Below are 115343 nucleotides of genomic sequence, written 5' to 3' on the forward strand. Positions count from 1 at the left end.
TCCCCGCTTTTCGCGCACCTCCCCCGATGCGCGAAAAGCGGGGACGTGCGCGGTCAAGCCCAACAAAAGCGGAGACGTGCGCGGTCACGCCCAACAAAAGCGGGGACGTGCGCGGTCACGCCCAACAACGGCGGGGACGTGCGCGGTCAAACCCAACAGCGGCGGGGACATGCGCGGTCAAGCCCAGCAATGGCGGGAACGTGCGCGGTCAAGCCCAGCAATGGCGGGAACGTGCGCGGTCAAGCCCAGCAATGGCGGGAACGTGCGCGGTCAAGCCCAGCAGCGGCGCAGCAGCGGCGGAGGTCCTACCAGGAAGTGCCGCGGTTTTGATTGCCCCGGCCGCGGCCGCGCACCTCGGCGAGGGCGGGACGCACATCGGCCAGGTACACCCCGGCAGCAGTGACGCCGGCCAGGGTCATCAACATGCCAAAGCCCAATCCGGGCGCCCGCAGCGTGGAGAGCGGCACAATGACAAAGAGGAAGCCGAAGAAGGCTGCGCCGCCTGTCAGCGCCGCCCAAAATGTCTTGGTGCGCTTGTAGACGCGTTCAAAGTCGGCAGCCGGGGTGCGCACGGCATGGCTGAACGCCCACAGCTGGACGCCGAAGGCCACAAGACCCAGGGTCGTCAGAATAATGAACTCGGCAAAATACAAGATGGTGAACACCTCACCAGCTTACAGTCAGCTGTGCCGGATGGCAGGAGGAGCTGGCTGGGAATGGACAGGGAATTTACACCTTCGCGTCCGGGCCGCGGCCGGCCCGGACGCCGTTGAGGGCCTGCTCCAAATCAGCCCACAGGTCCTCGAGGTTTTCAATGCCCACGCTCAGACGCAAAAGGTTCTCCGGCACTGACTGCGGTTCATTGGCGTGGCGGCGGCGGCGCTCAACGAGGGATTCCACCCCGCCCAGGGAGGTGGCAGGGGTCCACAGCGCCAGGGCATCAACCACGGCGTTGGCTGCGTCCGCGCCGCCGGCCACCTCAATGCAGAGGACGGAACCAAAGCCGTGCATCTGCGCCGCGGCACGGACATGGCCGGGATCCGAGGGCAGACCGGGGAACCGGACCCGGGCCACGCCGTCGTGCGCATCCAGCCGCTGCGCCAATTCCATGGCGCTGGCCTGCGAGCGCTCCACGCGCAGGGCCAGGGTCCGCAAGCCGCGCAGCGCCAGCCAGGCCTCAAAGGGACCGGCGATGGCACCGTGGATGGAACGGTGGTGGAGCAGCTGCCCGTGCAATTGGGTGTTTGAAGTGACCAGTGCGCCCAGGACCACATCGGAGTGGCCGGCCAGGTATTTGGTGACCGAGTGCAGCACAATGTCCGAGCCCAGTTCCAACGGTTTTTGCACCAGCGGGGTGGAGAAGGTGTTGTCGGTGACCACCAGCGCCCCCACGGCGTGCGCGGCCCGGCACAACACGGCAATGTCGGCCACCTCCAGCATGGGGTTGGTGGGGCTTTCCAGCCACAGCATGTCCGCGGCGCTCTCCCCCGCGCCGGTCAGCGCGGCAATGACCTCGTCCTTGCGGGCAATGTCCACAATCCGCAGCGTGAACAGGCCCTTGGCGGCCAGTTCCTGCGCCATGACCAGCGCGCCCTGGTATGAATGCCGGGGCATGACCAGCACGCCGCCGGCCGGGATCAGGGACAGTGCCGCCGAGGCCGCCGCCAGGCCGGAGCTGAAAATCAGGCCCGGCGCGGTGGCGCCTTCCAGCGCGGCGAGCGCCTCCTCCAGCGGATCCCAGGTGGGGTTGGAGTAGCGGCCATAGGCGCGGTCGCCGTCCACCACGGTTCCGGTGCCCACATAGGTCGAGGACAGCACAATGGGCGGGTTCACGGGCGCGTCGTGTTCGCGGGCGGGGCGTCCCACGGCCACCACCACTGTGTCGGGGCTGAGATTTTGGGCGTGCGCGGCTGGCTGGTCGGTCATGCCTTCCAGATTAGACTGCGATATCTCTCGGGCGGCAATTTATGTGACACGCGAGCGTTGCAAGAGGCCCAAGGCACTTCCAGCTTGTCCCGGTAGGCTAGGAAGGTGATGACTTCTTCTGCACCTGCGCCGGGCCTTTTTATTGCTTTCGAAGGCGGCGACGGCGCGGGAAAATCAACTCAGGCCGGCCTGCTTTCCCAGGCATTGTCCGACGCCGGACGGACAGTGGTGCGGACCCGTGAACCAGGCGGGACCCCCGTGGGTGAAAAGCTGCGTTCCCTGGTGCTGGAGCATGGCCAGGGCGAGATTGACGCGAAGACCGAAGCCCTCATTTTTGCCGCCGCCCGTGCCGCGCATGCCAGCCAGGTCATTGCCCCGGCACTGCTGCGCGGGGACATTGTCATCAGCGACCGCTACGCGGATTCCTCCATTGCCTACCAGGGCACGGGGCGGGGCTTGGGCACTGACGCCGTCGCCTCCCTTAATGACTGGGCCACCAGCAGCCTGTGGCCGGATCTGACGGTGCTTTTGGATGTGGCCCCCGCCGAGGGCCGCCTGCGCCGCACGGCCGGGGCAGCCCAGGAAGACCGGATGGAATCCGAACCCGATGATTTCCATGCCGCCATCCGCGGTGCCTTTCTTGAACTGGCAGCCGCCGCTCCGCAGCGTTACCTGGTGCTTCCCGCCGGGGATGACGTCCCGGGCCTGGCCCGGGCCATTGCCCAACGCGTGCAGGAACTGTTGCAGCACCACGCAGCCATGGGTGCCGCATGAGCGTCTGGGTGGACCTGCAGGGTCAGGAGGCGGTGGTGGCGCAGCTGCGCCGGGCCGCGCAATCCCCCAAACCCAACCATGCCTGGCTGCTGACGGGCCCGCCCGGTTCGGGCCGCTCCAATGCCGCGCTCGCGTTTGCAGCCGCCCTGGTCTGTGAGCGGGAGGAACTTCCGGCCCGCGGCTGCGGCGTGTGCAAGGCCTGCCACACCACCTTGTCCGGCACCAACGCCGACGTGACGTTCATTGCCACGGAAAAAACCACCATCACCATTGAAGAAGCCCGCGCCCTGGTGCGCAAGGCCCATGACAGTCCCTCGTCCGCCCGTTGGCGCGTGATGATTGTGGGCGACGCCGACCGCATGGCCGAGCGCACCACCAACGTTTTGCTCAAAGCCATTGAAGAGCCGCCGCCACGGACCATCTGGATCCTTTGCGCGCCCAGCCCGGCCGATGTGCTGGTGACCATCCGTTCGCGCTGCCGCACCCTGACCCTGCGCCTGCCCCCGGTGGATGACGTCGCCGCCCTGCTGGTGCGCCGCGACGGCATTGAACCCGCCTTGGCCGCCACCGCCGCCCGTGCGGCGCAAAGCCACATTGGCATTGCCCGGCGGCTGGCCACTGACGCCGGAGCGCGGGAACGCCGCGATGCCACGGTCCGGCTGCCCCTGGCACTGCGTGACATTACGACGGCGGTGCAGGCGGCGGCGTCGTTGCTGGAGTTGGCACAGGCCGAGGCCACCTCCTCCAATGAAACGCGCGACGCCGCCGAGAGGGCTGCGCTGCTGCGTTCCCTTGGTGCCCCGGAAACCGGCACCCTGCCGCCACCCATCCGCTCCCAGGTCCGGGCCCTGGAGGAGGATCAGAAGCGCCGCGCCAAACGATCCGTCACCGACCACCTCGACCGGGCCTTGACGGATCTGTTGTCGTTTTACCGCGATGTGCTGGTGCTCCAGCTGGACGCCGGCGGGGGTGCACCCGTGGATCTGGTCAATGAACCCCTGCGTGCCGGGCTGCTGGACTTTGCCGCTGCGTCCCGGCCTGAAAAAACCCTGGCCCGCATGGACGCCGTCAATTCCGTGCGCCGCCGCCTGACCACCACCAATGTTGCCCCGCTTTTGGCCCTTGAAGCCATGGCCGTCAGCCTGCTCTAAGTTGTAAAGGACCTTTGACATGTCAGCCGGAAATGTTCCACGCCCTCCTGCCCTCCGCGCCTCCCTCACCGCCGCAGTGGCCGCAGTGGCGCTGCTGCTTGCCTCCTGTTCGGTGGGCACGGAACCGGATGTGACCACCTCCGCCGATCCGCAGATCGTGGGGGATGTGCCCGCTGAGCTGCGTGATTTCTACACCCAGGCGGTGACGTGGAGTTCATGCAACGGTGGTTTTCAATGCGCCGAAGTGGAGGTTCCGCTTGACTATGACGCGCCCAAGACGGATTCCATAAAAATTTCCGCCATCCGGCTGCCGGCCAGCGGCAACAAGATGGGTTCCATGCTGGTCAATCCAGGGGGCCCCGGCGGTTCGGGCGTGAACATGGTCAAGGATGGGGCCAGAAGCTACTTTTCAGACAAACTGCGCAAGTCCTATGACGTGGTGGGCTTCGATCCCCGGGGGGTGCAGCGTTCAGCCGGGGTGAAGTGCCTGAGCGACGAACAAATGGATGCCTCCCGGCAGCTCAGCTTTGACCTGTCAAACGACGCCGACTTTGCCCGCGCCCAGGCGGAATCCAGGAAGCAGAGCGAACTGTGCGTGCAGAATTCCGGTGACGTGCTGGAGCATGTGGACACTGCCAGCTCGGCCCGCGACATGGACATTTTGCGTGCCGTGGTGGGGGACAAGGCGCTGAACTACATGGGCTTCTCCTACGGCACCAAGCTCGGCGCCACCTACGCCGGTTTGTTCCCGGAGCGGGTGGGGAAGTTCTCCCTGGACGGCGCCATGGATCCCACACTGGACATTGACCAGGTTTCCATGGGCCAGGCGGTGGGTTTTGAGAATGCCTTGGGGGCATGGGTGGAAGACTGCCTGTCCGGCGCCGACTGCCCCGTGACGGGCACCAAGGAGCAGGCGCTGGGACAAATCCGTTCGCTGCAGGAAATCTACACGCAAACCCCGCAGCAAACCCCGCAAAACCGGGTGGTGACCGGGACGGAGTTCACCAACGCCATTGCCTTTGCCATGTACTCCACCGATTTGTGGGAGCCGCTGAAGGGCGCCTTGGCGCAGGCTGTGGCCGGGGACGCCTCCGGCATGCTGCTGCTGACGGACTACTCCGCCGACCGCGACCCGGAAGGCAGGTACAACTCCAACACCGCTGCGGCCTTCACCGCCATCAACTGCCTGGACTACCCCATGAACTCGGACTTGGCGCATATGCGTGAGCAGTCCAAGCTGTTGCAGGAAGCTGCCCCCACCTTTGGCGGCCTGCTGGGCTACTCGGGGCTCAGCTGCACGGGATGGCCACATGAGCCCACCGGCACGCTGGAGCCCATTGCGGCCGCCGGCGCGGGCCCCATCCTGGTCATTGGCACCACGGGCGATCCCGCCACCCCCTACCAGTGGTCCAAAGCCCTGGCCGGACAGTTGGATTCCGGGGTGCTGGTCAGCTGGGAGGGTGAGGGCCACACCGCGTATGGCCGCGCCAATGAGTGCCTGACCTCGCTGGTGGATGCCTACTTTGTGGACGGCACAGTGCCGGCATCGGGTACCAGCTGCTGACCGCCGCATCCCTGCGCGGGGCGGATTTTGTACATCCGCCCCGCGCATATTAGAGTTGTTGTTTGTGTTCAGCACGTTGGTCCGCTTCCGGACCGGCAGGCAGGCACAGGCCTCCATAGCTCAGTTGGTAGAGCGTTTCACTCGTAATGAAAAGGTCAACAGTTCGATTCTGTTTGGAGGCTCCACGAAAACCCCGCGTTCCTTGCAAGTCAAGGGCTGCGGGGTTTTTTTGTGGCCTTACTGGTTGCCGCCGCTGCCCGTGCTGCTACTTGGGCGCTTCACCCTGCAGCAGCCCGGCAGCGCGGGTGATGTGCTGGCCCACAATGGAGGCCTTGAGTTTCACGCCTGAGACCTCCCCGGCGCCGAGGCGCACCAGCGCCAGCGCCTCCGACGCCGCGGCAAGTGCGTTGCCGGCACGGGACAGTTCCCGGTGCACGTCATTGAACTTTCCGCCAGTGCCCAGGGGAATTTCCATGCCTTCGCTGGGGGCGGCGGCGTGGGCTGCCGCGGCAATGCGGCGCACCTCGGGGAGCAGCTCCGCCAAGGCATCGGCCACCGCAACCATCGGCCCGTAGCATTCGGCGGCCCGGGCACCGGCGTCGCTGTGCTCAAAACTGGCCGCTTCCAGCCCCTCCAGCATTTGGTGGAAACGGTCCAGGCCGCGGTGGAAGCGGTCGTAGGCCCGGCGCCACACACCCTTGCCCAGTTCGGCGTCGTCCTTCTTGGATTGGCGCGCAGCGCTAAACAAGCCCTTGAACATGCCCGTTACAGGTACTGCCCGGGACTGCTGGGATCAAGGTGGCCTGCGCCGCCCTGGGGCTGGGGGCCGGGGTGGGGGGCACCGGCCCGCTGCGGTTCTCCGTTTTCACCAATCACCACGCCCGGGGCTATGACCGTCCCCGCCGGAAGCTGGCGCATGGCCAGACGTGCCGCCATTTGCTTGTTGGCCAGCTCCTGCGCCGCCAGGGCCGTTTGAATGCCCCGGAACAAGCCTTCCAGCCAACCCACCAGCTGGGCTTGGGCAATGCGCAGCTCGGCCTCGGAGGGGGCCCTGTACGCGGAAAGGGGCAGGCTCAGGCGGCGCAGCTCGGCGATCAGTTCCGGCGCCAGGCCGTCCTCCAACTCCGCAATGGACGCCGCATGGACTTCCGCCAGGCGGTTTCGCGCCGCCTCATCCAGCGGGGCGCTCTTCACCTCGTCCAGCAATTGCTTGATCATGGTCCCAATGCGCATGACCTTGGCGGGCTGATCCACCAGCTCCGTCAAGGCAGGGTCCTGGGGCGCGGCAGCATCTGGCGCGGGCTTTGCCGCTGCTTCGGAGGCGTCTGACTTCGGCGCGTTTTCGCTCATGCTGCCAGTCTCTCACGGCCCGGTCCCCGCCGTCCTGCGGTTGCAGCGCGGCGACGCGCGGCGTTAAGGCCAACAGCCCGCAAAGGCACGCACTGGGCGTTCCTTTGCGGGCTGTGCCACGGCGCTTTGCTTAGCAGCAGCGGCCTTCGGGGTTGGCGTCCTGGCGGTCGGTCTTGTCCCGCCAAAACTCCCGCACGGTCATGGGCGCGGTGGTGCAGGCCGTGGCCTGGTGGTGGGCCAAATATTTCTCGTAGGCATCCTCGCCCAGGACACCTTTGAGGTATTTGCCCACCAGCCCCACTCCGCGGGCGGCACTTCGCAGCATTTCCATGGCTAGTGGTGACTCCGGGCCGATTGTTTGCCGGACTCGGCCCACTGTTTTTGCAGGTCCTTCTCAATCTTGTTGGGCAGGATCTGCGCCGGGGCGTAGATCCTTGAGACCACGGCCGGATCCTCCGCGCTGGCCCCACCACCTGCACGGTAGGAGCGGACGGCGACCAGCAGCGCCGTCGTAATCACAATCAATGACAGCACCACAAAGATGATGGACAGCGAACCCTGCACGAAGGTGTTGCGGACCACCGCCTCCATGGCTTCGACGCTCTTGGCCGTGCCGAAGCTGGTCTTGCCGTCGGCCAGGGCCACCTTGAACGCATTGTGCTGGGCCCAGTAACCAACGGCCGGGATGGTGGAGAAGATCTTCTGGAACGACGCCACCACCGTGACCACCGTGACAAAGACCAGCGGCAGGGCCACAATCCAGACGTATTTCACGTGCGTGTACTTGGAGATGATGGTCAGGCACACGGCCAGGGCAATGGCCGCCAACAGCTGGTTGGCAATGCCAAAGAGCGGGAACAAGGTGTTGATGCCGCCGAGCGGATCGGTGACGCCCATGATCAAAATGGCGCCCCAGCCGGCCACCATGATGGCGGTGGTGATCCAGGATCCCAACCGCCACGAGGTGTCCTTGAACCTGGGGACAAAGTTGCCAATGGAATCCTGCAGCATGAAGCGGGCCACGCGGGTTCCGGCGTCGACGGCCGTGAGGATGAACAGGGCTTCAAACATGATGGCGAAGTGGTACCAGAAGCTCATCATGCCGGCACCGCCCGCCACCTGCTGCATGATGTGCGCAAGTCCCACGGCCAGCGTGGGCGCGCCGCCGGTGCGGGACACAATGGACTCTTCGCCGACGTCGGACGCGGTCTGCGCCAGCAGCGCCGGATCCAGGGCCACACCCGTCAGGCCCAGCGAGTTCACAAACGCCGCCGCGCCTTCAATGGTGCCGCCGGTGGCAGCGCCGGAGGAGTTCATGGCGAAGTAGATGCCGCGGTCAATGGACAGCGCCGCAACGAGGGCCATGATGGCCACGAAGGACTCCATCAGCATGCCGCCGTAACCAATGTAGCGGGCCTGGCGCTCCTTCTCGATCAGCTTGGGCGTGGTCCCGGAGGCGATCAGGGCGTGGAATCCGGAGAGCGCGCCGCAGGCAATGGTGACAAACAGGAACGGGAACAGGGCACCGGAGAAGACCGGGCCGTCGGAACGGCCGGCAAATTCGCTGAACGCCGGGACGGTGATTTCCGGGCGGACCAGCACGATCGAGCCGGCCAGCATCACAATGGTGCCGATCTTCATGAAGGTGGAGAGGTAGTCGCGCGGGGCCAGCAGCAGCCACACGGGAAGCACCGCGGCAATGAAGCCGTAGATGATGATGGCCCAGGCCAGTGTGGTGCGGTCCAGGGTGAAGACTGCCGCACCCCACTCGGTTCCTGCCACGATGCCGCCGCCAATGATGGCCGCCAGCAGCAGGACGACGCCGATGAGGGAGACTTCCAGCACCTTGCCGGGGCGCAGGTAGCGCAGGTATACACCCATGAACAAAGCGATCGGGATGGTCATGGAGACGGAGAACACGCCCCACGGGGATTCGCCCAGGGCGTTGACAACCACCAGTGCCAGGATGGCCACAATGATGATCATGATCAGCAAGGTGGCAATCAGCGCCGCCGTGCCGCCAATGACACCGAGTTCCTCCCGGGCCATCTGGCCCAGGGAGCGCCCGCCACGGCGCATGGAGAAGAACAGGACCAGGTAGTCCTGCACGGCCCCTGCCAGCACCACGCCGACAATGATCCAGATGGTGCCGGGCAAATAACCCATCTGGGCGGCCAGGATGGGTCCCACCAGGGGTCCGGCCCCGGCAATGGCGGCAAAGTGGTGTCCAAAAAGTACGTTGCGGTCGGTGGGGACAAAGTCCTTGCCGTCGGCCTTGTATTCAGCCGGCGTGGCCCGCTTGTCATTGGGCTTGAGCAGGAGCTTCTCAATGACCTTGGAATAAAAGCGGTAACCAATGAGGTAGGTGCAAATTGCGGCAAAAACGAACCAAATGGCGTTGACTGATTCACCACGGACCACTGCCAGCATGACCCAGGCAACGCCGCCCAAAAGCGCAATGGCTGCCCAAATGGCAATTTTCAGTGGCGTCCACTTATGAGCTTGCGCTTCTTCGGCTGGATCCACGGCCACCGGCGGCAGCTTGGGATCCTGCACCAGCAGATCCCCTTCCCCGACGGCCCTGTTTGACGGCGTTGTCATATTTACCCCTAGTTTTCAAACACAATTACAGACCCTTGACCGTATCAGTGTGATGCCCCGCATAGAACCCCCCAGCGGGCAGAGGGGGGAAAAATAGTTCAGCGGTGTGGTTCCTGCGGCCAGCGGCGGGCGCTCCTGGGCCAAACCTCAATGCCAGATGGTGGATTTCCGGCTCAGGCCAACGTTTGCCGCCTGGTCAGGGGCAGTTTGCCCTTCGTGAGCACCCAGGCGGCCGCCGCACTAAAGTGCGGGACCGCGAGGGCCAGCGCGCGTCAGCTGCAGCCACGGAATCACGATCGCGAAGCCGCGCTGCTGCGAGAGCACCACGACGGTGGGGATGGCGCCGGCAACCACACCCAGCAGCGTTCCCAGCAAGGCTGTCATGAGCGTTTGTGAGCCCGAAATGGCTTTGCGCAACTTGGTGTCGGCGCCGACGCTGGCCAGGGTTGCGTGGTCGTTGCGGCCATCGGCGAGCGCCAGGCCCGCCGTGATGCCGGCGGCGCTGGCGCTAGAGCGTCAGCAGCACCTTGCCCACATGCGCCCCTGAGTCGAAGTATTCATGGGCCGCGGCGACGCGTTCGAGCGGGAATGTCCTGTCCACCATGGGTTTCACGGCGCCGCTGGCCACCAGGGGCCACACATGGTCACGCACGCCTTCCATGATGGCCGATTTTTCCTCGGTGGGCCGCGCCCGCAGGGTGGTGCCAATGATGGCCGCCCGTTTGGTGAGCAGTGTGCCCAGATTCAGTTCCGCCGTGGCCCCGCCCTGCAGCCCAATGACTATCAGACGGCCGTAGGTGGCCAAGGCCGCAACATTGCGGGCCAGGTACTTCGCCCCCACCACATCGAGGATTACATCGGCCCCCTGACCCTGGGTGAAGGCCATGACGCGTTCCACAAAATCCTCACTGCGGTAATTCACCGCCTGGTCCGCACCGAGGTATCCGGTGAGCATGGCAACCTTCTCGTCGCTGCCTGCCGTGGCGATGACGCGGGCACCGGCTGCTTTGGCCAGTTGGATGCCCATGGCGCCAATGCCGCCCGCCCCGCCGTGGATCAGTACGGTTTCACCTGCCTGCAACTGGGCTGTCATGAATAGGTTGGAGTGGACGGTGGCGGCAACCTCGGGCAGGCCCGCGGCGGAAATAACATCAATCCCCTCCGGCAGGGACAGCACCTGGCCGGCGGGAACCACCACTTGGGAGGCATAGCCGCCGCCTGAAAGCAGCGCCACCACTTTCTGGCCCACGCTGAAGGCTTTGGTCACATTGGGGCCGAAGCCGGCAATCCGTCCGGAGATTTCCAGGCCCAAAATGTTGGAGGCGCCGGGCGGGGGCGGGTAAAAGCCGCGGCGTTGCTGAACGTCCGCTCGATTGACCCCGGCGGCAACCACATCGATGAGAACCTCACCGGGCCCGGGAACGGGAGCCTGCGCCTCGACCAAGGTCAAAACCTCGGGGCCGCCTGCGACCGTTGCAACAATTGCCTTCATGACCTTCTCCATTGCCTTTCATCCTTGCAAATCTGCCGGAGCCGGCACCCATTTTGGTTGCACGGCCCTGCCTATGAAACACTACTAGGGTCAGGAAGGTTGTCCGAGCGGCCGATGGAGCTGGTCTTGAAAACCAGTGTGCGGTAACCCCGTACCAAGAGTTCGAATCTCTTACCTTCCGCGCGATGCAAAGGGAAGTGGCCCGTCACCGGTGCCGCTTCCCTTTTTTGCGTCCCCCGCGGGCACGGCGCCGAAGCCCGCAGCCCGCAACTCGCCTTTTATCCGGGCCCGCGCTGAAATTTTCGCCTTCAAAAGCTTGGTTGACCTTTTGTTTGCTTGACCAAAGGGGTCTGTTCATGAATGATTCACATCTATGCGCTTGGCTAGTTAGCACCCTGTGGCTCCCGGGAAGGCATTCCTTGCCGTTCCGGCATCAGCCATGAGGTTCAACACCACTCACGGCACAATGGCGTGCCATTCCTTTTTCGAGAGTTGGAGACATGACCAGCAACAACTTCATCAAGGCAGGGTTGGGCGCCGCCTTGGCCCTGGGGCTTGCGGCTGCGCCGCTGGCCCTTTCACCGGCCTTTGCCACCACCGATCCCCTCCCGGCCGAAACGCCAACGATCGAAATCCCCGCCCCTGAAAGCCCCGCACCGGACGCTGCGTCCACCGGGGCCCTGCCACCTGCGGTGGTCCTCGCGGGTGCGTTGGAGACGCCCAATGTGATCATCAACGAGGCCTACCTCAACGGCGGCAGTGCAGGTGCCAGTTACAAGAACAAATTTGTGGAGCTGTACAACCCCACCAATGCCGACATTGACCTGGCCGGCTGGTCGCTGCAATACCGTTCGGCAAGCGGCAAGGTTTCCCCGACCGGCCTGGCAGCCCTTTCGGGGACCATCAAGGCCAACGACCACTACTTGGTCAAGGGCAGTTCCAATGCGGCCAATGGCCGTGACTTGCCCGCCACCGACGCCGACGCCAGTGGTTTCAGCTTTTCAGGCGGCGGCGGCACCCTCATTCTCGCCAACCAGGCCCAGAAGTTGACCGCCCTGCCCACGGGGCCGCTGAGCGGCACACCCGGTGTGGTGGACCTGCTGGGCTATGGCGACTCCAACACTTTTGAAGGTGCGGCGTCCGCAGCCGCCTCAGTCAGCACCTCACTGAACCGCAGCGGTTTTGCCGATACAAACAACAATGCGGTGGATTTCACCACTGCAGCCCCCACCCCCACGGGCACCAAGGGCGGTGACACGCCGCCACCGCCGCCTCCGGAGGCAGGCAGCAAAACCATTGCCGAAATCCAGGGGGAAGGCGCCAAGAGCGCCCTTGAAGGTTCCACCGTCACCACCACCGGCGTGGTCACGGCGGCCTACCCCACCGGCGGTTTCAATGGCTACTTCATCCAGACCCCCGGCAGCGGTGGAGATTTGGACATGGCCGCGCACAAGTCCTCCCAGGGCGTGTTTGTCTACTCCCCCGCCACGGTTGCCGAGGTCAAAATCGGTGACCATGTCCAGGTCACCGGCCTGGTCAAGGAATTTGGCGGAGCCAACGACACCGCCACCACCACTGAAATTGACGTCCCGGCCGGTGGCATGACCAAACTGCCCGAAGCGGCGGAAGCCGTCAAGGCCGCCGTCGTCACCGTTCCGGAAACCACGCAGCTGCGCGAGACCCTGGAGGGGATGCTCGTCGCTCCCGAGGGTGACTACACCATCACTGACAACTACTCGCTGAACAACTACGGCGAGGTGGGCCTGGCGGTGGGCACCGACGTGCTGCTGCAGCCCACAGCCGTGGGACCGGTCGGTTCCGAAGCGCACGCCGCACAGGTGGCCCGGAACGCAGCCAAGGCCATCAAGCTCGACGACGGCGCCAGCACCAACTTCCTGAACGCCGCCGGCCAGTCAGTGCCGCTGCCGTGGCTCAGCGCGGCCACACCCATGCGTCTGGGCTCCACCGGCAACTTTTCAACTCCCGTCATTTTCGACAACCGCAACAACGCCTACAAGTTCCAACCCCTGGAAGCCCTGACCCCCGCCAATGCGGGATCCGTCCAACCCATCGCCTTCGGCAACACCCGCATCGGTGCCCCGGCGGCCGTGGGCGGGGACCTGGCGGTGGCCTCCTTCAACGTCCAGAACTACTTCATTGAAACCGGTGACAAGAACCCCTCCTGCCAGTTCTACACCGACCGCGCCAACAACCCTGTCAGTGTCCGGACCGGCTGCAGCCAACGCGGTGCCGCCAACGCCGAGAACCTCAAGCGCCAGCAGGACAAGATTGTGGCCGGCATCAATGCTTCCGGCGCCGATGTGCTCTCGCTGGAGGAAATTGAGAACTCCGCCAAGTTTGGCAAGGACCGCGACGCTGCCTTGGCCGCGCTGGTGGAAGCCCTCAATGTGGACGCGCCCGGTGTTTGGGACTACGTCCGCTCCCCCGCAGCCCGTCCCGACGTAGCTGTTGAAGACGTGATCCGCACGGCCTTCATCTACAAAAAGGCCGTGGCCGAACCCGTGGGTGAATCGGTGATTTTGGACGATCCCGCCTACACCGAAATTGCGCGCCAGCCACTGGCCCAGGCCTTTACGCTGGCAGGCCAGGACGACGCCGCCAAAGTCATCTTGATTGCCAACCACTTCAAGTCAAAGGGCTCGGCAGCCACCCCCAATGACACGGACCAGGGTCAGGGCAACTCCAACCTTGCCCGCACGGCCCAGGCCGCGGCGCTGGTCAAATTCTCCACTGAACTGCAGGCGGCGCAAGGCACCGACAAGGTGCTGCTCATGGGTGACTTCAATGCCTACCGCTATGAAGACCCCATGCTGCTGATGGCTGAATCCGGCTACGTCAACCAGGGCGGGAAGACCGGCAAGCACTCCTACGCCTTCGGCGGCCTGCTGGGCTCACTGGACCACATTGTGGCCACACCGGCCGCCGACGCCCTGGTAACTGGTGTGGATGTTTGGAACATCAACTCCGCCGAGTCCATTGCCATGGGCTACAGCCGCTACAACTACAACGTCAGCAACTTCTATGACGCCAGCCCCTTCTCAGCCTCCGACCACGATCCCGTGGTGGTGGGCCTGAACCTCGGTGCCGCCCCCGCAGCCACCAAAGACCTCACCTTGTTGAACATCAATGACTTCCACGGACGCATTGATGCCAACACGGTGAAATTTGCCGGCACCGTGGAGCAGCTGCGCGCCGCCTCGGGGGATGCCAACACCGCATTCCTGTCCGCCGGTGACAACATCGGCGCGAGCTTGTTCGCCTCGGCTTCCCAGAACGACCAGCCCACCATCGATGTGCTGAACGCGCTGGAGCTGCAGGCCTCCGCCGTGGGAAACCACGAGTTCGACAAGGGTTACGCAGACCTTGACGGCCGTGTCACCGACGCCGCCAACTGGGACTACCTGGGGGCCAACGTCTACGCCAAGGGCACCACCACCCCGGCGCTGGAAGAGTACAAAATCATTGAACTCAACGGCGTGAAGGTGGCCATCATTGGCGCCGTCACCCAGGAGACCCCCACGCTGGTGACCCCGGCAGGCATCTCCATGCTGGACTTCGGCGATCCCGTGGACGCGGTCAACCGCGTGGCAAAGGAAATCACCGACGGCAAGCTGGCTGATGTCATCGTGGCCGAATACCACGACGGCGCAGGCGCAGGCACCCCCGACAAATCCAGCCTGGAAGCGGAACTCGCCGCCGGGGGCACCTTCAAGAAGTTGGTCACCGAAACCAGTGCCGACGTCGATGCCATCTTCACCGGCCACACGCACAAGCAGTACGCCTGGGATGCCCCCATTCCAGGCGTTCCCGCCGACGCAGCCCTGAAGACCCGCCCCGTGTTGCAGACCGGCAGCTACGGCGAGTTCATTGGCCAGATTGTGCTTACGGTGGATGCCTCGACCAATGAGGTCACCTCCTACACGCAGGCCAACGTTCCGCGCAGCAAGGACGACGACGCCACGTTGGCCCAAACGTACCCGCGCGTTGCCGAAGTCAAGACCATCACGGACCGCGCGCTCGCCGACGCCAAGATTGCCGGCAGCGTGCCCGTGGGCAAGATTGCCGCCGACATCACCACCGCCCAAACCTTTGACCCCGCCACCGGCAAGTACACCCGTGACGACCGGGCCAACGAGTCCACCCTGGGCAACCTGGTGGGCAACTCGCTGCTGGAGGCACTCAAGGGGGAGCAGACAGGGGGCGCCGAGATCGGCGTCGTCAATCCCGGCGGTCTCCGCGCTGACCTCTTGTACAAAAACGAGGGCGTGGCGGACGGCGTGGTGACGTACGGCAATGCCAACGCGGTGCTCCCGTTCGTGAACAACCTGTGGACCACTTCCCTCACGGGCGCCCAGGTGAAGACCATGCTGGAGCAGCAGTGGCAGACCAACGCCGACGGCACCATCCCCAGCCGTCCGTTCCTGAACCTGGGGTTGTCCTCCAATGTGGACTACACCTACGACTCCACCCGCGGGCTGGGCGACCACATCACCTCCGTGGTGATCAATGGTGCCCCGCTGGATCCCGCCCGCAGCTACCGTGTGGGGACGTTCAGCTTCCTGGCCACCGGCGGAGACAACTTCCGGGTCTTCACCGAAGGCAGCAACACCAAGGATTCGGGTCTGGTGGACCGTGACGCCTGGATTGCCTACCTGGGCGCCCAGTCGGAGCAGGCACCCATTGCCCCGGACTTCTCGCGCCGCGGCGTGGATGTGGTGCAGGCACCAGCTGCCGTCACCGAAGGCCAGGAAGTGACGCTTGCTTTGAACAAGCTCGATTTGACCTCCCTGGGCGTGGTCAAGTCCACGGAGGTCACCGTACGCTACGAGCCCTCGGGCAGCGGCGGCGGCACCGGCTTTGCCGTGCGGCCCACCGCCGTGGTGCCATCGGTGCTGGGCACCTTCCCCGTGGCCGACGGCGCCGCAACACTGAGCTTCACGGTCCCCGCGGAACTGAACGCCGGCCGCTTCACCATCACCACGGACACCGGAACGTATGCGCGGCTGCCCATCAGCATCCCCGTTACGGCCGTTCCCGAGGTGCCTGTTCCCACAGATCCGGTTCCCACGCCGGTTCCCACGCCGACCCCCACCGATCCGGGCACCACACCGGCGCCCACAGAACCGGGCACCACACCGGCGCCAGGTGGCAACGGCAACGGTTCCGGCTCAGGCTCAGGCAACGGTTCCGGCTCCGGCAACGGCAACGGCAATGGCTCCGGCAACCTGGCTTCCACAGGTGCCGCGGCGCTGCCGCTGGGCGTGGGTGCACTGGTCCTGCTCGGAGCTGGCACCGCTGTGGCCCTGGCGAACCGCCGCAAGGCGGCCCACGGACCAACGGGGCGCTAAGCAGCCAGGTTCACACTGCTTGACAGCATGAACTTCCAGGGGCGGCAGCCGCCATCCCCACTCGCATCACGAGTGGCGGATGGCAGCTGCCGCCCCTGCCCTGTTTTAACAACCCAAGATATCCGCGGCAATCGCGTCGGCGTCGAGGATGGTGCGGTAGCCGCTGCGGTATTTGGCGTCGGCCTCGGCGGCAATTGCCGTCCCCCACTGCACCGAGGACAATTGCAGCCCCAGCAGATACATCCCGGGCACGGGAACGCCGGTCCCGTCCAGGGGCCGGTACGGCGGCTCCGTGACATCCACGCCGCTGGTGGTGACGGGTTGGCCATCGGAGGCCAACATCAACAAAGGCCGGATCAGGCCGTCGGCCAGCAGGTTCCGCACCAAAAGCGAGGCGCTGAACTGGACATTGTTGGCGGGGGCAAACGCCTCCACCAGATGCCGGGCTTCCCACGGGGCGTCTGCGACCCAGGGGGAACGGAGGGTGAAGACGCCGTGCTGCAGGCGGACCACGGGATCGGGCCCGGAAAAGTGCACCACGCCGGCACGCACCAGCGCGGCCAGCTGCTCCATGCGCACCGCCGGCGGGCCGCTGGCCAGCCCTTCCACAAAACCTTCAAACCAGCCGCGCAGCTCACCCAACCAGGAGGCCTGCGTAATGCCCCGGTCGGCCACCAGTGATTTCACCACGGCACGCCCGGCATTGAGGGCGCCAATGGCCATTTTGACTGGATCATCCTCACCCAGGGCCGAGCCCGCCGCGTCCGCCACCAGGTACTCCAGCACCGCCGCATCCATCTGCGCATGCGAGGAAAAACGCGCAGCAGCCCCTGCACGCAAGGGATGCCGTGCCAAGGGGCGGGCCAGGCCCTGCAAATCAAGCACATGGTCCGCCTGGACCAGTTCCTCCAGCAATGCCTTCAGGCGCGCAGCCCACCCCGGATCGCCGAACCGCAGACCCTCATGAAGCAGTGCGTCGAGCTCCGGCAGCAAGCGCGCCGAAACAGCCTCGGGCCGGGTGCGTGCCAAGGTGGTGTAGTACGCCCACAGCGTGTCACGGTACAGCAGCGGCCAAATGTCATGGTCAAAACCGGCTGTTTCCCCCCGCGCGGCAATCGCGGCAACGGCGTCCTCCCCCAAAAAACGCAGGCTCACGCTGCGGGGGTAGTAGCTTTGAAGTTCCGCCTTGGCGCGGTACGGCGTGCCGCGCCGCGAGGCACCCACAATGACCGGTTCGCGTCCCGAGGGCACATAACGCAAGGACTCCCCCGCAGGCCCGCCCGTGGATTCAAAACGGCCACCCCGATGTTCGGTCAACTGACCCAAAACATCAAAAAAGTTCAGTCCCATCCCGCGCACCAGCACCGTTTCACCCGCCGGCAGCGCGTCCCAGTCAACGTCATTGGGCACGGCCGGCGGCAAATACGTCAAGCCGTGCGCGCGGGCTTCATCGCGCAGCCCAGCCTGTGCGGCGCTGAGCTTGGACTCAACATGTCCCAGCGCCAGCACCACGTTCTCAACGTGCAGCGGTCCGCCGTCGTGCAGGACCACGTCAAAGCCGCCCTCGGCATGGTTCTTCACCACCCGCTTCGCTTCGGAGCGGTGGTGGGTGATGTGTGTTCCCGCCGGCGCGTTGCGCCGCAGCTGCTCAAAGCACCACCGCAGGTAGCGGCCGTACAGGGCCCGGCTGGGAAAACCGTTGGCGCCGAGCTGCCGCAATTCGTGCGCATCGCCGTCGCTGAGCCCGCCCCAGGGGCTGGCTGCCTGTGCCGCACGCCAGGCATTGAAGGTGCACCCGGCCACGGCGGGGGCACCCACGCCTTGATCGGGAATCACCGTGGGGAAGAAGCTTTGCGTGTTCATCAAATACAACCGTGACTGCTCCACACGCCATACATGCCCCGCCCCCGGCTCAAAGGGGTCAATCAAGTGGATGTGAAGTTCGGATGTGCCGGCCAGCGGGTCCTGCGCCCGGTGGGCCAGCAGCCGTTCCATGACGGAGGTCCCACGGGGGCCCGCTCCCACGATTGCCACACTGGTCCTGACCACATTTTCCACTCCTTGAGCTTAACCGATGGGAGGGAAGGAGCCGGCGCAGGCCTGTCTAGGATGGTGCCATGACACAAAGCACCGCCCCGGCACCCCTTGCCGGGCAACCCCACGACGAGTTTCTATGGCTTGAGGACATTCACGGCGACGACGCCATGGCGTGGGTCCGGGAGCACAATGCCCGCACCGACACCGCCCTGCTCAACGACGGCTACACGGCGCTGGAAGGGCGCGTGCTGGAGGTCCTGGACTCCAGTGACAGGATTGCCATGGTGGCCAAAAGAGGCGGTTGGTACTACAACTTTTGGCGCGATGCGGCCAACCCCAAGGGACTGTGGCGGCGCACCACCTGGGAGGACTACCTCGCCGGCTCCCCAGGGTGGGAGGTGCTGCTGGACGTGGACGCCCTGTGTGCGGCGGAGTCGGCCACGTGGTTGTGGGCGGGTGCGGCCTTCCTGCGCCCGGAACCCGGCGCCGAATACCGGCGGGCCATGGTGGCGCTCTCCCCCGACGGCGGCGACGCAGTGGCCTATCGCGAGTTCGACCTTGCCGAGCGCGCCTTTGTGCCCGGCGGCTTTGCGCTGCCGGCGGCGAAGACGCGCTTGAGCTGGCTGGATGCCGACACCTTGTATGTGGGCACGGACACGGGCAACGGTTCCATGACGGAGTCGTCCTACCCGGCGGCGTCGCGGCTGTGGCGCCGTGGGGAAACGGTGGCCGAACTCGCCGCCAGGGAACCAATTTTTTCCGTCCCGCTGGACCACCTCAGCGGCGGTGTGATGCACAGCAGCACCCCGGGTTTTGAGCGGGATGTGGCGTATGACGTGTTGGACTTCCACAACAGCCGCAGCTATGTGCGCCGCGGCGGGCAGTGGGTCCACATTGCGGTTCCCGATGACATGAATGTGTCCCTGCACCGGCAATGGCTGCTGCTGCGTCCGCGCAGCGACTGGGCCGTGGCAGGAACCGTGCATGCCGCAGGCACCTTGCTGGTCATTGCGCTGGAGGACTTTTTGGCCGGCAGCCGCGAACTGCACACGGTCTTTGCTCCGTCGGCGGAAGAATCGCTGCAGTCGTGGAGCTGGACGCGGGACTTTTTGCTGTTGAACGTCCTCTCCCACGTCTCGTCCAAAATTTTGGTGGTGGATCCGGCCTTGGAGTGGGCCGCCGCCGAATTGGACGCCTGCCCGCCGCTGCATTCGGTGGACGCATATGCCGTCGACGATGAAGATGACGCCACGGCCAATGACTATTGGCTGCTCGCCACCGGGTTCCTGACCCCCGCCACCGTCTCCCGCGGCACCCTCGGCGGCAGCCCGGGGCAGGGCGCGGCACCCACGCTGGTCCGGGCGGCGCCGTCGTTCTTCGCAGCCGGGAACCACCGGGTGGAGCAGCACTTTGCCACCTCCGCCGACGGCACCCAGGTGCCCTACTTTCAGGTGGGCCCGGCGGATATGAGGTACGACGGCGGCAATCCCACCCTGCTCAGCGGTTACGGCGGCTTTGAAGTTTCACGCACGCCCTCCTACAGCGGGGCGGTGGGGCGGACGTGGTTGGAGCGCGGCGGGGTTTTTGTGGTGGCGAACATCCGTGGCGGCGGTGAATATGGACCACGCTGGCACACGGCGGCGCTGCGGGAAAATCGGCACCGGGCGTACGAGGACTTTGCGGCCGTGGCGCGTGATTTGACGGCACGCAAAGTGGCCACGCCGTCGAAGCTGGGCTGCGCCGGCGGCAGCAACGGCGGACTGCTGGTGGGCAACATGCTCACGCAGTACCCGGAACTCTTTGGCGCGGTGTCCTGCGGGGTGCCCCTGCTGGACATGCGCCGCTACACGAAGCTTTCCGCCGGCGCGTCCTGGATTGCCGAATACGGCGACCCCGACGTGCCGGAGCAGTGGGAGTTCATCAAGACCTTCTCCCCGTACCATTTGTTGCGTCCCGGCGTGCAGTACCCGGCCACGTTCATATGGACAGCCACCTCCGACGACAGGGTGGGGCCGGTGCAGGCACGGAAGATGGCGGCCCGCATGGAATCCATGGGGATTGAGGTTTGGTTCCATGAAGCCCTGGAGGGTGGACATGCCGGAGCGGGGAACAATGAACAGGCAGCCCGGCTGCATGCGGCCTCGCATGAATTCCTGTGGCGTGCCCTTACAGGAAGTTTCTAAGCTGGCCGGAAATGGCCAATAGTGCAGTCGTTTTGCTTTGCGGGGCATGTACTGGGTAAAGTTTGGGATGCTGGTTGGGGGCTTCTACCCCTTCCAGCGCTGGAGACGTGCCAGAGCGGCCGAATGGGCTTCACTGCTAATGAAGTGTGGGGCACAACTCCACCGGGGGTTCAAATCCCCCCGTCTCCGCCACAAAATGCGTCCTTTGATTTCTCAAGGGGCGCATTTTTTGTCCCTGCCATCCGGGGCGGGGTGGGCCGTCCCCTCCTGAAACATCAGACCATTAGACTGGGATGATGGCTGTTACAGACGAAGCAATCACCAAAATCAAGGACATGATCATTTCCGGCGAACTTGCCGCCGGGGATCGCCTGCCGCCGGAGAAGGAACTGAGCGAGAAGTTGGGTCTGTCCCGCAGCTCGCTGCGTGAAGCCGTCAAAGCCTTGGAGATCATCCGGGTGCTGGACGTGCGCCGCGGCGACGGCACCTATGTGACCAGCCTGGAGCCCAAGCTGCTCACCGAAGCCATGACCTTTATTGTGGATCTGCATCAGGACCGCTCGATCCTGGAAATCTTTGAGGTCCGCCGCATTTTGGAACCGGCCGCCGCGGCCATGGCGGCAGGGCGCATCACGGACGAGCAGATTGCGCAGCTGCGCGCCACCATGGAGAACATTGACGATTCCACCAGCGTGGAGCAGCTGGTGAACCATGACCTGGTTTTTCACGGACTTATTACGGCAGCAGCCAACAATTCCTATTTGGCCAGCGTGCTGGACGCACTTTCCAGCAGCACCGTCCGGGCCAGGATCTGGCGCGGACTGACCCAGGAAAAAGCGGTGGACCGCACCTTGTCCGAGCATGGCGCCATCATTGAGGCGCTGGAACGCGGCGACGCCGAACTGGCCAAATCCCTGCTGACGGTGCACATCAGCGGTGTGGAGCACTGGCTGCGGCAGGCGCTCTAGACCGACCCATCGGGTACGGCCACGCAAAACTCTAACTATCTTGCCTGCCAATCTAGTTAGGCATACAATCTAGTCATGTTGTTATCGGAGGAACCTTGGCCCGGAGACTGGAACCGCGCCTCCTTGGGCCTGTGCACGCTTCAGGCGCTCCAAGGCGGCCCCACCTACGGCTACGCCATTGTCACGGCGCTGGCATCGGCGGGCCTGGGCACCTTTAAAGGTGGGACCCTGTACCCCTTGCTGACCCGTTTCGAGGCGGCCGGCTGGGTGGAGGTGCAGTGGCGTCCCGGCGAAGGCGGACCGGGGCGAAAGTATTTCTCACTGACTGAAACCGGGCGCGCGGAGCTGGACCGTCAGCGTGCCCAGTGGAGCAACTTCACGGCAACAACCCATGCGTTCCTCGCCACCACAGCCGAGCAGGGAGAACCATCATGACCCGCAATCAACCGCTGCACACCACCGGTCACAAGAAATGGCTCGACGAGCTGATCTTGGAACTGCGCCTAAATGACGTTTCTGGAAAATCCATTGGGGACACCGTGGCCTCCGTGGAGGAATTTTTGGCCGATTCGGGCCAATCGCCTTTGGAGGCCTTTGGCACGCCCCGGCATTACGCCTCGCAGCTGGCAGCTGCACAGCCAGCTTCAAAGAGCGGGCAAGCCGCTGCGGCCACATCCCGGACAAGTATGGCCCTCAGCACCACCTCACTGGTCGCTTTCCTCGTCCTGTCAGCTGCCCTGACACCTTGGCTGGGCGGCGGGCAGTTGCTGCTTGGCCGCTGGCAGCTGGTAATGATGGCCGCTTTGGCCGCGCTGGTGCTGGCTTTGCCGCTGTACCTGCCCTGGCTTTTGCGCCACAGCTGGGCCCTGTTCACCCTGCCCCTGGTGGGAGGCGCCGCCGGGGTGCTTGGTGCCATGCTCACTCCCAAAAACGCCACTGACGCGCTGCTGGTCCTGGACCCAGGGATCGTAATCATGGTGTCCGGTGCGGCACTTGTGGCGCTCTCGGCCTGGGGCAGCGTGCGTGTGCTGCGGGAGCAGCCCGACGTCATTGAAAACCCGCTCGATGCCAAAGCTGGCAAGCGCTCACGGTGGTTTGAAATGCTGACCGCGTGGCTGTTTCCGATTCTCGCCCTGGTTCTGCTGGGCCTTGCCGCCCTGGTCGCTGGCGGAAGTTGAACCTTCCGGGCTGGCGCCGCGGCCGCCGGCCCAAGCCTGCTGCCAACAACACAACGGCCCTGCCACCGCCGCCAAGGCGGCCGCAGCAGGGCCGTTGCAGGGCCGTTTCCCCACCAGGGTGAGGACCTCATTAAACTTCCTATGCTGATGTGCTATCCACGCCACAATGCCATGCTTTTCCCGCAAGCTATCCGATGTTTACGAAAATGTTACAGTCGGTAAATCCGCCGGGCCGTTCCGGCCCACACGGCGTGGGATTCAGTGGCTGACAAGGTTCCCACCAGCGCGGACATGACGGCCAGGGTGTGCCCGTACGGCGCTCCCGCCAGGCTCACCGGCCAGTCGCCACCAAACATCAGCCGCTGCGCACCGAAGGCCTCCAACGCCACCTCCCAGACCCGCGAGAGGGCGCCGGCGGAGAATTGCGTCCCAGCCACGTGCAGGCCGGAAACCTTTGCAACAGTATTAGGCAGGGCGGCAACGGCACGCAGCTGCGTTTCCCAAGCCCGCATATCGGCCGCCGAACCGGCCCGCGGCGGCTTGCCCAAATGATCAATGACCACCGTCAGTTCCGGCAGTTCGCGGGCCACGGCGGCCGCCTGCCCCAAGTGCCGCGGAAATGCATCCGGCACCTCGAAGGCCACTCCCGCCCGGGCCAGCAGGGCCAGCGAACGGCGCACCGGTGCCAGGTCCAAAAACCCGGGGCGCGGGTCGTCGTGCAGCAGGGTCCGCACCCCGCAAAATGCGCTGTGCCGCCCCCATTGCTCCAAGCGGCGCGCAGCCGCCCCGGGGTCCTCCAAGGGCAACCAGCCCACCACGCCCACAATCCAGTCGTGGGCGGCCGCCGCAGCCAGCATGGCTTCGGTGTCGGCGGCCGTGTCGTCGGCCTGCACCAGGATGGCCTGGGCCACCTTGGCAGCGCTCAGCTCGGCGTGGGCCTGGCCGGCCGTAAAACTGTCATACAACAGTCCATGACCGGGCTTGAGCCAGGAGTATTGCCCCTGCGCCAGCTGCCACAGGTGCAGGTGCGCGTCAATGCGGGGTTCCTCAGCCATGCAGCGCCCCTTCCGGCAGCAATCCGCGGGCCACCAGGGCCGTCCACAGTTCCGGCGGGATGTCGGCGGCCATGCGCGCAGCGGTCTCGGTGATCTGCCCGGCATTGGAAGCGCCCACCACCACCGAGCACACGGCGGGGTGTGAGCGGGCAAATTGCAGGGCGGCCGCCGGCAGCTCCACCCCAAATTCATTGCAGCAGGCCGCGAGCGCTTGTGCCTTTGCCAAGATCGGCGCCGGAGCGGGGGCGTAGTTGTAATTCGCATTGTCCGGGACCACCGGGCGGGCCAGCAGACCGGAGTTGTACACGCCCACATTGACCACGCGGACTCCTCGCTCCAGGCACAAGGGCAGCAACCCGGCGGCTGCCGGCTGTTCCAGCAGGGAGTACCGTCCGGCCAGCATGATCACGTCCAGTTCGGCCCCCAGCACACAGGCCTGCAGGGCATCGGCGGAGTTGGCCCCCACGCCAATGGCCGTCACCAGGCCCTCCGCCCGCAGCCGCTCCAGCGCCGGCAGCGCCTCCCGGATTCCCGCGTCCAGGTCATAGACATCGGGGTCGTGCAAATATGCGATGTCAATCCGGTCCAGGCCGGTGCGCTCCAGGGAGTCCTCGATGCTGCGGCGGATGCCGGCCTCGGAAGGATCCCAGTGGCGCACCAAGTTCGCCGGAACGTCAAAACCCTGTGTGTCCCGGGCACCTGCGGGGTTGTCCACGGATTCCAGGATCCTCCCCACTTTGGTGGAGAGGACAAATTCATCCCGCGGCTTGGTGCTCAGGAATGCACCCGTGCGGCGCTCGGACAGGCCCAAGCCATAGTGCGGAGCCGTGTCAAAGTAGCGCAGGCCCACGTCCCAGCCTGCCGCAATGGTGGCAGCAGCAACGTCGTCGTCCATGGCCTTGTAAAGGTTGCCGATGCCTGCGGCACCAAAGCCGAGACGGCCCAATTCCGGCACGGTCACGGCAATTCCCACACTTTCGCCAGGCCCATGTCATCTCCTGAGTAGTCGTCTTCGACTTCCAGCAGCCCGCTCATCACGGCCTGCCACTCGATGTTGACTGGATTCGTGGCCAGTTCCCTGCGCATGGCCTGGTAATCGGCCACCTCGACCACGTGGAAAAGGTCCCGGCCGCTGCGCCAAATGTTCCAAGCGGTGACGCCGGCGCCGCGCAGGGCCGCGTCCAACTCGTCGCTGACGCGGGCGTGGACACGCTCGTACTCGGCTTCCTTGCCGGGTTTCAAGCGCGTGCGCAGGGCAATCTTTTGAGTCATGTCAGTCCCTTTCGGTGGTGGGTTCCTTGGTGGCGGTGTTCAGGAAGAGCTCGACGACGGGCACCCTCACGTTGGGCTGTTGGACCGGCAACTTCAGCGTGAGTGTTCCCGGCGCCTGGCCTGCGGGTGTCATGTGGCCCGCCACCTGGTCGGAATCCAGGACCATCATGTCAACCTCGGAGGCGTCGTTTAGCAACTGGGCGTAACGGACCTTTCCGGCCAGGCCGGGCAGGTGGACGAACTGGAAGGGCCAGGCGAACAGGTGCAGGTAGAGGCGGCTGCCGCGCTGAGTGTAGCGCGCATCAGCGGGGACTTCGAAGCCTGATGCGCCGGCACCATAGATGGAACGGCCGTGCAGGCGCAGCCATTCACCGATGCCCTCCAGCGCCTCGTGAGCGCGGGGGTCGATGTTGCCTCGGGCGGTGGGGCCCACGTTCAGCAGCAGGTTCCCGCCCTTGGAAACCCCGTCAATGAGCATCCGAATCAGCTGGTCGGACGACTTGTAGTTTAGGTTGTCCCGGTCGTAGCCCCAGCTCCCGTTCAAGGTCTGGCAGGCTTCCCACGGAACTTCCTTCCCGCCGCTGAGCATGGGCCCGGCGGGCTGGTACTGCTCCGGGGTGACAAAATCCCCGGGGACGCCCAACCTGTCGTTGACAATGATTCCGGGCTGCAGTTTCCGGATCATCGCCATCAGCTCAACGGAACCCCAATCATCGGCGCCCTTGCCTCGGAACTGGGGTTCGCCGTCGGCCGTTGCGGTGGACATTTCAGGGTAGGAAAAGTCAAAAAAGAGGTAGTCGATCTGTCCGTAGTTACTCAGCAGCTCGCGGACCTGCCCGTGCAGGTATTCGCGATACAAGGCGCCGGTGCGGGTCTTGTTGAGCTCGCGCCAGTCCGGGTTGTTACGCTCGGAATGGACCGCGTCAATGGCAAAATCGGGATGGTGCCAGTCGATGACGGAATGGTAAAAACCAACCTTCAGACCGGCCTCCCGCAGCGCCTGTACGTAAGGGGCAAGCAAATCCTGCCCGCACGGAGTGTTGGTTGACTTGTACTCCGTGAGGGCCGAATCCCACAGCACGAACCCGTCGTGGTGCTTGGTGGTCAGCACCACGTACTTCATGCCAGCGTTCTTGGCCGCTGCGGCCCATTCGCGCGCATCGTAGAGGTCCGGGTCAAAATGCTCAAAATACTTGCGGTAGTCCTCCACCGCGATTTGCTCGTAGTTCATGACCCATTCATGCCGGGCAGCCAAGGAGTACAACCCCCAGTGCACAAACATGCCCAACCGGTCCTCGGTGAACCAAGGGGCATGCGGAATCGCAACTTGTTTCGGGGTTCCCTGGTGCGTCATGGGCTAGACCAGCTCCTTTTCAGTGGGGTCAATTTCTGCTTCTACTAGGGCGCCGCTGTGGCCGGAATGGGCCCGTGCGGCGGACACCGCGGCGTCGGCTACCCAGAAAGCGCCGTGCGGGAAGGTGTATTCAGCCACCGAGGCGGCGTGCATTTCGCTGCCGCCGCCTGGTGCCTGCGGCGGCCAGTAGCAGCCGTCGTGGACATCGATGGGCGTCACAAAGTGCTCGTGCAGGTGGTCCACGAACTCAATCATGCGGTCATGCTTGAGCCCCGACACGGCCACAAAGTCAAACATGGACAGGTGCTGCACGGCCTCGCACAGGCCAACACCGCCTGCGTGGGGGCAGACGCGGACACCAAATTTGGCCGCCAGCAGCAGGATGGCCACATTTTCATTCACGCCCGCCACGCGGGCGGCATCAATTTGCAGCACCTGCAAGGCGTTGGCCTGCAGCATCTGCTTGAACACCACCCGGTTTTGCACATGCTCCCCCGTGGCCACCGGAATCGGAGCCACGCCCCGGGCAATGGCCGCATGGCCCAGAATGTCATCGGGGCTGGTGGGCTCTTCAACCCAGGCAATGTCAAAGGGTGCCAGGTGCTTCATCCATTCAATGGCCTGCTCCACATCCCAACGCTGGTTCGCGTCCACGGCCACTAAAATGTCCGGCCCCACGGCTGCACGGGCAGCACGCAGGCGGCGCACATCGTCAGCCAAATCAGCTCCCACCTTGAGCTTGATCTGCTTGAACCCGGCAGCCACGGCCTCGTGCGCCAGGCGGGTCAGCTTCTCATCGGAATAGCCAAGCCAGCCCGGGGTGGTGGTGTAGCCGGGGTAGCCTTCAGCCAGCAGCGTTGCCGTGCGCCCAGCCCGCCCGGGCTCCGCGGCGCGCAGGATCTCCAGGGCCTCCGCAGGTGTCAAGGCATCGCTGAGATAGCGGAAATCCACCAGGTCAACGAGCTCCTCCGGAGACATTTGTGCCAGCAGCCGCCACAGGGGCAGGCCGGCACGCTTGGATTTCAAGTCCCACAGCGCATTCACCACCGCACCAATGGCCATGTGCATGACACCTTTTTCAGGCCCCAGCCAGCGCAGCTGGGAGTCGTGGGCCAGTTCCTTCCAGGTGGCGCCCATGTTTCCCAGCAGCTCTTCGGCATTGCGTCCCAGCAAATACGGGGTCAGGGCCTTGATGGCGGCCGTCTCCACATCATTGCCGCGGCCAATGGTGAACACGAAGCCATGGCCTTCGTGGCCGTCGCCGCTGTCTGTGACCACGCGCACATAAGCCGCGGAGTAGTCCGGATCGGGATTCATGGCGTCGGAACCATCCAGATTCCTGGAGGTGGGAAAGCGGACGTCACTGGTTTCCACGGCAATGATGGTGCTCACAGGCTGCTCCCTTGTAAAGAGGTTCGGCGCGTCAAGGCGCGCAAAAGATGCCCCAAGCTAAACATCGGATGTTTTATGTGTCAAGATCGCACAAAATGCGAAGACAATGCCATATGTTGGGTAATGTGGCCCTAAAGTTCAGATGTTAGGGCCACATTAAGTCAATGATCAGTGCCGTCGCCGCGCGGTTCGAAGGGAAACTTACATGAAGATTGCACGCCTGGGTGAACCGGGGCAGGAAATCCCCGTGGTGTATGCCGTGGATGCGAACGGCACGGAGCGCAGCTACGATGCCCGCTCCGTCACAAAGGACATTGACGGGGCATTTTTGGCCGGTGGCGGCCTGGCCGCCCTCGCCTCCGCCCTGCATGAAAACTCGCTGCCGGTGTTGGAGAATGCCGAAACGCTGCGCATTGGCTCCCCCGTGGCCCGCCCAAACGCCGTCATTTGCATTGGCATGAACTATGCCGCCCATGCCGCGGAGTCCGGTTCGGCGCCGCCGGCCATTCCGGTGGTTTTCCTCAAACCCAGCAATACCGTCACCGGCCCGCGCGACCCCGCCCCCATCCCCCCGCTGGCGGGCAAATATGACTGGGAAGTGGAACTGGGAGTGGTCATGGGCCGGGAGGCGAGTTATCTCGCCAGTGTCCAAGAGGCGGAGGCCGCCATTGCCGGCTACGTTATTGCCAACGACCTATCCGAACGTGACTATCAAATCCCCGGTGCCGCCGGCCAGTGGACCAAAGGCAAATCGCTGCCCAAGTCCACGCCGCTGGGCCCCTGGTTTGTTTCGGCGGACGAAGTGGACGCCAATGCCCTGCAGCTGCGCAGCTGGGTCAACGGCGAACCCCGGCAGGATTCCAACACCGCGGATTTAATTTTCGATGTTCCCACCATCATTCACCACCTGAGCCAGTACATGGTGTTGGAGGCAGGGGATGTCATTTTGACGGGAACACCTGAAGGCGTGGCCCTGTCGGGCCGTTTTCCCTATCTCCAGGACGGCGACGTGGTGGAACTTGAAATTGCCGGCCTGGGCCGGCAGCGCCAGGAGTTTTTCCGTGCCACAGCAGCTTTGAAGGGGACAAAATGAGTCAGGAACTGAACCACCTCACAGCAGTGGTCACCGGCGGCGCCTCGGGCATTGGCGCGGCCATTGCCGCCAAACTCCAGTCCCTGGGCGCCAGGGTGGCTGTGCTGGACCTGTTCCCCGGCGAGCTCCCCGCGGGCCAGCTGGGTTTCAGCTGCGACGTCTCCAACGACGAGTCCGTCAAGGCCGCCATCACCGGCACGGTGGAGGCCTTTGGCGGGGTGGACATTGTCATCAACAATGCCGGCATTGGCGCCATTGGCACCGTGGAGGACAATGACGACGCCGAGTGGGCCCGCGTGTGGGACATCAATGTGGTGGGCATGGTGCGGGTCTCGCGCGCGGCCCTGCCGCATCTGCGCAGCTCCTCCAGCGCGGCCGTGGTGAACATCTGCTCCATTGCAGCCACCGCCGGGCTGCCCGCCCGGGCCCTGTACTCGGCCACCAAGGGCGCAGTGCTGTCCTTGACCCAGGCAATGGCGGCCGATCATCTGCGCGAGGGCATCCGCGTCAACTGTGTCAATCCCGGCACCGCCGACACACCCTGGGTGGGCCGTCTGCTGGATCAAGCCGAGGATCCGGCTGCGGAGCGCGCAGCCCTCAATGCCCGCCAACCGCATGGCCGCCTGGTCACGGCCGGGGAGGTTGCCGCGGCGGTGGCCTATCTTGCCGGTCCGGGCGCGGGCTCCACCACCGGCACCTCCATCGCGGTCGACGGCGGCATGCAGGCCCTGCGGCTGCGGCCGGCGGGGCAGTAACGCAGCGGCCGGCGTCCCCGGCCTTGGAACGCCGGCCGCTGCGCTGGAACGCTTTAACCCGCCTGGGCCAGCACCAGCGGCAGCACCTGTTCGGCCCCGGCCAGGCGCAGGGCACGTCCGGCCACGGTGAGGCTCCACCGGCTGTCAACCAGGTCATCCAGCAAAAGCACCGGTCCCGCGGGGCCGGCGGCGAGCGCGGCCTGCAACTGCGCACCCACAACAAATCTGTCCCAGACTCCGGCCAGGCGGTAGGCGCTGTTGCCGCCGCGGGCACCGGTGGGTCCGCCAAACTCCAGTGACAGCTCGCCCCAGTAGGGCAGGCGGCCAATTTCACTGATGGCCTGGGCAAACGACGCCAGCAACAACGGCTTGCTCCGCGACGGCATGGACACCACCGCCACGGGCCGCCCGGCCCCCGCCCAGCCGGACTGTCCCCAGTCGCGCAGCACCGCCACCACGGCCTGGGCCATGGCGGGGTCGAGGGGCGCATCCGGGGCGTCGGCGGCAAACATGCCGCGCAGGGAGTTGCCCCAGCCCAGATCCGTCAGCCTGGCCAGGGCCCGCCCTGCGGACGTCAGTTCCGTCTCCTTGAGTTTGCCCTTGACGGGGACCCCCAGCCTGTCCATGCCCGTAGGCCACAGGGCCCGTGGATCCAGCGGCAGCCCGGCCTGCCGCAGCGCTTCTCCGGCGGTGTCGGCGGCGGAGGAGCTCACATCGCTGGCAAACCACCGGCCGGCACAGTTGTCACACCGCCCGCAGGGGGCCGCGGTTTCATCATCAAGGGCCGCCGCCAGGTATTCCATCCGGCAAGCTGACAGGCGCTCGTAGTCCACCATGGACTGCTGTTCGGCCACGCGCGCCTGGGCTATGCGCCGGTACCGTTGTTCGTCATAGCTCCACGGCTGACCGGTCGATTCCCAACCGCCACTCACCCGCCGCACGGCCCCGTCCACGGCCAGGACCTTCAGCAACAACTCCAGCGGCGTGCGGCGCAGATCAACCCGGGCCTCCAAGGCGGGGGTGGACATGGGCTTTGGCGACTCCCCCAACGCCGTGAGCACGGCCATGGCCTTGTCCTGCGCCGGCATGGAGGCGGTGGCAAAGTACTTCCAAATTTCAGCATCCTCAGCCCCGGGCAGCAGCAAAACGTCTGCATTGGCGCTGCCGCGGCCGGCGCGGCCCACCTGCTGGTAGTACGCCACCGGTGAAGACGGCGCCCCAAGATGCACCACGAATCCCAAATCAGGCTTGTCAAAACCCATGCCCAGGGCGCTGGTGGCCACCAGGGCCTTGACCTCGTTGTTCTTCAACGCCGCTTCCAGGGACTCGCGTTCCATGGTGTCGGTCCGCCCCGTGTAGGCCTTGACCGCGTGTCCCGCCTCAGCCAGCAGACGGGCGGTGTCTTCGGCCGCGGAAACGGTGAGGGTGTAGATGATGCCGCTGCCGGGCAGCTGCGTCAAATGCGTCAACAACCAGCCCAAGCGGTCCCGTGAATCGGCCAGCCGCAGCACGCCCAGCCGCAACGACTTCCGGGCCAGCGGACCGCGAATGGTGAACACGCCCACGCCCAGCTGTTCCTCAATGTCGGCAACCACCCGCGAGTTGGCCGTGGCCGTGGTGGCCAGGACCGGGACACTGGCAGGCAGCCGGGCGATCAGATCGGCAATGCGGCGGTAGTCGGGGCGGAAGTCATGGCCCCAGTCGGAAATGCAGTGCGCCTCATCCACCACCAGCAGGCCGGTGCGCTGCACCAGCGCCGGCAACTGGTTCTCCCGGAAGGAGGGATTGGTCAGCCGTTCCGGTGAAACCAGCAAAACGTCCACTTCATCGGCTTCCAGGGCCGCCGTCACCTGCCCCCACTCGGTGGCATTGGCGGAGTTGATGGCCACGGCCCGCACTCCTGCCCGCTCGGCGGCCGCCACCTGGTCGCGCATGAGTGCCAGCAGCGGGGACACAATGAGCGTGGGTCCGGCACCGCGCGCCCGCAGCAGCAGGGAAGCCACGAAGTACACGGCCGACTTGCCCCAGCCCGTGCGCTGCACCACCAAGACACGGCGGCCGCCGTCGACCAGGGCCTCAATGGCCTCATACTGGCCCTCATGGAAATCGGCGTCATCGCGGCCCACCAGGGCCCGCAGCACCCCGAGTGCCTGCGCACGGGTCTGCGCGGAGGGTGTGCCGGCGGCGGGAACCTGTTGCATCGTCATGGTTTCCAGTATCCCAGCGGGTGCCGACATTTTCCTGCCCGCTACACAAAGTGTGGACAAGCGCCCCGTTGTGGGCCCCGGCGCTAGGATGAGGGGGTGACTATTGCAAATAACTCCCAGCTTGATTTGTCCAGCTCCTTCAAGGCCTACGATGTCCGCGGGATCGTGGGTCAGTCCATCACAGCCGATTCCGTGCGCGCCGTTGCAGCCGCATTTGTGGATGTCCTGGAGCTGGCCGGCCAACGTGTGCTGGTGGGCGGGGACATGCGCCCCTCCTCCCCCGAGTTCGCACAGGCCTTTGCCGACGGCGCCGCCTCCCGCGGTGCCAATGTCACACTGCTGGGCCTGATTTCCACCGATGAGCTGTACTTTGCCTCCGGCGTGCTCAATGCCGCCGGCGTGGTGTTCACGGCCAGCCACAATCCGGCACAGTACAACGGCATGAAAATGACCAAGGCCGGCGCCGTGCCGCTGTCACTGGAGACCGGCCTGGCGGACATCCGCGATCTGGCCCAACGCTTTTTGGACGGCGGACTGCCCGCGGCCGCAGAGGTCCCCGGCACCATTGGCGAAGCGGATGTGCTGAAGGACTACTCCGAATACCTGCGCAAGCTGGTGGACCTTTCCGGTTCCCGGCCGCTGAAGATCGTGGTCGACGCCGGCAACGGCATGGCCGGCATGACCACCCCGGCGGTGCTGGGATCGGCACTGCTGCCGGGCCTGCCGTTTGAGATTGTGCCGTTGTACTTTGAACTGGACGGCACCTTCCCCAACCACCCGGCCAACCCGCTGGAACCGGCGAACCTGGTGGACCTCAAGGCCGCAGTGGTCAAGCATGGTGCGGACATTGGCCTGGCGTTTGACGGCGATGCCGACCGCTGCTTTGTCATTGACGAAAAGGGCGAGCCGGTCTCCCCCTCCGCCGTCACGGCCCTGGTGGCCCGGCGTGAAATTGCCCGGGCCAAGGCCCTCGGCGAGGAACACCCCACCATCATCCACAACCTGATCACCTCCCGCGCAGTGCCGGAATTGATCAACCACGACGGCGGCCGGGCCGTGCGCACCCGCGTGGGCCACTCCTTCATCAAGGCCACCATGGCCGAGGAAGGCGCGGTCTTTGGCGGGGAGCACTCCGCGCACTACTACTTCCGGGACTTCTTCAACGCAGACACCGGAATGCTGGCAGCGATGCACGTGCTGGCGGCCCTGGGCGAGCAGGAAGGAAGCCTCTCGGATCTGGGCCGCGAGTACGAGCCCTACGTCTCCAGTGGTGAAATCAATTCCCAACTCGCCGATGTCCCGGCAGCCGTGGCGCGCGTGCGGGCAGCCTACACCCGCGAGGATGTGGAAGTGGATGAACTTGACGGCATCACCTTCACGTCCAAGGACGGCCAATGGTGGTTCAACCTGCGCGCCTCCAACACCGAGCCGTTCCTGCGCCTGAACGCCGAAGCCGTTGACGCCGTGACCATGGCCGATGTGCGCGATGCCGTCCTCGAGATCGTCCGCCAGTAATACCCACCCAAGGCAGGAACACCGTGGCACAACACATACCTGAAACAGACGGCGCCGCCCCGGAGCAGCCCGCACAATCCACCCAGGACCAGCTGGTCCAGGATGACCTCAACAAGCTTTTGGGCACGGCCCTGGGCTTGGCCGGGGATCAACTTAGCGAGCACGGCGCCTTCATGCCCCTGGCAGTGGTGCTCAGCAATGCCGGCGAACTGAGCCTGGTGGCAGTTGCCCCGAACACCGTGGAGGGCGGGGAGGAGGAGGAACTGGATGCGGACCAAATGATTGCGGATTTGTTTGCCGCGCTCACCAGCCAGCGCGCCGACAACAGGGCAGCGGCCGTGGTCTGTGACATCCACCTGCCCGAAGACGCCACCGACGCCGTTCACGTCATGGCCGAACACGCCACCGGTGTGGGTGTTTCCGCGGTGCAGCCCTACCGCCAGGGGGATGGGGGCTGGGAATTCAGCGAGCCCTTCCTGGAAGCTGGAGAACGGGCCATCTGGACCTAAGCCATGCGCATCAACAGTTTTGCGGACGTGAGCCTGCGCCTGCTCATGGTCCTCACCTCCGCTCCACCGCATCAACTGCACACCACGCGGGAACTGGCGGAGCTGGTGGGCACGCCGTACAACCACGTCAGCAAGGCGGTGCTCAAGCTGCGCCAAATGGAGCTGGTGGAGGCCCTGCGCGGCCGCAGTGGCGGCGTGCGCATCACCCCTGCCGGCAGAACCGCCACGGTGGGCCAGGTGCTGCGCGTGCTTGAGGGCCATCAGGACGCCGCAGGGTGCGAAGGCGGAATGGGCGGCTGCCCCCTGGCGCACAGCTGCGGACTGCGCGGGGTGTTGAACCACGCCCGCGAGGCCTTTTACCAATCCCTGGACGGGGTCCAGCTCGGCAGCCTGGCCGCACCGGCCCAGGCGGGCCCGATCCCCGTGACTTTGAGCACATCCCGCCCGGTCTGATCCGCGCAAATCCAACATATTTCTACGACACGTAGAAATTGGGACTTTAAAGTTGCATGGAAAATGCTACTTTGGGCTTGTCTTTAGATCCAAACCCAAGGAGCCAACACCATGCTGTCGGAAAAATCGCGTCCCCTCATTGCCGCCACACTTCCCCTGGTAGGCTCACGCCTTGATGCCATCGCCCCCAATTTCTACAGCCGCATGCTCACCGCACGCCCCGAACTGCTCAATGGCCTCTTCAGCCGTGCCAACCAAAACAACGGCGTGCAGCAAAAGGCCCTGGCCGGATCAATTGCCGTCTTCGCCTCGGCGCTGATCGCGGACCCCGATCTGGTTCCCGAGACCATGCTCAGCCGGATTGCCCACAAGCACACGGCCCTGGGCATCACTGAAGACCAATACCAGATTGTTTACAAGTACCTTTTTGAGGCCATCGCCGAAGAGCTGGCCGATGTCATTACGGCAGACATTGCGCAGGCCTGGACCGAGGTCTACTGGCTCATGGCCGATGCCTTGATCAAGATTGAAAAGGGCCTGTACAGCCGGCAGGCCAATGACAAGATGTGGATGCCCTGGACCGTGGTTGAAAAGAACCGCGCAGGCACCGACGCCGTCACCTTCGTCCTTGAACCGGCCGATGCCACCCCGGTGACAACTGCCCGCCCCGGCCAGTTCGTCTCCGTCCGGGTGGCCCTGCCGGACGGGCTCCTCCAGTGCCGCCAGTACTCGCTGTCCGCCGACGTGGAATCAACCACCCGCCGGGTCTTCACCACCAAGCGCGATGACGGCGGGGAGGTTTCACCCGTGCTGCACCGCGACGTTGCGGTGGGCGACGTCGTCGAACTGTCCAATCCCTATGGGGATGTGACCCTCGACGGCGAAGGCCCGGTGGTGTTTGCCACCGCCGGCATTGGCTGCACCCCCTCGGCGTCGGCACTGCGTTCACTGGCCACCAGCGGCACCGACCGCGAAGTCCTGGTCCTTCATGCGGAGCGGAACCTTGAGGCATGGGCCCTGCGCGAGCAAATGACCTTGGATGTCGAAGCCATCCCGGGCGCCAAGCTGCAGCTCTGGTTCGAGGAGCCCAGCGAAGGCCACCACAAGGGTTTCATGTCCCTGGCAGGCGTCGATCTGCCGGCGGACTCCACAGTGTTCCTCTGCGGTCCGCTGCCCTTCATGAAGGCCATCCGCAACCAGGCCATTGATGCCGGCGTCCCCGCCACAAAGATCCACTACGAGGTCTTTGGTTCCGACTTCTGGCTCGCCGGCGCAGCCGCATAGTTGCACCTGCCGCGCCCACCCCACCGGCGGGCGCGGCAACCGCTAAGCGGCGAAGCGGGCCTTGAGGTCTTCCAGCTCCGCGGCCAGCTCCCCGGGCAGGGAATCACCGAAGCGGGCGTACCACTGCTCAATGCCTTCCAGCTCCGCCGCCCACTCCTGGGGCACCACCTTCAACGCATCCTCAATGTCGGCCATGGAGACGTCCAGGCCGGTCAGGTCCAAGGACCCGGCTTCCGGAACAAAACCGATGGGCGTTTCCACGGCGGTGGCGGTTCCTTCAATGCGTTCCACCACCCATTTGAGCACGCGGCTGTTCTCGCCAAAGCCCGGCCAGGCGAATCCACCCGCGGAGGTGCGGCGGAACCAGTTGACCAGGAAGATCTTGGGCAGGCGCTCCGCATTGGCGGCGCCGGAAAGCTCAATCCAGTGCTTGAGGTAGTCACCGGCGTCGTAGCCCATGAAGGGCAGCATGGCCATGGGATCGCGGCGCACCACGCCGACGGCCCCGGTGGCCGCCGCGGTGGTTTCCGAAGAGAGCGTGGAACCCATGAAGATGCCGTGGGTCCAGTCCCGCGCCTCGGTGATCAGCGGCACGGTGGTCTTGCGGCGGCCGCCAAACAGGATGGCATTGATTTCCACGCCATCGGGGCTGTAGTAGTCCTGTGACAGCATGTCCACCTGGTCAATGGGCGTGCAGAAACGTGAGTTGGGGTGCGCTGCCGGGCGCCCGGAGCCGGGGGTCCAGTCCTGTCCCTGCCAATCCGTCAGGTGGGCCGGGACCTCGTCGGTCATGCCCTCCCACCAGACGCCGCCGTCGTCAGTGAGCGCAACGTTGGTGAAAATGGAGTTTCCCTTGACTATGGCAGCCATGGCGTTGGGGTTGGTGGACCAGCCGGTTCCCGGGGCGACGCCAAAGAGGCCCGCCTCCGGGTTGACCGCGCGCAGCTCCCCCTCCTTGCCAAAGCGCATCCAGTTGATGTCATCGCCGAGGGTCTCGGTGGTCCAGCCGGGAATGGTGGGCTGCAGCAGCGCCAGGTTGGTCTTCCCGCACGCCGAGGGGAACGCCGCGGCCACGTGGTAGCTCTTGCGTTCGGGACTGGTGAGCTTCAATATCAGCATGTGCTCCGCCAGCCAGCCCTCATCGCGGGCCATCACGGAGGCAATGCGCAGCGCAAAGCACTTCTTGCCCAGCAGGGCGTTGCCGCCGTACCCGGAACCAAAGGAAAAGATGGAGCGTTCCTCCGGAAAATGCACAATCCATTTCTCCGGATTGCAGGGCCAGGCCACGTCCTTCTGGCCGGCTTCCAGCGGGGCGCCAACGGAGTGCAGTGCCGGCACGAAGAAGGCCTTGCTTGCCTCCAACTGGGCCAGCACTTCCTTGCCAATGTTTGCCATGATGCGCATGGAGGCCACCACGTAGGCGGAATCGGTGATTTCCACGCCAAACTTGGGGTCCTTTGCATCCAGCGGGCCCATTACGAAGGGAATGACGTACATGGTGCGGCCACGCATGCTGCCGGCAAATTTTTCGTTGAGGATTTCCTTCATGGCAACCGGGTCCATCCAGTTGTTGGTGAAGCCGGCGTCACGTTCATTCTCTGAGCAAATGAAGGTGCGGTCCTCCACCCGGGCCACGTCGACCGGGTCTGAGAAGGCGGCAAAGGAATTGGGAAACAGTTCCGGGTTCAGCCGGGTGAAGGTGCCCTCGTCCACCAGCTGATCCGTGAGCCTGGCATATTCCTGTGCCGATCCATCCACCCAGTGGATGTTGTGCGGCAGGGTCAGGGCAGCCACCCCATCCACCCATGCGGCGAGGCCTTCATGGGTTGTCATGGCCTGCTCCACGGATTGCTGCGCTGCGGCGTTGCCCATTGGATTTCCCTTCATTGGGTGGGTAGGTGATGACTAAATGCTATGGGGGCCTCCGTGCGGCCACCGGCGATGGGATGTAGGACCTTCGGCCACCCCAAATGGCCGCCACCGCGCGTTTCCGGGGCCCAGTGAACTTGATATGCATGATAAGTGTGATGCGGATCACCTATACCGGTATAGTAAGTGAGGACACCGTGCCTTCGATTTGTACCTGCAGGCCAAGTCAGGTTAGAGTTATTCACGGCCCGAGGGTCAACAAAGAAACACCAAGTAAATAATGCGTGCGTAGCTCAACGGATAGAGCATCTGACTACGGATCAGAAGGTTGGGGGTTCGAATCCCTTCGCGCGCACCAAGGAAAAGCGGTCCACTTCGGTGGGCCGCTTTTTGTTATGCGCCCGGGCCACTAAGACTGCCGCCAGGGAACGTGCCGGTCCGGCGCAGCCCGGCCCGCCTGCCCGCCGCAAAAACGGGGGCACCGCCAGCCGCAACCGCCCTCCGGCGGCCGGTGTTCGCAGGTGGGTGCGCTTGTTCGCAGGTGGGCCCGCAACATCGCCGGAGCCCCCCGCCCAGGGAGTCAAAGTTGCACCCGGATGCCCGGTTCCCCCGCCCCGCCACCTTGCCGGAAGCAAAATGGCGCGGCAGAGCCGGACCGCCGCGCCGGAAGGCAGCCTCGGCGTGCAGCCGTTAGTTGACTTCCACGAACTGTTGGATCTTGGCGCGAATGCCGTCGAAGTGGCGGTTCAGCAGTTCCGACGCCGTGGCGCCATCCTTTGCTGCAACCGCAAGGTAAATGTCCCGGTGCTGTAATGCCGTGGCCATCAGGTCATCGGCCTCGGTGCCAATTTCCACGTGGATCTTGCGATAAACCTTCCAAAACACGCTCATCAAGTTCATCAGCAGGTCATTGCCCAGGGGCTCAAAGAGCAGGCGGTGGAATTCGGCGTCGGCTTCGGAGAATGATTCACCTCGGGCAGCCAGTTCCTCCATTTTCACCACGGCGGCTTCGATGCGGGCCAAATGCTCCTCCGTGACCACATTGATGCACCCGCCAATGAGCCCGGACTCCAAGGCCTGGCGAATGTCCACCAGCTGCAGCGCCTCCAACCCCTCGTGGCGCAGGGACAACCGGCCGCGGAAAGTCAGGCCGTCAGCCAAAGCATCAAAATTGCTCGGGGCCACAAACATGCCGAAGCCGTGCCGGATCTCAATGACACCCAGCGCCTGCAGCACCTTCAGCGATTCACGCAAGGTGTTTCGCCCCACCCCCAGCACCTCGCACAGTTCGCTCTCGGTGGGCATGGGATCGCCGGCGGCCAAATCCCGTTCCAGGATCAGCTCCATGATGTCTGCCTGCAGCGCTCGAAGCCGTACTTGGGCGCTAAAGCGCGCCCGGGGAACCACCGTGGGGATTGACACCAGAACTCCTCAATAAACATGCCATAACTCAGCCGCAAATAAATCATTAGATCGGTCCGGGAGGCCCGCGGCCTCGCTAAACTATGCAGATAAGGTCCCGACCCGGTCAGATCACTTTACGGCACGGGAAAAGTGACGTGAGCTACAACATACAATATCGGATGTCCGACCACTTGCCTACTGGGCAGCCCGCCTTCCCTCTGCAGGCGGCGGTCGATGGCCCTCAGGAAACGCCCAGGAAACACGGGGTAAATGAGACCAAAACGAGATCAAAATTTCACTTGACCTGGAGCTGTGATGGCAATTACAGTTTTCACATAAGCATCGGACGTCCTACATCCGATAACTAATACATGAATGGTGAGTCACAAGAATGAGCAATACTCTTCAGAACCTGCCTGCGACCCCCGCATCGCGGCGCACTTTCCTCAAGGCCGCTGGTGTCCTTGGTGCAGCTACTGCTTTCACCGCTACCCTCGCCGCATGCGGTTCGTCCCCGGAGACCGCCACCCAGGGCGGTTCCACCGGCACCGTGAACAAGGACCTGTCCATTGAAGCGGGCATCTCCTACTCCCTCTCCACCGGCTTTGACCCCATGAGCTCCTCGGGCGCAACCCCGATGGCAGCAAACCTGCACATCTTTGAAGGCCTGGTGGAACTTCACCCGGCAACGCGTGAGCCCTACAACGCCCTCGCCGCCGAAGACCCCAAAATGGTGGACGACCTCACCTACCGGGTCACCATCCGCGACGGTGCCATGTTCCACGACGGCACCCCCGTCACCACCGAAGACGTTGTGTACTCCTTCGAGCGCGTCCTCGATCCGGCCAACAAGGCCTTGTTCGCCCAGTTCATCTTCTTCCTCGACTCCGTCAAGGCCGTTGATGAGAAGACTGTCGAGTTCAAACTCAAGACCGCCTTCGCCGGCTTCGGGCCCCGCATTTCAGTGGTCAAGATTGTTCCCAAGGCCATTGCCGCAGCGGACCAGAAGGCCTTCGATGCCAAGCCGGTCGGCACCGGTCCGTACAAGTTCGTTTCCGCCGCCAAGGACGACAAGATCGTCTTTGCCCGCCACGACGAGTACAACGGCCCGAAGCCCGCCCTGGCCAAGGACATGACCTGGTTCCTGCTCTCGGATGCTTCGGCCCGCGTGACGGCCATGCAGTCAGGCCGCGTTCAGGCCATCGAGGATGTGCCCTACCTGGACGTTGATGCCCTCAAGTCCAAGGTTGAGGTGGAGTCCGTCCAGTCCTTCGGCCTGATGTTCCTCATGTTCAACTTGACCAAGGCCCCCTTCGACAAGAAGGAAGTCCGCCAGGCTCTGCACTACGCCCTGGACAAGGAAGCCATCATCAAGACCGCCCTGCTGGGCAACGCGACGGCGGCAACCTCCTACTTCCAGGAGGGCAGCCCCAACTACCAGAAGGCTTCCACCGTTTACGGTTTCGACGCCGACAAGGCCAAGTCCATGTTGTCCGATGCCGGAGTTTCGGACCTCAAGCTGACGTTGACCAGCACGGACACCGCCTGGGTCAAGGATGTCATCCCGCTGATCAAGAAAAACTGGGATGCCGTTGGCGTGGAGACCACGCTGGAGCCCCTGGCTTCCGCCGCCGTCTACGCCCCCGAGAAGGTTGGCGGCCTGAACTACGACGTCGTCGCAGCCCCCGGCGATCCCTCCGTGTTCGGCAACGACGCGGACATTCTGCTGAGCTGGTTCTTCCGCGGCGACACCTGGGCCAAGAACCGTTTCGCCTGGAACGGATTCCCGGAGTACAAGGAAGTTCAAACCAAGCTCGATGCCGCCCTGGCGGCCACCGATGACGACGCCAAGAAGCTCTACAGCGAAATCATCGACATCATCGCTGAAGAAGCAGTGCTGTACCCGCTCTTCCACCGCAAGCTCCCCAGCGCCTGGGACGCGAAGGTCCTCAGCGATTTCCAGCCGCTGCCCACCACCGGCATCTCCTTCATCGGGGTTGGCCGGACGGCATAGATCCACTTGTTTCAACACAGACCAGAGGGGCTGTGGCCGAACCTGGCCATGGCCCCTCTGGCCTGAAACCATCTTTCCTATGACGCAGCACACAGTCCCGGCTGGGGTGCAGCAAAATAGAACCGGAGTAAAGTAAATTGGCAAACTTTTTGCGACTGCTGGGACGCCGGCTCGCAGCACTACCTTTGATGATTTTGGGTGTCACCCTGCTCGTCTACGTAGTTCTGCAGTTCGCTCCCGGCGACCGTGCCGTCGCAGCCCTGGGTGAAGGCGCCTCGCAGGAGGCCCTGGCACAGTACCGCGAGGTCAACGGCTTGAATGATCCGCTCATCATTCAATATTTCCAGTACCTTGGCCGCCTCATCACGGGCGATTTTGGCAGCACGCTGCCCCCGGCAAAACCCATCACTGAAGTCATTGCCAGCGCCTTCCCGGTGACCTTGCAGCTGACATTTTTGGGCGTGGTCATCGCCGTGGTCATTTCCCTGCTGTTCGGCGTATTGGCCGCCCTGTACCGCGATTCCTGGGTTGACCAGGCCATCCGCGTGTTCTCCGTGGCAGCCATTGCCACCCCGTCCTTTTGGCTCGGCATCCTGCTCATCCAGTGGTTCGCCCTGGGTGATAACTCAGTGTTCCCCTCGGGCGGCCTGGCCAATCCCAGCGGCGGCTTCACAGCGTGGCTGCAATCAATGGCCCTGCCGGCGCTGGCACTCGCCATCCCCGTTTCAGCGTCGCTGATCCGCGTGGTCCGCACCTCCATGGTGGAGGAACTGGACCGCGACTACGTCCGCACAGCCATTGGCAACGGCGTCCCGTACACCACGGTGGTGTCCAAGAACGTGCTGCGCAACGCCCTTGTCACCCCGGTGACGGTGCTGGGCCTGCGCATTGGCTATCTGCTCGGTGGCGCCGTCGTGATTGAAATGATCTTCTCCCTGCCCGGCATGGGACAGCAGATCCTCAACGGCATCACCAACGTTGACACCAACCTGGTCCAGGGCGTTGTGCTGGTCATCGCCGTGACCTTCGTGCTGGTGAACATCCTGGTTGACCTGCTTTACCTGCTCATCAATCCCCGAATCAGGACGGTCTAAGTCATGCGTAGCAAACTTGCCGAACGGCTCAGCGCTCCCGGCCTGCGCTTCAAGGCCCTGACACTTGGTTCCAAGCTTTCCCTTGCGTTCCTTGTCTTCATTGCAATCGTGGCCATTTTGGCGCCCTTGATTGCCCCGCACGACCCCTTGGAGACCGGTGATCCCGCCACCGCGCCCAATGGCACCCACTGGTTTGGCACCGACAGGATTGGCCGTGACATCCTCTCCCGCCTGATGTACGGTGCACAGGCATCGCTGATGATTGGTCTGGGCGCCGTTGCCCTGGCCATTGTGCTGGGGGCCACCCTGGGCGCATTGGCTGCGACGTCCTCCAAGGCCGTCAATGAATTCATCATGCGCATCATGGACATCTTGATGGCCTTCCCCGGCATTGCCCTGGCAGCGGTGCTGCTGACGGCCTTTGGCAACTCGGTTCCCACCATCATCCTGGCCATCGCCATCATCTACACCCCGCAGCTTGCCCGCGTGGTGCGCGCCAATGTCCTCTCGCAGTACGGTGAGGACTACGTCCGCGCCGAACAGGTCATTGGTGCCGGCCGGCTGCACATCATGCTCAGGCACATTGTCCGCAACACGGCAGCCCCCGTGCTCGTGTTCGCCACCGTTATGGTGGCCGATGCCATCATCCTGGAAGCCTCCCTGTCCTTTTTGGGCGCCGGCATCCAGGATCCTGACCCCAGCTGGGGCAACGTCATCTCCTACGGCCGCAACCTGGTGCTTTCCGGCGGCTGGTGGGCCACCACCTTTGCCGGTTTGGTGATCCTGCTCACCGTGCTCTCGCTGAACATCCTGGCCGAGGGCCTCACCGACGCCATGGTCAACCCGCGCATCAAGAAGGCCGCGCCGGTAAAGGACGACGACGGCTCGGCAGCTGCCGCTCTTGAGCTCGCCAAGGCCGATGCTGCGGCGCGGGCCGTGATTGAGGACCCCTTTGCCGCCCTGGATGCGGAACTGCTGCGGCTCCAGGCCGTGGAGATCAGCCGCGCCGACCGCCTGCCCCAGGTGGGTCCCGGGGCCCGCGTGATCCTGGAGGTGAAGAACCTCTCCATCCGCTTCCCCGGACGCTACGACCGCACGGCCATTGTGGACAATGTTTCCTTCACCGTCCGTGAAGGCGAAACCATGGGCCTGGTGGGCGAGTCCGGATGTGGCAAATCCATCACCTCCCTGGCCATCATGGGCCTGCTGCCCAAGACCGCGGAGGTCACCGGCTCCATCACCTTCGACGGCAGGGAACTGCTGAACCCCGCCACCAAGCACAGTGATGTGAAGGCCTACGAAGGCCTGCGCGGCGAACAAATTGCCATGGTCTACCAGGATGCGCTGAGCTCGCTCAATCCGTCCATGCTGATCAAGGACCAAATGTTGCAGCTGACCCGCCGCGGCGGCCGCAAGACCCCTGCCGAGCTGCTGGAAATGGTGAAGCTGGATCCGCAGCGCACGCTCAAGAGCTACCCGCACGAGCTTTCCGGCGGCCAGCGTCAGCGTGTGTTGATTGCCATGGCGCTCTCCCGCTCCCCCAAGATCGTGGTGGCCGACGAGCCCACCACCGCCTTGGACGTCACGGTTCAAAAGCAGGTTGTTGACCTGCTGAACGAACTGCGCGAACAGCTGGGCTTCGCCATGGTCTTCGTCAGCCACGACCTTGCCCTGGTGGCCTCCCTGGCCCACAAGATCACTGTCATGTACGCCGGCCAGGTGGTGGAGTCGGCACAGGCTTCGGAACTGTTGGCACACCCCACCCACGAATACACCCGTGGCCTGTTGGGCGCCGTGCTCTCCATCGAGTCCGACGCCGTCCGGCTGCACCAAATCCCCGGCACGGTTCCCTCACCGCGTGAGTTCGCCACCGGTGACAGGTTCGCGGGCCGTTCCCAGCGTCCCGACGCTGATCCGCACCAGAAGCTGGCCTTCGTGCCCATCACCCGTGATGGGGTCACCACCGACCATTTCTGGGCAAGCCACAAACTCGAAGATGCCGCGGCGGCCACCGCCGGGGCAGAAACGGAAGGTGCCTCATGAGCAAGCAGCCGGCTCCGGCCGCCAATGTGCCGGTCATTGAACTCAAAGACCTGCACGTCCATCACCGCACCCGTTCCGGCGGGCTGTTCAAGCCCAGCTACGTCAAGGCCGTCAACGGCGTTGACTTCACCATCAGCCGCGGGGAGACCGTGGGGATCGTGGGCGAATCCGGGTGCGGCAAGTCCACCCTCGCCTCGGTGTTGGTGGGCCTGCAGACACCCACCTCGGGGCAGGTGCTTTTCCACGGCAAACCCGCCATCAAGCGCAGCGCAGCCGTGCGCAGGGAGTTCGGCCGTGCCGTGTCAGTGGTGTTCCAGGACCCCTCCACCGCCTTGAACCCGCGCATGACCATTCAGGACATCCTGATTGATCCGCTGGCCGTTCACGGCATTGGCAACAATGCCTCGCGCCTGGCGAAGGTGCGTGAGCTGCTCTCGCTGGTGGGGCTGCCGCAGTCGGCGGCCGAGGTCACGCCGTCGCAGGTTTCCGGCGGCCAACGCCAGCGTGTGGCCATTGCCCGTGCGCTGGCGCTGGGCCCGGACATCATTGTGGCTGACGAACCCACCAGCGCATTGGACGTCTCCGTCCGGGCCCAGGTGCTGAATTTGCTTTCGGATTTGAAGAAGGAACTGAACCTGGGCATGGTTTTCATCAGCCATGACATCCAGACGGTCCGCTACGTCTCCGACCGCATTGCAGTCATGTACTACGGAAAAATTGTGGAAGAGGGCTCCGCGGAGCAGATCTTTGACAACCCCAGCAATGACTACACCAAGAAGCTCTTGGGCGCTGCGCCGTCCCTGCTTCACATCTAAGTTTTTACACATCACCAATATTTTGGAGTAATACCGTGACTACCGTCGCTACCCGTTTCCAGGGTGTCATCCCTCCCGTATGCACCCCCCGCACCGCCGAAGGTGCCATTGATGTTCCCTCCTTGGAGAACCTCACCCGCCACCTGCTTGACGGCGGCGTCACAGGCTTGTTCGTCAATGGCTCCTCCGGCGAGGTCACGCACCAGACCAATGATGAGCGCGACACCGTCATGAAGACCATTGCCGGCGTCAATGCCGGCCAGGTCCCCCTGCTGGTGGGTGCCGTGGAGCAGACCACCAACCGTGTTGTTGAAGAGGCACGCCGCATGGTGTCCCTGGGTGCAGACGCCATCGTCGCCACCAGCCAGTACTACGCCATCAGCAATGCCGAGGAGACCGGCCGCCACTTCCGCACCATCTCCTCGGCAGTGGATGTGCCGTTGTTCGTCTACGACGTTCCGGTCCGCACCCACTTCAAGATGCCCACCGGGCTGCTCCTTGAGCTGGGCCGCGAGGGCGTCATTGCCGGCGTCAAGGACTCCTCCGGCGACGACGTCTCCTTCCGTCAGCTGCTCATTGGTGCCAAGGACATCCCGAACTTCGACATCTTCACCGGCCATGAAGTGGTTGTTGACGGCGCCCTGCTGGGCGGCGCGCAGGGCATTGTCCCGGGCCTGGGCAACGTTGACCCCAAGGCCTACCGCCGCATGTACGACCTCTCCGTGGCAGGTGACTGGGCCGGCGTGGCCGCCGAGCAGGACCGCATTGCCGAGGTCTTCAACATTGTCTATACCCCCAAGCCCGGCCGTGTCTCCGGCAACGCCGCAGGCCTGGGCGCCTTCAAGACCGCCCTGGTGTTGATGGGTGTCATCAAGACCAACGTCATGAGCGCCCCCATGCTGGCTTTGGACGAGGACGAAACCGCCGCCATCAAGGTCATCCTTGAGCGCACGGGCCTGATCTAGTCCCCACCTGCTCCCCCACCATGCACCCCCGGCCCCTCGCGGGCGCCGGCCCAGGTGCAGGGTGGGGGAGCACTCATTTTTGCCTGAGATGAATATTTTTGTGAAGGACTCCTTTTTATGCGGTATGTAGTGGGCGTGGACCTCGGCGGCACCAAGACGGCGGCCGGAGTGGTCGCTTCCGACGGTTCCGTGGTGGTGACGGACCAAATCCCCACCCGCAACCGCGACGGCGGCGAGGCCATCCTCGATGCCACAGCCGCCCTGGTGCGCTCCCTCATTGCCGCGGCCGCCGCCGAAGGCATCGCCGTGCAGGCGGTGGGTGTCGGCTCCGCCGGCGTCATCAACGCTGCCGAGGGCACAGTGATATCCGCCACGGACGCCATCCTGGGCTGGACCGGGACCCGGATCGCGGCGGGCCTTGCCGAACGGTTGGGACTTCCGGCGGCGGTGGTCAATGATGTGCACGCCCATGCGCTCGGCGAGGCCCTGCACGGTGCCGGCGCCGGTGCCGGGACAGCCCTGATGGTGGCCTTTGGCACGGGCGTTGGCGGCAGCTTTGTGGTGGACGGGCACCCGTTGCTGGGCCACCGTTTTGTGGGCGGACACGTGGGGCATTTCGCCTCGCCGCTGGCCGTCCACCGGGGAGCGCCCCTGCCGTGTTCCTGCGGCCATGCTGGGCACGTCGAGGCCATTGCTTCCGGTCCGGCCATCCACGCGGCCTATCAGCGCGGCGGCGGCAGCACCGCCCTGGCCGACACCAAGGCCGTGTTTGCCTCCGCCCGGGCCGGGGACGATCTGGCGCTTTCCGTCATTGCCACCGCTGCCGCCGCAGCCGGCCAGGCCGTGGGTGGCTTGGTGAACATTTTGGATCCCGCGGTGGTGGTGATTTCCGGTGGTCTTGCCGATGCCGGCGGGCTGTGGTGGGATGCCATGGAACGTGCCATGCGCGCGGAGCTGCTGGCGCCGCTGGCGCAGGTGCCCCTGACACGTGCTTCCCTGGGCAGCGCCGCCGCCATTGTGGGCGCAGCTTCCCTTGTTTTTGCCCCGTAGTTTACTTTTTGCTTTGAATTAGGAGTCACAGTGACGTTGAAATTGACCAATCTCGACAGCCTGCAGGGACAGCTGGTGGTGTCCGCCCAGGCGTACCCGGGTGAGCCCATGCGCGATCCCAGGACCATGGCCCAGATCGCCGCCTCGGCCGTGACCGGCGGTGCCGCCGCCATCCGGGTGCAGGGCATAGCGGACATCCAGTTTGCCCGGGCGGCAGTGGAGGTGCCCATCATTGGTTTGTGGAAGGACGGGCACGACGGCGTCTTCATCACCCCCACGCTGCACCACGCCCTGTCCTGTGCCAGTGCAGGTGCTGACATTGTGGCCATTGACGGCACCCGCCGTCCCCGCCCCGACGGGTTGACCCTGGCCCAGACCATTGCCGGCATCCATGCCGAATCCAACTCGTTGGTCATGGCCGACTGCGGCTCCCTGGCGGACGCCATTGCCGCTGCCGAGGCCGGCGCGGACCTCATTGGCACCACCTTGGCCGGCTATACCGGGGAGCGGCCCAAGACCGAAGGTCCGGACCTGGAGCTGCTGGCGGACATTGTGGCCGCCGGGCTGGGCAGGCCGCTCATCGCCGAGGGTCGCATCCACTCCCCCGCCCAGGCCCGTGCGGCCCTCGACGCCGGTGCCTTTGCCGTGGTGGTTGGCACGGCCATTACGCACCCGTCCACCATCACCAGCTGGTTCAAGGCCGCACTCGACGCCTAAGCGCCGTCTGTGGAGCATCCGGGCACCGCGGCCCAAGCGGTTGCACGTGATGCTCCACAACTTTTTCTTCCTAGGGCGGATGGATCTGATATTTTGTTCCAGCTCACCCCCAATTGAAGGAGCGCTCCATGCTCACCACCAACGCGCTGCATATTGACGGCCGACGGCACACCCTGGTGCCAGCCACGACGCTCGAATCACGGCGCGCCGAAGTCCTGCTGGTACAGGCCGACGGTCAGGAAAGCCGGACCGCTGCGGCCTTGGCGTTGTCTGGCCGCATGAAGCCTTCCTCGGGATCCGTGGCCTTGGGCCACGACGGTTCCATGGCATCGCTGCGACGCCGCAGCGCGCTGGTGGACGCCCCGGGCGTCAATGCTCCGGAACGGCACCTCACGGTCCGCTCCCTTACCTCCGAAGACCTTGCCCTGGTCCCGTTCAAGTTCCGTGACCGCACCCGCCCCACCGAATGGTTGGTTAAAAACGGGTTCCGCGACATTCTGGACAAATGGGTGGAGGAACTGGAGCCCCAGCGGCTGCTTCATCTGCAATTGGAACTGGCCCTGGCCAACCATGACGTTGAGCTTCTGGTGGTCGATTCACCGGACAGGCACACGTCCAATCCCGCGGCGTGGCTGCCACTGCTGCAACAGGCGGCGGCCGGAGAACTTGGGGTGGAGCCGCTCTCCGGAAACCCGCCACGGACAATCCTGGTCATTGCTCTGGTGGGGCAGCTCCCCCCGGATTGGGACGGCACCACCAGCTTTTTGGGAAATGACATGGGCACCCCCGCCGCCGAAGAACCCGCCCCCGAAGCGGTTCCGGCCGGCGTCGAACAGCCTGCCGAGGCCCCCGCCGGCGTCGAACAGCCCGCCACGGAGGCCTTGCCCGCGGTGGAAGAGGCTCCGGAGCCGGCCGCCGTCGAGGCGCCCGCCGAAGAGGTTCCGGCCGGCGTCGAAGAGGTTCCGACCGCCGTCGAGGCGCCCGCCGTGGACACGGAGGTCGAGGAAAGCGCCGAAGCGCCCCCTCCCGGGCCCACAGCCCCAGCGGAAATTGCAGTGACCCAGACCAACTCCAAGGAAATCCAATGACAGTTTTCCGGCTCGCCCTGTCCGAGCTCAAACGTATGACGGGCGGCATTCTGCCAAAGCTCACCATTGTGGCGATGGTCATGGTGCCTTTGCTGTACGGAGCCGTGTATCTGTATGCCAACTGGGATCCCTATGGCAACCTGGACCAGTTGGAAGCGGCGGTGGTGGTCAACGATGCCGGAGCCGTGACCAAGGACGGCACCACGCTGCAGGTGGGCACTGATGTGGCCGACACCCTGGTGGACGGGCACAAGTTCGACTGGCAGCGCGTTGACAGCGAAGAGGAAGCCAACGAGGGCGTCAAAAATGGTGACTTTGCCTTCGCGCTGGTCATCCCCCAGGACTTTTCAGCCAATCTGGCCTCTCCGGAAAATTTTGATTCGGCCACGCAGGCCATCATGAGCGTGACCACCAATGATGCCAACAACTATTTGTTGACCTCCATTGTGGACAAGGTGGCCACCCAGGTCCATGAGTCGGTGTCGCAGCAGGTGGGCGAACGGACCGCCAACTCGCTCTTGACCGGCTATGGCACCATCCATGCCCAGCTGGTCAAGGCCGCCGACGGCGCCCAGAAGCTCAGCGACGGTGCCGTGGAAGTGGACAAGGGGGCCGGTTCCCTGAAAGCCGGAACCGGCGAACTGCTCACCGGCGCCACCGATCTGACCGCGGGCCAGACCCAACTTTTGACGGGCACCAGGCAGCTCCAAGCCGGTGCGGCCGCGCTGGAGAAGGGTTTGGGCCAGTTGGAGACGCAAACGGCCACGCTTCCAGCGGACAGCAAGTCCCTGGCTGATGGCGCCGCGGCCGTGGCAGCCGGCAATGCCACCTTGAACACCAAGGTCCAAGGAGCCATAGGCACCGCCGACAAGCTCGACAGTGCAGCCGCCGACGCCATCAGCGGGCGTCTTGACCAGCTGGCGGCCGACGGAATTCTCAGCAAAGACCAGGTTGATCAAATCCGCGCCTCCTTGGCAACGGCCGTGACCAGCCCGGCAGTTGCCGAGTTGAAGAACCAGCTGGCCGCCGATGCCGCGGATATTCAAAAGCTGGCTTCCGGGTCCGCTGCTGTGTCCAGCGGCGCCGCAAAACTTGCGCAGGCAACTCCTGCACTGGGCTCGGCCATTGTCCAGGCGCACACCGGCGCCGCGGAACTGTCAACGGGTGCTGCCACCCTGGCCGATGGTCAGAATTCCGCGCTCGACGGTGCGAACCAACTGGCCGCCGGGGCCACGAAGCTTGACACCGGCGCGGCCGATTTAAGTGCGGGCACGGGCAAATTGTCAACTGGTGCCGGTGAACTCTCCGAACAGCTGCGCAGCGGAGCCGGCTCGGTTCCGGACCCCAATGACAAGGACAAGCAAAACGCGGCGGGCGTGATTGCCGATCCGATCCGCGTCGATTCAGTTTCGCAGGCACAGGCGGGCAATTACGGCGCAGGCCTCGCCCCCTTCTTTTTGGTGCTGGCCCTGTGGATTGGCGCGTTCATGCTCATGCAGGCCATGCGGCCGCTGACGGTGCGGGCCTTGGCATCCAATGCCCCTTCCTGGAAGATTGCCCTGGGCGGTTGGATTCCGGTGGCCACCGTCTCCGTCGTTCAGGCCCTGTTGCTGTATTCCGTGGTGCATTTTGGGCTCGGCTTGGAACCCAGCCATCCCTGGCTCACGCTGGGCCTGCTGTTCCTGGCCTCCCTGGCCTTCAGCGCGTTGATCCAGGGTCTGGTGGCGTTGCTGGGCACTCCGGGAAAGTTCGTGGTGCTCATTTTGCTGGTGCTCCAGCTGGTGTCCTCAGGTGGAACATTCCCCTGGCAGACCACCCCGGAACCGCTGCACATCATGCACCAGATCCTGCCCATGGGACACGTGGTGGAAGGCATGCGGCACCTGATCTACGGGGCCGAGCTTGCCCCCTTGGTACCGGTGGTGTGGGGCATGCTGGGCTATATTGTGCTGGGCCTGCTGCTGGCCTGGGCGGCAGTTGCCAGGAAAAAGACCTGGACGCTGAAGGCGCTCATGCCGGAAATCGAAGTCTAGGCCGGCTTCAGGCCCCTTGGCGGCGGCCGTTCATGCGGCCGCCACCTGAGGAGTTCAGGGCCGTGGCACCACAAAGTCTTTCAACACCGCATCCTGCCCGTCCAGGGTGGCCCACGCCCCGTCATGTTCGAGTACGGCAAAGGCGCTGGTGGAAAATCCTGAAGCCAGATCCATATAGGCATGCTGGTCCGAGTCACGGGCGGCCAGGCGCAGCGCCAGCTCCTGGATCCCCGGCATGTGGCTGATGAGCAACAGGGTGTTCACCGTCTCCGGCACATGGTTGATGACAGCAAGCATGGCGCTTGCGCCGGCGGCATACAGCCCCGACTCCAGCTTGGGCGTGGGCGCCTTGTCCCCCAATTGCTGGCACACCCAGGTGCACGTCTGCCGGGTGCGCAGGGCCGAGGAGCACAGGATAAAGTCCGGCACCACCGCGTTGTCCATGAGCCACTTCCCGGCCAGCGGCGCCTCATTGTGGCCGCGTTGGGCCAACGGCCTGTCGTGGTCTTCCACGCCCAGGGGGAACGCGGCCTTGGCGTGGCGCATCAGGACCAGCCGCTTTATGTGGTGTTCACTCATTCCCCCAGTTTAGTGACAGCTGCAAAGCAACGACGGCGCCTGCCCCACGTGGGTGGGGCAGACGCCGTCGAACATGGTGAAAAGTGCTAGATGGAGTATTCCGGCGCGGCCCAAACAACCACTTCGGGGTGTTCGTAAAAGCGGTAGCCCTCGCCACGGACGGTGCGCACGGTGTTCGCCAGCCGGCCCAGCTTCGAACGCAGCCGACGGATGTGGACGTCGATGGTGCGCTCATTGGGGATCTCATCGGCGTTGCTCCAGAGGCCTTCCAGGAGTTCATCGCGTCCCACGGTGCGGGTGCCGTTTTCCACCAGGTAGTTCAACAGTTCAAATTCCTTGAACGTCAAATTGAGGGTGTCGCCGTCCAGGTGCACCTCGCGCCGTGCCAGGTCAATCAGCACACCCGTGGGACGCTGTTCGGCAACGGGCATCCGCACCGCTTCCTGCCGCGGGCGTGAAGCCACCGTGGGGTCTCCGAAGGTGGAACGGACCACGTCGAGGGCGGTGCCAACCGCATCCGAAGGCGCAATGGCCACCGCTGCATAGCTCTGCGCCTGCGGCACCAGCAGCTGGGCGTAGGCGCGAATGTCCTGGGCCAGCTTGGCCAGGGAGGTTCCCGCCGCTGCGGCGGTGTCTTCGTCAACGCCCACGTAGAGGACAAATCCGCGGGCCACATTGTCCGTGGCGACGCCGCGCAGTGCATCCCCGCCGGCAATGACTGGGGTGGGAGCGGTCATGGGAGTTGTTTCGGCGGCCGGAACGGCCCGCAGGCGGGCTCCGGCGTCGGTACGGTGGCTGGTGGTGTAACCAGGGAGTTCGGTCCGCCCGGCGTTGGCCAGGCTGGAGTTGCGTGCCACCACTTTGGCGGCATTTCGAACAGAGATGTGGACATACCCGGATGCTACTGACATTGAAACTACCTAAATGTATGGCCGTGTACCACGGCGCTTACGCGTTCACTGATTTCCCGACTGCTTGGGCCTGCATCTGCAAAAAGCTGAGAACTAGCCCGGCATTCGGTAACTACAGCAAAAGCGCCTATGCACGCCGGGGTGCAGAGCTGTTGCGCTTGCAGTACGTTCTGAGTGGAAGGTCACAAGTCACAGTGTGCTACGTAATAAAGCAAACGTGCAAGTAACATAGCGGCCAGGTGTCCACCATATGAGATTTTGCGCCGCTTTGTGATGAAGCCAACAGCGTAATATTAAGCGCATTGTTACGCGTCGTTTGCGCCATTTCGGAATTATTTTAGGGGATTTACCATTTCCGCGCTCATTTATTCGCCTCAATGTCTGGTTTGCTTCATTTGGTTCATCCGGGCATTGGGCGGGGGTTTGGGGTCCCGGCAAGATTCCTGGAATTCCCAGTGTTTACCCAGTTATTGCCGGTAGGTCAACGCTTGTTTACTGCTGGGGTACCTGCGGTGAAAGCGGCCGCTTTTTTCTCTGATTCAGCACAATGGCTGCAATCAGCCCACTGAGCACTGCCACCACGGCACCGAGGCCCAGGGACCAGCGGGCACCGAACTCAGTGGCGATCCAACCCACCAGCGGAGCCCCAATGGGGGTGCCGCCCTGCAGGACCACCATGTAGACGGCCAGCACCCGGCCCCGCATATTGGCATCGGTGGTCAACTGCACGGTGGTGTTGCAGGCATTCATGAACGTCAAGGACGCCAGACCCACCGGGACCAGCGCCACCGCGTACCAAAAGTAACTGGGCATGACGGCGGCAATGGCCACGGTGGCACCGAAGGTCATGGCACCGCCCACAATGTAGACCATGCGCATGTTTTTGCGCCGGGCCGCCAACAGGGCTGCCGCCAGGGTGCCGATGGCCATGACCGAGCCCAGCACCCCGTACTCCCCTGGGCCAACATTGAACACCGTGGTGGCCATCAGCGCATTGGTGATTTGAAAGTTCAGCCCAAAGGTGCCCACCAAAAACACCAACACCATGATCATGAGCAGCTCCGGCCGATGTCGAATGTATCGGAACCCTTCACGGATCTGGCCCTTGGCCCGCGGAACACGCACTGCGGGCATCAGCTCGTGCACGCGCATGCGCCACAGCGAAAAGATGACGGCGGCAAAGCTGGCTGCATTGATGAGAAAGGCGGGGCCGGTGCCCACCAGGGCAATGACCAGGCCGGCCACGCCGGGGCCGGCCAACCGCGCCAAATTAAAGGAGGCGCTGTTCAACGCCACCGCATTGGGCACATCCTCCTTGCTGACCACCTCGGAAACAAAGGCCTGGCGGGACGGGGCGTCAAAGGCGCTGGCTATCCCCAGCCCCAGGGCCAGGACGTAGACCTGCCATAGTTGTGCCGCATTGCCCACCACCAGCAGACCCAGCAAAAGCGCGCAAAATCCCATGGCCGTCTGGGTCACAAGCAGGAGTTTGCGCTTGTTGACGCGGTCCCCCAGCAGACCGGCATAGGGTCCCAGGAAGATGATGGGCAGAAACTGCAGACCCGTGGTGATGCCGGCGGCAGTGCCGGAATTGTTGGTCAGCACGGTCAAAACCAGCCAGTCCTGAGCCACCCGCTGCATCCAGGTGCCTATGTTGGAAATCAGGGCCCCTGACACCCACAGCCGGTAGTTGAACACCCGCAAAGCCCGGAACATGGAACCGTCACTCATCTAAGCGCTCATCTCCTGCAAAATCAAAGCAGCCTGGTGCAGGGTGGCCCGCTGTTCAGCTGTCAGGGCCTGCACCCGCTGGGCCAACCATGCGGTGCGTTTATTGCGGGCCCGGGCCAGGGCGTCGGCGCCTGCGGCCGTTATGGAAACCAGGATCTGGCGCTTGTCCAGCGGATTTTCAGTACGGTCTACCAGTTGGGCAGCGGCCAGGGCGTTGATGATCCTGGTCATGGATGGGGCTTGAATTTGTTCCTTCGCAGCCAATTGGCCCACCGTATGCGGCTCGACCGCGACCGCGGCCAGCACCGAATACTGGCCGGGACTGACTTCATGGCTGGCCGCTTCCGCCCGCAACTTGCGCGAGGTGCGCATGACAGCCACCCGCAGTTCGGCCGCAAGCGGGCCAACGCCGACCGCAGAAACAGGCCCAGCCCCCTTGCCCGGGGCCACAGCACGGTGCGGTGCGGACTCGTCTCTCAATGCAGCTCACTGTCTGTCGCGGATGGTTGTGGGGTTCCTGCCGTTCCATCGTAATTCTTTAGCATTGCTAAGTAAATATTGGCTGCGTCACTCCTGCGGTGCGGCCGGGCGTTATCAATATGTGACATTCCGGTAATTCATGGACTACCCTGTCATTGGCGCCCCCGGCACCGGGCCACCGGCTGCCATGGTTTGAATTACGACGCCGCGGCCCCGCCCACCTGCCGGGCCATGGCCAGACGCCCGCCGCCATTCACCCGGCACCCTTTGCACGCACCCTTTGCACGCCCAGAGAGGCTGATCCATGACTCAAGCACGTCACCACGGCCGACGCCGTGCTGAAAAGACGCGGGAATCAAGGCCTGTTGGCCAGGCCCCGGCCCGCACCCCCGCCCACAGGGCGCCAGCGGCCAAGGCCCCCGGCGCCGCCATGACAGCAAAGGGTGTGGCTGCAGTGGCCGTTGCGGGCACGTTGATGGCCGCCGGCGGTGTCGCCCAGCACGTGGGCAGCGATGCCAACCATTCGGCCGCAGTTCCCGCCCTGGCATCAGAAGTCCAGGCGTCGGAACCGGTGTCTGTTCCCAGCAATGCCGCCATTGACTTTGCGCAGCCAAATGTCAGCTCCAGCGTGTCCGCCTCCTCCGAAGCTGCCCCGCTGGCAGCCAAGGCCGGCTCCGTCACCGCCGTCAACGACCCGGCCGCAGCGAAGGCATTTGCCGCAAGCGAACTGCCGTCCTTTGGCTGGGGCGCCGATCAAATGCAGTGCCTGTCACTGCTCTGGCAGCGGGAATCGGAGTGGCTGACCGCTGCGGAGAACGCTTCCAGCGGCGCCTACGGCATTGCCCAGTCACTGCCGGCTGAAAAAATGGCCAGCACGGGCAGCGACTGGGCCACCAATTATGAAACCCAGATCCGCTGGGGTCTGGGCTACATTGCCGAACGCTACGGCTCCCCGTGCGGCGCCTGGGGACACTCGGAATCGGTTGGCTGGTACTAACGGCCGGCTTTAGTCCACGACCCCGTACAGGCGGTCGCCGGCGTCGCCCAAACCGGGCACAATGTAGGAATTTTCATCCAGGCCTTCGTCAATGGAGGCCAGCACCACATGCACGTTGTCACGGTTCCCATGCACTTGCTCCAGCTTGGCCAGACCTTCCGGAGCCGCCAGAAGGCAAATGCAGGTGATGTCCGCGGCACCGCGGGCGAAAAGGAAGTTAAAGGCCTCCACCAGCGTTCCGCCGGTGGCCAGCATGGGATCCAAAACGTAGACCTGACGCCCGGTCAAGTCCTCCGGCAGCCGCTCGGCATAGGTGATGGCCTCAAGGGTTTCCTCGTTTCGGGCCATCCCTAAAAAGCCAACTTCAGCGGTGGGCAGCAGCCGGGTCATGCCCTCCAGCATGCCCAGGCCCGCGCGCAGGATCGGCACCACCAAAGGGGTCGGTTTGACCAGCCCGGTGCCAATGGCTGCCGTCACGGGCGTTTCAATATTAACGGGCTCAACACGCACTTCACGCGTCGCCTCATAGGCCAGCAGGGTGACCAGTTCTTCCGTGAGCTGCCGGAATACCGGAGACGGGGTGGTTTTGTCCCGAAGAACAGTCAACTTGTGGGCAATAAGCGGATGATCCGCAACGAATACGCGCATGAATAAAAGTTACCATTGAGCCGTGCCCAATTCGCCGGACTTTTCCCTAATCGAGACCACCACCACGGCACTGCACGCCCAATGGATGGCTTTGGCACTGGCCCAAGCCCGGCAGGCGCTGGACACTGCCGACGTTCCCATTGGTGCGGTGGTCCTGGGTCCCGACGGCGGCGTGCTGGGTTTGGGGCGAAACGAACGCGAAGCCCATGGTGATCCCACGGCGCACGCCGAGGTGGTGGCCATCCGTGCGGCCGCCGCCAAACGCGGTGCCTGGCGCCTCGCCGACTGCACCCTGGTGGTGACACTGGAACCCTGCGCCATGTGTGCCGGGGCCATTGTGCTGGCGAGGATCCCGCGCGTCGTCTTTGGCGCCTGGGATGAGAAGGCCGGTGCGGCTGGATCCGTCTTCGACATCCTGCGCGAACGCCGCCTCAACCACTGGGTGGAAGTGTTCCCCGGTGTCCGTGAAGATGAATGCGCTGCGCTGCTGAAGGATTTTTTCGGCAAGCACCGCCAATAGGCTTCCGGACCCTCCGCGCGGACCCTCCACCGGCCATTTTTGTTGTAGCGCTTTGAGCCGGTAAGGTTGAGCCGTTGGTGACGTGTCCGAGCGGCCGAAGGTGCAACACTCGAAATGTTGTTCAGGTGAGAGCCTGACGTGGGTTCAAATCCCACCGTCACCGCCAAGTTGCAAGGCCCCTGCTTCCCTTTGTTTACAAGGGAGGTGGGGGTTTTGTTTTGCCCCGCGGACTGCCGGACTCAGGGGTGCGGCGCAGCGGGCGCAGACGTGGCAGCCGGCGTCGTCCCCCCGGCGGGTGGGGTGCTGGGCGGTTCGGCGACAGTCGCTCCGCTGCACCCGCCCAAAGACAGCGCCGCAAGCAGCAGTAAAGTTGTCCCCCCGGAATTTTCCCATGCCATCAATTTAATGGCCGGCCGCGGCAAAAGGGCCCAGCAGTCCACAGCAAGCACACAGGAAGCCATCAGTTATTTATGTGACCGGTGGCGGACAATGGAAGGCATGGAACATCCACGCCCGGCACCAGCAGCTTTGCCCAAGCTCACCCGCGCCGATGGCAGCCCCATCCGGGCGCTTGTGGTCGATGACGAGCCGGAACTGGCCGACCTCATGCGCCGCGGTCTGGAAATGACCGGCTGGGATGTCACCACGGCCCATGACGGATTTCAGGCCCTCAAAGCCGTCCGCGGCTTCACCCCGGACGTGCTGGTGCTCGATGTCATGATGCCCGGCATGGACGGCGTGGAACTGCTCCAACGCATCCGCACCATCCACCCCGATGTCCCGGCGTTGTTCCTCACGGCCAAGGACGCCGTCTCAGACAAGGTTCTGGGCCTGCAGGCCGGCGGTGATGATTACGTCAGCAAACCCTTCAGCATGAAGGAGGTCCTGCTGCGCCTGCACCGGATTGTCCAGCGCGCCGGCATCACCGCACCACAGTTCGCGCTGCTCACCGTGGGGGACCTGACCTTGAACAAGGACACGAAAACCGTCCAGCGCGCCGGCGCCGACATCAGCCTCACCAGCACCGAGTTTGAACTGCTGAAGTTCCTTATGGAAAACCCGCGCCATGTACTGAGCAAGTCCCGCATCCTTGACCGGGTGTGGAATTACGATTTTGGCGGCCAAAGCAACATTGTGGAGTTGTACATTTCCTACCTGCGCAAAAAGGTCGACGCCGGCCACGAAGCCATGATCCACACTGTGCGCGGTTCCGGCTACGTCATCAAGCCGGGCCCGTGAACGCACCCCGCACCGCCCGGCGCCTGGAAAAACTGCTGCACCCGGGCACCTGGCAGCTCAGCTCCCGCCTGGTGGCCGTCATGCTGGCATTGCTCACTGTCATCTGCATTTTGGTGGGCCTGGTCAGTTACACCACCTTGAGCCTGACGGTCAATAACCAGCTCGACTCCGAACTTCAGCAGGCCGCCCTGCGCACCGCCACTTTCTACCAAAGCGCAGGCACCGCAGCACGTGGCCCGGATCCCCTCAATGCCCGCGCCACCAGCGCCGGCCAGCTGAGCGCTGTGCTCAGCAACGATGTGGTCCATTACGCTGGCATCCTCTCCAGCGACGGCACCCGGCAGCAGCTCACCTTGGCCGACGCCGACGTCCTTGCCCAGCTCCCCACCGACGGCACCCTCGGCAACAGGGCCCTCTCCCTGGGGGATTACCGCCTGGCGGCCAGCTCCGCACCCAATGGCGACACCCTCATCACCGGCCTGCCGCTCGCCGCCACCGAACAGACCCTTTCGACCCTGGTCGTCTCCATTGTGCTGGTCTCCCTGGCCGGGCTTCTGGCCTTGGGCTGGGCCGGGACAGCCCTGATCCGCCGCAACATGCGCCCACTGGTCCAGCTTTCAGACACCGCCACCCGGGTGTCCACACTCAGGCTCGACGCCGGCGAGGTGGCGTTGCGCACCCGCGTCCCGGACAGCGCGGCCCGCCCCGGCACGGAGGTGGGAAATGTGGGCAACGCCTTCAATGCCATGTTGGACAATGTCTCCAACGCGCTGCTCGCCAGGCACCGCAGCGAAAGCAAGCTGCGTACCTTTGTGGCCGACGCCAGCCATGAACTGCGCACCCCGTTGACGGCCATCCGTGGTTACGCCGAGCTGCTCTCCATGACCGAACCGCTGAGCCCGGACGGGCAGACGGCGTTGGACCGGGTGCAGGAGCAGTCGGTGCGCATGACCAAGCTGGTGGAGGATCTGCTGACGCTGGCCCGCCTTGATGAGGCCCGTGCCGCCGTGGTGGAACCAGGCACAGTGAACTTGAGCCCGTTGCTGATGGAATCAGTCACTGACATGCAGGTGGCTTCCCCCGACCACCAATGGACCTTCGCCGTCCCGGAGCAGCCCGTGGAAGTGTCATGCGATGCAGATGCCATGCGCCAAGTGGTGCTGAACCTGTTGTCCAACGCCGCCAAACACACCCCCGCCGGCACGGTGGTGCACGCCTCCCTGGCCCTGGACCGTGGCGAGGCGGTCCTGGCAGTTGGCGACAACGGCCCCGGCATTGATCCCGGGTTTTTGGATGCGGTCTTTGACAGGTTTTCGCGGGCAGATGAGTCCCGCACCGGGGGCACCGGCAGCACTGGCCTTGGTTTGAGCATTGTGCAGGGGATTGTGCACGCCCACCACGGCACCGTGAACGTGTCCAGCGTTCCGGGCAGCACAATTTTCACTGTGCGCCTGCCAGCAATTCCGCCAACACCGAAGCACCCGCCGCGGCAGCCGGGCGGCAAATAAGCAATTGGGTGTTTTCCGCCTAAACTCGAAGGCAGGGTAGGAGAGTCTTTGGGAGGGAGCACCAGTGCAGCAGGCACCTTTTAGGCTGCTCCGCGCCTCGGTGGTGGGCGCCAGCTTTCTGGGCTTGGCTGCGGGCGCGCACCTCATGGCCGGCGGGTCCCTGCCGGCGGCACCCATCATGACGGCCATCCTGGCCCTGCATATCCTGATGGCCAGCTTTGTCACCAAGTTCCGGCTTTCCCTGCCCGTCATGACGGCTCTGCTCGCCGCCAGCCAAGTGGTGCTGCACCACGCCTTCGCTTTCCTCTCCCACGAGGTTCCCGCCGCTGCTGCGCTCGGGGCCAGCCACCTCGTGGGCCACGCCGCCCATGGCGACGCCCACCTGGCATCACTGCTGGCCCAGGCCGCGCCGCTGTCCGTCCATGCCGGTGAAGCCGGCGGCCATGGCGCCATGTCCGCCACCATGGCCGCGGCCCACCTGCTGGCCAGCCTGCTGAGCGCTGTGCTTCTTGCCAGCGGCGAGCAGGCCCTTTGGGGCCTTGCCGGCTGGCTGCGTCCACTGTGCAGAAGTGCCGCGGTGGTCCGGGTCCTGCCCCCACAAGGCCCGGGCTCGACGCCGACCCCGATCCCCCTGCCGCGCCTCCCCTGGCGCAATGCGCCCCCGGACACGCGGCGCGGGCCTCCAGTGCCGCGCCTTCTTTTGACATAGCACCCTTCGAACATCCCGCAGGGTGCGTTTTCCCTGCAGTGATTTCCGTTTCGAAAGGTTTTACCATGCGTTTTTCCACCACCTCCACCCTCGCCGTCGGCGCCACCGCCGGCCTCATGCTGCTGGGTCTGGGCAGCGCCTCCGCCCACGTCACCGCCACGCCCACCGAGACGGCCGCCGCTTCGTACTCCCTGGTCACCTTCGCCACCGGCCACGGCTGCGACGGTTCCGCCACCACCGCCATGACCATCACCTTGCCTGCGGAGTTGATGGACGCCACCCCCACCGTCAACCCCAACTGGACGGTCAGCAAGACCAAGGAAAAGCTGGACACGCCCGCCACCTTGGCCAATGGCAGCAAGGTCAGCGAGCGCACCAAGTCCATCACCTACACGGCCAAAACACCGCTGGCGGATGGCCTGCGTGAGGCCTTTGTGCTTTCCCTGCAGCTGCCCGACGCCGAGGGAACCACCCTGTATTTCCCCACCCTGCAGAGTTGCGAGACCGGGCAGACCGATTGGAGCCAGATTCCGGCCGAGGGCGCCGACCATGATTCAGTGGATGCCCCGGCGCCGGAGCTGACCATCACGGCCGCCGTGGCCGGAGACGGCCATGGCGGCCAAGGTGCGGATGGCGGCCATGGCGCAGACGCTGCCGGGGTCCAGGCCGCGGAGGCAACGGGCGGCGCCCCTGTCTGGCCTTCCTGGGTAGGCCTGGGTGCCGGCCTGCTGGGACTGGTTTTGGGTGCCCTGGCGTTCTGGCGCACCGGACGCAAGGCGTAACCATGCACGTTGACGCCCCAGGGCCGGCACCTTGGGGCGTTGGGTGAGTTGACTCGCGTGCCCCGGGGCGTAAAGGTGGAATCATGACTACAGCCCAGCGACGCAGCGCTTCCCCCTTTCGCCTCACCAGGGCTTTGGCACTGGCGGCGGTGCTGGGTCTGGGTGCGTCCCTGACCGCCTGTGGCGGACAGCAAGGCGCTGACACCCCGGGCACTTCCCCGTCCGCCGCCGGCTCAGCCGTGGCCACGCCTGAGGCCACGGCAGAGCCGGTCCCGTCCAGCCCGCCGGCCACCACGCCCCCGGTGGCCGCTCCCACTGCCGCCCCACCATCGGCAACGGGCAGCGCGCCGGCGGCCCCCGCGCCCCTGTGCACGGCCGCAGCGCTGACCGGCTCCCTGGGGGACGGGGAGGGCGCGGCCGGGCAGGTGTACTTGAAACTTGTTCTCACCAACACCTCCACGGCTGCCTGCATCCTGGACGGCTACCCGGGGGTGTCCATGATCATGGCGGGGACCACCACACCCATTGGCGAGCCGGCAGTGCGTGATGCGCAGGCGCCGTCGAACGGGCCCATCACGCTCACGCCCGGAAGCGCCGCCGGGGCCCGGCTGCACTACACGCAGGCCGGCAACTACCAAAACTGCCAGCACGTTCAGGCGCAGTCCATCCTGGTTTATCCGCCCAGCGCCACAGACAGCCTGGAAATCCCCCACCCGCTTTCGGCTTGCAGCAATGCCGGCATTAACTTGTTGACCATTGGCGCATTCCAGCCCTAGGCGGCAACACCACGGGATCCAAGCCGCTAGGGGCGCAGGGCCTCATTGGGGTCAAACTCTTCAAAGGAGCCAATGAAGCCGGGGTCGCTGTCCAGGGTTTCCCGGCGTCGGCCATGGCGCAGCACATGCAGGCGGTTGGCGGCGAAGGCCACAATGCCGGCGGTCAGCAGGTGCAAGGCCCCGCCCCACACGTCAGCATGGATCACGGCTGCCAGAAAGCCGGTCAAAGTCATGGCACCGCCCACTGTAATAAGCAGGCGAAGCTGTTCAAAGCGGCCGTAGACCATGAGGCCGATCCCCAGCACAAGCCACGGACCGGCACCGTTTAAAAAGGGCAGCAAAGCGCTCAACAGCAGGGCCGCCACGGTGCCACCGGCCAGGTAAAGGTAATGGTTGCGTGGGGCAAGCCACCACGACGGGTTCTTCCACAACCAGGCAAGGCTCAGCGCGCCCACCACCAGGGAGGCGGCAACGAAGAACGCCGCATTGGCGCCATTGCCACGTGCGGTCACCATGCTGATGGCCGCGCCAAGCAGAAACATCAATGACAATCCGAGGAAGGGAACCCAGTTGTTGCCAACGTGCCGTGTCTGCACTGCGCCTGCCTCCAAACCGTCCCAATAAGTAGCTTGACCCCCCGGGCATGCACTTAACGCCGGACCGGCCCCGGCATACCTTGCCGCTCCTAGGAATTAGATTACCGCTAGCCGCGGACACTCGTGGACAGCTGCCCAAATGTCAGTCCCATGCGGCATGATGGAGCCGTGCAAGGAACCAAGGCGAGCAGTGCTAAAAAGTCCACCATGAACCAGTTCGCAGCGCCCACCCGCGAATGGTTTTTAGGTGCCTTTGGGACGCCCACGCCAGCCCAGACCGGAGCGTGGGAAGCCATTGCCGACGGCGCGCACTCGTTGGTGGTGGCCCCCACCGGCTCCGGAAAGACGCTCGCGGCCTTTTTGTGGTCCCTTGACGGACTCATTGCCAAAGCGTCCGAAACAACCCCCGGCGGCACAAAACCCAAAACCCGCGTGCTGTATATTTCCCCTTTGAAGGCCCTGGGCGTGGATGTGGAGCGCAACCTCCGGGCACCCCTGATCGGCATCACCCAAACGGCGGCGCGCCTGGGCGTGGAGGCCCCGCATGTCAGTGTGGGTGTGCGCTCCGGCGACACCCCCACCGCAGAACGCAGGCGCCTGCTGACCCAACCCCCCGACATCTTGATCACCACCCCCGAGTCCCTGTTTTTGATGCTGACCTCCAAGGCGCGCGAGACCCTCACCGACGTGCAGACGGTGATCATTGACGAGGTCCACGCCGTGGCCGGCACCAAGCGCGGCGCCCACCTTGCCGTTTCCCTGGAACGGCTTGATGCCCTCCTGGACACCCCGGCCCAGCGCATTGGCCTGTCGGCCACCGTGGAGCCGCATTCCACGGTGGCCCGCTTTTTGGGCGGCGACGCGCCCGTGGCCATCGTGGCGCCCACCAGCACCAAGACCTGGAACCTTGCCGTGACGGTCCCGGTGGCGGACATGACGGAACTCCCTGCCCTCGCCTCGGCGCATGACGCGGGTCCGGCCTCCGGCCTGCAGCCCAACGCCTCCATTTGGCCGCATGTGGAGGAAAAAATCGTCGATGCGGTCCTGGCTAAAAAATCCACGATCATCTTTGCCAATTCCCGGCGCCTGGCCGAACGGCTCACAGGCCGGTTGAATGAAATTTACGTGGAGCGCCTGGAGCTTGCCGCCATGGCTGCCGCCCCGGAGCCCGCATCCGGGTCCGGGCCGGGGCCGTCCGACGCCGGACCCGCCTCCGTGCCGTGGCGGGCCCCCGCGGTGCCGGCCAAGCTGCCGGCGGAAATGATGGCACAGGCCGGGGCCGTGGCCGGCGCACCCAATGTTTTGGCCAAGGCCCACCACGGCTCCGTGTCCAAGGATCAACGCGCCTTGATTGAGGATGACTTGAAGTCCGGGCGGCTGCGCGCCGTGGTGGCCACCTCGAGCCTGGAACTGGGCATTGACATGGGGGCGGTGGATTTGGTGATCCAAGTGGAGTCTCCGCCCTCGGTGGCCAGCGGCCTGCAACGTGTTGGCCGCGCCGGGCACCAGGTGGGCGAGATTTCCGAGGGCCTGCTGTTCCCCAAGCACCGGGCGGATTTGCTGCATTCGGCCGTCACGGTGGAGCGGATGCTGGCCGGGCACATTGAGCCATTGTCCATTCCCGCCAATCCGCTGGACATCCTGGCCCAGCAGACAGTGGCAGCCACGGCACTGGAGGCTTTGGACGTCGATGACTGGTTTGACACCGTGCGCCGCAGCGCACCGTTTTTGGCCTTGCCCCGTTCGGCATTCGAGGCCACCTTGGATTTGCTGGCCGGCAGGTACCCCTCTGACGAGTTTGCCGAACTGCGCCCCCGGATTGTCTGGGACCGCACCGCCGGCACCATCACCGGCCGCCCCGGAGCCCAGCGCCTTGCCGTCACCTCCGGCGGCACCATTCCCGACCGCGGACTCTTTGGTGTATTCATCATTGGCTCCGAGGAGCCTGGTGCACCTGGCGCGGCCAACAAGGGCGGGCGCCGCGTGGGCGAACTTGACGAGGAAATGGTCTACGAATCCCGTGTGGGCGACATTTTTGCCCTTGGTGCCACCAGCTGGAAAATTGAGGACATCACCTTTGACCGGGTGCTGGTCTCCCCCGCCTTCGGACAGCCCGGGAAGCTGCCGTTCTGGAAGGGTGATTCCCTGGGCAGGCCCGTGGAGCTGGGCCGCGCCCTGGGCGCCTTCATCCGGGAAATCAGCGCCGCCCCGCGCAAAAAGGCCCTGGAGCGCTGCACTGCCACCGGTCTGGACGAGTGGGCTGCGAACAACCTGCTCAGCTACCTCGACGAGCAAAAGGCTGCCACCACCCAGGTTCCCGATGACAGGACACTGATGGTGGAGCGCTTCCACGACGAACTCGGCGATTGGCGTGTGGTGCTGCACAGCCCCTTCGGCATGCCGGTGCATGCACCCTGGGCCCTGGCCGTGGCGGCGCGTGTGCATGAGCGTTACGGCCTGGACGGCTCGGCCATGGCCTCCGACGACGGCATTGTGCTGCGGGTGCCGCTGATGGATGACGAGCCTCCCGGCGCCGATTTGTTCCTGTTTGACCCGGAGGAACTGGACGGCATTGTCACCGCGGAGGTGGGCGGGTCCGCCCTTTTTGCCAGCCGTTTCCGCGAATGCGCGGCCCGCGCCCTGCTGCTGCCACGGCAAAACCCGGGCAAACGCTCGCCCCTGTGGCAGCAGCGCCAGCGTTCGGCCCAGCTTCTGGATGTGGCCCGCAAGTACCCGCAGTTCCCGATCGTGCTGGAAACCGTGCGCGAGTGCCTGCAGGACGTGTACGATCTGCCGGCATTGAAAAACATTGCCGGCGCCATTGAGCGCCGCGAGCTGCGCATTGTGGAAACCACCACGAGCGAGCCCTCCCCGTTCTCCCGCTCCCTGCTCTTTGGCTACGTGGCCTCGTTTTTGTACGAGGGCGATTCCCCCCTGGCCGAACGCCGCGCCGCGGCGCTCTCCCTGGACCCGGCACTGCTGGATGAGCTGCTGGGCCGGGCCGAGCTGCGTGAGTTGTTGGATCCGGCGGTCATTGCCGCCACCGAAGCCCAGCTCCAGCGGCTGCCGGGCACCGGCGCAGACAGCGACCGCCGCGCCCGCGGCCTGGAGGGGGTGGCCGATCTCCTGCGCCTGCTGGGCCCGTTGACCGTGGCGGAAGTGTCGGAGCGTCTGCTTCCCGCCGAACCGGAAACGGACGCCGCCGCGCACGCGGCCCGGTCCGCTTCGCATGTGAACGAACTCGTGGCAGCCAACCGGGCCCTGCAGGTCAACATGGGCGGCGAAGCACGCTTTGCGGCCATTGAGGATTCCGCCCGCCTGCGTGACGCCCTGGGCATTCCCCTGCCCATGGGCGTGCCACTGGCCTTTTTGGAACCCGTGGGCGATCCCCTCGGGGATTTGCTGGGCCGCTACGCCCGCACCCACGGACCCTTCACGGCCGCCGACGTCGCCACCCGGCTGGGGTTGGGGATTGCAGTGGTCAATTCCGGATTGGCCCGCTTGGCCGCAGACAGGCGCATCACCGAGGGCGAGTTCCTGCCCGCCTCCATGGCGCGCACGGACGGGGCGCTGGAATGGTGCGACGTGCAGGTGCTGCGGCAGCTGCGCAGCCGCTCCCTGGCGGCGTTGCGGGCCGAGGTGGAACCGGTGGACGCAGCCAGCTACGCCCGCTTCCTGCCGGGATGGCAGCATGTCACCGCAGCCTCCGCTTCCCCGGCCCTGCGGGGTTTGGACGGCGTGCTCACGGTGGTGGACCAGCTGGCCGGGGTGCCCATTCCGGCGTCGGCCTGGGAGCCGCTGGTGCTGGCCGCACGCGTGGCCAACTATTCCCCCGCCCTGCTGGATGAGTTGATGGCCACCGGCGAGGTGCTGGTCTCCGGCGCCGGTGCGCTGGGGTCCAACGACGGCTGGCTGAGCCTGCACATTGCCGAGTCGGCGGAGCTCACCCTTGCCCCCGCGGCGGACTTTACCCCGGGCCCCCTGCATGAACGGGTGCTTGCGGCCTTGGCAGGCGGCGGAGCCTATTTCTTCCACCAGCTCCATGAGATGACGGCCGCCGGGGCCGACGCCGCCGACGGACAGCTGACGCCTGCCCTGTGGGAGCTGTTTTGGGCCGGGCGGATCAGCAATGACACCTTCTCCCCCGTCCGCGCCCTGCTGGGTGGTGGCCATACGGCGCACAAACAAAAAGCGCCGCCGTCCAGGCTGCGGCCTGCACGGGCCGGGCGCTACGGCCGCCTGCCCGGCCGGGCCGCCGGCACGCAGGGTGGCGCCCCGCCCATGAGTTCGGGGCGCTGGAGCCTGCTGCCCACCGTGCCGCTGGATGATCCGGCGTCCATGAACAGTGCCCAGGCCACCCTGCGCGGCCATGCCCTGGCCGAGCTGTTTTTGGACAGGTACGGTGTGGTGACCCGTGGTTCGGTCATGAACCACGGCCTCCCCGGCGGTTTCGGACTCATGTACAAGATTCTGGCGCGCCTGGAGGAAGGCGGAAAGTGCCGCCGCGGCTACTTCATTGAACACCTCGGCGCGGCGCAGTTCGCCGTTCCCGCCACCGTGGACCGGCTGCGAAGTTTCAGCGAGGACGCCACCGTGAACCCGCGTCCGCCGCAGGCCCTCGCACTGGCCGCAACCGACCCCGCCAACCCCTATGGTGCGGCCCTGCCCTGGCCGGCACTGGATTCCGGCCACCGGCCGGGACGGAAGGCGGGGGCATTGGTGGTGATGGTCGACGGCGTCCTGGTGCTGTACGTGGAGCGCGGCGGCCGGACACTGTTGTGCTTCAGCGGTGACGAGGCGCTCATTGGACTCGCGGCAGCCGCGCTGGTGGGTGTGGTCAAGCGGGGGGCCATTGACAAGATGGCGGCGGAAAAGGTCAATGGCCAAGAAATTCTGGGCAGTCCCCTGGCCCCCGCCCTGCTGGCGGCCGGCGCCTACAGCACCCCCAGGGGGGTGCGCATCCGTGCCTGAGGGAGATACGGTGTGGCGGCAGGCCCGGGATCTGCGCGCGGTCCTGGAAGGAAAGGTGCTCACCGCAAGTGACTTCCGGATTCCCGCGCACGCCACCTTGGATCTGAGCGGCCGGGTGGTGGAGTCGGTGCAGTCGCGGGGCAAGCACCTGTTGATGTACATTGATGCCGAACAGGCACGCGACCGCGTGGTGATCCATTCGCACTTGCTGATGGAGGGCCACTGGGACATTTATCCGGTGGGCAGCGATGGCCGCTTTGCGCGGTGGCGCCGGCCCGCCCACACGGCCCGGGTGGTGCTGCAAACCAGGCTGGCTTCCGCGGTGGGTTTCTCCCTGGGCGTGCTGGAAGTCCTGCCCGAAGCGTTGGTGGGCGGGGCCGTGGACCATTTGGGGCCGGATCTGCTGGGGCCGGATTGGGATGCGCAGGAGGCCCTGCGGCGTTTGCGCACCGATCCCGCCGAACCCGTGGGGCTGGCATTGCTGGATCAGCGGAAGATTGCCGGAATTGGCAATGTGTACCGCAGCGATCTGTGTTTCCTCGGTGGCGTGCATCCGGCGGTTGCCGTGGCCCAGGTCCCGGATCTGCCGCGCATTGTGGCCCTGGCCAAGCGCCTGCTGGAAGCAAACAAGGACCGCTCCGGGCGTTCCACCACTGGCGGTCCGGCACGCGGCGATGCCGCCTTTTGGGTCTATGGCCGGGCCGGGAGGCCGTGCAAGCGGTGCGGTGCCACGGTGCAGCACGCCAAAATTTTGGATCCGGCCCATCCCGTGCGGGCGCCGCGGGACATTTACTGGTGCCCGCGGTGCCAGCCCGAGCCCTAAGGCAGCGGCGGCTTTCCCGCGTTTGGGCCGGCCCACCGGTTTGGCTGCTGCGCAGACGTCGGTACCCTTGAAAGGTGATGAAATCCCCCCTCCCCGTGCGCAATGGCGTCAATGCCACGCGCATGCGCATGCCTGAAGAAGGTCCCTGGACAACCGCCATGGACTATGTGCTGGACAAATTCAACCATGTTGATCCGGCCGGGATTGTGGAGCGTTTTGAACGCGGTGAGGTCAAGGCTTTGGGCGGGGAGATTGTCACACCCACCACGGCCCTGAACGAGCATCTTTTTATTTGGTACTACCGCGAACTTCCCGTGGAACAGCGGCTGCCCGTGGAGCTGTCCGTGCTGCACCAGGACGAGCATCTGGTGGTGGTGGACAAACCACACTTTCTGCCCACCACCCCGGGCGGGATGTATGTGCAGGAATCGGCTCTGGTCAGGTTGCGCGTGCTGCTGGACCAGCCGGATCTGGTGCCCATCCACAGACTGGACCGCATGACGGCAGGTGTGCTGCTGTTCTCGGCCAATCCGGAAACCCGCGGCAAATATCAACTCCTGTTTGAAAGGCGCCGCATTGAAAAGACATACCGTGCCGTGGCACCCGTGCGCGCGGAGCTCCAGTTCCCCCTGGTGGTGCGCAGCCGCATGATCAAGTCACGCACGTATTTGCTGGCCGAGGAAGTTGCGGGCGAGCCCAATGCCGAGACGCGCATTGAGCTCATGGATACCCGGGTTGATCCCGTCGCGGGGCAAACCCTGGGGCTGTACCATCTGCAGCCGCACACCGGCAAGACCCATCAACTGCGCGTGCACCTGGCGTCCCAGGGCATCGGGATTCTTCACGACCCCTTCTACCCCGTGCTGCATGCCCAGGCCCCGGATGACTACAGCAAACCCCTGCAATTGCTGGCCCACAGCATCGCCTTCACCGACCCGATCACCGGCAAAGCTGTGCAGTACTGCTCAGAACTGGAGCTCTCCGCGTTTCCCAACCACAAGTAGCGCAGCACGGCGCAGCCTGCGCCCCTGTAGCTTCCTGTAGCTTCCTGTAGCTTCCTAGAGCGGAAGCCACTTGCCCGCGGACCTGCGGTAACTGCGCACGGCGCCCGTGGTGGCCACCTGGCCCACCCCATGCGCCATGGAAACGGCGGCATTGCGCGCATACTGGTTCTCGGCGTCGTACTCGCTGGCCTCCACCATGAAACGCACCGTGATGCGTGGAATCCCGCCAGCTATGTCCAGCTGATTGGCTTCCACCACATGGGCGGACCCAACTGTGGCCACGGCCATGTCCATGACTTCTTCAGGGGCATGGCCGGGCAACAGTCCGGTGATTTGCAAGGTGGCGCGAAAGGAGGGCATGTCTTGAGCCTATTGCCGTGGGCCGCTTTTAGCCGGTGTTGCGCAGACCCGCCGCCACACCGTTGATGGTGATGAGCATGGCACGCTGCAGGCGTTCGTCCACCTCGGATTGGGTGATGTCGGCCTCGCGGACGCGGCGCAGCAACTCCACCTGCAGATAGGAGATCGGGTCCAGGTACTGGTCGCGGACGTTCAAGGAGCGCTTGAGCAGCGGCTGGTTGTCCAGCAGCTCGGTCTCCCCTGTGAGCAGCTGCAGTTCCGCCACGGTCAGATCGTATTCGGCGCGGATGCTGGCGAACAGGTGGCGCAGCGGTTCGGGGACCAGGGTGGCCACGTAGTGTGCGGCAATGTCCATGTCCGTCTTGGCCAGCGTCATTTCCACATTGGAGATGGTGGAGGAGAAGAAGTGCCAGTGCAGCAGCATTTCCTTCAGTTCCACCTCATGGCCGGCTTCCCGGGCAGCCTTCAGCCCGGATCCCACACCAAACCAGCCGGGCACAATTTGACGTGACTGGGTCCAGCCAAAAACCCACGGAATGGCGCGCAGGCCGCCCAAACCGGAACCGGAATCGGGCCGTTTGGAGGGCCGGGAACCAATGTTCAGGCTGCCCAGCTGCTCCACGGGGGTGGAGGCCAGGAAGTACGCCGGCAGATCCTCATGGTCAATCAACGCCCGGTAACCTTCAAACGCGGCGTCGGACATGACTTCCATGACGGCGCCAAAACGTTGCAGCTCATCCTCGGAGTGGCGCGGCGCCTGGTGCAGCGCCGAGCCCTGCATCACGGCCGCCAGGGACAGTTCCAGGTTCTCCCGCGCCAAATCCGGCAGGGAGTACTTGTCCGAAATGACCTCGCCCTGCTCGGTGAACTTGATGGCACCTTCCAGGACGCCGTTGGGCTGGGCCATGATGGCGTCATAGGTGGGCCCGCCACCGCGGCCCACGGAACCGCCGCGGCCGTGGAACATGCGCACATTCACGCCGTGTTTGACCGCCACGTCGCGGAGTTTGCGCTGGGTCTTGTGGATTTCCCACTGGCTGGTCAGCACACCCGATTCCTTGTTGGAGTCCGAGTAGCCCAGCATGATTTCCTGCACATTGCCGCGCAGGCGCACCAGTTCCCGGTAAGTGGGGTCGGAGAGCAGCTGGTCCACGATTTCGGCTGAGGCGCGCAGTTCATCGACTGTTTCCAGCAGCGGTGCGAAGCCGATCTTGGCGTACCGGTTCTCGCCGGTGAGCTGCACCAGACCGGCTTCACGGGCCAGCACGGCCGGTGCCAGCACGTCATCGGCGCCGCGGGTCATGGAAATGATGTAGGTTTCCACCACGTCGGGGCCGTAGCTGCGCAGGGCGCGGCGCACCACGCGGAAGACGTCGTACGTGCCGTTTGCTGCGCCGTCGAGCTTGATTGGATGGCCGGAAAGCGGACGCTGGCTGGCCAGTTCGGTGCTGAGCACGGCCATGCGCTCGGCACGGTCCAACTCGGCGTACGGCTTCCCGAGTTCCCCCACGCGGTCCATGAGCTGGCCGACGGCGTCATGGTGGTAGTCGGCGTGCTCACGGATGTCCAGGGTGGCCAAATGCAGCCCGAAGGAGGAAATGGCCCGGCGCACGGAGGCCAGGGCGCCGTCGGCCACCAAAGCCGCCGAGTTGTTGCGCAGCGAGCTTTCCAGCAGTTCAAATTCCGCAATGAGTTCGGCGGTGGAGCTGTAGTCACGGCCAGGCTCGTGGTAAGCGTCGGCGGCAACACGTTTCTGGGTGTTAATGAGCTTGGCCTTGATGCAGGTGAGCTTCAGACGGTACGGCTCGTCGGCGTTCAGCTCCAGAATCCGCGGATCAATGGCCGGCAGTTTGGCAAGGTCCACGGCAATGGAATCGTTCAGCGCAGCATCGGCCCCATACAGGGCGCTGGAGTTGGAGAGCACCGTCAGCAGCTCATCAATCAGGCCCAGTGAAATCTTCACGGCATTTTGGTTTTGCAACACCAAAACTTCCCGGGTGACCTGGGAGGTCACGTTCGGGTTGCCGTCGCGGTCACCACCAATCCACGAACCAAACCGCAGCGGTGCGGCGTCGGAAGGCAGCACCACGCCATGTTCACCGAGCAGGTCGCTGAGCTCCGTGAGCACCTCGGGCATGGCGTCGGTGAGGATGTTGCGCAGGTAGTAGATGGCGTTGCGCGCCTCATCCATGGGGGTGGGACGGACCTTGCGCAGCTCATCCGTCTGCCACATCTGGTCAATGATCTCCGCCAGTTTCCTGTCCTGGCGGGCACGGCTGGTGGTGCCTTCCTCCGAGGGCGTGGCCAAAATGTCGGAGAGCTTGCGGATCTTGTCCAGGACCGAGCGGCGTGAGGCCTCGGTGGGGTGGGCAGTGAAGATGGGCCGCACATCGAGTTCATTGACCACTTTTTGCAGCGCCTCGGCGCCGGCCTTTTCAGCGATCTCGGTGACGGCCTTCGCCAGCCAGCCGTCCTTTTCCGCACGCGTGCGCAGACTGCGCACACGGTGCACCTGCTCGGCCGCATTGGCCAGATGGAAGTAAAACGCGAAGGCACGCACCAAATCCGTCGCCTGCTCAAGCGGCAGGGAGGCGAGGACTTCGCGGACCTGTTCGGCGACGTCGTTGGCACTCCAGGGGCCCGTGCCGGTCTCCCCCCGGGCAGCCTCCTTGGACTCCTTGGTCAACAGGCGCACCTGCTCCACAAGCGCCAGGAGGTCAGGACCATGCTGGCGGACCAGGGATTCACCCAGCAGCGTGCTGACACGGCGCACATCTGCGCGCAGATCGGTGTCCGGCTCCTGATTGTTCGCAGTGCCCTGGGGGTTCGGTTGCAAGTCTGAGCTCATGAGTCAGCGTCCTTACGGTCTGTGCATGGGGAAGGCTCGTATGCGACGTTGAATACGTTGGAGGCCCAAGTCAGGGCCATCTGGATACTAGACCGGCGCCATCCATCGGAGCCAATCCGTCTCAAATAGTGAGGAATTTAACGGGCTTGGTACAGGGCGTGCGCTTGTTCCCAGGAGGGGTGGAAGTTGTCCCACCAGTGCTGCCAGTCAACGCTTTTGCCCGCCAGGGCCTCACATAAATGGTCCAAATGCACATGCCAGCCGGCCAACGACATCAGCACCACCTCTTCCGGCACCGCCACGGTGTTGTTAAACCGCACCAGTGTCCCTTCCGCCGTGGCTTCCAAGGTGATCCAGATCCGGCCGTGCATTGAGTTTGAAAGCTCCAACAGATGCGGGGCGTCAGCTTCCACCACGCGGCCATACCACCAGTCGGTTTCAATGCCGTGGCCTTCATCCTTGACATTGAGCCATTTCAAATCAAAGGTGGACCCTGCCTTGGCCTGTCCCCGCACCTTGGCCCACCACAGCTGCGTCTTTTCCGGATCAGTCAGCATGGCCCACACCGATTCGGGCGGGGCTGAATAATGCCGCTCGAACTTCAGCTCTGTACGCTCCGCATCCACTCTCCTGGTGGTCCCCAGCGGAAACCGTGTCATGTCTGTGTTTAAATCCGTGTTCGAAGCCATGGGCCCATTCTTCCACCTACGCCCGACCGGTACAGCTGCGCCGCCTTGTTGCCCGTTTTTGCCGGGCCGCAGCGGAATAGCTTCCCCACACCACCAGTTGTACTGCACAAGGAAGAACAGCCCAGTCAACAGGAGCATCGTGAACACCACCACCATTGAACTTGACCGTCTCACGCAGAGGTGGGAACGCTTCCGAGCAGGGCGCAATACGGCACTTGCTGCGCCACATGGGTGGCTTAGCTTGACGGCTTTACACTGGTTGCCGGCAGCCCCGGCGGCGCTGCCAGGCATTCCCGGATTGTGGAGCTTTGAAGGTACGACGGCGTACCTCACCGCCACCGCCGCCGATCGCCTCACACTGCTGGAAAGTGGCACACCCGTTGCTGGCACTGTCACGGCGGAACTGGCCGATGAGGAATCCTTGAACTGGGTCTCATTCGGTGATGTGGTGGTGGAGCTGGGTGTGCGGGCCAATAGATATATGATCCGCACCCGTGATTCCCAATCCCCGGTGCTGACCTCCTTTACCGGCGTGCCAGTGTTTGCATACGATCCTGATCTTGCTTTGATGGCCACCTTCACGCGCTATGACGCCCCACGCCGCAGGGCCATTGATACGGCCAACCCTTTGGTGGCTGGCGTTGCCGAACTGGTGGGGGAAGTGACCTTTGAATTGGACGGTGCGCGCTATCAGCTTGCCGCAGAGGAGGCCGAACTGGGCGCCCTGGTTGTCGCCTTCCGTGACGCCAGCAATGGAACCACCACCTCGCACTGGCGCAAGATCGAGCTCACCCGGCCACGCCCGGACGGCTCCGTGATGTTGGACTTCAATCGGGCCATCAACTACCCGAGCGCCTTCACCGACTTCGGCACCTGCCCGGCACCGGTAGCGGAGAATGCCCTGCCTGTCGCCGTGGAAGCCGGGGAACGGGATCCACAAAAATAAAGGCAGCCATTCGGCGGGAGCCTGATCCACTGCGATTCCCCGTCAGTGGAGGCCTGTGGGTTGGCGACGTGCCCCCGTCAATTCGATGCCGCGGGCCACTTGCAAACTATTGGTGGTGCAGGTGGTTCTCTGTGGCATTCCGGTCGATGGCGTCTTGTTCTTCTTCATCAGGGAAGGTCCCTGGGGGTGGTTGGGGGACGGTGTCTGGGGTCCAGATGGGTGGGATGTGTTCTTCGGGTGGGATGTCCCAGGACGGGTGGGTTGCGTCCCAGTGCTGCCAGGAATCCTCGTCGTGGTCGTGGAGTTGTTGTTGGAGGTTGTTTTTGACCCATTCGGGGTAGGTCGGGGCTGGGGTGTCGTCGGTTTCTGGCGGGTACCAGTGTCCGGTGGGGGATGTCCATCCCACGCGTCCTTCTTCGGTCATGGTCGGGGTCCAGCCGCGCAGGCGGGTGTTTTGACGTTCGGCGCTTTGGTCCGTGCGAACGCATCCTTGGCGGGTTTTGTCGTCCTTGAAGTGTTTGAGGAGGTGGTGGCGTTTGCACAGGGTTTGCAGGTTGTTGTAGACGCTGCGGCCCCCGGTTTCAAAGCGTTTGACGTGGTCGACCTCGCAGTTCACGGCCACGGTGGTGCAGCCCGGGAAGAGGCAGTATTCGTCCCGGATGGCCAACATTGTTTTCATGGCTTTGCTGATCCGGTACGACTCGGGTGCGTGGTCGAGGGGTTTGTTCGTGATCGGGTCCACCAACACCCGGTACAACGAACCCGCTTGTGCGGTGAGACGCTTAGCGACGTCCACACTGATGGGTCCGACACCTTCCATCCACGCCGGTTCGTCCGTGAAGCCCAGCAATGACAGGGCCGGCATCACCAGCACAGGGGTCACCCTGGGCAGCGGCGGCCACACCCCACCGCCGGACCCGGCATTCGCGGCTGGGAGGTGGGGATTGTTGCCCGGTGCCGGTGGTGCGGGTGTGAGATCCGGTGGCTTGGATCCGTCGAACCCGGTCCAGAACTCCCTGTCCCACGGATCGGGTGCGGGATCAACAAAGCCGGGATCCGTGTAGTCCGGATCATCAAACACCGGCACCCCACCACCAAAACCGGTGCCCGAGTCCGTGTCTGTGTCTGTGTCCGTGTCTGTGTCTGTGGCAGCCTCCGCCGATTCCGCCGGTACGGCGTGTGCCGGTGCGGCAGCCTCCGCCGGCGCTGGCGTGGGTTCCGCCGGTTCTGGCACTGGTGGTGGTGGTGGGGTGTGGATGTGGTTGTCGTCCATGGTCTGGCCCAACAGCAGGGCCGCGGCAACATCGGCGCGCAACTGGGTCAGGGTCCGTGATTCGTGGGGTCCCTGGGCGGCTTGGGCGGTGGTGGTGCATTGGGAGAAAATCGCCTCGACCGTCGGGGAAGGCCCAAACAGCGTCAACCAGGACATCCCGTCCTGTCCCCGGCCCACGCGCAGGGACCGGTCTTTGAACGCCCGCCGCGTCCTGGCTGCCATGGAGTCCGGGAAGGTGCGTTCCCTTGCCCGCCGGGCCTTGTCCCTGAAGCTCGACCCCGTGCACCCTTCTGCTTTGCCCAGCAGCACTTGTTCGAAAGCATCAATGACGGACTGTGGGTGCCCGGCGTCCCGCAACACGGTCGTTTCCTCGGCAATCACGACCGCCTGCTCCCACCCCAACCCACCGGCGGTGAACAGCTTCATGGTGGCCGGGAGGTGATGGACCAGGATCCCGGCGTGATCCATCAGCTTTCCCGCGACCGCTTCGGTGATGGTCAGCAACCCGGCGAGTTCAGCCCGGATGCCCATCATCTGGGTCTGGCGCTGCCAGGCATCCAGCCCCAGCACCACACCCTCCACCCGGGCGGCCGCTTGGAGGCGTTCGACCAACACCACCAACAACGCCGCACACCGGTTCCGATGCACACTCAAAGCAGCAAGGGCTTCAGTGCAGTCATCCAACAAGCCCCGCACCCCACCCAACCGCGAGGAACCACGATCCTCGGTGGAGGAGTTCGGAGCCGGGAAATCAGGCAACCCCGCCAAACCAGCCACCGCCACAGCAAGGGAGGAAAAAGAAGGAAGAGTCAGCCCAGCGATACGGTCCGCCACAGAAACTGCGGTGGATGAACCCTCCGGACCCGCCGGGAAATTCACTGAACTACCCATACCCCCATAATAAACCCCACCAACGAGTAGAACAAGAGAAACGAGCAACCATTCGAAACTATTTTCGTATATCCGGCTAACCCCAACACCAGCTAAACGATCGCACTGATCCCGGTAATGGCGCGGCCAACAATCAATGTGTTGATCTGGTACGAACCCTCATAGGTGTAGATTGCTTCGGCATCGGCGAAAATCTTGGCCATTTTGTAGTCGCTGACAATGCCGTTGCCACCCAAAATGGAGCGTCCCAACGCCACGGTTTCGCGCATGGCTGCCGTGGTGTGCGCTTTCGCCAGCGCAACCTGAGCCATGGTGGGGAGCTGACCCTCGGCACCCGGGACACCGGCGCCGGAAAGACCGGCTTCCGCATCGTCCTGCAGTGCCGCGAGCCGCACCATCATGGCCATTGAAGAGGTGAGGTTGCCCAACATGCGCACCAATTGGTCCTGCACCAGCTGGAAGGAGGCAATGGGCCGGCCAAATTGCTGCCTCTGCACTGCATAGTCGCGGGCCACATCGAAGGCTGCCAGCTGCTGCCCCACCGCCTGCCAGGCAACGGAAACGCGCGAACCCAGCAACAGTTTATTGGTGTCGTGGAAGGAGTTTTCCCCCATGATCCGGTCACACTCAGCCACGCGTACGTCTTTTAGAACAATGTGCGCGTTCTGCACGGTGCGCAGGGCAATCTTGTGCTCAATCCTGGTCCGCATCACGCCAGGAAGGGAAGCATCCAAAAAGAAGCCCCGCACCTGGCCGGTTTCGGCATCCTTGGCCCACAGCAGCATCCTGTCGCAGAACGTGCCATTGCCAATCCAACGCTTGGCGCCGTTGATCACCCAGTGGGTGCCGGCGTCGTCCTGCACGCGCCGCGCGGTGGTGGACATGCCGCCGGCGACGTCGCTGCCATGCTCAGGTTCGGTCAGGGCAAATGCCCCGGTGGAGCGCAGGGCGAGGGCGTCAGGGAGCATCCGCGCCTGCTGCTCGGCGGAACCAAAGTCAATGAGCGCCTGGACAAAGAGGTCGTGGTGGACCAGGAAAAAGGTGGCCAGCGAGGTGTCCACGCGGGTCATTTCCGCCACGACCAGGCCCGTGAAGAGGTGGCTGAGGCGGCGGCGGTCGGGTGCGGCCAAGTCCAGGGCGGCAATCTTGGGCAGGATGCGCGTGGGGAATGCGGCGTCATTCCACCACTGGACTGCGTACGGCGCCACCTCCGTGGCCAGGAACTCCCGCAGCTGAACCAGTTTGGCCTTCTCTCCAGGACTCAGCAGGGCTTCAAAACCGTAAAAGTCCGCCGCGGGCAGCGACGTGGCCGAGGTGCTCATTTTGGCGCCATGCGGATTGCGCCGTCGAGCCTGATGGTCTCCCCGTTGAGCATGGCATTGGCCACAATATGCTCCACCAGGGCGGCGTATTCGGCAGGCTTGCCCAGCCGCGAAGGGTGCGGCACCTGCTGGCCCAGGGAATCCTGCGCAGCCTGCGGCAGCCCCGCCAGCATGGGGGTTTCAAAAATGCCCGGCGCAATGGTCACCACGCGGATCAGCGAGCGCGCCAATTCCCGTGCGATGGGCAGGGTCATGGCGGCCACCGCACCCTTGGAGGCGGCGTAGGCCGGCTGCCCGATCTGGCCGTCGAACGCCGCGACGGAGGCGGTATTGACAATGACGCCGCGCTCGGGCCCGAACTCGCCGTCGAGAGGTTCAGCCGCCGCCATGGCCTCGGCGCACAGACGCAGCACATTGAAGGTGCCCAGCAAATTGATGTGGACCACGCGGTTGAAGTCCTCCAGCGGCAGGACCCCGGCGCGCCCCAGCACCTTCCCGGGCGTGGCCACGCCTGCGCAATTGACGGCGATCCGCAGCGTGCCCAGCGTCGCGGCGGCCGCAATGGCCGCACGCATCTGCTCCTCGTCCGTGACGTCCGCCGGCACAAACCCTGCCCGCTCCCCCAGCTCAGCGGCCAGGTGGGCCCCTTGGGAGCCCGGCAGGTCCACCAGCACGACGGCGGCACCCGCCGCATGCAGCCGTCTGGCCGTGGCAGCTCCCAGGCCGGAGGCCCCGCCGGTGATGAGTGCGACGGTGCCGCTGGCGGAAATGTCCATGAATCCTCCTCGTTGAGGCGCACCCGGAGACCCGGGCTGCAAAGCATGCGTTAAGGCATACTAACCAAGATTTCGTTAGGAGCGCTGAAGCGGGTGAAACAGTAGTGTGGAGGGCATGACCAGCCATCGCGGACCTTCCCAGCAAAACGATTCGAAAGAACGTTCAAGCAACAATTGGGCCCTGGACGCGGACCAGGCGCAGGCGCAGGTCCATGCCCGGTTTGGGCACCGCCTGGCCGGTGTTCCAGGCACCTGGATTGGCTCGCCCACCGCCGGGCCGCTTCCCGGCAGCCCCAAGACACCGCAGGGGCCCTTCCAGCCGTGGCATTACTGGTGGCAGGCCCACTACCTGGACGCGGTCCTGGATACAGCCTTCCGGCAGCTGCGCCACCATGACAGACCGGGCGCCCGCGCGGAGCTGCGCCGCGCGGAGCACCTGCTGCGCGGCATCATGGTGCGCAACTTCGGACGCTTCACCAATGACTTCTATGACGACATGGCGTGGCTGGCCCTGGCCGCGGGCCGGCTGAACAGGCTCTCGCTGAAACTGCTTGCCAGGCCGTCAAGGCTGGCCACCTCCGCCACCAGGTCCCTGACCCGCCAACTGCACCACGCGCACGACGACGTCCTGGGCGGCGGCCTACATTGGTCCCGCAAACGCGACTATAAAAACACCCCCGTCAACGGCCCGGCGGCACTGCACTTTGCCAGAACCGGAGAAAGGCGGCGCGCACAGGAAATCATCCACTGGCTCCGCCTGGAACTCTTCGATCCCGAAATTGGCCTCTATGTTGATGGCATCCACCCCTGCGCCACGGGCCGGAACGTGGAAACCACCATTTACACCTACAACCAGGGCCCGGTGCTGGGAGCCTTGTTGGAACTGGGCCGGTCAACCGACCTGGGCGATGCGGTGGCCCTCATTGCAGCCATCCACCGCAGGTTGTTCACGGCAGGTCAAGGCCTGCAACTGGAATCCGGGGACGACGGGTGCCTTTTCACCGGCATCCTGGTCCGCTACCTTGCCCTCGCCGCGCAGGACCCCAGGCTTCCGGAGCTGAGCCGGCAAACAGCGTCGGCCATGGTCACGGACACCGCCGCCGCCCTCAGGGACACCGGGCCCACCCAGCTCTCCGGTGCCCTGCAACGGTGGATGGTGCTTTCCGCAGCTGCCGCCGTGTAGGCGGCCAGGGGCAGGCGAAGCCGCCTCAGGGTTGGCGCTTTTGCGGGTACGGGGTCTGGCCCGCTGCCAACAGGTCAACAAAACGGGCAATCTTGGCGACCCGGACGGCGGGTGTCTTCACGGATGCTGTGCGGTAAATCAAAGCGTAGCGGTTGGTTGCCGTCAACACCTCAAACATGGCTTGGGCCTGCGGATTGGCGGCAATGGCGGCGGCCAAATCCGCCGGCAGCTCAGCGGTCGACTGCGCGGAATAGGCAGCCTCCCAGCGTCCGTCCGCCTTGGCGGCGTCGGCCGCGGCCACCCCGGCCGGCTCCATGCGCCCGGCAGCCACGAGACGGTCATAGTGGCCGGTGTTGATCTTGGACCATTTGCTGGTGCGCGTGCGGGGAGTGAAACGCTGAAGGTAGCTGCCGTCGTCGCGCTTGCCGGCAACGCCGTCAATCCAACCAAAACACAGCGCCTCATCCAGTGCGGCCGCGTACGTCAAGGTGGTGGTGCTACCGCCTTTTTTATGCAGCACCAGCCGGACCCCGGGCAGCTGGGCGTGATGGCCGGCCAACCAGCCGCGCCAGGCGGGCGCATCCGGGAGCAGGAGTTCAGGCAGTTCAATCATGGAAACACCCTAATGCGGCCACGGCGTCCTTGGTAGCGTTGTTCCCTCCACACTTCCAGGAGTCCCATGCTGCGCCTTAGTCCCGTCATCTCCACGCCCACCCCCGAAGCCTATGCGCAATTGTTGACAGCTGTGGGCCTGCAAGGTTCGGCCCTGCCGGGCACGGCGGATGTCCCGGCGCGGCAGCTGTTTAATTCCGGCAATGGAAAAATTCTCCTTGAACAGGCGCCCGTGCACTCCATCCGGCTGGAATTTGAGCTCCGCGACGCGGCCATTTTTGTGCAGCGGACCGTCGCTGACGGCACCCCGGCCAGGCTGCACGGCACCGCGGCGCAGGTCACCGCCGCCGACTTCACCTTCCTGGCCCGCCCCGGCGCCGATTTGTCCCTGCCGGATCCCGATTCCGCCCTCAGCGTCACGGCCGTTTGGACCAGCGCCGACCCGGCCGCTGCCAATGCGGTCCTGAGCAACATTGGTGCCCGAAAACTGCGCGGATTCCCCTTCGGCGGTGCCTTGTTCAAGGCCAAAAACGGCGGATTTGTGCGCACGGCGGCCGGTGTCCGGACCGGCGTCGAACTGCAGCTTCAGGCCGGCGGGACCGGCACCGTCAACCACGGAATGCCTGACGGCGGCAGCCTCGCCATCAGCCGGAATTGACGCCGGGGAGGGAAGGAATCTGCGCCTGGACCGGGGATGGGGTAGAACTGAGACATGAGCGTTCGCACCCCTGACCCCAATCCCGGCTGGTTGTCCGAAGAGGACCTGCACGAGGCCCGCAACAGGCTTCCCATGGTCTATGTGGAGGCGCTGCCGGTGCGCTTGGACCCGCTGGGCTACGTCAATGAAGTGGGACTGCTGCTGCAGGCCGACGAGCACGGCTCCATGGTGCGCACCCTGGTCTCCGGACGGGTGCTGTACCGGGAAACCATCCGCGCGGCGCTGATCCGGCACATTGAAAAGGATCTGGGTCCGCTGGCCTTTCCCCAGCTGCCGGTCAGCCCCGTGCCCCTGACAGTGGCCGAGTACCTGCCCTCGCCCTCGCAGACCGGATTCACCGATGAACGCCAACACGCGGTGGCGATGGTCTACGTCATCCCCGTCACCGGTGACTGCGAACCGCGCCAGGACGCGCTGGAATTGACCTGGATGACGCCGGAGGAAGTGCTCAGCCCCGGCGTGCAGGCCGAATTTGTGGGCGGCCGCGGCGCACTGGTGCGCCAAGCCATCTCCTTCGCCGGTCTGGGACGCTGACACTTTCCTCCAGCGCCAAAAGCCGGTCCCTAGCCGGTTCCCTGGTTCCAGCGTAGATTACCTGTCATGGCCAACACCGAGCTCTCCGTCCTGATCAACGCCGATGCCGAGCAGCTCTGGCGCATGCTCCGCGAGCCGGCGCGCCTGGCACAGTGGCACGGCTGGGAAATGGAGGGCCTGGAGGAGGAGATCAAGGAGATTTACTACGCCAATGCCACTGAAGCCAGTGACCATTTGCGTTTGGAACTTGATATGGGGGACGTTTTCACACTCGAACCGCGCACTGACGGCACCTTGTTGACCATGACGCGCGGGCCGGCCACGGGCGAGTGGGCCAAGTACGACGCCGACATCACCGAAGGCTGGTGGACGTTCATGCAGCAACTCAGGTTTGCGCTGGAACGCCACCCCCTGACCCGGCGCCGCACCATCTATGTGGACGGCACCAGCACCGCGCATACCGAGCTGTGGAACGCCCTGGGCATTGACATTGGCTGGCTGCCCGATCCCGGGGAACCCTATGAACTGACACTGAATTCCGGAGCCACGCTCAAGGGCAAGGTCTGGGCCCGCAGCGAAAAGCAGCTGGCGCTGACGGTCCAGGCCTACGCCGAACACGGTGATGGCCTGCTGATTCTGGCCCAGCAGGACCCCATTGCCGGCATCCGGGAACACCCGGGCGCACAAATCATTGCCTCCACCTACGGACTGGGCGCCGGCGCACTCGATGCCATTGGTGCGCAGTGGGATGCGTTTATGGAAAGGCACTACCCCGAGGACTAGGGCGCACCGTGCAGGGCCGTTCAGGGCACATGTTCAAGTGCCGGCCTGCGGGCGCCGCCGCGCTGGGCCGCGGCGCCGGCAGCCACCACCAACACCACTCCGGCACCCTGCACAAGGGAGGGAACCTGGTGCAGCACCACCAGGCCCAGGAGCACGCCCATGGCAGGTTCCAAAGCCATCAACGTGCCAAATGCGGTGTGCGTCATGCGGCGAAGCGCGCGCATTTCCAGGCCAAAGGGGATCACCGGAGCCAGCAGGGCCAGCCCGGCTCCCAGCAGCAGCACCGGCCAGTGAAAGTTCCCCACCATCTGGGGCACTCCCACACACGCCGTGAGCACCGCGGCAATGGGAATGGTCAGGGACAAGGCACTGATGCCCGTAAAGCGGTCGCCCACCCGCTGGGTGAGCACAATGTAGCTGCCCCACCCCACACCCGCCGCGAGCGCGTAGCCAATGCCCAGCAGCGCCACCTCCCCCTGCCACGGTTCAGTCAGCAGCACCACCCCGATAAGGGCCAACACAGGCCAGGCGAGCATGCGGGCGCTGCCGCTGCGCCAAGCGGCCACAGTCAGCGGCCCCAAAAATTCAATGGCCACGGCGGTGCCCAGCGGAATGTGCTCAATGGCGCTGAGAAAGGCCAGTGACATGAGTCCGCTGGCGGCCCCCAGGCCCAAGAGCGGAAGCACGTCCTGGCGCCTGACGCGCCGCAGCGGCGGCCGTGCAATCAACAAGAAGATCACTGCGCCCATCGCCAGGCGCAGCCAGGCCGTCCCCGCCGCGCCGAGCTGTTCAATGAGCCCCACGGACAGGGCCGAGCTGAGCTGAATCAAGAGCATGGCGGCAACGGCCAGCGACCACGGCGGCAGTGCCTGCCCGGAGTTGCCCGTCATGGCGCCGTGGCCCGCCGCTGGTGTGTGGCGCTGGTGCCGGGTTCAAACACTGTCAGGGTGAACCGGGCCGGGCCCCTGGCCGCATTGAGATAGGCATGCGGCACGTCGCCGGGGAAGGACAACGCATCCCCGCACGCAAGGGCGAACACCTGGGAGCCGACGTGGATGGTGACGTCACCGGCAAGGAGCTGCAGCAATTCCCAGGTGCCATCCGCGTGCGCTGAACTTGAGTGCCGCTCCCCGGGCATGAGCGTCCAGTCCCACAATTCCAAGACATCCGGGGAGGCCGTGCCCGCCACCAGCATGCCGCGGCCACCAAGGTCCCCATGCCACAGGGCGGCGCCTTCACCGCTGCGGGTCAGCTTCGCCTGTTTCGGTGTTCCCGGCTCCACCAGGGCGGGCAGGCCCAGCCCCAGGGCCTCACTTAAACGCAGGAGGGTCCCGACGCTGGGGTTGGCACTTCCCTGTTCCACATTGACAACCATGCGCCGGCTCAAGCCGGAATGGCCGGAGAGCTGGTCCAGGGTCCATCCACGTGCCTGGCGTTCCTGCTTCACCCGGGCACCTATGGAACGGGCCAGCATCTCGGTAGTCGAATCCATGGGAACACTCTAATGCACTTTTAGTGCAATCCAGTGCACTGTACCTGAGCTGGGCCCCAGGCTGCCCGCGCCGCGGGGCAAACACTGGCAAAATGGACGCATGCCCTCCCCCCAAAACAGCACCGAACTCCTGGCGTCCGTTCCGGCTGCAGCCCTTAGCCACCGCACTGTCCCCGGCCAGCCCGTGCCGCAGTCCCCACAGGGCGGCCCCCAGGGCACCGTGCAGCCGGCTGCACAAAACGAATTCAGCTTTGAAGTAAGCACCCGCCTCAAGGACAGCTGCTCCCCCGACGCCGCGGCCGTGGCCCGCAATGGCGGGGAGTTCCAGGGCCGCACGGGCGTCATCACCACCCCGCACGGAACCATGAAGACCCCCGCCTTCATTGCCGTGGGCACCAAGGCCACAGTGAAGTCGGTGCTTCCCGAAGCCATGGCGGAACTCGGTGCGCAGGCGCTGCTGTCCAACGCCTACCACCTGTACCTGCAGCCCGGCGCCGACATCCTCGACGCCGCGGGCGGCTTGGGGAAGTTCATGAACTGGTCCGGGCCCACCTTTACCGACAGCGGCGGATTCCAGGTCATGTCCCTGGGCTCGGGCTTTAAAAAGGTCATCAACATGGACGCCGTGGCGGCCTCCCCGCACGCCGGCGCGGATGATTCAGTGGCCGTGGGCAAGGAGCGCCTGGCGCACATTGACGACGACGGCGTCTGGTTCAAGTCGCACCTCAACGGCGACATGCACCGCTTCACCCCCGAGGTGTCCATGGCGGTCCAGCACCAGATCGGCGCGGACATCATGTTTGCCTTCGACGAGCTGACCACCTTGCTGAATTCGCGCGGCTACCAGGAAATGTCACTGGAAAGGACCCGCCTGTGGGCGCTGCGCTGCATTGCCGAGCATTTCCGCCTGACCGAAGAGCGGGTGGGCAAGCCCTACCAGGCCCTCTTTGGCGTCATCCAGGGAGCCCAGTACGAGGACCTGCGCCGCAAGGCCTCCCATGATTTGGGCCAGATGAACTTTGACGGCTTTGGCATTGGCGGGGCGTTGGAGAAGGAAAACCTGGGCACCATTGTGCGCTGGTGCGCGGAGGAACTGCCCGAAAGCAAACCCCGCCACCTGCTGGGCATTTCCGAACCCGACGACATTTTCACGGCCATTGAAAACGGGGCCGACACCTTCGACTGCGTCTCCCCCACCCGGGTGGCCCGCACCTCGGCGTTCTACACCCCCGACGGGCGCTTCAACCTCTCGGGTGCCAAATACAAGCGCGACTTTGGCCCGCTGTCCGCCGAGTGCGACTGCTACACCTGCCAGAATTACACGCGCGCCTACATCCACCACCTGTTCAAGGCCAAGGAAATGGTCTCGGCCACCCTGGTGTCCATCCACAATGAGCGCTTTGTGGTGAAAATGGTCGACGATGCCCGGCTTGCCATTGAAAACGGCACCTTCTTTGACTTCAAGGCCGAAACCCTGCGCCGCTACTACCCGAAGCGGTGACCGCCGCACCTTCGCGGCGCCCCCACCGCCGATTCAGATGCAGAGCCGTTGGTTCAGATGCGGCGCAACGTCTGACTCAACGGCTCTGGGTCTGATTCGGCGTCGGCCACGGCCGCGCAGCGCCTAGGCTGCCTGGTAGCTCGGCTCGTGGCGCTTGAACCAGCGGATCACAACGGTGGTGACGGGAATGAAGAGGAACTCCACGGCCGTTTTGTACACAAATCCCACCAGCACGTAGTTGGCAAACATGCCAAAGCCCACAATCCCAATGACGGGTGCGGCAATGGTGCAAAAAATCACTGTGTCCACAAACTCACCCGCGCCACTGGAACCCATGAGCCGCGCCCACAGTTTCTTCTCGCCCTGGCGCGCCTTCAGCCGCACCATGACCCAGGAATTGATGGTTTGTCCGGCCAAAAAGCCCAGCAGGCCCGCCAGCACAATCTGCGGCACCGGCCCCAGCGCCACTTCCAGCGCCTCCTGCTTGGCCATGCCAAAGTCGTCGGTGAATCCGGGCAGGGCAATGATGACCCAGTAGCACAGCGAGGCAAAGATGGACAGTACAAAGGTGGTCACAATGGCTTTGCGTGCCACCTTGAAGCCGTAAATTTCGCTGATGACATCGCCGAGGATGTAGGCGAACGGAAACAGGAAGAACCCGCCGTCGGTGACAATGGGACCAATGAGGACGCCCTTGGACCCGCCAATGTTGGAAATAATGACAATGACGGCCATGAACGCCAGCAGGATCCCAAAATAGGGGCTTCCGACGGCGGCGAAGGTGGGGGTGTTTTTAACGCGGGATGCCGGGGCATTGCTTTGCAGCATGATGAGGTCTCTAATTTCTGTCGCTGAGTGGTTCGCTCATACCAGCGCTCTCCGCAAGGGAAGCCGGCCGGTCGGCTGTATTATCACTGGGCCCGTCTGCACCCGGGCCATCCCCCATTCTGCCACGTCGGGAGGGGCCCTGCCCGCGGCGCGGAAATCAGCGCGCCTGGCCGGCAGCGGATAGCATCGAGCCATGAGTGGATGGAAGCAGGATGTCCTGGGCCCGGACTTTGAACAGCTCACCCTCGTCCTGCCCGCCGGTCGGCCGGCAACGCTGGTCCGCTATGTGGGTGAGGTGCCGTCCTGGGGCCATTCATCACTGGCCAACGCCGACGTGCTGTACGTCCACGGCTGGTCCGACTACTTCTTCCAGCAGGAGCTGGCTGAGTTCTGGCACCGCGCCGGCGCCAACTTTTACGCCCTGGATCTGCACAATTACGGCCGGAGCCTGCGCCCCGGCCAGGTCCCGGGGCAGCTTTCGTCCCTGAGCGAGTACGACGACGACATTGCCGCCGCGCTGGAGGCGATGGGCCGCAGCGGGGTTGCCGAGCAGGCGCTGGCGTTGCCTGCCGGGTTCGAGGCGCCGGACGAGCACTCCTTCGAACTCGCCTTTTTGGAAGAGGCCCGGCAGCGCCTGAGCGCCGCCTTCGATGCCTTGGCAGGCCGGGGCCGGGCGGAGGAACCGCCCGGGCCACCGCGCGAACGTCCCCTGGTGCTGTTGGGGCACTCCACCGGCGGCCTGACCCTGAGCCTGTGGGCGGCGCGGCATCCCGGCGCGGCGGCCGCCGTCGTGCTCAACAGTCCCTGGCTGGAATTCCATGCACGGGAGCTGGGCCGGACCATGATGACCCCGCTGATCGAGGCGCGCACCCGGCTGCGGCCGTGGGCCCCGCTGCCCGGGATCGACCCGGGCTTCTACACCCGGGCCGTGTCCAAAAAGTTCGACGGCGAGTGGGACTACGAATCGCGGTGGCGCCCGGACCGCGGATTCCCGCTCACGGCGTCGTTCCTCAATGCGGTGTTTCAGGGGCAGGCACAGGCGGCCCGCGGTTTGGACCTGGACGCGCCGGTGCTGGTGATGCTCTCGGACAAAAGCTACCTGCAGCCCAAGTGGTCCTCCTCGGCGCTCGCCGCGGATGTGGTCCTGAATGTGGACGCGGTGGCCAAGCGCGCCCTTGATCTGGGCAATGACGTGACGCTGCACCGGATTCCGGGTGCCTTCCATGATGTGTTCCTCTCCCCGGCCGCGATCAGGGCCAACGCCTATGCCGGCATGGGACGCTGGGTGGAGGCGGCCCTGGATGCGGCGGCGGACCGGCGTTGGCAAGACCGTGCCCTGCGGGCGCAGCAGGCGGCAAAAATACAGGAAAGCCAAGGAAAGGAAGCACCATGAGTTCAACCATGAAGGCCATGACATACGCACAATACGGCGGGGTCGAGGTTCTGGAACAAACGCAGCGGCCGGCACCAAAGCTTGCACCCGGGTCCGTCTTGATCAGGGTCAAGGCCGCCGGCGTCAACCCCGTGGACTGGAAGTTGATGTCCGGAGGCCTGGACGGCCTTATGGACGTAAACTTTCCCGTCACCGCGGGCTGGGACGTGGCAGGGGTGGTGGAGGCCGTGGGCATTGACACTCCGGAATTCCAGGTGGGGGACGAGGTGTATTCCTACGGCCGCCGCGACACCGTCCAGGGCGGAACCTTTGCTGAGCTGGTGGCTTTGCCGGCCGCGGTGGTGGCGCGCAAACCGGCGCGGTTGAGTTGGGCAGAGGCCGCGGCACTGCCCCTGACGGGTTTGACGGCGCTGCGCACCCTGGATGTTTTAAACGTCCCCGCGGGCCGGACGCTGTTGATCCACAATGGGTCCGGCAGCGTGGGCCGCACCGGAATCCAGCTGGCAGTGCATGCCGGCGTGCGCGTCCTTGCCACCGCATCACCGGCAAACCATGACCGGCTGCGGGAACTCGGCGCCGAGCCGCTCAACTATGGGGAGTCCCTGGTGGAGCGCGTGCGTGCACTGGCCCCCGACGGCGTCGACGCCGCCGCGGACTTCATTGGCGGTGTCCTGCAGGACACCCTGGCGGTGCTGAAGGCCGGCGGGCGGCATGCCTCCATTGCGGACCCGGGCGTGCTTGACCACGGCGGCCACTACCTGTGGGTCCGCCCCGGCGCGGCGGAACTGGAGCGGTTGAGCGCACTGGTGGAGGCCGGTTCCCTCAGCGTGGATGTGGCCCAAACGTTCCCGATGCAGGACGCCGCCCGGGCCTTTGAAGCGAGCATGTCCGGGCACGGGGCCGGCAAGATTGTCCTGACCGGATTCACCGGCTGACACGCGGAGGCCCTGCGCCAAGGCTACGGTTAATACCTTCAGCACCGTTGACTGCAAGGAACCCCGTGGCACAGAAAAACAAAAAATCCCGCTTTGGCAACCCGGCCCGGGCCGCAGCCGATGCGGCCGCGCGCGGCATGGTGTCGCAACCGTCCGCCCAGCTGCGCCTGGACCGGGCCATGTCAGCACTGGCGCCGGGATTCGTCGGCCATCTCGAGGCTGCCGGACGGCCCAACATCTCCATCGACAACTCGTTGAACCTCCTGGATGACTTTTTTGACCTCTACCGCCGCTGGGAACCCGCCGCCGATCCCACCGCGCTGGCCCCCCATGCGGTCCGGGACGTCCTGGCGGAGGCCGCCTACGACCAGCCCCTGGCGTCCCTGGGCCTGCGCAGCGGCATGCGCGAGTATGTCAGCTATTTGGCGCAGGAGCGGCTGTGGACCGGCAGCGCCGAAGATCTCGCGGCGGTGCTGGTTGAACTTGGCGCACAGGGCCACTGGATGGATGACGGGGGCGGGGAGGGGGAGGATTATGCGCTCGCCGCCATTTTCCTGCCCGAACTGACAAAGGAGCAGGTCCTTGGGACGGTGCGGGCCTCCGCGCTGTGGCGTAACACTGTGGCATTGCTGGCCTGGATCGAGGATGGAAAGGAAACTTCCGGGCCCGGGGCGTCGGCGGTCCTGTCCCACAGCGCTTTGGACGTGTTCAGCGCCGCAGCCTCCCTCACCACCACGGCAGAACACGCTGCCGCCAGGTTGGCCCTGTACTGGGAACTGCTGGCCGGGGCCGGGTTGATTACGGTGGAAAACACGCAGGTCCGCGTGGCTGCGCAGGCTTTGGAGTCGCTGGAGAACGAGGACTTCATCCTTCAAAGCATGCGGGAACTGATGGGACTGCTGATTTTCCACTCCACAGTGGCTGGTTTTGCCGGGGAGGGGCAGTGGGAAACCGTCCGGTGGCTCCTGCAGTGCTGCTCCCAGCAGCCCCCGGAGCCGGAACAGCTGCTAAGCGCATTGACGGATCCGGCAGGGGCGCACCCGGCGCTGTTGGCCGCCGCGGTCAGCGCAGCCCACTGGGAAGAGGAGGGGCTGCTCACGGTGGGGACGTACATGCAGGTCCCGCCGGCCTACCGCGCGGATGTCTACGACATGCTGCGCGCGGATTTTGAACTTGCTGCAGTGGGGCCGGGCGCCGCGCTGGGATGAGGCGTCGGGCTGGGATGAGGCGCCGGGCTGGGATGAGGCGCCGGGCCGGCGGAGCCTACCCCTTCTCGCGCAGCGCGGCCCGGTGGCCGGCAGCCGCGGCAGCCGAGACATGCAGCTGCTCGGGGGTGCGCCCGTCCCGGTTCATGGGCGGGCAGAGTTCGGCGCGCATGGCCTCTTCCAGATCCGCCAGCAGCTCCGGTTCCGGCACCAGGGCGTACTGCATCCCCAGGTTCCGTTCCATCCACACAGTGAGCACCTCCTCGTCGGCGTCGGTCAGCCGGGGATGCGCCGATCTGCCGTGCCACTGTGCCTGCAGTCCCATCAACGCCGCCAGGCTGCGGCGGAAGGTCGATTTTGACGTTTGCACGCCGTGGTGTTTTGCCCGGGACTTCAAATTGGTGGCCTTGCCCACATACAGCAGGTCGCCCCGCTTCAAAGGGCGCAGCTCCGCCGGCCAGTCCATGCCCTGGGGCAGGGCCCCGGTCAAGTGCAGCTGGTAGATTCCGGGGGCGAAGGGCATCTTGGACCACGCGGTCTTAATGGGGGCAGTGGCGGTCCATTTGAGTTCGTTCATGGACTGACCTTACGGCACCGCCGCCGGCCCGCGGCGCATGGCTGCCCCGCCGCACCCTCCTCACCGCGGTTCGTGGGCGGTGAGGAATTGGTACACCTCCGTCTCGTCGACGCCGGGAAACGCGCCCTGCGGCATGGCGGCGAGCAGGTGCGAATTGGCGCGCGTTGCCGGCCAGGCGTGCCCCGCCCACTGCGCCGACAACTCCAGCGGCGGACGGCGGCAACATCCTGGATCAGGGCATTTGGACACCGAGCGTTCAGTGGTATCCCGGCCCCGGAACCACTTCACCTGCGCATACGGCACGCCAATGCTCAAGGAGTACTCCCCGGAGGAGTGCCTCTCGGTCCGCGCAGTGCACCAGTAGGTGCCGACGGCCGTGTCGGTGTATTGGTTGAAGGCCCGGAACTTGTCCGGGACGTCAAAAACAGCGCGCGAGGTCCAGAACCTGCAGACAGCCTGGCCCTCAATGGCGCCGGTGTGGTCGGCGGGGAAATTCACGCCGTCGTTTTCATAGGCCTTGTGGATGATTCCCGACTCATGCACCTTTTGAAAATGCGTGGTGATGTCCAAATGCTCCGTGGCCAAATTGGTAAACCTGTGTGCAGCCGTTTCATAGGAGACTGAAAAAGCGTCCCGAATGTCCTCAATCGCCAGTTCCTTGCTTGCCTTGGCTTCCTTGAGAAAGTCGACGGTGGCCCGTTCGGGCATCAGCAACGACGCCGCAAAATAATTCGTGTACACGCGCTGACGCAAAAAATCGGCATAGTTCAGCGGCGTTTGGTGCCCCAGGACGTAATGTCCCAGTGCCTGCAGGAGCACCGAACGGGGGTCGTGGTCGGAGCGCTGGCCCTGCGTGAGATAAATTCGGCGATTCTTCAAATCCGTCACCGAGCGGGTGGAATGGGGTAAATCGGCCACGTAGTGGAGGGCAAAGCCAAGGTGTTCGGCCACATCGGCTGCCACATGGTGGGACAGGGGTCCGCGGTGGTGTCCCACCTTGGTCAACAAATCCTGGGCCTGGCGTTCAATTTCCGGGTAATAGTTGTTGCGTTCGCGCATTTCCCGGCGCAGCTCGGTGTTGGCCCGGCGGGCCTCCTCAGGGGTGGCCGACTGCTCATCCAAACGCCGTTCCAACTCGTGCTGCAAACCCACCAGGGACTCCAGCACTTCCGTGGAAAGCCGGGAACCAACACGCACCGTAGGCAGGCCCAGGGATTGGTACAGCGGTCCGCGCTGGGCCCTTTCCAATTCAATTTCCAGAGCTGCCCGGCGGCTGGGCGGCTCGGCCCCCAGCAGCTGCTCCAGCCCCACACCAAGTGTCACTGACAACTGCTGCAGGAGGGTCAGTTTCGGTTCCCGTTTGCCGTTTTCAATCAGGGAAAGCTGCGACGGCGCAGCCCCCACCTGGGCGCTGAGGTCGTCGAGCGTCATGCCCTTGGCTTTGCGCAAATGCCGCACCCTCCTGCCCAAGGAAATAAGGTCCACTTCACCTTCGACGGGGGTCCCGGCGCCATGCGGCACCTGCACTGCGGCTTTATTCCAGCCTGATTTAGTCATTTCTTGACCATACGTGAAGAACGTCCTTTCTTTCCATTATTTACCCCTAGTTGCCTACACAAAAGCCCTGAATAGTGGAAATCACGAAGAAGGAACATGGTTTTCCACAACTCATCGGCGAGCTGTCAGGACATGGCCTTCCTCGGCACACCTACTCAAGGAGCAAGCATCATGACTGCAGCATTTGATCCCGCATCGACGCCCAACCAAGCTTTCGACCAAGCGAATGCACAAGCTGCCGCGGCTCTGGAGCTTGAATGGGTGGCCAACCCGCGTTGGAGCGGGATTGAGCGCAGTTACAAGGCCAGCGACGTGATCAAGCTGCGCGGCCGGGTCACTGAGGAGCAAACGCTGGCACGGCGCGGGGCGGAAAAGTTGTGGGAGCAGTTGCGCAACGCCGGCCCCGACGGCTACACCCACGCACTTGGCGCCCTCACCGGCAATCAGGCGGTGCAGCAGGTCAAGGCCGGGTTGAAAGCCATTTACCTCTCCGGTTGGCAGGTTGCCGCCGACGCCAACACCTCCGGCAACACCTACCCCGACCAGTCCCTGTACCCCGTGAACTCGGTTCCCACAGTGGTCCGCCGCATCAACAATGCCCTGCTCCGGGCGGACCAAATTGAGTTCTCCGAGGGCTTGCAGAGCGTGGAGGACTGGCTCGTTCCCATTGTGGCGGATGCCGAAGCCGGCTTTGGCGGACCGCTCAACGCCTATGAACTCATGAAGTCCATGATTGGTGCCGGCGCGGCGGGTGTGCACTGGGAAGATCAGTTGGCCAGCGAAAAGAAGTGCGGGCACCTGGGCGGTAAGGTTTTGATCCCCACGGCCCAGCATGTGCGCACGCTGAACGCGGCCAGGTTGGCGGCCGACGTCGCGGGCGTCCCCACGGTCATCATTGCCCGCACCGATGCCGAGGCAGCCACACTTATCACCGCCGACGTCGATGAGCGGGACCAGCCGTTCATCACCGGCGAGCGCACACCGGAAGGTTTCTACCACGTCCGCAATGGGATCGAACCGTGCATTGCCCGGGCGTTGGCGTACGCACCGCACGCCGACCTCATTTGGATGGAAACCGGCACCCCGGATCTGGCATTGGCCAAAAAGTTTGCCGACGCCGTCCACGCCGAGTTCCCGGATCAAATGCTGGCGTACAACTGCTCGCCTTCGTTCAATTGGAAAAAGCACCTGGACGACGCCACCATTGCCAAGTTCCAGCGGGAATTGGCTGCCATGGGCTTCAAGTTCCAGTTCATCACCCTGGCCGGCTTCCACGCCTTGAACTACTCGATGTTTGACTTGGCCCACGGTTACGCACGCGATGGCATGAGCGCCTATGTGGAACTGCAGGAGCGCGAGTTTGGCGCAGAGGTTCGCGGCTACACGGCTACCAAGCACCAGCGTGAAGTGGGCACTGGCTACTTCGATCTGGTGGCCAGCGCGTTGAACCCCAACAGCGGCACCCTGGCCTTGGCTGGTTCCACCGAAGCCCAGCAGTTCCACTAAAGCTTGTTTTCCTGTCCCGCACCTTTTGCCTTGGAGACCTCCATGAATTCAACCAACAGCCTCAACGGGGTGACGTTCAACGGCATCACCTTGAGCGCACCGCCCATCTACCGCCAAAATGAAATCCTGACCCCCGAAGCCCTGGATTTCATTGCCGCTTTGAACCGCACCGCCACCGCGCGGCGCCAGGAACTGCTCGCGGCGCGCAGGACACGCCGCAGCCAGATCCTCAGCGGCACCGATCCCCGCTATTTGCCCGAAACCGCCCACATCCGGGCCGATCCGCACTGGCGCGTCGCGCCCTTGGCCCCCGGCTTGGAAGACCGCAGGGTGGAAATCACCGGACCGGTTGAGCGGAAAATGACCATCAATGCCCTCAATTCGGGGGCCAAGGTGTGGCTGGCGGATATGGAGGATTCCTCCACGCCCACCTGGGGCAATGTGATCCGCGGACAACTGAACCTGATGGACGCGCTGGAACGCCGGATCGATTTCACCAGCCCCGAGGGCCGGGAATACAAGCTGGCCCCGCAGCAGCAGCTGCCCACCATTGTTCTGCGCCCCCGGGGCTGGCACCTGCCGGAGAAGCACCTGCTGGTCAATGGAAAAGCCATGGCTGGTGGAATAGTGGACTTTGGGTTGTTCTTTTTCCACAATGCGCGCCGGCTGATGGCCCAAGGCAAGGGACCCTATTTTTATCTGCCGAAAATTGAAAACCACTTGGAGGCGCGCCTGTGGAACGACATTTTCATCCAGGCCCAGGACCTGTTGGGCATCCCGCAGGGCACCATCCGCGCCACGGTCCTGATTGAGACCATCACTGCCGCCTTTGAAATGGAGGAGATTCTGTATGAACTGCGTGACCACGCCGCCGGATTGAACGCCGGACGCTGGGATTACCTGTTTTCAATGATTAAGAACTTCCGCACCCGCGGTCCGCGCTTTGTGCTGCCGGACAGGAACCAAATCACCATGACGGCTCCGTTCATGCGCGCCTACACCGAACAGCTGGTGCGTGCCTGCCACCGGCGCGGCGCCATGGCCATTGGCGGCATGGCAGCGTTTGTGCCCAACCGCCGCGACCCGGAGGCCAATGCCCACGCCATGGCCCAGGTGCGTGCCGACAAGACCCGAGAGGCCGAGGACGGCTTTGACGGCTCCTGGGTGGCCCACCCGGATTTGGTTCCCGTGGCCATGGAGGTCTTTGACAAGGTGCTGGGCCGCCGGCCCCATCAAATCAGCCGCAGCCGGGAAGAGGTGGAACTTGATGACCGCGCCCTGTTGAACGTGGCCGGCACCCAGGGCACCATCACCGAACAGGGAATCCGCGACAATCTTTGGGTGGGCCTGCAGTACCTTGAGTCCTGGCTGCGCGGCCACGGCGCCGTTGCTTTGAACAACCTCATGGAGGACGCCGCCACCGCGGAAATTGCCCGCTCCCAAATCTGGCAGTGGATCCACAGCCAAGCCATCACCGACACCGGAGAAATCATCAGCTACAACTGGGTGCAGGAAATGCTGGCGGAGGTCTTTGCCCAGCTTCCCCGCTTCGAAACGGACTGCTTTGATGACGCTCTGGAACTGTTCATCGAGGTGGCCCTGGGAGAGGATTTTCCGCCGTTTTTCACCACCTCCGCCTACGCCAACCACCTTCACGAAGGCGCGCAGGCAGCGCTGGCGGCGGCCTAGATGTGGGGCTTTTGCCGGACGCTTGCCACTGCAGGCCCGATGGTCGGGTCCCGGTAAAGGCTCCATGGTTCCACCAGCAGCACGTACGACGGCGGTTGGCAGCTTCCCCGCGAAGCCGCCGGCCGCCGCCGCACGGGAGGGCGCAGCACGGAATAACGCGTCCTGCACCATGGTTTGGGCCAGTATGATGATTGAAATCTGGTCAGATGTGGCCTGCCCCTGGTGCTACATTGGCAAGCGCCGCTTTGAAACCGCGCTCAAGGCGTTTGCGCACCGTGACTTGGTGGAGGTGCAGTGGCGCAGCTACCAGCTCGATCCCGCCCTGCCGGAACACTACGACGGCACCGAGCTCAGCTACCTCAGCGAGCGCAAGGGCATGGACGCGGCCCAGCTGGCGGGCATGTTTGCCCATGTCACCGAGCAGGCCGCGGCCGAGGGCCTGGATTACAAGTTCGACGACGTGGTGGTGGCCAACAGCTTCAACGCCCATCAACTGCTGCACCTGGCGGCCACGCAGGGATTGGCCGACGCCGTCAAGGAGGCGCTGCTGTCGGCACACTTTGAGCACGGCGTGGACATTGGATCCCGGGCGGAACTGGTGCGCATTGGCACTGCCGCCGGGCTTTCGGCCGGGGAGATCCATGCAGCGCTGGACACCGCGCAGTACGCCGATGCCGTCCGCCACGACATTGCCGAAGCCCGCACCCTGGGCGTGACGGGGGTGCCGTTCTTTGTCATTGACCGAAAGTATGGCATCTCCGGTGCGCAGCCTGCCCACCTGTTCACGCAGGCGCTGGAGCAGGCCTGGCAGGAGGCCCACCCGCTGACCATGGTGGCCGCGGATTCCGGCGCGGAGGTCTGCGGCCCGGACGGCTGCGCCCCCTAAGCGGGAGCGCACCGGCGCCGTGGACCCCGCGGCTACTCCGGGCAGGCGGCTGCCGGGTAGGCGACTACTCCGGGTAGGCGACCAGGGCAATCCGCCGCCCTGCGGGATCCCAGCTGGGCACGTTCATGGTGCCTTGCCCACCCACCACATGGGCCAGATCGGTGCTGGTGCCGTCGGCGTGCAGGAGCCGCACCATGACATCCACGTTCTCCGGGTGTCCCACAGTCCCCGGCGGGAAGCTGACATAGGCAATTTTGTCACCCTGCGGGGACGGGTGCGGGAACCAGTTCACGCGTTCGTCAAAGGTCAACTGCTCCACCGCCGGGCCACCAGCGGGGGCACGTCCGGGCGCCGGCATGCGGAACAGCTGGGCATTCCCGGGCCGGGCGGAGCCGCGCCCGGAGTTGAAGTACAGCCACTGGCCGTCGGGGGAAAACTCCACACCGTCGTCAAGGTGGGCATCGTCCGTCACTTGCGTGTCGGGGCCGCCGCCGGCAGGGAGGGTGAACACATTGCAACGTGAGGCGCCGCCCGGGGCGCCGGCATCGACCCCAATGTAGGCCAAGGTGGCGCCGTCCGGGGAGATGCCATGGAGGTAGTGCCGGAAAGCTGGGCCGTGGTCATTGCTGACTCGGCGCGGCTGCCGGACCGCGTCCAGTCCAATGGCGTATAGCTGCCCGTCGTCACTGGAGACGTAGGCCGTGCCGCCGTCGGGACTGACGAGGTGGTCATTGTTGATCCCGGCAATGCCGCCAAGATCCACCTCTTCCGGTTCAGCCGTGGCCACCCCGTGGGTGTCCACGGGCAGGCGAAACAGTTTCCCGTCCCCATTAAAGAGCAGCCAGGCGCCATCCGGACTCCAGTTCGGCGCCTCAAACAGCAGGGTTTCGGAGCTGTGGCCCAGCGTGGCCTGTGCCGTGTCAACGTCAACAATCCACAGTTCCGCCCGCTGGCCCGCCCGCAGTTGCCGTGCCATCAGGGGCTCCTTATTTTCCAAAGTCCCGCCGGGCGGGGTTGCCCACTTCCGGGACGGTGTGGCGCAGCCCCGGCTGCGCCGCCCACCCCAAGGCATTGGCCAAAACGAGCTGCACCTGCCGGTGGTGGTAGACAGGGTATTCCTGATCGCCCGGGCTGAAGTAGAAAATGCGTCCCCGGCCCCGCGTGAAGGTCACACCGGAACGGAACACCTCCCCGCCGGCAAAGGAGCTGATGAAGATCAAGTCATCGGGCTCGGGAATGTCAAAGAGTTCCCCGTACATTTCCTGCTGGGGGATCACCAGGGGACTGTCCACACCGGCGGCAATGGGATGGGAAGGCTTGACCGTCCACACCAGTTCCCGTCCGCCGTCGTTGCGCCACTGCAACGAGCAGCTGGTGCCCAGCAGCCGGGTGAAGATTTTGGCAAAATGCGCCGAGTGCAGGGCCACCAGTCCCATGCCACCCAAGACATGGCGGTGAACCCGTTCCACCACCTCGTCGGCCACTTGGTCATGGGCGCTGTGCCCCCACCACAGCAGCACACTGGTACCGGCAAGGACGTCCTCACTCAAGCCATGCTCCGGATCGGCAAGGGTTGCGGTGGAAATATCCGCCTCCGGGTGGTGCTGTGCCAACGCGGCGGCAATGGCGCCGTGGATCCCGTCCGGGTACATGGTGGCCATGGTGGCTGGCTGGTTCGTCAGTTCGTGGACGCCCTCGTTCCACACCAGAATCTTCAATGGGGCTGCCATCTCAAAGCCTCACTTCCCGCTCTTCGCGCGCTGAAAGGTAGCACGCGTCAATGATGGTGGCACGGCTGAGGGCAAGGGAGCCGTCATGGGCGGCCCATGCCCCGGCGCCTGCGCCAATGGTGGCCAGGAATTCCCGCACCACTGCAAGGTGTTCCCCATGGTCAGGGATTTCCGCCACATAATCGGCGTTGCGTTCTGCCTTGTCGGTGAAAATGCGCAGCCCGGAATCGGTGATTTCGTGGGCGTGGGCGGCCCGCAGTTCGGCGCCACCGTCGGTCCCGTAGACGCGGAAGTCCATCAAATCCGCCGGCTCCCGGTAGCTTGCCCAGCCCGCCTCCACCAGCAGCGTCACCCCGCCTTCGAGGCGGATGAAGGCGGAGGCAAAGTCCTCCACCTCGAATTTGTGGTTCGACGACGCCGCGAAGTAGTCCCCGCCGCCGCCACGGCCCTGGCTGCCCAGTGCCGAGTGGGTTGCTGCGGAGACGGAAATGACTGCCGGCTCCCCCAGTAGATGCAGCGCATAATCAAGCACATGCACCCCGATGTCCACCAGCGGTCCGCCGCCGGACAGCTCCGGGTTGGTGAACCAGCTGCCCAGGGTGGGGATGCCGCGCCGGCGCAGCCAGGAGGCCTTGGCGTAGTAGGGCCGCCCCAGTTCCCCGGCGTCAAGGATGGACTTCAGCTTTTTAATGTCCCCGCGGCGGCGGTGGTTGAACACCACGTCCAAAACGCGGCCGGCCGCCCGGGCGGCGGCCACCATGGCGGCCCCCTCGTCCGCGTTGCGCGCCAGGGGTTTCTCGCTCAGGACATGCAGGCCGCGGTCCAGCGCGGCAATGGCAATGGGGGCGTGGAGGAAGGTTGGCACTGCCACGCTCACGGCGTCGAGCCCCTCACGTTCCAGCAGGTCCTCCCACCGGGCAAAGGTGTGCGGGATGTTGAATTCCGCCGCGGCGGCCGCGAGCAGCTCCGGTTCCAGGGCGGCCACGGCCACCACTTCAACGCCGCTCAGCGCGTGGTAGGCGGCCAGGTGCTGCTGCCCCGCCCACCCCAGACCAATGACAGCCACTTTGAGGGTTCCAGACGTTTGCGCATCACTCACTCAGGCACCTTTTTCTTAACATCCGCGGCGGCCCGCAGGCGCAGCCAGGAAGCTTTGCCTGCGGGCCGCCGCGGTGGTTTAGGAGAACGATGTTTACTTTACGGCGCCGGCGGTGAGCCCCGCCACAAAGTTCTTCTGCAAAAGGAGGAAGCCCAGCACAATGGGAATGCTGACCACCACTGAAGCTGCCATGATCTGGTTCCAGTACACATTGGTCTGGGTCGAGTACAGTTGCAGCCCCACCGCCAGGGTGCGGTTGGTGTCGGTGGTCATGACGGAGGCAAACAACACCTCACCCCAGCTGGTCATGAAGCTGTAGATCGCCACTGCCACCAGACCCGGGCGGGCCGTGGGCAAAATAACCCTGAACAAGGCGCGCATGGGACCGCAACCATCCACCTTGGCCGCTTCATCGAGTTCGCGCGGGATGCCGTCAAAGTAGCCGGCGAGCATCCAGATGGAGAAGGGCAGCGAGAAGGTCAGGTAGGTGATGATCAAACCCATGCGCGTGCCCACCAGCTGCACCCCAAAGTTGGTGTTGATGTTGACGAAGATCAAAAACAGCGGCAACAAAAACAGCACGCCCGGCAGCATTTGCGTGGACAGCACGGTGGTGGAGAACAGCGTGCGTCCCCGGAAGGTGTAGCGGGAAATGGCGTAGGAGGCGAAGATGGCGATGATGACCGACAACACCGTGGAAACGGTGGAGACAATGACGGAGTTTACAAAGTAGTCGGCCAGGGGAACTGTCTTCCACATGTCAATGTAGGGCTGGATGGTCAAGGTGCTGGGCCACCAGGAAAAAGCACCCTGCACGTCCTGCAGCGGCTTCAGGCCGGAGATGACCATGACGTAGATGGGAATGATGGTGAAGATGCTCAACGCCGTAATGGTGGTGACCCGGAAAACCTTCGTGCCCGTGGTGTCATGCATTGTCTTTTCTCCGTTTCATGGCGAGGAGGTAGATGCCGCTGACCAACAGCAGGAACAGCAGCAGCAGCACCGACATGGCTGCGCCGGAGCCAAAGTTCCAGGTCAGGAAGGAGGCGTTGTAGATATGGAAGGAAATCAAGTCGCCGGCGGGGGGTTGGGAGCCGCCAAACAACACAAAGGGCGTGTTGAAGTCATTGAAGGTCCACAGGAACATGACCAGCACCAGCACCATGTTCACGGGACGCAGCATGGGCAAGGTGATGTTCCACCACTGGCGCAGCGGCTTGGCGCCGTCCACGGCGGAGGCCTCATAGACGTCGTTGGGCACCGACTGCAGCCCAGCCATGAGCATCAGGAAGGCAAAGGGCCACAGGCGCCAAATGGCCACCAGCACCACAGCCACAAAGGCATTGTCGCCAATGAGCCAGAACGGCTTGTCGCCGGGGAGGCCAAAGTTGTCAAACAACAGGTGGTTCAAGGCGCCGTTGTCCTTTTGCAGCATGAACTTCCAGGCAATGACGCCGGCATACATGGGCAGGGCGTAGGGAATTAAAAACAGTGTGCGGAAGATGGCACGTCCCGGGAAGGCTTTTTGCAGGGCGACGGCGGCCGCCATCCCCAAGCCCCAGGACAGGCCCACCACCAAAATGGTGAAGGCAACCGTGATGCCAAATGACTTCAACAGACCCATGCCCACGGCCGAATCGAAGTCCAGTGCAATTTGGTAATTGTCCAATCCCACAAAGGGTGCCTTGCCCCAGTTGGAAATGAACATCTTGGTCAGCTTCAAAAAGCTCATCCAAATGCCCGTGACCATGGGGATCACGTGGATGACAATTTCAAAAATGACGGCGGGGGCGAGTAACGCGTACGGCAGCCACCAACCCGCGCGGCGGGGCTTGCGGGGTGCCTTGGGGGAAGCCCCGGCTGTGGAACCGGAATTCTTGACGGCGGTGGAAGCAGACACTGCGCACACGCACCTTTCTGGTATCAGGGTTGGGAAGCAGGGGCGGACCGCTCAGGCGGTCCGCCCTGGGCACACAGGCCCGGCCCACCCGAGCCGGGCCTGCGTGGTGGAAGGGTTGTTAGCCGGCTGCTTCAACTGCCTGCTGCGCGGTGGTCAGGGCATCCCGAATGTCATCCTTGGAAACGCTTCCGCCGGAGGCGACGGTGGCAAACATCTGGTTCATGGCCTTGCCCACGGTGCTTTCAAACTGGTCCTCGGCGGCAACCAGGGGAAGCGGCCGGGACTTGTTCTCGTAGATGTCGGCAAAGGTCTTGGCCAATTCGGCATCTTCAGTGAAAGTGGGGGTGACACCGGACAGCACGGGAAGTGCGGCGAAGGGCTTGTCAAGCTCAGCCTGCGTGTTCTCGCTGGTCATGAACTTGACGAACTCCAAGGCGGCGTCCTTGTTCTCTGAGTTGTCAAAGATTGACATGTTGATGCCGGCCACCATGGTGGCCACTTCGGTGCTGCCCTCGGGTGCGGGGAAGGCAACCACACCGAACTCGTCGTCCTTCATGCCCTGGGAGGCAATGGAGCTGTTGGCATTGTTCTGCGTCAACATCATGGCCACCTTTTTGGTGGCGAAGTCATTGACGGCCCGCGTTGCGTTGTCGTACTGGGCGTTGCCCGGGTCCACAACCTTGTCCGCCTGCATCAAGTCCACATAACGGGCAATGCCATCGACAATGCCGTCGGAGACAAAGGTGGGCTTGCCTTCGGCGTCAAAGAACTCTGCATCATTTTGTGCGGCGTTAATGAAGGCGAAGTGGGCGTTTTCGGTGTAGCTGCCGGCTGCCAGGGAGAAGCCGTACTGGTTTCCCGTGGTCAGCTTCTTGGCCGCTTCCACCATCTCTTCCCACGTGGTGGGCGGGGTCAGGCCCGCGTCGGCAAACATGGCCTTGTTGTAGTACAGGCCGTAGGCCAAGCCGTACAGCGGGACGGAGGTGGGGTCCTCCCCTGGGGCGCCGCCGGTGTCCATGGCCGTCTTCACGAACTTGTCCTTGCCGCCGATGGCCTCAAATGCGGCATCGTCGAAGGGCATGAAGGCCCCGGTTGACTGCAGGGATGCCGCCCAGGTGTTGCCAATGTTGAGCACATCGGGTGACTGGCCGGAAGTGACGGCCGTCTGGATGCGGGTCTGAAGATCGTTCCATCCAATGACCTCCAGGTTGACCTTGATGCCGGTTTCCTCCTCGAACTTCTGCAGCTGCGGGGTAAGGACTTCCTTGTCATTATCCAAGCTGGTGCCCTGGTTGCTGGCCCAGTAGGTGAGGGTCTTGCCGCCGCCTGTTTCACCGGCTTCAGTGTCATTGCCGCCGCTGCAGCCGGTGGCGGTGAGGGCAAGTGCCGCAATGGCCGCTGCTGCGGCAAAAGATCGTATTTTCACTTCCGTGACTTCCTTGTCGTTGTGGAAAAATCCGTAGCTGTTGAGGTGACGGGCATTGGAACTACACAGTGTCCGGCGTAGAAACCAACCTAGATGAACTTATGACGGCCGTCAATCAAAAGTTGCAAACTGCTTGTCGGCTTCTTGGTGTCAAGCGATGAACTACCGCTGAAAGTGTCGCTTGGGGCGGGACGGGAAGCTGCCAAACCTCGCTTTGGTGCTCAAAATGGCAACATTTTCCGGTGCCGCAGGGCACTGTAACCAGACTAACTGAACCGGTTCACCCGTGCCGCTTTGTTATTGATCCGTTATTGATTTTCCCCTCGGGCCGCGCCGGGTCAGGCACTGCCGAGGGACCCGCGCAGCTGGAGCACGCCGGCTGCCGATTGCAGATTCCTGGCCTCGTGGCCGGCCATCAGCTCCAGCAGCATTTGGGCGCTGTTGCGTCCCATCTCGCCCACATTGCGGGCCAGCGCCGCCACCGCGGGCGAGACCAGGGTGCACAACATGGAGTCGTCCCAGCTGACCACCGAGACCTGCCGCGGAACCGCAAGCCCCAACTCCTGCAATGCCTGCAGACCGCCAACGGCCATGAGGTCATTGCCGTAAATGACGGCCGTGGGAAAGTCGGGGGTGCGGGGTTTGAGCCCGGCCAAAACCGCAATGGTGGCCGTCCCGCCGTCGTGCGCGGAATAATCCGAAGGACACAGCACCACGCTCATGCCCAGGCGGGCGGCGTGGGCGGTGATGCCAGCGGATTTGGCCTGCTCATGCAGCAGCTCCAACGGTCCGGAAACAAAGGCGATCCGGCGATGCCCGCGGGCATGCAGGGCCTGCACAATCGTGGCGGTGTCGTCATCCTGGGAGACCGTAAGGTTGGAATTGTTCGCCGCCGGGCCCACTTCCACCCCGGCCCCCAGCCGCACATGGGGCATCCGGAACTTCTGCAGCAGCGGCGGGCGCGGATCCTGGTGAACGTGATCGAAGATGATCATGCCGTCAACGCGCCTCTCCCCCGCCCAGCGTTCGTACACGGCAAGCTCGCGCGTGCGTTCTATGCTGTCGGTGCGTGGGTCCACCATCCGCAGCATCAAGTTCATGCCATGGACGCCAAAGACCCCCTCAATGCCGGCCAGGATGCTCATGTAAAAGGTTTCCACCCCAATTTGCGCCGGGTCGCGGTACAGGACGATGCCCACGGTGTCACTGCGGGAATGGGACAGCGCCCGGGCACTGGAGCTGGGATACCAGCCCAGCTCGCCGGCCAGGGCCAGCACCCGGGCCCGGGTGGATTCGCTGACGCCCGGCTGGCCATTGAGGGCATAGGAGACAGAGGCCTTGGACATGCCGAGCCTGCGGGCCAGGTCACTGATGGTCACCTTGCCGGCCGAGGCGGAGGCCATGGCCTTAGCCCTGGGAATGGGAGAGGACCAGCCGCTCCACCGAGGCCGGAGCCAGAATGTGGTCCACCACCATGCGCCCGGCACCCAGCACGCCGGCACGGTCGCCCGCCATGGACTGGACAATCCGCAATCCGGCCGTGGCAAGCGGCAGGGAGCGCTGGTACACAATTTCACGCACGCCGGCCATCAGGTATTCACCGGCGGAGGAGAGCCCCCCGCCAATGACAATGATGGAGGGGTTGAGCAGATTCACGGAGGCGGCCAGCACGTCACCCAAGTCCCGGCCCGCCTGCCGCATGGCCTGGATGGCTGCCATGTTCCCGCGCCGGGCCAGCTCCAGGACGTCCTCGCCCGTGCTGGCGGGAACCCCGTTGGCCTGAAGCGCGGCGGCCACGGCAGGGCCGGAGGCCATGGCTTCCAGGCAGCCATGGTTTCCGCAGCGGCACAACACATCCCCGCCGCGCGGAACCCGCACGTGGCCAATGTCCCCGGCGGTGCCGTCCGCCCCGCGCTGCAGCAGGCCGCCGCTGATGATGCCGGCGCCAATGCCCGTGGCCACCTTGATGAAGAGCAGATCCTGGGCATCGGACCAAAAGTTCGCGCGCTCGCCCAGGGCCATGATGTTCACGTCATTGTCCACCAGCACTTCCGTGGGAAAACGGCGCTGCACATACTCCGGGACGTCAAAACCGTCCCAACCGGGCATGATGGGGGGGCTGGCCGGCCTGCCGGTCAAGTGTTCCACGGGGCCGGGCAGGCCAATGCCAATCCCCACCAGCTCGCGTTCATGGCGGCCGGCCCGGGCAAAAACATCGGCGCACAGCCGCAGCACGGCATCGAGCACCACTGTGGGACCATCGGCAACATCAATGCCGTCCCGGACTTCACTGAGCACGCGCCCGCTGAGGTCCGTCAATGCAATCAAGGCATGGGTGGCGCCAATGTCCACGGCCAGAATCACCCGGGAGGACGGGTGGAAGGCAAAGCGCGACGGCGGCCGCCCCCCGGAGGAGATTCCCTCGCCCGCGGGCCCGATCAAGCCCACGGCACTGAGGGATTCAATGCGCGCGGCCACGGTGGAGCGGGCCAGGCCGGTGATCTCGGCCAGCTCCGCCCGGGTCCGGGCCTGTCCGTCGCGCAGGATTTGAAACACGTCACCGGCGCGCGAGTAGCCCAGGGATGCCAAGGGGGACGTGGCCGCGGTGGCGCCGGGACTGCTCAACATGCGGGGCGGAGCTGGTGACTTGGGCATCTCCAATAAATAACACACCCCCTTCCATCTGTCACAATCCAAAGTATCCGCCCCTCACCGCCACCTTTTGCTTGCGCATCGACAAAAGTTGCCCTAGGTTGAATCCTGAACACCATTCACGCCCCCGAGGAGTTAACAATGTCGTATTCCCTGCAGCTCTATACGGTCCGGGTGCCTTTGGAGAGGGACCTTCCCGGCACCATTGCACGCGTGGCCGAACTGGGCTTTTCCATGGTGGAACCTTACAACTTTGTGGCAACTGCCGACCGTCTCGCAGCGGCCTTCGCCGAACACGGCATCACGGCTCCATCCGGCCATGCCCCCCTGCTCAGCGCCGACCAGGATGAAATTTTCACTGCCGCGAACAAGCTCGGCATCACCACGGTCATCGAGCCCTTCATTGGCGCCGAACGCTGGCAAAGCGCAGAAGATGTGCAAACAATTGCCGCCGAACTCAATGCCGCCGCCCAAAAGGGCGCCGAATACGGCATTCGGGTGGGCTACCATAACCACGCCTGGGAGCTGGAGTCGAAAATCAACGGCACCACTGCCCTGGAATACCTGGAAACCCTGTTGGATCCCGAGCTGGTGCTGGAAGTGGACAGCTATTGGGTGGGTGTTGGCGGCGCCAATGTCACCGAGGTCTTGGCGCAGCTGGGCGACCGCGTGAAGTTCCTGCACATCAAGGATGGCCCCCTGACACGGGACAACCTGGCGCAGCTGCCGGCCGGCCAGGGCCTGGTCCCCATTTGGGACGTCATTGAGGCCGCCAAGTCCCTGGAAGTGGGCGTGGTGGAGTTTGACGACTACGCCAAAGACATCTTTGACGGCATTGCAGAAAGCCTCGCCTTTTTGAACCGCGGAAAGGCCTGATTCCCATGAGCAGGAGCGGACCCGTCGGCGTCGCCTTCATTGGCGCCGGAAACATCAGCAAGCAGTACCTGGACAACCTGACCCGGTTCCCGGATGTGAAGGTGCTGGTCATCGCCGACCTCTTTGAGGAAGCGGCAGCAGCCCGCGCAGCCGAATACGGCATTGAACTCTCCGGCGGCGTGGAACTTGCCTTGAACCACCCCGAGGTGGAGATCATTGTCAACCTGACCATCCCCGCCGCCCACGTGGAGGTGGCCACGGCCGCCGTCCGCGCCGGCAAGCACGTGTGGACGGAAAAGCCCTTTTCCCTGGACCGCGAGAGCGGCCTGGGCCTGCTGAAGGAAGCGAAGGCCGCAGGCGTGCGGCTCGGTTGCGCCCCGGACACCATTTTGGGCGCCGGGCTGCAGACCGCCCGCCGCTTCATTGACGACGGCGGGATCGGCACGCCCCTGACCGCGCTGACCATGTTCCAATCCCCCGGCCCGGAGTCGTGGCACCCCAACCCGGCCTTCTTGTTCCAAAAGGGCGCCGGCCCGCTTTTCGACATGGCCCCGTACTACCTCACCACGCTGGTGCAGACCTTTGGCTCCATCAGCAAGGTGGCGGCCATTGGCAGCACTGCCTTCCCCACCCGCACCGTCGGTTCCGGCCCCAAGGCCGGTGAGGTGTTCGACGTCGAGGTGCCCACCCATGTCAGCGCCATGGTGCAGTTTGCCTCCGGAGCTTCCGCGCACAGCGTCTTCAGCTTTGAATCCCCCAAGGCCCGGGTGGGATTTGTTGAAATCACCGGCACCGAGGGCACCATCTCGCTGCCGGATCCCAACAACTTCGACGGCGATGTCAAAGTGTGCAGGCGCGGTGATTCCGAGTGGACCACCATCCCCGCCGAGGGCCCCGACCACGGCCGCGGCCTGGGTGTGCTGGACATGGCCCGTGCCATCCGTGCAGGCGTACCGCACCGCGCCACCGGCGAGCTGGCCTTCCATGTTCTGGAGGCCATGGTGGCCATCTCCGAATCAGTGGACAGCGCAGAGTTTGTCCCCCTCACCAGCACAGCCCCCGCATCGCTGCCCGTCCCGGCTGACTGGGCACCCACGCACGCAACCCTTTAGGACCATGCCATGACCTCCCCCGCATTCACCGGCTCCAGACCCCTGGGGGTGGCTGCCATTGGCTACGCCTTCATGGGACAGGCCCATTCCCATGCCTGGCGCACGGTGGCCACCCATTTTGACGTGCCCGCCTTTGAACAAAAGGTGCTGGTGGGCCGGGACGCGGCGGCCGTGGCCGCAGCCGCCACCAAGTACGGTTGGAGCGAATCAGCCACCGACTGGCGGCAGGTCATTGCCCGCGATGACATTGACATTGTGGATATCTGCGCGCCCGGGTGGCTTCACGCGGAAATCGCCACGGCCGCCCTGGCGGCAGGAAAGCACGTGCTGGTGGAAAAACCCCTGGCGAATTCCCTGGCGGAGGCGGAACTGATGGTCGCCGCGGCGCGGTCGGCCAGGCTGGCCGGCGTCCGCTCCATGGTGGGGTTCAACTACCGGCGCATACCTGCCCTCACCCTGGCCCGCCAGCTCATTGCGGCCGGGGAGCTGGGCACGGTCCGGCAGGTGCGCGCCTCCTACCTGCAGGATTGGCTGGCCGACGCGCAGGAACCCATGACGTGGCGGCTGCGAAAGGAAACAGCGGGCTCCGGAGCCCTGGGAGACATTGCCTCCCATGCCATTGACCAGGTGCAGCACCTGCTCGGCGATGCCGTCACCGAGGTCAGCGGAAAATTGCATACCTTCACCACTGAACGGCAGGGTCCAAACGGGCTTGAACAGGTCAGCGTCGATGACGCCGCCTGGGCCACCTTGTCCATGGCAGGGGGGGCCGTGGCCTCTGTTGACGTGTCCCGCGTGGCTCTGGGGCAAAAAAATGCGCTGCGGATTGAGGTTTACGGCACCGACGGGGCCCTGACGTTCAATTTGGAAAACCCCAATGAACTGCACTTCCTCAATGCCCACGACCCCATCCAGGTGCAGGGTTTCCGGCGGATCCTGGTCACCGAGCCCGAACACCCCTACATTGCCGGTTGGTGGCCGCAGGGCCATGTGATTGGCTGGGAGCACAGCTTCACCCACCAGATCCACGATTTTCTACACAACATTGCCGACGGCACGGACCCCTCCCCCTCCTTTGAGGAAGGACTTGCCGTCCAGCATGTCCTGGCCGCTGTGGAAGCATCGGCGGCGGCGGCAGGCAAAACCGTCGCGGTGCCCCTTTCCGCCCCCATCCGCGAATCCATCTCCACCCCAAAGGACTGATCATGGCCCGTTCGTACACCTTGTTTACCGGCCAGTGGGCCGATCTGCCCTTTGAGGAGGTGGCCCGCCTGGCCGCCGATTGGGGGTATGACGGGCTGGAAATCGCCTGCTCGGGAGACCATTTGGATCCGTGGCGCTGGGATGAGCCCGGCTATGTTGCTGGGAAGCTGGCCGTGCTGGAGCGTTACGGCCTGAAGGTGTGGGCCATTTCCAACCACCTCAAGGGCCAGGCCGTGTGTGACGATCCCATTGACTTCCGCCACGAAGCCATAGTGGGTTCCAGGGTCTGGGGTGACGGTGAACCCGAAGGCGTGCGCCAGCGCGCGGCTGAGGAAATGAAGCTGACGGCCAGGCTGGCCCAGGCGCTGGGCGTCAAGACGGTGGTGGGCTTCACGGGGTCCTCCATTTGGCAGTATGTGGCCATGTTCCCCCCGGTTCCCGCCGCCATGATCGAGGCCGGCTATCAGGACTTCGCCGACCGCTGGAATCCTATTTTGGACGTTTTTGACGAGTGCGGGGTGCGTTTTGCCCATGAAGTCCACCCCTCCGAAATTGCCTACGACTACTGGACCACCGTGCGCACCCTGGAGGCCATTGGCCACCGGCCGGCCTTCGGCTTGAACTGGGACCCGTCACACTTCATGTGGCAGGGCATTGACCCGGTTTCCTTCATCTGGGACTTCAAGGACCGCATCTACCATGTGGACTGCAAGGACACGAAGCTGCGTTTTACCGGCCGGAACACCGTGATGGGTTCGCATCTGCCCTGGGGCGATCCACGCCGCGGCTGGGACTTTGTCTCCGCAGGCCGGGGCGATGTGCCCTGGGAAGCATCCTTCCGCGCCCTGACGGCCATTGGCTATGAAGGCCCGATCTCCATTGAGTGGGAGGACGCCGGCATGGACAGGCTGGAAGGTGCCCCGGAGGCTCTGGCAGCCTTGAAGAAGTTCGACTTTGCGCCCTCCGCCGTGTCCTTCGACGCCGCGTTCAGCAACCAGGCCTAAGACCCTGCCGCCGTTGCCGCCGTTGCTGCCGCCGTTGCAACCGCTGCCCCCGTTGCCGCCGAGTCCGATGCAGCGCCGTTGAAACAGACGCAGCGCTGCGTCGGACGCGGCGGGGCTGCATCTGCCTCGACGCGGCGTTAGAGTGGATGCACCATGAGCATCCCCAAAACTGCACCGGCATCGGTGCGCATCGACGCCTGGCTGTGGTCCATCCGCGCCTACAAGACGCGTTCGCAGGCCACCGCCGCCTGCCGCGCCGGCCACGTGAAGCTCAATGACGTCAACGCCAAGGCATCGCAAACGGTGGTTCCCGGAGACACGGTCAAGGTGCGGCAACCCGGCTATGACCGCATCCTCGAAGTCCGCCGGCTCATTAACAAGCGCGTGGGCGCGGAGGCAGCGGCCCACTGCTTCACCGACCACACTCCCCCGCGCCCCGTGCTGCCGGCGCTGGGTCTGCCGCAGCGTGACCGCGGCACGGGCCGGCCCACCAAAAAGGACCGCCGGGACATGGACAGGCTCCGGGGCGAGTAGCACGCCAGTAGGTGGCCGCACGCGCTCCGGCGCCGGTGCTGGCGTTGGGGATGCTGCTGGATGCTGCGATGCGTCATTCCCGCGCACCCGGCCCATGCCCGCGCACCCGCTTAAACGCGAAGCGCCGCCGCACGTTCCCCCCGAAACGTACGATGGCGCTTTTGCATCAAGCCCGCAGGGCCATCAAGTGGTGAAGGCCTAAGCCTCGACGATGATGACGGTGTAGACGGGCTTGCGGCGCAGGGAGCGGTCGGACCAGCGCAGCAGGGCGTCGGCAACGGCCTTCTCGGCACGCTGCCCGGTCTTCTCGCCACGCAGGCTCAAGATCGCCTTTTCCACGATCCCGGTGGCCTTTTCAATGTCTTTGTCCGTCAAGTTGAAGCCCACGGAGAAGAATTCCGGATCCTCTTCAATTTTGCCGGTGTCCGGGTTGACAATCAACAGCACCGTGACGGCACCGTCTTCGGCCAGGCGGAGGCGGTCCTGCAGGGACTCCTCCGTGGCTGCGCCTGCCACCATGTTTTCCACGTAGACGTAGGCGGCCGGAACGCTGCCGCTGACCTTGACCACGCCGTCCTTGAGGTCAATGGCGGTGCCATCATCCAAAATGAACGCGTTCTTCGGGTCCACGCCGGTGCGGATGGCCAGTTCGGCGTTGGCCTTCAGGTGGCGGTATTCACCATGGACCGGCATGACATTCTTGGGACGCACCAGGTTGTAGCAGTACACCAGCTCACCGGCACTGGCGTGGCCGGAGACGTGCACCTTGGCGTTGCCCTTGTGGATGACATTGGCGCCCTGCTTGGTGAGGTCGTTGATGAGACGGTAAATGGAGGTCTCATTGCCGGGCACCAGCGAGCTGGCCAGCAGAACGGTGTCGCCCTCGGTCAAGTTGATCTGGTGGTCGCCGCTGGCCATGCGGGCCAGTGCGGCCATGGGTTCACCCTGCGAACCGGTGCAGATCAGCACGGCCTTTTCAGGAGCCATCTTTTCCAGTTCCTTGGCCTCCACCAGCATGCCGCGGGGAATCTTCAAGTAGCCCAGTTCGCGGGCGGTGGTCATGTTGCGCACCATGGAGCGGCCCACAAAGGCGATCTTGCGGTTGTACTTGTGCGCCGAGTCAATGATCTGCTGGATGCGGTGCACGTGGCTGGCGAAGCTGGAAACCACCACGCGGCGCGGGGCGGTGCGCATGACGCCGTCAATGGCCGGAATCAAGTCAGCTTCAGCGGCCAGGAAGCCGGGAACCTCGGCGTTGGTGGAGTCGGGCAGGAACAAATCCACGCCCTCCTCGCCCAGGCGGGCAAAGCCGGCAAGGTCGGTGATGCGCTTGTCCAGCGGGAACTGGTCCATCTTAAAGTCACCGGTTTCCAGCACCAGGCCGGCGGGGGTGCGGATGGCAACTGCCAGTCCGTCCGGGATGGAGTGGTTTACGGCGAGGAATTCCACGTCGAAGGGGCCGAACTTGCGCCGGTCGCCTTCCTTGACCTGGATCATTTTGCCCTTGATGCGGTGCTCTTCAAGCTTGGTCTTCAAGAAGGCCAAGGTCAGCTTCGCGGAGATCACGGGGATGTCCGCACGGTGCTTGAGCAGGTACGGGACACCACCAATGTGGTCCTCGTGGCCGTGGGTGAGCACCAGGCCCACCACGTCCTGCCAACGGTTCTTCAGGTAGGAGAAGTCGGGGATGATGACATCCACGCCCGGGTGCTGCTCTTCGGGGAAAAGCACACCGCAGTCAACGATGAGCAGCTTTCCGGCGTACTCAAAAACTGTCATGTTGCGGCCAATTTCGCCCAGGCCACCAAGGGCCACAATGCGCATGGCACCTTCGGCAAGGGCGGGCGGGGTCTGGTGGGCAGTTCTTCTCATGGGTTCCCGACTCTAGGGTTTGGTTGGCGGCTGGCTGCGGCTGTCCGCTGCCATCTTGTGCGATGCTTCGGCTCGGTGTTGAGCCGGTATCGCTAAAAGTTTTGGGGGTTGCTGTGCCAATTTTACCACCGTGATTGTAGGACTAAAGCCAAGTGCCCTGCGTCGTGCGGGGAAGGCACGATGCAGGGCACTTGGGGTCCGCTGCGCTGAGGCTCAGGCGGTGGCCGGCGCCACCGCGGCAGACCTCTTCGAGTCGGGGGCTGGCAACTCAAACAAACCGGCGCGGAACGATTCGGAGCCGCCCGTCCGCTCAAGGCCCGGTTGCTACTTTGCGATCCAGTTGCCGTCCGTGTCCTGGGTGAACCCTGGCACATTGGCGCTGGTGACAGTGATTGTGCCCGACTTCATGACGGATAGCTCGACCTCGGCAAGGGTCACGACCTTGCCCTTCTGGTCGAGCTTCGGGAACCGGAACGTTGCGTCTCCATCGTCCACCGGGGACACGGCACAGTTCTCGACGAACGTCAGGGTCTTGTAATCGTCGGAGAAATAGACTCCGTGCTTGGGAGCGGAAGAGTCAAGCTCAGCGGCGGGGCGCGCTTCGCTCAGAAGGGACCACCCGGGTGTGGGCTCGTAACTCTTGTCGAGGAACCCCTCTTTCAGTTCTTGAAGCCGCGCCCCTTCCACGTCGCCCAGAGCGATCGTTTGCTCAGCCTGCTCCATCGTCTTGATTTCAGCGCCGGCGGCGGCGAGGAAGGCCTCCTCGGCCGACTCCTGCCATTCGGCTTTGGTCATGGACGGCTCCGTGAGCACGTCAGGCGCGTCGCCTGCGTAGCTCACCGCGAGGTCGACCGCACAGTACTTCGCGCCACTGAGTTCACGGGCCGTAGCTTGGACCTCGGTCACCAGCAGCTCGTCGGCAGCGCCGGTGGCATCCGACAACTCAGCCGGGATCCGAATCGCGAGTTCGCCGTTGTCTGAACCGTATGTGGATGTCTGGAACTCGAACAGCCTGGCCTGCGGCTCAGCGCCGGCGGGTGCGCCGTTGCCGGTGGGCTCATCGGAGCCGCTTGCGCAGCCCGTGAGGGCCAGGAGCGCAACAGTTCCGAGCACAATCAATGGTTTGATCTTCGTTGTTCGCATAGGCTTGCCCGCGCGCGGATGCCCGGCGCGTTTCCTCTCGATCGCACTGCAGGAGTGGGCTGCACCTCAGCAAAGAGGGACATCATGGGCAACCCTACAGTGTCAAAACCACTTCCAGAGTCGGATTGCGGGGCACAGACCCAACTCCCGCCCGTGGGTTGGGTTCGCTTTGCACGTGTTTCACCCCCAACGAGCGGAAACGGGCTTCGTCATACGGCTTCTCATTCGACCGGCCCCTCAGTATTCGGCTCCCAGCCGATCGCCGGTGCAATGTGCGCGGCAATGGTGGCCAGCATTTTGGTGTTGTAGGCCACGCCCAGCTGGTTGGGCACCGTGAGCATGAGGGTGTCGGCGGCCTGCACCGCGGCGTCGGCGGCGAGGTCCCGGGCAATGTCCGCGGGGTCGCCCAGGTAGCTCTTGCCAAAGCGCGACAGCAGTCCGTCAATGACGCCCACCTGGTCCTTGTTCTCCGCCTGGGCACGCAGGCCAAAGTACATCCTGTCCACCTCGTCGACCACGGGAATGATGCTCCGGCTGACCGAGACCCGCGGTGTGAAACCGTGCCCGGCCTGCGCCCACTCGTCACGGAACAGCTGGATCTGCTCGGCCTGCAGCTCATCGAAGGGCACGCCGGTGTCCTCGGTGAGCAGGGTTGAGCTCATCAGGTTCATGCCCTGCCGGGCCGCCCACACGGCGGTGGCGCGGGAGCCGGCGCCCCACCAAATCCGCTGCGCCAATCCCGGCGACTGCGGTTCAATGGCCAGCAGCCGTTCCCCACCCATGGAAACGTGCGGTGCCGGTTCAGCAACCCCGGCGCCGGAAATGGCATGCCGGAAGCTGGCCGTGTGCCGCCGGGCCATGTCGGCGTAGCTTTCGCCTTCCAGGGGGAAATGGCCAAAATCGGCTGCCCCGTTGGCTGCCGGTTCGGGTGAACCACGGCTCACGCCCAGCTGCAGCCGCCCACTGCTGAGCAGATCCGTGGCCGCCGCCTGTTCGGCCATGTAGAGGGGGTTTTCATAGCGCATGTCAATCACGCCGGTACCCAATTCAATCCGGCGCGTCCGGGCGGCAATCGCGGCGAGCAGGGGAAAGGGTGCGGCCTGTTGCCGGGCAAAGTGGTGGACCCGGAAAAATGCCCCGTCAATGCCCAGTTCCTCCGCCGCGACCGCCAGATCCACGCCCTGATGCAGGGCATCGGCGGCGGAGTTGGTGTGCGAGCCCCGCCCGGCCCCGTAATGGCCAAAGGACAGGAATCCAATGCGCTTTTTAAATTCAGTCTCCATGCCCTGCACAACTGCCACCCTTGACGCCCTATTCCATGCACACGCATGCACCGCAGGCTTAGGCGTCCTGGCGCCAGGAATGCCACAGGGCTGCGTAGGAGCCGTTCTTGGCGACGAGCTCGTCGTGGCTGCCCAGCTCGGAGATCCGGCCTGCCTCCACAACCGCCACCCGGTCGGCGTCGTGCGCGGTGTGCAGCCGGTGCGCAATTGCCACCACCGTCCGCCCCTTCAGCACCGCGCTGAGTGAGAATTCAAGGTCGCGGGCGGCCTGCGGGTCGATCAGCGAAGTGGCCTCATCCAGCACGAGCGTGTGCGGATCCGCCAGCACCAGCCGGGCCAGCGCCAGCTCCTGCGCCTGGGCGGGGGTGAGCGTGTGCGCACCGGAACCCACCTCGGTGGCGAGCCCTTCCGGGAGTGCGCGCACCCAGGCAAGGGAGCCGACGTCGGCCAGCGCCTTTTCAATTTCGCCGTCACTTGCGTCGGCCTTGCCCAGGCGGACATTGTCGGCCAGCGTTCCCACAAACACGTGGTGTTCCTGGGTCACCAGGGCCACCTCGCCGCGCAGTTCATCCAGGGGCCGGTCCACCAGGGGCACACCGCCCACCGTGACGGATCCCGCCGTGGGGCCGTGGATCCCCGCGAGCAGGCGGCCCAGCGTGGACTTGCCCGCACCGGACGGTCCCACCATGGCCAACCGCTCCCCCGGCACCAGCTCCAGATCGATCCCGTGCAGCACGTCGTGGCCCTCGCGGTAGGCATAGCGGGCCTGGTCCACCAAAATTTCCTCACCCGCCGGGACGGCATCGGTGGCAGTGCGGTCAGCTCCGACGTTGCGGATGCCCACAATCCTCGCCAGGGAGGAAGCCCCCACCTGGATCTCGTCAATCCACATGATCAAGGTGTCCACGGGGTCAATGAGCGCCATGGCATACAGCGCCACAGTGGCCACCATGCCCGTGGTGACGGCTCCCTGCGAGGCGAGCCAGCCGCCCCAGAGCAAAACTGCAGCCACGGGCAGCCAGAAGGAGAACTCGGCCGCGGGGAACAGCACCGTGCGCAGGCGCAGCGTGTACTTTTCCTTCTCAAAGCAATTCTTCAGGGCAGCGTCGATCCGTCCGCGCCGGTGCGCGCCCAGGCTGAGCGCGTCAACCGTGCGGGCACCCTCAATGGTCTCGGTGATGGCACCGTTGAGGCCGGCGTAGCTTTCCCGCTCGGCCAGATAGCCCGGCGTGGCCCGCTTGAGGTACCAGCGCGTGATGGGCACGAGCAACGGCACACCCACAAACAACGCCAGCGCCACGAGCGGGCTCGTCAGCAGGGCCGCTGTGGCGGTCAGTGCAATAGTGGCCACCGACACCAAAACCTGCGGCACCCCAAAGCGGACCGTGTGGGAGACGGAGTCAACGTCATTGGTGGTGCGTGAGACGAGGTCACCGGTGCCGGCATTTTCCACGGTGGACAACGGCAGCGAGGTGACCTGCTCCATGAACTCCTCGCGGAGTAAGGCAAACACCTTCTCCCCCAGCACCATGCCCCTGCGGCGTGCCAACCTGGACACCACGGTCTGGACCGCCACGAAGCCGGCCAGGGCCGCCGCCACCCACGCCACGAATGCCGCAGTGGTCCCCGCGCTGACTTCGTCCACCAGCCGGCCCACCAGGAACGGTCCTGCCAGTCCCGCCACAGCTGCCACCACGTACAGGCCCACCACAGCGGTCAGCGGCCGCCGGTGCATGCGCAGCAGCCGCAGCCCTTCAGCCTTGACCTGGGCGGAATCCGCCACGGGCAGCATGGTTCCGGCCATTATTTTTCCCCTCCATTGGTGTTGGCATGCCCGACGCCGGGCGCGGCGTCCACGCTTAGGGCGGCGTCCTCGGCGGTTCCATCCGCATCCGTGCCGTGGCCGTCCATGCCTTCACCGCGGACCACCACCGCCCGGTAGTCGGGAACGGTGTCCAGCAGCTGCCGGTGCGTGCCCTGGGAGTGCAGTTTCCCGTCCTTCAAAAAGACCACCGTGTCCATGGCGCCAAGCAGCAGGGGGCTGGCGGTGACCACCACGGTGGTGTTGCCCTGCGTGCCGCGGGTGCGGCGCAGGGCGTCGGCGATCTTGGCCTCGGTATGGGCGTCCACGGCGCTGGTGGGCTCAACGAGCACCAG

97 protein-coding genes, 5 tRNA genes and 1 pseudogene (1 of these 103 running past the window's edge) are annotated in these 115343 nt (G+C 64.6%); 55 read left to right on the forward strand and 48 right to left on the reverse strand.

Features of this window, described 5'->3' with window-relative positions; translation table 11 throughout:
* Nucleotides 1-305: 305 nt before the first annotated feature.
* Both ACFUCV_RS08960 and ACFUCV_RS08965 read right to left on the reverse strand, forming a co-directional pair.
* Complete coding sequence (locus ACFUCV_RS08960) at nt 306-665, reverse strand: DUF2516 family protein (protein ID WP_380814744.1); 360 nt, start codon at nt 663-665, stop codon at nt 306-308.
* A gap of 64 nt (nt 666-729) precedes the next feature.
* Complete coding sequence (locus tag ACFUCV_RS08965) at nt 730-1926, reverse strand: trans-sulfuration enzyme family protein (RefSeq protein ID WP_380814746.1); 1197 nt, start codon at nt 1924-1926, stop codon at nt 730-732.
* Between the two features lie 108 nt (nt 1927-2034).
* On the opposite strand from ACFUCV_RS08965, the gene tmk reads away from it, so the two are divergent.
* The 4 genes from tmk to ACFUCV_RS08985 all read left to right on the forward strand — a co-directional run bounded on the left by tmk (nt 2035) and on the right by ACFUCV_RS08985 (nt 5600).
* A complete protein-coding gene (gene tmk / locus ACFUCV_RS08970) occupies nt 2035-2700 on the forward strand; it encodes a dTMP kinase (RefSeq protein WP_380814748.1) in 666 nt (221 codons plus the stop codon).
* Nucleotides 2697-3851: a DNA polymerase III subunit delta' gene (locus ACFUCV_RS08975; RefSeq protein WP_380814750.1), complete on the forward strand. Its 1155-nt coding sequence runs from the start codon at nt 2697-2699 to the stop codon at nt 3849-3851. The genes tmk and ACFUCV_RS08975 overlap by 4 nt, the downstream gene beginning before the upstream one ends.
* Before the next feature lie 19 nt (nt 3852-3870).
* Complete coding sequence (locus ACFUCV_RS08980) at nt 3871-5415, forward strand: alpha/beta hydrolase (RefSeq protein ID WP_380814752.1); 1545 nt, start codon at nt 3871-3873, stop codon at nt 5413-5415.
* A 109-nt stretch (nt 5416-5524) separates the two neighbouring features.
* Nucleotides 5525-5600 (forward strand) — tRNA-Thr (locus ACFUCV_RS08985).
* A gap of 80 nt (nt 5601-5680) precedes the next feature.
* Here ACFUCV_RS08985 and ACFUCV_RS08990 read toward each other — a convergent pair.
* From ACFUCV_RS08990 to ACFUCV_RS09015, 6 genes are all read right to left on the reverse strand, one after another.
* Nucleotides 5681-6163, reverse strand: coding sequence for a hypothetical protein (locus ACFUCV_RS08990; protein WP_380814754.1), 483 nt, complete (start codon nt 6161-6163; stop codon nt 5681-5683).
* Between the two features lie 17 nt (nt 6164-6180).
* Nucleotides 6181-6765, reverse strand: a complete 585-nt coding sequence (locus ACFUCV_RS08995) for a bacterial proteasome activator family protein (RefSeq protein WP_380814756.1) — start codon at nt 6763-6765, stop codon at nt 6181-6183.
* Nucleotides 6766-6895: 130 nt separating this feature from the next.
* Nucleotides 6896-7096, reverse strand: a complete 201-nt coding sequence (locus ACFUCV_RS09000) for a YbdD/YjiX family protein (RefSeq protein WP_380814758.1) — start codon at nt 7094-7096, stop codon at nt 6896-6898.
* A gap of 2 nt (nt 7097-7098) precedes the next feature.
* A complete protein-coding gene (locus ACFUCV_RS09005) occupies nt 7099-9366 on the reverse strand; it encodes a carbon starvation CstA family protein (RefSeq protein ID WP_380814760.1) in 2268 nt (755 codons plus the stop codon).
* A 240-nt stretch (nt 9367-9606) separates the two neighbouring features.
* The gene (locus tag ACFUCV_RS09010; RefSeq protein WP_380814761.1) at nt 9607-9750 is read right to left on the reverse strand and encodes a hypothetical protein; all 144 of its coding nucleotides are present in this window, start codon (nt 9748-9750) and stop codon (nt 9607-9609) included.
* Between the two features lie 124 nt (nt 9751-9874).
* Nucleotides 9875-10858: an NAD(P)H-quinone oxidoreductase gene (locus ACFUCV_RS09015; RefSeq protein WP_380814763.1), complete on the reverse strand. Its 984-nt coding sequence runs from the start codon at nt 10856-10858 to the stop codon at nt 9875-9877.
* Nucleotides 10859-10951: 93 nt separating this feature from the next.
* Here ACFUCV_RS09015 and ACFUCV_RS09020 point away from each other — a divergent pair.
* Nucleotides 10952-11039, forward strand: a tRNA-Ser gene (locus ACFUCV_RS09020).
* A 319-nt stretch (nt 11040-11358) separates the two neighbouring features.
* On the forward strand, nt 11359-16227 hold the full coding sequence (locus tag ACFUCV_RS09025; RefSeq protein ID WP_380814765.1) for an ExeM/NucH family extracellular endonuclease: 4869 nt from the start codon (nt 11359-11361) through the stop codon (nt 16225-16227).
* 105 nt (nt 16228-16332) lie between these two features.
* On the opposite strand, the gene ACFUCV_RS09030 is transcribed toward ACFUCV_RS09025, so the two are convergent.
* Complete coding sequence (locus tag ACFUCV_RS09030; protein WP_380814767.1) at nt 16333-18276, reverse strand: FAD/NAD(P)-binding protein; 1944 nt, start codon at nt 18274-18276, stop codon at nt 16333-16335.
* A gap of 68 nt (nt 18277-18344) precedes the next feature.
* Here ACFUCV_RS09030 and ACFUCV_RS09035 point away from each other — a divergent pair, with 68 nt between their 5' ends.
* The 5 genes from ACFUCV_RS09035 to ACFUCV_RS09055 all read left to right on the forward strand — a co-directional run bounded on the left by ACFUCV_RS09035 (nt 18345) and on the right by ACFUCV_RS09055 (nt 22593).
* Nucleotides 18345-20447, forward strand: a complete 2103-nt coding sequence (locus tag ACFUCV_RS09035; RefSeq protein WP_380814769.1) for a prolyl oligopeptidase family protein — start codon at nt 18345-18347, stop codon at nt 20445-20447.
* Between the two features lie 101 nt (nt 20448-20548).
* Nucleotides 20549-20639, forward strand: a tRNA-Ser gene (locus ACFUCV_RS09040).
* A gap of 104 nt (nt 20640-20743) precedes the next feature.
* Nucleotides 20744-21415: a FadR/GntR family transcriptional regulator gene (locus ACFUCV_RS09045; RefSeq protein ID WP_380814771.1), complete on the forward strand. Its 672-nt coding sequence runs from the start codon at nt 20744-20746 to the stop codon at nt 21413-21415.
* A gap of 75 nt (nt 21416-21490) precedes the next feature.
* Nucleotides 21491-21850, forward strand: a complete 360-nt coding sequence (locus ACFUCV_RS09050; RefSeq protein ID WP_380814773.1) for a PadR family transcriptional regulator — start codon at nt 21491-21493, stop codon at nt 21848-21850.
* On the forward strand, nt 21847-22593 hold the full coding sequence (locus ACFUCV_RS09055; protein WP_380814775.1) for a hypothetical protein: 747 nt from the start codon (nt 21847-21849) through the stop codon (nt 22591-22593). Before ACFUCV_RS09050 ends, ACFUCV_RS09055 begins: the two co-directional genes overlap by 4 nt.
* Nucleotides 22594-22802: 209 nt before the next feature.
* Here the strand turns inward: ACFUCV_RS09055 and ACFUCV_RS09060 are convergent, their stop codons facing one another.
* Genes ACFUCV_RS09060 through ACFUCV_RS09080 form a run of 5 tightly spaced genes read right to left on the reverse strand, consistent with a single transcriptional unit; the run spans nt 22803 to nt 27666 of the window.
* Nucleotides 22803-23648, reverse strand: coding sequence for an amidohydrolase family protein (locus tag ACFUCV_RS09060; protein ID WP_380814777.1), 846 nt, complete (start codon nt 23646-23648; stop codon nt 22803-22805).
* Nucleotides 23641-24609: an aldo/keto reductase gene (locus ACFUCV_RS09065; RefSeq protein ID WP_380814779.1), complete on the reverse strand. Its 969-nt coding sequence runs from the start codon at nt 24607-24609 to the stop codon at nt 23641-23643. The genes ACFUCV_RS09060 and ACFUCV_RS09065 overlap by 8 nt, the downstream gene beginning before the upstream one ends.
* The gene (locus ACFUCV_RS09070) at nt 24606-24920 is read right to left on the reverse strand and encodes an L-rhamnose mutarotase (protein WP_380814780.1); all 315 of its coding nucleotides are present in this window, start codon (nt 24918-24920) and stop codon (nt 24606-24608) included. Before ACFUCV_RS09070 ends, ACFUCV_RS09065 begins: the two co-directional genes overlap by 4 nt.
* A 1-nt stretch (nt 24921) precedes the next feature.
* Nucleotides 24922-26274 (reverse strand): alpha-L-fucosidase, encoded by a 1353-nt coding sequence (locus ACFUCV_RS09075; RefSeq protein WP_380814782.1) that lies wholly within the window; start codon nt 26272-26274, stop codon nt 24922-24924.
* Nucleotides 26275-26277: 3 nt separating this feature from the next.
* Nucleotides 26278-27666: an enolase C-terminal domain-like protein gene (locus ACFUCV_RS09080; protein ID WP_380814784.1), complete on the reverse strand. Its 1389-nt coding sequence runs from the start codon at nt 27664-27666 to the stop codon at nt 26278-26280.
* Nucleotides 27667-27871: 205 nt separating this feature from the next.
* On the opposite strand from ACFUCV_RS09080, the gene ACFUCV_RS09085 reads away from it, so the two are divergent.
* Both ACFUCV_RS09085 and ACFUCV_RS09090 read left to right on the forward strand, forming a co-directional pair.
* Entirely contained in the window at nt 27872-28759 is an 888-nt protein-coding gene (locus ACFUCV_RS09085; RefSeq protein WP_380814785.1) for a fumarylacetoacetate hydrolase family protein, read from the forward strand.
* Complete coding sequence (locus tag ACFUCV_RS09090) at nt 28756-29514, forward strand: SDR family NAD(P)-dependent oxidoreductase (protein WP_380814787.1); 759 nt, start codon at nt 28756-28758, stop codon at nt 29512-29514. The genes ACFUCV_RS09085 and ACFUCV_RS09090 overlap by 4 nt, the downstream gene beginning before the upstream one ends.
* A 53-nt stretch (nt 29515-29567) precedes the next feature.
* Here ACFUCV_RS09090 and ACFUCV_RS09095 read toward each other — a convergent pair whose 3' ends face one another.
* On the reverse strand, nt 29568-31715 hold the full coding sequence (locus tag ACFUCV_RS09095; RefSeq protein ID WP_380814955.1) for a RecQ family ATP-dependent DNA helicase: 2148 nt from the start codon (nt 31713-31715) through the stop codon (nt 29568-29570).
* Between the two features lie 102 nt (nt 31716-31817).
* Here ACFUCV_RS09095 and ACFUCV_RS09100 point away from each other — a divergent pair, with 102 nt between their 5' ends.
* The 4 genes from ACFUCV_RS09100 (at nt 31818) to ACFUCV_RS09115 (ending at nt 35482) form a co-directional block, all read left to right on the forward strand.
* Nucleotides 31818-33236 (forward strand): phosphomannomutase/phosphoglucomutase, encoded by a 1419-nt coding sequence (locus tag ACFUCV_RS09100; protein ID WP_380814789.1) that lies wholly within the window; start codon nt 31818-31820, stop codon nt 33234-33236.
* Between the two features lie 23 nt (nt 33237-33259).
* Complete coding sequence (locus ACFUCV_RS09105; RefSeq protein ID WP_380814791.1) at nt 33260-33745, forward strand: hypothetical protein; 486 nt, start codon at nt 33260-33262, stop codon at nt 33743-33745.
* A gap of 3 nt (nt 33746-33748) precedes the next feature.
* Nucleotides 33749-34198: an RrF2 family transcriptional regulator gene (locus tag ACFUCV_RS09110; RefSeq protein ID WP_380814793.1), complete on the forward strand. Its 450-nt coding sequence runs from the start codon at nt 33749-33751 to the stop codon at nt 34196-34198.
* Nucleotides 34199-34309: 111 nt separating this feature from the next.
* Nucleotides 34310-35482 (forward strand): globin domain-containing protein, encoded by a 1173-nt coding sequence (locus ACFUCV_RS09115; protein ID WP_380814795.1) that lies wholly within the window; start codon nt 34310-34312, stop codon nt 35480-35482.
* A gap of 42 nt (nt 35483-35524) precedes the next feature.
* Here ACFUCV_RS09115 and ACFUCV_RS09120 read toward each other — a convergent pair whose 3' ends face one another.
* The gene (locus ACFUCV_RS09120) at nt 35525-37369 is read right to left on the reverse strand and encodes a phosphoenolpyruvate carboxykinase (GTP) (RefSeq protein WP_380814797.1); all 1845 of its coding nucleotides are present in this window, start codon (nt 37367-37369) and stop codon (nt 35525-35527) included.
* A gap of 264 nt (nt 37370-37633) precedes the next feature.
* Here ACFUCV_RS09120 and ACFUCV_RS09125 point away from each other — a divergent pair.
* A tRNA-Arg gene (locus tag ACFUCV_RS09125) sits at nt 37634-37709 on the forward strand.
* Nucleotides 37710-38041: 332 nt separating this feature from the next.
* On the opposite strand, the gene ACFUCV_RS09130 is transcribed toward ACFUCV_RS09125, so the two are convergent.
* Nucleotides 38042-38773 (reverse strand): FadR/GntR family transcriptional regulator, encoded by a 732-nt coding sequence (locus ACFUCV_RS09130; protein WP_380814799.1) that lies wholly within the window; start codon nt 38771-38773, stop codon nt 38042-38044.
* Between the two features lie 373 nt (nt 38774-39146).
* Between ACFUCV_RS09130 and ACFUCV_RS09135 the strand changes: the two genes are divergently transcribed.
* The 9 genes from ACFUCV_RS09135 (at nt 39147) to ACFUCV_RS09175 (ending at nt 50574) form a co-directional block, all read left to right on the forward strand.
* Nucleotides 39147-40769 (forward strand): ABC transporter substrate-binding protein, encoded by a 1623-nt coding sequence (locus ACFUCV_RS09135; RefSeq protein WP_380814801.1) that lies wholly within the window; start codon nt 39147-39149, stop codon nt 40767-40769.
* A 137-nt stretch (nt 40770-40906) separates the two neighbouring features.
* Nucleotides 40907-41863 carry an ABC transporter permease gene (locus ACFUCV_RS09140; protein WP_380814802.1) on the forward strand — a complete coding sequence of 319 codons (957 nt, stop codon included), beginning with the start codon at nt 40907-40909 and terminating at the stop codon, nt 41861-41863.
* Nucleotides 41864-41866: 3 nt separating this feature from the next.
* Nucleotides 41867-43906: a dipeptide/oligopeptide/nickel ABC transporter permease/ATP-binding protein gene (locus tag ACFUCV_RS09145; RefSeq protein WP_380814805.1), complete on the forward strand. Its 2040-nt coding sequence runs from the start codon at nt 41867-41869 to the stop codon at nt 43904-43906.
* Nucleotides 43903-44721 carry an ATP-binding cassette domain-containing protein gene (locus ACFUCV_RS09150; protein ID WP_380814808.1) on the forward strand — a complete coding sequence of 273 codons (819 nt, stop codon included), beginning with the start codon at nt 43903-43905 and terminating at the stop codon, nt 44719-44721. Before ACFUCV_RS09145 ends, ACFUCV_RS09150 begins: the two co-directional genes overlap by 4 nt.
* A 35-nt stretch (nt 44722-44756) precedes the next feature.
* Nucleotides 44757-45686: a dihydrodipicolinate synthase family protein gene (locus ACFUCV_RS09155; protein WP_380814812.1), complete on the forward strand. Its 930-nt coding sequence runs from the start codon at nt 44757-44759 to the stop codon at nt 45684-45686.
* 117 nt (nt 45687-45803) lie between these two features.
* Nucleotides 45804-46736: an ROK family protein gene (locus ACFUCV_RS09160; RefSeq protein WP_380814815.1), complete on the forward strand. Its 933-nt coding sequence runs from the start codon at nt 45804-45806 to the stop codon at nt 46734-46736.
* 30 nt (nt 46737-46766) lie between these two features.
* Entirely contained in the window at nt 46767-47453 is a 687-nt protein-coding gene (locus ACFUCV_RS09165) for an N-acetylmannosamine-6-phosphate 2-epimerase (RefSeq protein ID WP_380814818.1), read from the forward strand.
* A gap of 128 nt (nt 47454-47581) precedes the next feature.
* Nucleotides 47582-48541, forward strand: coding sequence for an ABC transporter ATP-binding protein (locus ACFUCV_RS09170; RefSeq protein WP_380814820.1), 960 nt, complete (start codon nt 47582-47584; stop codon nt 48539-48541).
* Entirely contained in the window at nt 48538-50574 is a 2037-nt protein-coding gene (locus ACFUCV_RS09175; protein ID WP_380814822.1) for a YhgE/Pip family protein, read from the forward strand. The genes ACFUCV_RS09170 and ACFUCV_RS09175 overlap by 4 nt, the downstream gene beginning before the upstream one ends.
* Nucleotides 50575-50628: 54 nt before the next feature.
* Here ACFUCV_RS09175 and ACFUCV_RS09180 read toward each other — a convergent pair whose 3' ends face one another.
* From ACFUCV_RS09180 to ACFUCV_RS09195, 4 genes are all read right to left on the reverse strand, one after another.
* A complete protein-coding gene (locus ACFUCV_RS09180; protein WP_380814824.1) occupies nt 50629-51153 on the reverse strand; it encodes a SixA phosphatase family protein in 525 nt (174 codons plus the stop codon).
* An 86-nt stretch (nt 51154-51239) separates the two neighbouring features.
* On the reverse strand, nt 51240-52064 hold the full coding sequence (locus ACFUCV_RS09185) for a winged helix-turn-helix domain-containing protein (RefSeq protein ID WP_380814828.1): 825 nt from the start codon (nt 52062-52064) through the stop codon (nt 51240-51242).
* A gap of 492 nt (nt 52065-52556) precedes the next feature.
* Nucleotides 52557-53795: an MFS transporter gene (locus tag ACFUCV_RS09190; RefSeq protein ID WP_380814832.1), complete on the reverse strand. Its 1239-nt coding sequence runs from the start codon at nt 53793-53795 to the stop codon at nt 52557-52559.
* A complete protein-coding gene (locus tag ACFUCV_RS09195; RefSeq protein WP_380814835.1) occupies nt 53796-54167 on the reverse strand; it encodes a MarR family winged helix-turn-helix transcriptional regulator in 372 nt (123 codons plus the stop codon).
* 412 nt (nt 54168-54579) lie between these two features.
* Between ACFUCV_RS09195 and ACFUCV_RS09200 the strand changes: the two genes are divergently transcribed.
* Entirely contained in the window at nt 54580-55272 is a 693-nt protein-coding gene (locus ACFUCV_RS09200; RefSeq protein ID WP_380814838.1) for a transglycosylase, read from the forward strand.
* 9 nt (nt 55273-55281) lie between these two features.
* On the opposite strand, the gene upp is transcribed toward ACFUCV_RS09200, so the two are convergent.
* Nucleotides 55282-55920 carry a uracil phosphoribosyltransferase gene (gene upp, locus ACFUCV_RS09205; RefSeq protein ID WP_380814840.1) on the reverse strand — a complete coding sequence of 213 codons (639 nt, stop codon included), beginning with the start codon at nt 55918-55920 and terminating at the stop codon, nt 55282-55284.
* 22 nt (nt 55921-55942) lie between these two features.
* On the opposite strand from upp, the gene tadA reads away from it, so the two are divergent.
* From tadA to ACFUCV_RS09240, 7 genes are all read left to right on the forward strand, one after another.
* Entirely contained in the window at nt 55943-56440 is a 498-nt protein-coding gene (tadA, locus tag ACFUCV_RS09210) for a tRNA adenosine(34) deaminase TadA (RefSeq protein WP_380814842.1), read from the forward strand.
* Nucleotides 56441-56516: 76 nt separating this feature from the next.
* A tRNA-Ser gene (locus tag ACFUCV_RS09215) sits at nt 56517-56606 on the forward strand.
* A 332-nt stretch (nt 56607-56938) separates the two neighbouring features.
* Nucleotides 56939-57679 (forward strand): response regulator transcription factor, encoded by a 741-nt coding sequence (locus ACFUCV_RS09220; RefSeq protein ID WP_380814844.1) that lies wholly within the window; start codon nt 56939-56941, stop codon nt 57677-57679.
* Nucleotides 57676-59187, forward strand: a complete 1512-nt coding sequence (locus tag ACFUCV_RS09225; protein ID WP_380814847.1) for a sensor histidine kinase — start codon at nt 57676-57678, stop codon at nt 59185-59187. Before ACFUCV_RS09220 ends, ACFUCV_RS09225 begins: the two co-directional genes overlap by 4 nt.
* A 64-nt stretch (nt 59188-59251) precedes the next feature.
* Nucleotides 59252-59896: a hypothetical protein gene (locus ACFUCV_RS09230; RefSeq protein ID WP_380814850.1), complete on the forward strand. Its 645-nt coding sequence runs from the start codon at nt 59252-59254 to the stop codon at nt 59894-59896.
* A 65-nt stretch (nt 59897-59961) separates the two neighbouring features.
* The gene (locus ACFUCV_RS09235) at nt 59962-60678 is read left to right on the forward strand and encodes a YcnI family protein (RefSeq protein ID WP_380814853.1); all 717 of its coding nucleotides are present in this window, start codon (nt 59962-59964) and stop codon (nt 60676-60678) included.
* Between the two features lie 83 nt (nt 60679-60761).
* The gene (locus ACFUCV_RS09240) at nt 60762-61454 is read left to right on the forward strand and encodes a DUF4232 domain-containing protein (protein ID WP_380814855.1); all 693 of its coding nucleotides are present in this window, start codon (nt 60762-60764) and stop codon (nt 61452-61454) included.
* 26 nt (nt 61455-61480) lie between these two features.
* Here ACFUCV_RS09240 and ACFUCV_RS09245 read toward each other — a convergent pair whose 3' ends face one another.
* The gene (locus tag ACFUCV_RS09245) at nt 61481-62050 is read right to left on the reverse strand and encodes a hypothetical protein (RefSeq protein WP_380814857.1); all 570 of its coding nucleotides are present in this window, start codon (nt 62048-62050) and stop codon (nt 61481-61483) included.
* 207 nt (nt 62051-62257) lie between these two features.
* Here ACFUCV_RS09245 and ACFUCV_RS09250 point away from each other — a divergent pair, with 207 nt between their 5' ends.
* From ACFUCV_RS09250 to ACFUCV_RS09260, 3 genes are all read left to right on the forward strand, one after another.
* Complete coding sequence (locus ACFUCV_RS09250) at nt 62258-67021, forward strand: ATP-dependent helicase (protein WP_380814859.1); 4764 nt, start codon at nt 62258-62260, stop codon at nt 67019-67021.
* On the forward strand, nt 67014-67844 hold the full coding sequence (locus ACFUCV_RS09255; RefSeq protein ID WP_380814861.1) for a DNA-formamidopyrimidine glycosylase family protein: 831 nt from the start codon (nt 67014-67016) through the stop codon (nt 67842-67844). The genes ACFUCV_RS09250 and ACFUCV_RS09255 overlap by 8 nt, the downstream gene beginning before the upstream one ends.
* A 77-nt stretch (nt 67845-67921) precedes the next feature.
* Complete coding sequence (locus tag ACFUCV_RS09260; protein WP_380814863.1) at nt 67922-68848, forward strand: RluA family pseudouridine synthase; 927 nt, start codon at nt 67922-67924, stop codon at nt 68846-68848.
* Between the two features lie 54 nt (nt 68849-68902).
* On the opposite strand, the gene ACFUCV_RS09265 is transcribed toward ACFUCV_RS09260, so the two are convergent.
* The 3 genes from ACFUCV_RS09265 to ACFUCV_RS09275 all read right to left on the reverse strand — a co-directional run bounded on the left by ACFUCV_RS09265 (nt 68903) and on the right by ACFUCV_RS09275 (nt 72745).
* Nucleotides 68903-69208: a hypothetical protein gene (locus ACFUCV_RS09265; RefSeq protein WP_380814865.1), complete on the reverse strand. Its 306-nt coding sequence runs from the start codon at nt 69206-69208 to the stop codon at nt 68903-68905.
* A 28-nt stretch (nt 69209-69236) separates the two neighbouring features.
* Nucleotides 69237-72056, reverse strand: coding sequence for a phosphoenolpyruvate carboxylase (gene ppc, locus ACFUCV_RS09270; RefSeq protein ID WP_380814867.1), 2820 nt, complete (start codon nt 72054-72056; stop codon nt 69237-69239).
* A gap of 137 nt (nt 72057-72193) precedes the next feature.
* A complete protein-coding gene (locus ACFUCV_RS09275) occupies nt 72194-72745 on the reverse strand; it encodes an SRPBCC domain-containing protein (protein ID WP_380814869.1) in 552 nt (183 codons plus the stop codon).
* Nucleotides 72746-72884: 139 nt separating this feature from the next.
* Here ACFUCV_RS09275 and ACFUCV_RS09280 point away from each other — a divergent pair, with 139 nt between their 5' ends.
* On the forward strand, nt 72885-73691 hold the full coding sequence (locus ACFUCV_RS09280; RefSeq protein ID WP_380814871.1) for a DUF1684 domain-containing protein: 807 nt from the start codon (nt 72885-72887) through the stop codon (nt 73689-73691).
* 106 nt (nt 73692-73797) lie between these two features.
* Here ACFUCV_RS09280 and ACFUCV_RS09285 read toward each other — a convergent pair whose 3' ends face one another.
* From ACFUCV_RS09285 to ACFUCV_RS09295, 3 genes are all read right to left on the reverse strand, one after another.
* Nucleotides 73798-75723, reverse strand: coding sequence for a DUF222 domain-containing protein (locus ACFUCV_RS09285; RefSeq protein WP_380814873.1), 1926 nt, complete (start codon nt 75721-75723; stop codon nt 73798-73800).
* A 224-nt stretch (nt 75724-75947) separates the two neighbouring features.
* Complete coding sequence (locus ACFUCV_RS09290; RefSeq protein ID WP_380814875.1) at nt 75948-77177, reverse strand: acyl-CoA dehydrogenase family protein; 1230 nt, start codon at nt 77175-77177, stop codon at nt 75948-75950.
* A complete protein-coding gene (locus tag ACFUCV_RS09295; protein ID WP_380814877.1) occupies nt 77174-77953 on the reverse strand; it encodes an SDR family NAD(P)-dependent oxidoreductase in 780 nt (259 codons plus the stop codon). The genes ACFUCV_RS09290 and ACFUCV_RS09295 overlap by 4 nt, the downstream gene beginning before the upstream one ends.
* 115 nt (nt 77954-78068) lie before the next feature.
* Between ACFUCV_RS09295 and ACFUCV_RS09300 the strand changes: the two genes are divergently transcribed.
* On the forward strand, nt 78069-79136 hold the full coding sequence (locus ACFUCV_RS09300) for a glycoside hydrolase family 76 protein (protein ID WP_380814879.1): 1068 nt from the start codon (nt 78069-78071) through the stop codon (nt 79134-79136).
* Between the two features lie 25 nt (nt 79137-79161).
* Here ACFUCV_RS09300 and ACFUCV_RS09305 read toward each other — a convergent pair whose 3' ends face one another.
* Complete coding sequence (locus ACFUCV_RS09305) at nt 79162-79749, reverse strand: YdeI family protein (protein ID WP_380814881.1); 588 nt, start codon at nt 79747-79749, stop codon at nt 79162-79164.
* Nucleotides 79750-79815: 66 nt separating this feature from the next.
* On the opposite strand from ACFUCV_RS09305, the gene ACFUCV_RS09310 reads away from it, so the two are divergent.
* From ACFUCV_RS09310 to ACFUCV_RS09320, 3 genes are all read left to right on the forward strand, one after another.
* Nucleotides 79816-80406 carry a hypothetical protein gene (locus ACFUCV_RS09310; protein WP_380814883.1) on the forward strand — a complete coding sequence of 197 codons (591 nt, stop codon included), beginning with the start codon at nt 79816-79818 and terminating at the stop codon, nt 80404-80406.
* 54 nt (nt 80407-80460) lie between these two features.
* On the forward strand, nt 80461-81000 hold the full coding sequence (locus ACFUCV_RS09315; protein WP_380814885.1) for an NUDIX hydrolase family protein: 540 nt from the start codon (nt 80461-80463) through the stop codon (nt 80998-81000).
* A gap of 66 nt (nt 81001-81066) precedes the next feature.
* Nucleotides 81067-81783, forward strand: coding sequence for an SRPBCC domain-containing protein (locus tag ACFUCV_RS09320; protein WP_380814887.1), 717 nt, complete (start codon nt 81067-81069; stop codon nt 81781-81783).
* Nucleotides 81784-81803: 20 nt separating this feature from the next.
* On the opposite strand, the gene ACFUCV_RS09325 is transcribed toward ACFUCV_RS09320, so the two are convergent.
* Nucleotides 81804-82673 carry a DMT family transporter gene (locus tag ACFUCV_RS09325; RefSeq protein ID WP_380814888.1) on the reverse strand — a complete coding sequence of 290 codons (870 nt, stop codon included), beginning with the start codon at nt 82671-82673 and terminating at the stop codon, nt 81804-81806.
* Nucleotides 82670-83275, reverse strand: a complete 606-nt coding sequence (locus ACFUCV_RS09330) for a helix-turn-helix domain-containing protein (protein ID WP_380814890.1) — start codon at nt 83273-83275, stop codon at nt 82670-82672. The genes ACFUCV_RS09325 and ACFUCV_RS09330 overlap by 4 nt, the downstream gene beginning before the upstream one ends.
* 100 nt (nt 83276-83375) lie before the next feature.
* On the opposite strand from ACFUCV_RS09330, the gene tgt reads away from it, so the two are divergent.
* Nucleotides 83376-84776 (forward strand): tRNA guanosine(34) transglycosylase Tgt, encoded by a 1401-nt coding sequence (gene tgt / locus ACFUCV_RS09335; RefSeq protein ID WP_380814892.1) that lies wholly within the window; start codon nt 83376-83378, stop codon nt 84774-84776.
* Nucleotides 84777-84899: 123 nt separating this feature from the next.
* Here tgt and ACFUCV_RS09340 read toward each other — a convergent pair whose 3' ends face one another.
* Nucleotides 84900-85604 carry a queuosine precursor transporter gene (locus ACFUCV_RS09340; protein WP_380814894.1) on the reverse strand — a complete coding sequence of 235 codons (705 nt, stop codon included), beginning with the start codon at nt 85602-85604 and terminating at the stop codon, nt 84900-84902.
* 193 nt (nt 85605-85797) lie between these two features.
* On the opposite strand from ACFUCV_RS09340, the gene ACFUCV_RS09345 reads away from it, so the two are divergent.
* The 3 genes from ACFUCV_RS09345 (at nt 85798) to ACFUCV_RS09355 (ending at nt 89140) form a co-directional block, all read left to right on the forward strand.
* Complete coding sequence (locus tag ACFUCV_RS09345; RefSeq protein ID WP_380814896.1) at nt 85798-86997, forward strand: alpha/beta hydrolase; 1200 nt, start codon at nt 85798-85800, stop codon at nt 86995-86997.
* 8 nt (nt 86998-87005) lie between these two features.
* Complete coding sequence (locus ACFUCV_RS09350; protein WP_380814957.1) at nt 87006-87932, forward strand: NADP-dependent oxidoreductase; 927 nt, start codon at nt 87006-87008, stop codon at nt 87930-87932.
* A 65-nt stretch (nt 87933-87997) separates the two neighbouring features.
* Nucleotides 87998-89140, forward strand: a complete 1143-nt coding sequence (locus ACFUCV_RS09355) for a hypothetical protein (RefSeq protein ID WP_380814898.1) — start codon at nt 87998-88000, stop codon at nt 89138-89140.
* A gap of 55 nt (nt 89141-89195) precedes the next feature.
* Here the strand turns inward: ACFUCV_RS09355 and ACFUCV_RS09360 are convergent, their stop codons facing one another.
* Complete coding sequence (locus ACFUCV_RS09360) at nt 89196-89714, reverse strand: GIY-YIG nuclease family protein (RefSeq protein ID WP_380814900.1); 519 nt, start codon at nt 89712-89714, stop codon at nt 89196-89198.
* A gap of 60 nt (nt 89715-89774) precedes the next feature.
* A complete protein-coding gene (locus ACFUCV_RS09365) occupies nt 89775-91271 on the reverse strand; it encodes a helix-turn-helix domain-containing protein (protein ID WP_380814901.1) in 1497 nt (498 codons plus the stop codon).
* A gap of 171 nt (nt 91272-91442) precedes the next feature.
* On the opposite strand from ACFUCV_RS09365, the gene aceA reads away from it, so the two are divergent.
* The 3 genes from aceA to ACFUCV_RS09380 all read left to right on the forward strand — a co-directional run bounded on the left by aceA (nt 91443) and on the right by ACFUCV_RS09380 (nt 95352).
* On the forward strand, nt 91443-92777 hold the full coding sequence (gene aceA, locus ACFUCV_RS09370) for an isocitrate lyase (RefSeq protein WP_380814903.1): 1335 nt from the start codon (nt 91443-91445) through the stop codon (nt 92775-92777).
* A 42-nt stretch (nt 92778-92819) separates the two neighbouring features.
* Entirely contained in the window at nt 92820-94466 is a 1647-nt protein-coding gene (gene aceB, locus ACFUCV_RS09375) for a malate synthase A (RefSeq protein ID WP_380814905.1), read from the forward strand.
* A 184-nt stretch (nt 94467-94650) separates the two neighbouring features.
* Nucleotides 94651-95352: a DsbA family oxidoreductase gene (locus ACFUCV_RS09380; protein ID WP_380814907.1), complete on the forward strand. Its 702-nt coding sequence runs from the start codon at nt 94651-94653 to the stop codon at nt 95350-95352.
* Between the two features lie 64 nt (nt 95353-95416).
* Here ACFUCV_RS09380 and ACFUCV_RS09385 read toward each other — a convergent pair whose 3' ends face one another.
* From ACFUCV_RS09385 to ACFUCV_RS09420, 8 genes and pseudogenes are all read right to left on the reverse strand, one after another.
* Nucleotides 95417-96328 carry a biopolymer transporter Tol gene (locus tag ACFUCV_RS09385; RefSeq protein WP_380814909.1) on the reverse strand — a complete coding sequence of 304 codons (912 nt, stop codon included), beginning with the start codon at nt 96326-96328 and terminating at the stop codon, nt 95417-95419.
* 10 nt (nt 96329-96338) lie between these two features.
* Nucleotides 96339-97082 carry a ThuA domain-containing protein gene (locus tag ACFUCV_RS09390; RefSeq protein WP_380814911.1) on the reverse strand — a complete coding sequence of 248 codons (744 nt, stop codon included), beginning with the start codon at nt 97080-97082 and terminating at the stop codon, nt 96339-96341.
* A 1-nt stretch (nt 97083) separates the two neighbouring features.
* Nucleotides 97084-98181: a Gfo/Idh/MocA family protein gene (locus ACFUCV_RS09395; protein WP_380814913.1), complete on the reverse strand. Its 1098-nt coding sequence runs from the start codon at nt 98179-98181 to the stop codon at nt 97084-97086.
* Nucleotides 98182-98274: 93 nt separating this feature from the next.
* Entirely contained in the window at nt 98275-99114 is an 840-nt protein-coding gene (locus tag ACFUCV_RS09400) for a carbohydrate ABC transporter permease (protein ID WP_380814915.1), read from the reverse strand.
* Between the two features lie 70 nt (nt 99115-99184).
* Nucleotides 99185-99931, reverse strand: a pseudogene (locus ACFUCV_RS09405) (carbohydrate ABC transporter permease); the annotation flags it as partial.
* 268 nt (nt 99932-100199) lie between these two features.
* Nucleotides 100200-101507, reverse strand: a complete 1308-nt coding sequence (locus ACFUCV_RS09410; protein ID WP_380814917.1) for an ABC transporter substrate-binding protein — start codon at nt 101505-101507, stop codon at nt 100200-100202.
* A gap of 338 nt (nt 101508-101845) precedes the next feature.
* Nucleotides 101846-102910, reverse strand: a complete 1065-nt coding sequence (locus tag ACFUCV_RS09415; RefSeq protein ID WP_380814919.1) for a LacI family DNA-binding transcriptional regulator — start codon at nt 102908-102910, stop codon at nt 101846-101848.
* A gap of 4 nt (nt 102911-102914) precedes the next feature.
* Complete coding sequence (locus ACFUCV_RS09420; RefSeq protein ID WP_380814959.1) at nt 102915-104135, reverse strand: ROK family protein; 1221 nt, start codon at nt 104133-104135, stop codon at nt 102915-102917.
* A 165-nt stretch (nt 104136-104300) separates the two neighbouring features.
* On the opposite strand from ACFUCV_RS09420, the gene ACFUCV_RS09425 reads away from it, so the two are divergent.
* The 5 genes from ACFUCV_RS09425 to ACFUCV_RS09445 all read left to right on the forward strand — a co-directional run bounded on the left by ACFUCV_RS09425 (nt 104301) and on the right by ACFUCV_RS09445 (nt 108888).
* The gene (locus ACFUCV_RS09425; RefSeq protein WP_380814920.1) at nt 104301-105035 is read left to right on the forward strand and encodes a sugar phosphate isomerase/epimerase family protein; all 735 of its coding nucleotides are present in this window, start codon (nt 104301-104303) and stop codon (nt 105033-105035) included.
* Nucleotides 105036-105040: 5 nt separating this feature from the next.
* Nucleotides 105041-106147, forward strand: coding sequence for a Gfo/Idh/MocA family protein (locus tag ACFUCV_RS09430; protein WP_380814922.1), 1107 nt, complete (start codon nt 105041-105043; stop codon nt 106145-106147).
* Between the two features lie 9 nt (nt 106148-106156).
* The gene (locus tag ACFUCV_RS09435; RefSeq protein WP_380814924.1) at nt 106157-107350 is read left to right on the forward strand and encodes a Gfo/Idh/MocA family protein; all 1194 of its coding nucleotides are present in this window, start codon (nt 106157-106159) and stop codon (nt 107348-107350) included.
* 2 nt (nt 107351-107352) lie between these two features.
* Nucleotides 107353-108354 carry a sugar phosphate isomerase/epimerase family protein gene (locus tag ACFUCV_RS09440; protein WP_380814926.1) on the forward strand — a complete coding sequence of 334 codons (1002 nt, stop codon included), beginning with the start codon at nt 107353-107355 and terminating at the stop codon, nt 108352-108354.
* Nucleotides 108355-108507: 153 nt separating this feature from the next.
* On the forward strand, nt 108508-108888 hold the full coding sequence (locus ACFUCV_RS09445; RefSeq protein ID WP_380814928.1) for an RNA-binding S4 domain-containing protein: 381 nt from the start codon (nt 108508-108510) through the stop codon (nt 108886-108888).
* Between the two features lie 198 nt (nt 108889-109086).
* Here ACFUCV_RS09445 and ACFUCV_RS09450 read toward each other — a convergent pair whose 3' ends face one another.
* The 5 genes from ACFUCV_RS09450 to ACFUCV_RS09470 all read right to left on the reverse strand — a co-directional run.
* Entirely contained in the window at nt 109087-110760 is a 1674-nt protein-coding gene (locus ACFUCV_RS09450) for a ribonuclease J (RefSeq protein ID WP_380814930.1), read from the reverse strand.
* 324 nt (nt 110761-111084) lie between these two features.
* Nucleotides 111085-111903: a hypothetical protein gene (locus tag ACFUCV_RS09455; RefSeq protein ID WP_380814932.1), complete on the reverse strand. Its 819-nt coding sequence runs from the start codon at nt 111901-111903 to the stop codon at nt 111085-111087.
* A 221-nt stretch (nt 111904-112124) separates the two neighbouring features.
* Nucleotides 112125-113186 (reverse strand): LLM class flavin-dependent oxidoreductase, encoded by a 1062-nt coding sequence (locus ACFUCV_RS09460; RefSeq protein WP_380814961.1) that lies wholly within the window; start codon nt 113184-113186, stop codon nt 112125-112127.
* 58 nt (nt 113187-113244) lie between these two features.
* Nucleotides 113245-114990, reverse strand: a complete 1746-nt coding sequence (locus tag ACFUCV_RS09465) for an ABC transporter ATP-binding protein (protein WP_380814933.1) — start codon at nt 114988-114990, stop codon at nt 113245-113247.
* Nucleotides 114990-115343 carry the 3' end of an ABC transporter ATP-binding protein gene (locus ACFUCV_RS09470; RefSeq protein ID WP_380814936.1) on the reverse strand. 1476 nt of this gene lie beyond the right edge of the window, so 354 of the gene's 1830 nt are visible here — the last part of the coding sequence; the start codon falls outside the window, past its right edge; it ends in the stop codon at nt 114990-114992. The genes ACFUCV_RS09465 and ACFUCV_RS09470 overlap by 1 nt, the downstream gene beginning before the upstream one ends.

The sequence above is a fragment of the Specibacter sp. NPDC057265 genome (assembly GCF_042668835.1).
In the GTDB taxonomy this organism is placed as follows: Bacteria; Actinomycetota; Actinomycetes; order Actinomycetales; family Micrococcaceae; genus Specibacter.

What these genes read in the sequence shown, in the direction of transcription:
- ACFUCV_RS08965 (WP_380814746.1), bottom strand. Translation starts at nt 1,926, where the DNA reads ATGACCGACCAGCCAGCCGCGCACGCCCAAAATCTCAGCCCCGACACA.
- tmk (WP_380814748.1), top strand. Translation starts at nt 2,035, where the DNA reads ATGACTTCTTCTGCACCTGCGCCGGGCCTTTTTATTGCTTTCGAAGGC.
- ACFUCV_RS08975 (WP_380814750.1), top strand. Translation starts at nt 2,697, where the DNA reads ATGAGCGTCTGGGTGGACCTGCAGGGTCAGGAGGCGGTGGTGGCGCAG.
- ACFUCV_RS08980 (WP_380814752.1), top strand. Translation starts at nt 3,871, where the DNA reads ATGTCAGCCGGAAATGTTCCACGCCCTCCTGCCCTCCGCGCCTCCCTC.
- ACFUCV_RS08995 (WP_380814756.1), bottom strand. Translation starts at nt 6,765, where the DNA reads ATGAGCGAAAACGCGCCGAAGTCAGACGCCTCCGAAGCAGCGGCAAAG.
- ACFUCV_RS09000 (WP_380814758.1), bottom strand. Translation starts at nt 7,096, where the DNA reads ATGGAAATGCTGCGAAGTGCCGCCCGCGGAGTGGGGCTGGTGGGCAAA.
- ACFUCV_RS09005 (WP_380814760.1), bottom strand. Translation starts at nt 9,366, where the DNA reads ATGACAACGCCGTCAAACAGGGCCGTCGGGGAAGGGGATCTGCTGGTG.
- ACFUCV_RS09010 (WP_380814761.1), bottom strand. Translation starts at nt 9,750, where the DNA reads ATGACAGCCTTGCTGGGAACGCTGCTGGGTGTGGTTGCCGGCGCCATC.
- ACFUCV_RS09015 (WP_380814763.1), bottom strand. Translation starts at nt 10,858, where the DNA reads ATGAAGGCAATTGTTGCAACGGTCGCAGGCGGCCCCGAGGTTTTGACC.
- ACFUCV_RS09025 (WP_380814765.1), top strand. Translation starts at nt 11,359, where the DNA reads ATGACCAGCAACAACTTCATCAAGGCAGGGTTGGGCGCCGCCTTGGCC.
- ACFUCV_RS09035 (WP_380814769.1), top strand. Translation starts at nt 18,345, where the DNA reads ATGACACAAAGCACCGCCCCGGCACCCCTTGCCGGGCAACCCCACGAC.
- ACFUCV_RS09045 (WP_380814771.1), top strand. Translation starts at nt 20,744, where the DNA reads ATGGCTGTTACAGACGAAGCAATCACCAAAATCAAGGACATGATCATT.
- ACFUCV_RS09050 (WP_380814773.1), top strand. Translation starts at nt 21,491, where the DNA reads ATGTTGTTATCGGAGGAACCTTGGCCCGGAGACTGGAACCGCGCCTCC.
- ACFUCV_RS09055 (WP_380814775.1), top strand. Translation starts at nt 21,847, where the DNA reads ATGACCCGCAATCAACCGCTGCACACCACCGGTCACAAGAAATGGCTC.
- ACFUCV_RS09060 (WP_380814777.1), bottom strand. Translation starts at nt 23,648, where the DNA reads ATGGCTGAGGAACCCCGCATTGACGCGCACCTGCACCTGTGGCAGCTG.
- ACFUCV_RS09070 (WP_380814780.1), bottom strand. Translation starts at nt 24,920, where the DNA reads ATGACTCAAAAGATTGCCCTGCGCACGCGCTTGAAACCCGGCAAGGAA.
- ACFUCV_RS09075 (WP_380814782.1), bottom strand. Translation starts at nt 26,274, where the DNA reads ATGACGCACCAGGGAACCCCGAAACAAGTTGCGATTCCGCATGCCCCT.
- ACFUCV_RS09085 (WP_380814785.1), top strand. Translation starts at nt 27,872, where the DNA reads ATGAAGATTGCACGCCTGGGTGAACCGGGGCAGGAAATCCCCGTGGTG.
- ACFUCV_RS09090 (WP_380814787.1), top strand. Translation starts at nt 28,756, where the DNA reads ATGAGTCAGGAACTGAACCACCTCACAGCAGTGGTCACCGGCGGCGCC.
- ACFUCV_RS09095 (WP_380814955.1), bottom strand. Translation starts at nt 31,715, where the DNA reads ATGCAACAGGTTCCCGCCGCCGGCACACCCTCCGCGCAGACCCGTGCG.
- ACFUCV_RS09110 (WP_380814793.1), top strand. Translation starts at nt 33,749, where the DNA reads ATGCGCATCAACAGTTTTGCGGACGTGAGCCTGCGCCTGCTCATGGTC.
- ACFUCV_RS09115 (WP_380814795.1), top strand. Translation starts at nt 34,310, where the DNA reads ATGCTGTCGGAAAAATCGCGTCCCCTCATTGCCGCCACACTTCCCCTG.
- ACFUCV_RS09120 (WP_380814797.1), bottom strand. Translation starts at nt 37,369, where the DNA reads ATGAAGGGAAATCCAATGGGCAACGCCGCAGCGCAGCAATCCGTGGAG.
- ACFUCV_RS09135 (WP_380814801.1), top strand. Translation starts at nt 39,147, where the DNA reads ATGAGCAATACTCTTCAGAACCTGCCTGCGACCCCCGCATCGCGGCGC.
- ACFUCV_RS09145 (WP_380814805.1), top strand. Translation starts at nt 41,867, where the DNA reads ATGCGTAGCAAACTTGCCGAACGGCTCAGCGCTCCCGGCCTGCGCTTC.
- ACFUCV_RS09150 (WP_380814808.1), top strand. Translation starts at nt 43,903, where the DNA reads ATGAGCAAGCAGCCGGCTCCGGCCGCCAATGTGCCGGTCATTGAACTC.
- ACFUCV_RS09160 (WP_380814815.1), top strand. Translation starts at nt 45,804, where the DNA reads ATGCGGTATGTAGTGGGCGTGGACCTCGGCGGCACCAAGACGGCGGCC.
- ACFUCV_RS09170 (WP_380814820.1), top strand. Translation starts at nt 47,582, where the DNA reads ATGCTCACCACCAACGCGCTGCATATTGACGGCCGACGGCACACCCTG.
- ACFUCV_RS09175 (WP_380814822.1), top strand. Translation starts at nt 48,538, where the DNA reads ATGACAGTTTTCCGGCTCGCCCTGTCCGAGCTCAAACGTATGACGGGC.
- ACFUCV_RS09180 (WP_380814824.1), bottom strand. Translation starts at nt 51,153, where the DNA reads ATGAGTGAACACCACATAAAGCGGCTGGTCCTGATGCGCCACGCCAAG.
- ACFUCV_RS09185 (WP_380814828.1), bottom strand. Translation starts at nt 52,064, where the DNA reads ATGTCAGTAGCATCCGGGTATGTCCACATCTCTGTTCGAAATGCCGCC.
- ACFUCV_RS09190 (WP_380814832.1), bottom strand. Translation starts at nt 53,795, where the DNA reads ATGAGTGACGGTTCCATGTTCCGGGCTTTGCGGGTGTTCAACTACCGG.
- ACFUCV_RS09195 (WP_380814835.1), bottom strand. Translation starts at nt 54,167, where the DNA reads ATGCGCACCTCGCGCAAGTTGCGGGCGGAAGCGGCCAGCCATGAAGTC.
- ACFUCV_RS09200 (WP_380814838.1), top strand. Translation starts at nt 54,580, where the DNA reads ATGACTCAAGCACGTCACCACGGCCGACGCCGTGCTGAAAAGACGCGG.
- upp (WP_380814840.1), bottom strand. Translation starts at nt 55,920, where the DNA reads ATGCGCGTATTCGTTGCGGATCATCCGCTTATTGCCCACAAGTTGACT.
- ACFUCV_RS09220 (WP_380814844.1), top strand. Translation starts at nt 56,939, where the DNA reads ATGGAACATCCACGCCCGGCACCAGCAGCTTTGCCCAAGCTCACCCGC.
- ACFUCV_RS09235 (WP_380814853.1), top strand. Translation starts at nt 59,962, where the DNA reads ATGCGTTTTTCCACCACCTCCACCCTCGCCGTCGGCGCCACCGCCGGC.
- ACFUCV_RS09240 (WP_380814855.1), top strand. Translation starts at nt 60,762, where the DNA reads ATGACTACAGCCCAGCGACGCAGCGCTTCCCCCTTTCGCCTCACCAGG.
- ACFUCV_RS09250 (WP_380814859.1), top strand. Translation starts at nt 62,258, where the DNA reads ATGAACCAGTTCGCAGCGCCCACCCGCGAATGGTTTTTAGGTGCCTTT.
- ACFUCV_RS09260 (WP_380814863.1), top strand. Translation starts at nt 67,922, where the DNA reads ATGAAATCCCCCCTCCCCGTGCGCAATGGCGTCAATGCCACGCGCATG.
- ACFUCV_RS09265 (WP_380814865.1), bottom strand. Translation starts at nt 69,208, where the DNA reads ATGCCCTCCTTTCGCGCCACCTTGCAAATCACCGGACTGTTGCCCGGC.
- ppc (WP_380814867.1), bottom strand. Translation starts at nt 72,056, where the DNA reads ATGAGCTCAGACTTGCAACCGAACCCCCAGGGCACTGCGAACAATCAG.
- ACFUCV_RS09275 (WP_380814869.1), bottom strand. Translation starts at nt 72,745, where the DNA reads ATGGCTTCGAACACGGATTTAAACACAGACATGACACGGTTTCCGCTG.
- ACFUCV_RS09290 (WP_380814875.1), bottom strand. Translation starts at nt 77,177, where the DNA reads ATGAGCACCTCGGCCACGTCGCTGCCCGCGGCGGACTTTTACGGTTTT.
- ACFUCV_RS09295 (WP_380814877.1), bottom strand. Translation starts at nt 77,953, where the DNA reads ATGGACATTTCCGCCAGCGGCACCGTCGCACTCATCACCGGCGGGGCC.
- ACFUCV_RS09300 (WP_380814879.1), top strand. Translation starts at nt 78,069, where the DNA reads ATGACCAGCCATCGCGGACCTTCCCAGCAAAACGATTCGAAAGAACGT.
- ACFUCV_RS09305 (WP_380814881.1), bottom strand. Translation starts at nt 79,749, where the DNA reads ATGATTGAACTGCCTGAACTCCTGCTCCCGGATGCGCCCGCCTGGCGC.
- ACFUCV_RS09310 (WP_380814883.1), top strand. Translation starts at nt 79,816, where the DNA reads ATGCTGCGCCTTAGTCCCGTCATCTCCACGCCCACCCCCGAAGCCTAT.
- ACFUCV_RS09315 (WP_380814885.1), top strand. Translation starts at nt 80,461, where the DNA reads ATGAGCGTTCGCACCCCTGACCCCAATCCCGGCTGGTTGTCCGAAGAG.
- ACFUCV_RS09320 (WP_380814887.1), top strand. Translation starts at nt 81,067, where the DNA reads ATGGCCAACACCGAGCTCTCCGTCCTGATCAACGCCGATGCCGAGCAG.
- ACFUCV_RS09325 (WP_380814888.1), bottom strand. Translation starts at nt 82,673, where the DNA reads ATGACGGGCAACTCCGGGCAGGCACTGCCGCCGTGGTCGCTGGCCGTT.
- ACFUCV_RS09330 (WP_380814890.1), bottom strand. Translation starts at nt 83,275, where the DNA reads ATGGATTCGACTACCGAGATGCTGGCCCGTTCCATAGGTGCCCGGGTG.
- tgt (WP_380814892.1), top strand. Translation starts at nt 83,376, where the DNA reads ATGCCCTCCCCCCAAAACAGCACCGAACTCCTGGCGTCCGTTCCGGCT.
- ACFUCV_RS09340 (WP_380814894.1), bottom strand. Translation starts at nt 85,604, where the DNA reads ATGCTGCAAAGCAATGCCCCGGCATCCCGCGTTAAAAACACCCCCACC.
- ACFUCV_RS09345 (WP_380814896.1), top strand. Translation starts at nt 85,798, where the DNA reads ATGAGTGGATGGAAGCAGGATGTCCTGGGCCCGGACTTTGAACAGCTC.
- ACFUCV_RS09350 (WP_380814957.1), top strand. Translation starts at nt 87,006, where the DNA reads ATGAAGGCCATGACATACGCACAATACGGCGGGGTCGAGGTTCTGGAA.
- ACFUCV_RS09360 (WP_380814900.1), bottom strand. Translation starts at nt 89,714, where the DNA reads ATGAACGAACTCAAATGGACCGCCACTGCCCCCATTAAGACCGCGTGG.
- ACFUCV_RS09365 (WP_380814901.1), bottom strand. Translation starts at nt 91,271, where the DNA reads ATGACTAAATCAGGCTGGAATAAAGCCGCAGTGCAGGTGCCGCATGGC.
- aceA (WP_380814903.1), top strand. Translation starts at nt 91,443, where the DNA reads ATGACTGCAGCATTTGATCCCGCATCGACGCCCAACCAAGCTTTCGAC.
- aceB (WP_380814905.1), top strand. Translation starts at nt 92,820, where the DNA reads ATGAATTCAACCAACAGCCTCAACGGGGTGACGTTCAACGGCATCACC.
- ACFUCV_RS09380 (WP_380814907.1), top strand. Translation starts at nt 94,651, where the DNA reads ATGATGATTGAAATCTGGTCAGATGTGGCCTGCCCCTGGTGCTACATT.
- ACFUCV_RS09385 (WP_380814909.1), bottom strand. Translation starts at nt 96,328, where the DNA reads ATGGCACGGCAACTGCGGGCGGGCCAGCGGGCGGAACTGTGGATTGTT.
- ACFUCV_RS09390 (WP_380814911.1), bottom strand. Translation starts at nt 97,082, where the DNA reads ATGGCAGCCCCATTGAAGATTCTGGTGTGGAACGAGGGCGTCCACGAA.
- ACFUCV_RS09400 (WP_380814915.1), bottom strand. Translation starts at nt 99,114, where the DNA reads ATGCATGACACCACGGGCACGAAGGTTTTCCGGGTCACCACCATTACG.
- ACFUCV_RS09415 (WP_380814919.1), bottom strand. Translation starts at nt 102,910, where the DNA reads ATGGCCTCCGCCTCGGCCGGCAAGGTGACCATCAGTGACCTGGCCCGC.
- ACFUCV_RS09420 (WP_380814959.1), bottom strand. Translation starts at nt 104,135, where the DNA reads ATGTTGAGCAGTCCCGGCGCCACCGCGGCCACGTCCCCCTTGGCATCC.
- ACFUCV_RS09425 (WP_380814920.1), top strand. Translation starts at nt 104,301, where the DNA reads ATGTCGTATTCCCTGCAGCTCTATACGGTCCGGGTGCCTTTGGAGAGG.
- ACFUCV_RS09430 (WP_380814922.1), top strand. Translation starts at nt 105,041, where the DNA reads ATGAGCAGGAGCGGACCCGTCGGCGTCGCCTTCATTGGCGCCGGAAAC.
- ACFUCV_RS09435 (WP_380814924.1), top strand. Translation starts at nt 106,157, where the DNA reads ATGACCTCCCCCGCATTCACCGGCTCCAGACCCCTGGGGGTGGCTGCC.
- ACFUCV_RS09440 (WP_380814926.1), top strand. Translation starts at nt 107,353, where the DNA reads ATGGCCCGTTCGTACACCTTGTTTACCGGCCAGTGGGCCGATCTGCCC.
- ACFUCV_RS09445 (WP_380814928.1), top strand. Translation starts at nt 108,508, where the DNA reads ATGAGCATCCCCAAAACTGCACCGGCATCGGTGCGCATCGACGCCTGG.
- ACFUCV_RS09450 (WP_380814930.1), bottom strand. Translation starts at nt 110,760, where the DNA reads ATGAGAAGAACTGCCCACCAGACCCCGCCCGCCCTTGCCGAAGGTGCC.
- ACFUCV_RS09455 (WP_380814932.1), bottom strand. Translation starts at nt 111,903, where the DNA reads ATGCGAACAACGAAGATCAAACCATTGATTGTGCTCGGAACTGTTGCG.
- ACFUCV_RS09460 (WP_380814961.1), bottom strand. Translation starts at nt 113,186, where the DNA reads ATGGAGACTGAATTTAAAAAGCGCATTGGATTCCTGTCCTTTGGCCAT.
- ACFUCV_RS09465 (WP_380814933.1), bottom strand. Translation starts at nt 114,990, where the DNA reads ATGGCCGGAACCATGCTGCCCGTGGCGGATTCCGCCCAGGTCAAGGCT.